An 82,848-nucleotide genomic window follows, 5' to 3' on the forward strand; every position below is an offset into this window, starting at 1 on the left:
GGGACAAGGCCGAGGTCGAGCAATGGAAGGAGCGCGGTCCGATCCATACCTTCTCGGCGCGCCTGAAGGCGCTGGAGTTGCTCACCGAGGACCGGTTCCTCGAACTCGACGCACAGGCCATGGCCGAGGTGGACGCCGCCGTCGCCTACGCCGAAGCCGGCACCTGGGAGCCCGAATCCGACCTGCTCCGAGACGTGACCACACCGGCGGGGGAGGCGCAGTGAAACTCAGCTACCGCGAGGCGATGCGCGCCGCGCTGCACGACGCCCTCAGCACCGATCCGCGGGTGTTTCTGATGGGCGAGGACATCGGCCGCTACGGCGGCACCTACGCCGTGACCAAGGGTCTGCTCGAAGAGTTCGGTCCCGACCGTGTCCGCGACACCCCGCTGTCCGAACTCGGCTTCGTCGGGGCGGGCATCGGCGCGGCGCTCGGCGGCATGCGTCCGGTCGTCGAGATCATGACCGTCAACTTCAGCCTGCTTGCGCTCGACCAGATCGTGAACACCGCCGCCGCGCTGCGCCACATGTCCGGCGGCCAGTTCTCCGTGCCGATCGTGATCCGGATGGCCACCGGCGCCGGCCGCCAGCTCGCCGCGCAGCACTCGCACAGCCTCGAGGCGTGGTACGCGCACATCCCCGGCATCCGGGTTCTCGCCCCGGCGACGGTGGCCGACGCGCGTGGGATGCTCGCTCCCGCCCTGGCCGATCCGGACCCGGTGGTGATCTTCGAGCACGCCCTGCTGTACAACACCACCGCCGACATCGACCCCGGCGCGCCGGTCGACATCCACACCGCCCGGGTGCTGCGCCCGGGCACGGACGTGACCCTCGTCGCCTACGGCGGCACCGTCGGCAAGGCGCTCACCGCGGCGGAAACCCTCTCCGCCTCCGGCATCGAGGCCGAGGTCGTGGACCTGCGGGTGCTACGGCCGCTCGACACCGCCACCGTCGTCGATTCGGTCCGCCGCACCCACCGCGCGGTGATCGTCGACGAGGGCTGGCGCAGCGTCGGCCTGTCCGCCGAGGTGACCACCCGGATCGTCGAGGAGGCGTTCTACGACCTCGACACGCCCGTCGTGCGGGTGTGCAGCGAGGAGGTGCCGGTGCCCTACGCCCGGCACCTCGAGCAGGCCGCCATCCCCCAGCCGGAGAAGATCGTCGCCGCGGTGCAGACCCTGACGGGCGCCAGCTGACCCAGGAGGTCACGTGTTCGAATTCACCCTGCCGTCCCTCGGCGCCGACATGGACGAAGGCACGCTGACCGAATGGCGTGTCGCACCGGGGGACACCGTCGAGCGCGGCCAGGTGATCGCCTCGGTCGACACCGCCAAGGCCGAGGTGGAGGTCGAGATCTGGCGGGACGGCGTGGTCCACCGCCTGGTCGCGGAACCGGGCGTCACACTGCCCGTCGGAACGGTGATGGCGACCCTGCTCGAGCCGGGGGAGAATGCTCCGCCTGTCTCCGCGGCTCCGGTGGCGGTGGCCGCGGCGGCCACCGCCACCGGCGCGCCTGCGGTCGCCGCAGCGGCCCCGCCCGCAGAATCCCCCGCTCCTGCGCCGCCCGCCCGCAGGCGGGTCTCGCCGGCCGCGCGGCGTCAGGCGCAGACGCTCGGCGTGGACCTGGACACGGTGATCGGCACCGGCCCCTGGGAGTCGGTGACGATCGAAGACGTCGACCGGGCGGCTGCGGCCCGCACCGAGGCGGCCCCCGCCCCGGTGAAGGCTGCCCCGCCGAAGGCGCCGATCGACAAGTCCGCCGAGATGCGCCGAGCCATCGCCTCGGCCATGGGCCGCTCCAAGCGCGAGATCCCGCACTACTACCTGTCGGAACAGATCCCGCTCGAGCGGGCCCTCGACTGGCTCACGGCCTACAACGCCGAGCGCCCCGTCACCGAGCGGATTCTGCTCGCCGCGCTGTTGCTCAAGTCGGTGGCCCTGGCGGCGGGCCGTTTTCCCGAGATGAACGGGTTCTGGACCGACGGCGAGTTCCGCCCTGCCCCGGCCGTGCACGTGGGTGTAGCCGTGTCCCTACGGCAGGGCGGTCTGATCGCGCCCGCGATCCACAACGTCGCCGACCTCGCGCTGCCCGAGCTGATGACCGCTCTCACCGATCTGGTCAAGCGGGCACGTGCGGGGTCTCTGCGCAGTTCGGAGATGTCCGACCCCACCCTGACGGTCACCAACCTCGGGGAGGAGAGCGTCGAGGCCGTATACGGGGTGATCTACCCGCCCCAGGTGTCACTCGTGGGTTTCGGCAAGCCGACCCGGCGGGCCTGGGTCGACGGGGACACCGTGCGACCCGTGCCCGTCGTCACAGCCACACTCTCGGCGGATCATCGAGTCGGTGACGGCCGGCTCGGTGCCCTGTTCCTCGCCCGGATCGCCGACCTGCTCCAGCATCCCGACCAACTGTGAGGCGCGACATGACCACCGACGAGACCGGCACAGGTACCGGCCATGACGACATCAGAGCTGCCGTGATCGCGGCGATCACCGAAATCGCCCCAGAGGTCGAGGACCTCGAGCTCGCCGGGGATGTACCGCTGCGGCGGCAGGTCGATCTCGACTCCATGGACTGGTTGAACGTGCTCATCGCCCTACGCTCGGCGCTCGGGGTGGACATCCCCGAATCGGACTATGCCCGCCTCGCCACATTGGACGATCTCGTCACCTATCTGGCCGAGCGGCTCGGCCGGTGACCGCAGGCGACCGGTGAACCGAGGATCTTCGGCTGTCCGGCACCGACCGCACCTCCGTGCGCCCTGTCCCGGCGGGCATGCTCCCCAGTAAGGGCTGCCGTCCCGGTCAGGCTCGGCCGATGCCCGCGGCGAGACCCTTGTCGAGCTGCGCAACCAGCACAGCACCGATCTCGGCGAGCGCGCGTACCTGCTCGTCGTCCAGCCCGTCGAACACCAGCCGTTGCACGGTCTCGACGTGGGCGGGAGCCGCCTCGGCGACCTTCGCGTAACCGGCGTCGGTGAGCACCGCGAAGGAGCCGCGGCTATCGGGGATCGGCTCGCGGTACACCCAGCCGCGTTTGCCGAGGCGGGTGATCACATGGGACAGGCGCGACAGTGACGCATTCGCCGATTCCGCGAGGACGGACAACTGTGCACGCCGGTCCGGTGCCTCCGACAGCAGCGCGAGGGTGAAGTACTCGAAGTGCGTCAGATCCGAGTCGCGCTGCGTCTGGGTGTCGAGAGCGGCGGGCAACCGGGTGATCACCGACACCAGCGTGCGCCAGGCGGCCTGCTGGTTCGCGTCGAGCCACCGGGGACTGTCGCTGCCCATGGATGTGTCCTCGCTTCCGTCGAATCTTCCGTCCAGCCTGCCAAAGGGCCGTCCATCGCCGGCGACGGGCCACACGCCGATCAACTCGGGTCGGTCTCGTCTCCACGGCAGATCATCACGGGCCGCGTCGCGCGGTGCAGCAGGTTCTGACTCGTCGAACCGAGCAGGGCGCCGGCGATGCGGCCCCGGCCGCGGCTGCCGACGACCGCGAGCTGGGCGTCGTCGAGCACTCGCAGCAGCTCGCGCGCCGCGGATCCGCGCGAGGACACCTCCTCGACCGGCACGTCGGGAAAGCGTTGCCGGTACGGCGCGAGGATCTCGCTCAGTTTCGTCGCTTCCTCCCGGGCCACGGCATCCCAGTCGACGAGCATCGCTGCCGGACCCGCTATCGGCGTCGAATCGGGGGTGACGGCATCGACCGGGAACTCGTCGGTCCAGGTGCGGACCGCGGTGACGGGTGCATCCGTCAACGCGGCGAAGCCGAATGCGGACTCGGTCGCGACCGCGGATGCCGGGCTGCCGTCGACACCGACGACGATCGGGCGGGTGTCGAGCGGCGGATCGGCCGGGTCGCCGCGCCACACCACGACCGGGCGGTGCGCGCGGCCGACCACTCGGGAGGCGGTGGAACCGACCAGCCACCGCTCGACCGACCCGCGACCGGTCGCGCCGACCACGATCAGTGATGCGTCCTGCGCGGCGTCGAGCAGGGTGGCCGCGGGTGCCGCCTCCTCGTCGAGAAGCGTTGTCAGACGGACATCCGGTGATTCCTGGCGGATTGCGGCGACCGCGTCGGAGAGCACGCGCGTGCCGGCCTCCGACAGGCTGTCGGTGAGCTGTTGGGTGAGCGTCGGGTCGCCGATGCCGGGCAGGCGCGTGGGATGCTGCGTCGAATACACCAGTTGCAGCGTGCGGCCGAGTTTCCCGGCGACCGCGGCGGCCCACTTCGCGGCACCGAGCGACGTGTCGGATCCGTCGATTCCGACCACGATGTGGGTGCCGGTGTTCAGGAATGTCATGCCGTCCTCGCCTTCGGCCGGTGGTCAGCTGTCGTGCGGACATGCCGCGGCGGTCGAACGGGCTGCGACACGAGTTGAGACTATCTCCCGCATGGCTCTGATCGCGGCGTTGATTGTGGTGACGACCCTCGTCGTGATGACGACCGGGAAAGCCCCGGCGGTTCTGGCGCTGGCGACGGCGCTGGTGGTCGCGGGTCTGGCCGGGATCGCGACTCCGGCCGAACTGTTCGCCGGATTGAGCAACAGCGGCGTCATCACGATCGCGGCGATGCTCGTCATCGCGAAGGGCGTCCTGCGGACCGGGGCGGTCTCCCGTGTCACGCACCTGCTGCTGTCGGGGGTCCGCACCTCGGGGCAGGTGCTGCGCCGGTTGATTCCGTCGGTCGGCGTCGTGTCGGCGCTGATCAACACCACGCCGATCGTGGCGATGCTGATCCCCGCCACGAAGGAACTCGAGCAGCGATCCCGGATACCGGCGCGCGGAATTCTGCTGCCGGTCGCGCACGCGACGACCCTGGCGGGTTCGGCGACGCTGATCGGGACCAGCTCGAACCTGCTGATCGCCGGTCTCGCGGAACCGGCCGGGGTGCGGGTGACGATGTTCTCGTTCGCGCCGATCGCGGTGCCGGTGGCCGTCGTCGGCTGGCTGGTGCTGACCGTCACCGCACCGCTGCTGCTCGGAGGCCGGATCGACGAGAGCGAACGGGTCCTGTCGTGGCAGGCGGAGATCCCGATCTCGGATCGTGGACTCGCGGTGGGCCGCACCGCATCCCGGCTCGACGTCCGATCCACGGCGGAGTTCGAACTCGTGGAGATCCGCCGCTGGGGCGATCCCGAGGATGTCGACAGCGTGCTCGAGCCGGGTGATGTGCTCGTGTACCGCGCGACGGAGGCCGGTGTCCGGATGTTGTGGGCGAACCCGGTCTTCGGGCTTGTCCCGCAACGGCTGTTCCGGGTGGCCATCGCGACCAACGAGGGCCGATCGGTGCGGGACCTCGAGGAGCACGAGGACATCGTCGTCGTCGCCGCGCAGACCGACCGGCTCCTGCGCGACGCTCCGGCTCAACCCGGCGCGCTGTGTCTGGTCACCGCGGATTCGGCCGACGCGCTCGGGGACAACTCGCTGGTGGCGTTGTGGCGGGAACTGTCCGGTAAGGCCCCGCAGACCGCGAAGACGTGGATCGCCGCGAGCATCCTCGCCGGCACGATCGCCGCGGCGTCGTCGGGCGTGCTCGCGGTCGAGCTCGTCGCGGTCGCCGGTGCCGTCCTGATGGTGCTGACCGGGGTGCTGACGCCGAGATCGGCTGTGCGTGCGCTGAACTGGAACATCCTCGCGATCATCGCCGGATCGGTGGGGCTGGGCACGATCGTGGTGCGCAGCGGCCTCGGTGACTACCTCGCCGACGCGGTCCTGGCCCTGGCCCGCGGCAATGTCGCGCTGATCGTGCTGGTGTTCGTCGTCGGCACCACGCTGTTGACGAACGTGGTGACCAACGCCGCCGCCGCGGCCATTCTGACGCCGATCGCCCTGCAGATCGCCGCGTCCGCGGAACTGGACCCGGTGCTGCTGCTCACACTGATCGGCACGTGCATCTCGTTCACGTTCCTCAACCCGTACAGCCATCAGACGAATCTCATGGTGCTGCGTCCGGGCGGGTACTCGACGCGGACGTTCGTGCGGTTCGGGATTCCGCTGACCGTCGTGGTTGCCGCGTCCGCGGTGGGGGTCGGGTGGGCGATGCTCACCTTCGTCGGCTGAGCCCGATAGGCCATGAGCTCCATGCCGGTGGTGACCGCCAACGCACCCGTCCCGCCCACGGCCCCACTGTCGGCGCCCCCGCCACGCAACACCATATTCGGGGCGAGTGCAGAATTCGAGACGCAACCTCATTCGTGAATGCGCCCAGGGCGGTCTCACCGCGGTCGTATCGGCGGCCGGGTCCCGGAAGGTGAAGCGACGATGTAGCGGATCGATCACTTGGAGGTTTCCAGGGATCCCCGCAACTCCTGAACCCAGGGCGATGCGAGGACCGCTGGAACCCGCCATCCGGGGCCGGGCGTGGTGTGCCGGCATGCGGAAGTGCCCGGGACTTACTTTCCGGAGATCAGTCGGGCGATTTCCTCCGCTTTGGGGACCCGGCCGGCGAGCACGACCTCCTCGTCGACGACCAGGCCCGGGGTGCTCATGATGCCGTAGGCGGCGATCTGGGAGTAGTCGGTGACCTTCTCGATGTCGGCGTCGATGCCGAGAGAGTCGATGGCCTTCCGGGTCTGCTTCTCGAGTTTGGTGCAGTTGGCACAGCCGGGGCCGAGGATCTTGATGTGCATGATGGAAGTCCTTTTCTCTGTGGCAGGGGCCTGGGATCAGGCGTAGATGAAGTTGAAGAGGTAACCGACGATGATGATGCCGACGGTGACCGAACCGAAGAACAAGGCCAGCAGCTGGGGTTTGAGGACCCGGCGGAGCAAGATGCCCTCCGGGATCGAAAGCGCGATCGATGCCATCATCAGGGCCATGACCGTGCCCAGGGGAGTGCCCTTGGCCCACAGTGCCTCGCCGATGGGGACTACTCCGCCGCCGTTGACGTACAACGGCACGCCGAACAGGGTGGCCAGCGGCACGCCGAACGGGTTGTCTGCCCCGGCGTAGCGGGCGAAGAAGTCGGCCGGCACCCATCCGTGGATGGCAGCACCGATGGCCACGCCGACGATGACCCATTTCCACACCTTGGTGAAGATGTCCCTCACTTCCACCACCGCAGCGTCGACACGCTCCTGGAGGGTGGGAGCGTGGCCTTCGGCGCGCAGCTGGGCGATTTTGGTGTCGAAGACGTACGGCTCGACCCACTTGTCGAGGTCGAAGCGGCTGAGGATCGCACCGATGACGATTGCGATGAGCGACCCGGCAATCAGATAGGCCCCGGCCACGCCCCACCCGAAGTGATCGCCGATGAGGATGGCGGCCGTCTCGCTGACCAGCGGGGAGGCGATGAGGAAGGTGAGCGTGATGGACAGCGGGATTCCGGCGGCCACGAAACCGATGAACAGTGGGATGGACGAGCAGCTGCAGAACGGGGTGATCACGCCGAGCACGACCGCCAGGACGAGGCCGACGACCAGCCCGCGGCCCTCGAGGAAGGTGCGCGCCTTGTGGAGGTCCATGCTGGCCCGGAGCATGCCGATGGCAAACATCAGCCCGGTCAGGAGCAGCAGGATCTTGACGGTGTCGTAGCTGAAGAAGTGCAGGGAGGAACCCAGCCGTGCGTTCAGGTCCAGCCCGATCGCATCGCCGTAGAGCCAGTCCCAGAATGGCTTGTTGCCCATATACAGGACCACCCAGGCTGCGGCGGCGCTCAGCAGCTTCAGCCACAACACGCCGTTGCGAGCCAGCGCGGGGGGCGGGCGAAGTTGCCTGCCTTGAAGATTGGGCATGACGCGTGTCCCTTCGGTGTCGTCTAGCGCTCGGGTACCGGGGTTTTCTCCGCCGGTGAGCGGTCGACCGAAGGGAGTGTGTCGCGCAGCCTGTCCAGGGCGTCGGGAAGCAGGTAGTAGTCCACCCACCGCCCGCGTCGTTTGCTGGTGACCAGCTCGGCGTCCCGCAGCACCTTCAGGTGATAGCTGAGCAGATTGTCCGGGATCGGCGGTGAGGTCTGCAGGTCGCATACGCACGCGCATTCCCGTTGGGCCAGCTGATGAATCAAGCCCAGCCGGACGGGGTCGGCGACCGCGCCGAGCAGCGCGGCGGACTCGCCGAGGGCCTCGCCGGTCGGGGTCATTTCAAATTTTCTTGATTCAGTCATATTTGAATTGTATGCATCGCCAAACGGGCCGGTCAATCATCTCCGCCCACTGTCGGCACGGTCACACGTCGGCGGCCGGCGGGAGCCCGGTGCAGCAGGACGGGTTCACGCGAGTGTGGGCCGAAACCCCGTGGCTCACACGATGACATCGACGGGCTGCACCTGTGATCGCCCAGGCGATGCCGTCGCGGGTGAGTCGGCCGAGCATCGGCGGTGCTTGTGGGACGCCGCGATCGCGGGCTTCTCGCACCTCGGGCGCCACCACGATGTCGCGGAGTGACGCCGCCTGCCGGGGTCGGGTGCCGGGCGTCGGTCTCTTCTGTGCGTGAGCACGTCCGCGTGGGGCACGGGCTTCGACGTGCCCGCCTATCGGCACGCTCGAACCGATGCCGACGGGAATGAACTTGGCGAACCGCCCGTTGCACGCCTATGATAGTTGAAGCTTCAACTTAAAGGAGTGTCATGAGCCTTATGCCCGCCCTGTTCCTGAGCCACGGCGCCCCGCCCCTCGTCGACAGCGAACTGTGGGTGTCACAGCTGCAGCGCTGGGCGGCGGATCTGCCGCGACCCACCGCGATCCTCGTGGTGTCCGCGCATTGGGAATCGGCGCCGCTCGCCATCGGCGCCACCACCACCGGCACCCCGCTCGTCTACGACTTCGGTGGTTTCCCGCAACGCTTCTACGAGGTCACCTACACCTCGCCCGGCGCACCCGGTCTCGCCCGCCAGGTCGCCGCGCTGATGCCCGACAACGAGCCGGTCGTACAGCAGCCGCACCGCGGCCTCGACCACGGCGCCTATGTGCCGCTGACCGTGATGTACCCCGACGCGGACATCCCGGTGCTGCAGATCTCGCTGCCCACCCTCGATCCCCGGCGGCTGCTGCACCTCGGCGAGCGGCTGCGGCCGCTGCGCGAGCAGGGCGTGCTCATCATCGGTTCCGGCTTCACCACCCACGGCCTGCCGTTCCTGCGCGACCCGCGACCCGAGGCGGCCGCACCCGGCTGGTCCGCCGAGTTCGACGCCTGGGCCGGGGAACGGTTCGCCGCCGGCGACATCGAGGCGCTGCTCGACTTCCGCACCCGCGCACCCGGCATGCCGTACGCCCACCCGACCGTCGAGCACTTCGCGCCGCTGTTCGTCACGCTCGGCGCCTCCAACGACCCCGAGCAGACCGCAAAGCAGGTCATCGACGGATTTTGGATGGGTCTGGCGAAACGCTCGATCCAGGTCGACTGACCCACCGTCAGCGGGCGCGCAGCGCGTCGAGCGCGCGGTCCGCGTGCACCGACGCGCGCAGTTCGCTCGCGATCACGTCGAGGATGCGGCGATCGGTGTCGATCACGAACGTCGTGCGCTTGACGGGGGAGAGCCTCCCGAGCAGCCCGCGCCGCACCCCGTACGCCTCGGCGGCGACGCCGTCCGGGTCCGACAGCAACGGAAAGCCGAACGCCTGCCGCGTCGCCCACGATGCGAGCCGGTCCACCGGATCCGCGCTGATCCCGACACGCGTCGCGCCGACCGAGGCGAACTCCGCTGCCAGATCCCGGAAGTGGCACGCCTCCGCGGTGCACACCGGCGTGAACGCCGCCGGATAGAAGAACAGCACCAGCGGGCCGCTCGCGAGCAACTCGTCGAGCGACCGCAGTCCGCCGTCCTGATCGCGCAGGGAAAAGTCGGGGGCGGTGTCACCGGGTCTCATGCCCGGCGACGCTACCGCGCCCGCAGCCGTCACGGCAGTCCCTGGGATGATGGGCGCATGTCCGGCGAGCCGACCACCATTCCCGCAGCCAGCGACCCGTCCGCGCACGGTCGATCCGATACCACCACCCGCGAGGAGTTCCGGCTACTCGCGGCCGAGCACCGCGTCGTCCCCGTCACCCGCAAGGTGCTTGCCGACGCCGAGACGCCGCTGTCGGCGTACCGCAAGCTCGCCGCCGACCGGCCCGGAACGTTCCTGCTCGAATCCGCCGAGAACGGCCGCTCGTGGTCGCGCTGGTCGTTCATCGGCGCCGGCAGCCCCGCCGCGCTCACCGTCGTCGACGGCGAAGCCGCCTGGTACGGCAACGTCCCCGCCGGCGCCCCCCAGGGCGGCAACCCCCTCGATGTCCTGCACGAAACCCTGCGGCTCCTGCACACCGAGCGCCTGCACGGCCTGCCGCCGCTGACCAGCGGCATGGTCGGCTACCTCGGCTACGACATCGTCCGACGTCTCGAGAAGCTGCCCTCGATCGCCGACGACGACCTGCAGATCCCCGAACTCGTCATGCTCCTCGCGACCGATCTCGCGGCCGTCGATCACCACGAGGGCACGATCTGGCTCATCGCCAACGCGGTCAACTGGGACGGCTCCGACGAACGCGTCGACGAGGCCTACGACGACGCGGTCGCGCGGCTCGACCGGATGACCGCCGCGCTCGCTGCCCCCGCCCGATCCACCGTCTCGACGTTCGCGAAGCCCGCCCCCGATTACCGGCGGCAGCGAACCACCGAGGGCTTCGGCGCCGACGTCCGCAAGCTCATCGGTGACATCGAGGCCGGCGAAGCGTTCCAGGTGGTGCTCTCGCAGCGTTTCGAAATCGACTGTCCCGCAGCACCGATCGACGTGTATCGGATGCTCCGCGCGTCGAATCCGAGCCCGTACATGTTTCTGCTGCACATTCCCGGCCCGGACGGGCAGACTGCCTTCTCCATCGTCGGGTCGAGTCCCGAAGCGCTGGTCACCGTCTCCGACGGCATCGCGACCACCCACCCGATCGCCGGAACCCGGTGGCGCGGCACCAGCGAAGAGGAGGACGTCCTGCTCGAGAAGGACCTCATCCACGACGAGAAGGAGAACGCCGAGCACCTCATGCTTGTCGACCTCGGCCGCAACGACCTCGGGCGCGTGTGCGAGCCGGGCACCGTGAAGGTGCACGACTACCGGCACATCGAGCGGTACAGCCACGTGATGCACCTGGTCTCGACCGTCACCGGGCGCCTCGCCGACGGCAAGCACGCCCTCGACGCCGTCACCGCGTGCTTCCCGGCCGGCACCCTGTCCGGGGCGCCGAAGGTCCGTGCGATGGAACTCATCGAGGAACTCGAACCCACCCGTCGCGGCATCTACGGTGGCATCGTCGGCTACCTGGACTTCGCCGGCGACGCAGACACCGCCATCGCCATCCGCTCCGCGCTCGTCAAGGACGGTGTCGCGTACGTCCAGGCCGGTGCCGGTGTCGTCGCCGACTCCGACCCGGTCTACGAGGACACCGAGGCCCGTAACAAGGCCATGTCCGCGCTGTCCGCCGTCGCCGCCGCCGGCACTCTGATCCCCTACGGCGGTGAGTGGAAGTGACCGACCCCGTCGCATCCGAACCCGCCGCGGCGCGCCGTGGCCCGGCCGTCGTGGCCGCTCTGCTGCTCGGCATCGCCGCGCTCGCGTTGTGGGCGTCGAGCCGGATGACATGGGTGACCGCCTACTCCTCCGACGGGCTGGGGGAAGACCGCACCCTCACCCTCGACGGCGGGACGTGGGCCGCCTCGCTGACGCCGCTCGCGCTCGTGCTCGTCGCCGCTGTCGCCGCCGCGTTCGCGGTGCGCGGCTGGGCGCTGCGGATCGTCGCGGCCGCGGTCGCGGCCGTCGGGATCGTCGCCGCGGTACCGGCGGTCGGATTGCTCAGTGGCGGAGCCGATCCCGAGGACGCGGCCCGCATCGCGGACCTGCCGGCGCGCGCGACCGTCACCGCCACCGACATCGCGTACGGACCGGCGGTGCTCACCCTGGCGGGTGCGGTCGCGGCGCTGGCCGCGGCGGTGGTGTTGTGGCGGACCCCGCGCAGTCAGGCCGGGCTGTCGTCGAAATACGACAGTCCCGCCGCACGCCGGGACGCGGCCGCGCGGCGCGGTGAGGGCGACGAACGTGTCACCGAACGGGCACTGTGGGATGCCCTCGACGCGGGGGAGGACCCGACGCTCGATGCCGATCCTGCCCCGGACGCATCGGGCAACCCGCCCGGCGACACGGAGGGTGACGACGATTCGGGTACCCGCCGCTGACCCCTGTGGAGCGGACCACTAGGCTTCAGGAAACTCCCGATGAGCTTCGTCACAAGGGGATTGACAAGGGTGCGGAAAGGACTCGAGCCATGACAGTTCTCGACTCGATTCTGGAAGGGGTGCGCGCCGACGTCGCCGCCCGGGAGGCGGTTGTCGACTTCGACGCCGTCAAGGCCGCTGCTGCCGCCGCGCCCCCGCCGATCGATGCCAAGGCCGCTCTGCGTGAGCCCGGGATCGCCGTCATCGCCGAGGTCAAGCGCGCCAGCCCGTCGAAGGGCGCGCTCGCCGACATCGCGGATCCGGCCGAGCTCGCCAAGGCGTACGAGGCCGGGGGAGCCCGCGCGATCAGCGTGCTCACCGAGGAGCGCCGCTTCCACGGCAGCCTTGCCGATCTCGACGCGGTCCGTCGCGCCGTGCGGATCCCGGTGCTGCGCAAAGACTTCATCGTCGGTCCGTACCAGATCCACGAGGCTCGCGCCCACGGTGCCGACCTCGTGCTGTTGATCGTCGCGGCGCTCGACCAGCCTGTGCTCACCTCGCTGATCGACCGCGTCGAGTCGCTCGGCATGACCGCGCTCGTCGAGGCGCACACCGAGGAGGAGGCGACCCGCGCCCTCGAGGCCGGTGCGACCGTCATCGGTATCAACGCCCGCAACCTCAAAACCCTCGAGGTCGACAAGGGCACGTTCGCGCGGATCGCGCCGGGCCTGCCCAGCGACGTCGTCAAGATCGCCGAATCCGGTGTGCGCGGCCCGGCGGACCTGCTCGCGTACGCCGGGGCGGGTGCCGACGCGGTGCTCGTCGGCGAGGGTCTCGTGACGAGCGGCGACCCTCGTCAGGCCGTCGCCGAGCTGGTCACCGTGGGCACGCATCCGTCCTGCCCCAAGCCCGCACGCTGACCGGCGGCCCCGGCCCCGCGCCGATCGGATGGGGGCGCTCGGCCGGCTCCGCGCGGACGTCCGCGTCGTCGGCGGATGCCGCAGGGCGCGGACGTGTTCGGCTGCCCGCACGGGCCATCCGGGACGCCGACCCGACGGCGCGCCGGACGCGGTGGTGGGGCAGACTGGACACGTGACTGCAGACGATCCCGTCCTTTCGGCCAAGGGCCGCGGCCTTCCCCACATGAGCGATGCCGTGGCCGTGCCCACCGCGCACGAACCCGACGTGGGGGGACACTTCGGAGTCTTCGGTGGCCGCTATCTTCCCGAGGCGCTCATGGCCGTCATCGAAGAGGTGACCACCGCGTACGAGAAGGAACGCACCGACCCCGGCTTCCTCGCCGAACTCGATCGTCTCCAGCGCGACTACACGGGCCGGCCCTCGCCGGTCTACGAAGCGGCCCGGCTCACCGAATACGCCGGCGGCGCGCGCCTGCTTCTCAAGCGCGAAGACCTCAACCACACCGGCTCCCACAAGATCAACAACGTGCTGGGGCAGGTTCTGCTCGCCAAGCGCATGGGCAAGACCCGCGTCATCGCCGAGACCGGCGCGGGCCAGCACGGCGTCGCCACCGCAACCGCGTGCGCGCTGTTCGGCCTCGAATGCATCGTCTACATGGGTGAGGTCGACACCGAGCGGCAGGCCCTGAACGTGGCGCGGATGCGTCTGCTCGGCGCCGAGGTTGTCGCCGCCACGACCGGTTCCCGCACCCTCAAGGACGCCATCAACGAGGCGATGCGCGACTGGGTCACCAACGCCGACAGCACCTATTACTGCTTCGGTACCGCCGCCGGCCCGCACCCGTTCCCCACGATGGTCCGCGACTTCCAGCGCATCATCGGTCTCGAGGCACGCGCCCAGGTGCAGGCCCTCACCGGTCGCCTTCCCGACGCCGTCGTCGCCTGCGTCGGCGGTGGTTCCAACGCGATCGGCATCTTCCACCCGTTCATCGACGACCCGTCGGTCAAGCTCGTCGGCATCGAAGCCGGCGGCGACGGCGTCGAAACCGGGCGGCACGCGGCGACCATCGGCGGCGGCACGCACGGTGCCCTGCACGGCGCGTACTCGTACCTGCTGCAAGACGAGGACGGCCAGACCATCGAGTCGCACTCGATCTCCGCGGGTCTCGACTATCCCGGTGTGGGACCGGAACATTCGTGGCTCGCCGACACCGGTCGCGCCGAATACCGGTCGGCCACCGACACCGAGGCGATGGACGCGTTCAAGCTGCTGTGCCGCACCGAGGGCATCATCCCCGCGATCGAATCGGCCCACGCGGTCGCGGGGGCGCTGAAGCTTGCCTCCGAACTCGGTGAGGGAGCGATCGTCCTCGTGAACATCTCGGGCCGCGGCGACAAGGACGTCGACACCGCAGCCAAGTGGTTCGGCTACCTGCCCGCCGACAGCACCGACACCGAAGGAGCCGCGCAGTGAGCGCCCCGCACGAACGCCTCACCGAGATCTTCGCGACCTGCCGCGCCGAGAACCGCGCCGCGCTCGTCGGCTACCTGCCCGTCGGCTACCCGACGGTCGAGAAATCCATCGAGGCCGTCACCGCGCTCGTCGAGGGCGGCTGCGACCTCGTCGAGGTCGGCATCCCCTACAGCGATCCCGTCATGGACGGCACCACCATCCAGAACGCCGCCACCGCGGCGCTCGCCGGCGGCGTGCGCGTGCGGGACGTGTTCCCGGCGGTGAAGGCCGTCACCGCCGCCGGCGGCGCCGCCGTCGTCATGACGTACTGGAATCTCGTTATGAAGTACGGCGTCGAGAACTTCGCACGCGACCTCGCCGCCGCGGGCGGGCTCGGCATCATCACCCCCGACCTGATCCCCGACGAGGCCGGCGAGTGGATCGCCGCCTCCGACAAGTACGGGCTCGGCCGGATCTTCCTCGTCGCGCCGTCGTCCACCAACGAGCGGCTCGCGATGACCCTGGACCAGTGCCGCGGCTTCGTGTACGCGACGTCGACGATGGGCGTCACGGGCGCTCGCGACAACGTCGACAACCGGGCACCGGAGCTCGTCGCGCGGGTGCGCGCCCACTCCGACATCCCGATCGGTGTCGGTCTCGGGGTCCGCAACAGCGCGCAGGCGGCGGAGATCGCCGGATACGCGGACGGCGTCATCGTGGGTTCGGCGCTCGTCAGCGCCGCCGGGCAGGGCCGTGACGCACTGCTCGAGCTGACACGCGATCTCGCGAGGGGTGTGCGCTCGGCTACCGTGGCACCGTGACCGACACGACCACGTTCCTCGCGTATCTTCCCTCGCCCCCACAGGGCGTCTGGTATCTCGGGCCGATAGCCCTGCGCGCCTATGCCCTGTGCATCATCGTCGGCATCGTCGTCGCGATCGTGTGGGGCGACCGGCGCTGGGTGGCGCGCGGCGGCGAGAAGGGCACCGTCCTCGATATCGCGGTGTGGGCGGTGCCGTTCGGTCTGATCGGTGGCCGGCTCTACCACGTCGCCACGGACTGGCAGAAGTACTTCGGTGACGGTGCCGATCCGATCGACGCCCTGAAGATCTGGGAGGGCGGCCTCGGGATCTGGGGTGCCGTGGCGTTCGGCGCGGTCGGCGCCTGGATCGGTTGCCGGCGCCGCGGAATCCCGCTGCCCGCGTTCGGCGATGCCCTGGCCCCGGCGATCCTGCTCGCCCAGGCCATCGGCCGGCTCGGTAACTGGTTCAACCAGGAACTGTACGGTCGCGAGACGACGCTGCCGTGGGGCCTCGAGATCTACGAACGCCGCAATGACGCCGGCCAGGTGTCGCCCGGCCTGATCGACGGGGTGTCCACCGGGCAGGTGGCCTCGATCGTGCACCCGACGTTCCTGTACGAACTGCTCTGGAACGTGCTGATCGTCGTGCTGCTCGTCGTCGTCGACCGACGCTTCCGGATCGGGCACGGTCGGCTGTTCGCCCTCTACGTCGCCGGGTACAGCCTGGGCCGGTTCTGGATCGAACTCATGCGCACCGACGCGGCCACCCAGATCGCGGGTATCCGCATCAACTCGTTCACCTCGGCCATCGTGTTCGCCCTCGGGGTCGCGTACTTCGTGTTCGCGCGCAAGGGCCGGGAGGCACCCGAGGAGTTGCGGCCCGCTCGTGCCCGGCCCGCGGCCGCCGAGGACGGCGCGAAGCCGGAGGACGCCGCGAAGCCGGAGGACGCCGCGAAGCCGACGGCAGCCGACGAGAAGGCGGCTGCCCAGCCGGTCGACGAGGTCGGCAAGGCGAAGAACCGCGACCACTAGGCGCGGCCCTGAACCGAACCCGGCGGCCAGCCGCCTGTAAGGTCCAACACACACACCGACGACGAGGGGGATCATTCGTGACTACACCGGATCCGGCTGCTTCGGACCCGAATTCGGGGCGCCCGATCGATTTCGGCAAGGAGACGTCCGGCCCTGCGGAATCGCAGCCGAACTCGAACTTCGGGCTCGAGTTCGACTACGACGCGACCGCGCAGGCGTCGCTGTCGGAGCCGCCGCCGACCTCCGAATCGACCGCCGCGTCCTCGGGCACCGCCGGTCCCGGCTGGGATACCTATTCGGGTGTCGGCAACGGTCCGGGCTGGGGCACCACGCCCAGCTACCCGCCGCCGTCGGATTACTCGTCGGTGCCGCAGCAACCCGCAAACCCGACCGAGCCCGCCGGCCCCGTGTACGGCACGCCGAACCCGCAGTACCCGATGGGCGATCAGTCCGGCTACGGCGCACCCGCAGGATTCGGCGGACCGCCGACCCCTCCGCAGCAGCCGTACGGTGCTGCCCCCGGTTACGGTGCCGCCCCCGGCTACGGGCAGGCTCCGAGTGGAATGCCGGGATACGGCTTCGTGGACCCGTCGGCGCCGTACGGGCGCGATCCGCTCACGGGCGAACCGTACTCGGACAAGTCGAGGTTGACGGCGGGTCTGCTGCAGATCCTCCTCGGTGCGTTCGGCGCCGGCCGGTTCTACCTCAACCAGCCGGGCCTCGCGATCGGGCAGATCGCGGCGACGTGGCTGACCTGTGGTCTGGGCGGAATCTGGCCGCTGATCGACGGGATCATGATGCTCACCGGCAAGGTTCGTGACGAACAAGGCCGGCTCCTGAAACCCTGATCGAGGCGCCCGAACCACCGAGGTGTTCTTCCTGGAAGGCCCGGCTGCGCATGCTCGCGCAGCCGGGCCTTCCGCGCGTAAACTGACGCGACCGGGCACGATCCCCGGGCTTCCCGGGCGGAGCCGATCGGCCCATCCTCGCCGCTGCACCGCCCGTGGTGGCGACCCGCCAGGGCCGCCGCTCCGACGCGCGACGCGTCGCCCCCACACCGTTCGCTCAGGTGGAGGTGGCCACAGTGCTGTACTCCGTGAGTCCCGCCCCCCGCGGCCTGTACGACCCGGCGTTGGAATCGGACTCGTGCGGTGTCGCCGCGATCATCGACATCCACGGACGTGCCGGGCACGACCTCGTGGCCGATGCGATCCGCGCCCTGCAGAACCTGAGCCACCGCGGGGCGTGCGGCCGCGAACCGGCCACCGGCGACGGTGCCGGCATCACCCTCGCCGTCCCCGCGGCGCTGTTCGACGCGGTGACCGACTTTCCGCTGCCACCGCCCGGTCGCTACGCCACCGGGCTCTGCTTCCTGCCGCGCGACGCCGACGACCGTGCCCGCGCCCGCCGGCGGATCGAGGATCTCGCCGCTGCCGAGCGCCTCGAGGTACTCGGCTGGCGAACGATGCCCGTCGAACCCGAACGCGCCGGGATCGGCGCCACCGCGGACGGGTGCCGCCCGCACATCGACCAGTTGTTCGTCGCGGCGCCGGCCGTCGCGGGCGTCCGGCCCGGCGGGCTCGATCTCGACCGGCTCGTCTACCCGCTGCGCCGGCGCGCCGAGCGACCCGCCTCCGACGACCCGTCGGAGGTGTACTTCCCGTCGTTGTCGGCCCGCACGATCGTCTACAAGGGCATGCTCACCGCCGGGCAGCTCGCGCATTTCTACCCGGACCTGCGCGACCCGCGCTGCGTGAGCCCGATCGCGCTGGTACACAGCCGTTACTCCACCAACACGTTCCCGTCCTGGACGCTCGCGCAGCCGTTCCGCTACAGCGCGCACAACGGGGAGATCAACACCATCCGCGGCAACCGCAATCGGATGCGGGCCCGCGAATCGGCGCTGCGGACCGCGCGGATCCCGGGCGACCTGACCCGGCTGTTCCCGATCTGCAGCCCCGGCGGATCCGATTCGGCATCGCTCGACGAGGTGCTCGAGTTGCTGCATCTGTCGGGCCGGACGCTGCCGCACGCGGTGACCATGATGATCCCGCCCGCGTGGGAGAACGATTCGGAACTCGACCCGCAGCGCCGCGGATTCCACGGGTTCCACGCGGCGCTGCTCGAGGCGTGGGACGGTCCGGCGTGCCTGCCGTTCACCGACGGTCGTGTCTTCGGGGCGGTCCTGGACCGCAACGGGCTGAGACCGGGCCGATGGTGGCGCACCCTCGACGACCGGGTCGTCTTCGCCAGTGAATCCGGGGTGCTCGACCTGCCACCCGACCAGATCGTCGAGAAGGGCCGGCTCGAACCGGGCCGGATGTTCCTCGTCGACACCCGGTTCGGGCGCATCGTGCCGTCCGACGAGCTGCTCGGCGGGCTCGCCCGCTCCCACCCCTACCGGCACTGGTTGCGCGCCGGCCGGATCGCCCTCGCCGACCTGCCGCGCGCGGACCCCCCGTCGGCACCGTGCACCGCGACCGCGGGCGTTTCGACCGAACGGGCCCATCGGCTGTTCGGCTACACCCGCGAGGACTTCGACGTGCTGCTCGCGCCGATGGCGCGCACGGGCGGTGAGCCCCTCGGATCGATGGGCAACGACACCCCGCCCGCAGTGTTGTCCCCGCGGCCGCGCCTGCTCTACGACTACGTCACCGAGCTGTTCGCGCAGGTCACGAATCCGCCGTTGGATTCGATCCGGGAACGCATCGTCACCACCACCGGGGCCGCCGTCGGACCCGAGGGCAACCTGCTCGACAGCTCGCCGGATTCGTGCCGGCAACTGTTGCTGCCCGGCCCGGTGCTCGCCCCCGACGAACTCGACGCGATCCGCGCCCTCACCGCGGACGGACCGCATCCGGCGCTCGCGGCACGGGTGCTGCCCGCACATTTCGCCGTCGGCGGACCGTCGGGGGAGGCCCTCGCCGCGGCCCTGTCCGCGCTGTGCCGGGCCGCCGACGACGCCGCCGACACCGGGCACGGACTGCTCGTCGTCACCGACCGCGGCGCCGCACCGGACTCGGTTCCGATCCCGTCGCTCCTCGCGGTCGCCGCGGTGCACCACCACCTGATCCGCACCGGTCGCCGCACCCGCGTCGGCCTGCTCGTCGAAACCGGCGACGCCCGCGAGGTGCACCACGTCGCCGCACTGCTCGGTTTCGGGGCCTCCGCGGTGTGCCCCTACCTGGCGTTCGACACCGTCCGAGCGCTCGCCGGTGCCGACGTCGACCCGGACGACGCCGCCCGCAACTATCGGCACGCCCTGGTCACGGGGGTGCTCGAGGTGATGGCGAAGATGGGCATCTCCGTGCTCGGCTCCTACGTCGCGGCGCAGACCTTCGAGGCGGTCGGGCTGGGTGGCGACGTCGTGGACGCATACCTGCCCGGCACCGCCTCGCGGATCGGCGGGGCGTCGCTGAGCGACCTCGCCGACGACGCCCGCGCGCGACATGCCGCCGCCTACCGCGAATCCGTCTCCGGCGCAGAGGAACTCGACAGCGGCGGCATCTACCGCTATCGCCGTGACGGGCAGCCGCACCTGTTCACCCCGGAGACGGTGTTCCTCCTGCAGCACGCCACCCGCACCGGCCGTGCCGACATCTTCGCCCGCTACAGCGACGAGGTCGACCGGCTCGCCGCGGCCGGCGGAACCCTGCGCGGTCTGCTCGGCTTCCGCACCGGCCTGCACCCGCCGATCCCGCTCGAACAGGTCGAGCCGGCCGAGCGGATACTCACCCGCTTCGCCACCGGCGCCATGAGCTACGGGTCCATTTCCGCCGAGGCGCACACGGCCCTCGCGGTCGCGATGAACCGGCTCGGTGGGCGCTCGAACTCCGGGGAGGGTGGGGAGGACCCGGACCGGCTCGGGGATCCGCTGCGCCGCAGCGCCGTCAAACAGATTGCCAGCGGACGGTTCGGGGTCACCGCCGCGTACCTGGCCGACGCCACCGACCTGCAGATCAAGATGGCGCAGGGCGCGAAACCCGGTGAGGGCGGCCAGCTTCCCGGCGGAAAGGTGTATCCGTGGATCGCCCGCACCCGGCACAGCACCGCCGGGGTCGGGTTGATCTCGCCCCCACCGCACCATGACATCTACTCGATCGAGGATCTCGCCCAGCTCATTCACGATCTGCGCTGCGCCAACCCGTGGGCCCGCATCCACGTCAAACTCGTCAGCGGCGTCGGTGTCGGCATCGTCGCGGCCGGGGTCGCGAAGGGGCACGCCGACGTGGTGCTCATCTCGGGGCACGACGGGGGCACCGGCGCGGCGCTGCTCACCGCGCTCGCGCACTCCGGCACCCCGTGGGAGATCGGGCTCGCCGAAACCCAGCAGACCCTCGTGCTCGGTGGTCTGCGCGACCGCATCACCGTCCAATGCGACGGCGGGCTGCGCACCGGCCGCGACGTGCTCGTCGCCGCGCTGCTCGGCGCCGAGGAATACGGCTTCGCGACCGCGCCGCTCGTCGTACTCGGTTGCATCCTCATGCGGGTCTGTCACCTCGACACCTGCCCGGTCGGTATCGCCACCCAGAATCCGGAACTGCGTGAGAAGTTCACCGGGCGAGCCGAATTCGTCGAACAGTACTTCCGTTTCCTCGCCGAGGACGTGCGCCGCCGCCTTGCCGAACTCGGCCTGCGCAGCCTCGACGACGCCGTCGGCCGCGTCGATCTGCTCGAGCCCGCCGCGGCCCTGACCCGGTGGCGCGCCGCCGGACTGGACCTCACGCCGCTGTTCGTGCCTCCGGTCGACGCGAGCGGCGCCCCGCCGCAACGCCGCCGCACCCGCCCCGCCGTGTCGCTCGCCGGCGACACCCTCGACGACCGGCTGATCGCCGCGGCCGCCGATGCCCTCACCGGCGCCCACCCGGTGCGGATCGAGGCGCGCGTGCGCAACGTCGACCGCACCGTCGGCACCCGGCTCGGCGCCGAGGTCACCGTCCGCCGCGGTCGGGCGGGCCTGCCCGACGACACCGTCCGCGTCGAGCTGCGCGGCAGCGCCGGCCAGTCCCTCGGTGCATTCCTCCCACCCGGCATCACGGTCACGGTCACCGGCGACGCCAACGACTACGTCGCCAAAGGCTTGTCCGGCGGGTGTGTCGTCGTGCGGCCCGACCCGAGCGCCCACTTCGCGGCGCACACCCAGATCATCGCCGGTAACACCGTGTTGTACGGCGCGACCAGCGGGGAACTGTTCCTGCGCGGGCGCGTCGGCGAACGCTTCGCGGTGCGCAACTCCGGCGCCGAGGCGGTGTGCGAGGGCACCGGCGACCACGCGTGCGAATACATGACCGGTGGACGCGTCGTGATCCTCGGCGCCACCGGCCGCAACCTCGCCGCCGGCATGTCCGGTGGTCTCGCCCACGTCCTCGATCTCGACCCGGCCCGCGTCAATCGGGACTCGGTGCATCTCACCGCGGTCGAACCCGGCGACCTCGAACCGCTCCGGAAGCTGCTGGCCCGCCACCGGGACCGCACGGGATCGCCGATCGCCGCCGCACTGCTTGTCCACTGGCCCTGTGCGGCAGCACGATTCACGACGGTGTTGCCGGTCGACTACGCGCGGGTGCGGGCCGCCGAGCGCCGGAGCGAACCCGCGACCACAGGAGCGGGCGGTGGCTGACCCGCGAGGATTCCTGCGGTACGGCCGGATCGAACCGCCGCACCGGCCGGTCGGGGAACGGATCCACGACTGGGCGGAGATCGCCGCGCCGATCGCACCCGCCGAACACGACCGCCTCGTCCGCGACCAGGCCACCCGATGCATGGACTGCGGCATCCCGTTCTGCCACTCCGGCAGCGCCGGCTGCCCGCTCGGCAACCTCATCCCCGAATGGAACGACCTGGTGCGCCGCGACCTGTGGGCCGAGGCATCCCGGCGCCTGCACGCGACGAACAACTTTCCCGAGTTCACCGGACGCATCTGCCCCGCGCCGTGCGAATCCGCATGCGTGCTTGCGCTCTCCGATCCCGCCGCGGCGGTCACCATCGAGAAGATCGAACAGGCTATCGCCGACCGTGCCTACGCCGACGGCACCGTCACCCCGCAGCCGCCGCGCCGCCGCACCGGGTGTTCCGTCGCGGTCGTCGGATCCGGGCCGGCCGGACTGGCCGCCGCGCAGCAACTCACCCGCGCCGGACACGCCGTCACCGTGTACGAGCGCGACGACCGGCTCGGCGGGCTGCTGCGCTACGGCATCCCGGCCTACAAGATGAACAAGACACTCATCGACCGCCGTCTCGGGCAGCTTCGCGCCGAAGGCACCGAGTTCCGCACCGGCTGCGACGTCGGCCTCGACCCCAGCCTGGCCCGCCTGCGCGCCGACTTCGACGCGGTGATCCTTGCGGTCGGCTCGGGCGCCACCCGCGACATGGACCTGCCCGGCCGCGACCTGAGCGGCGTGCACCAGGCCATGGACTACCTCGTCGCCGCCAACCACGACTGTGAAGGCGACGGCACCACTCCGATCCACGCGGCAGGACGCCGGGTCGTGATCATCGGTGGGGGAGACACCGGCGCCGACTGCCTCGGCACCGCGCACCGTCACCGCGCCGCCTCGATCACCCAGCTCGACTACCGCGGCCGGCCGCCCGACACCCGCGACGACACCCGCAGCCCGTGGCCGCTCACCCCCTGGGTGCTGCGCACCACGCCGGCGCACGCCGAGGGCGGTGAGCGACGTTTCGAGGTCGGCGTGCAGCGGTTCGTCGGCGACCACACCGGCCGGCTGCGGGCGCTGCTGCTCGCCGAGGTCGACGCGCGACGTGCCCGGGTGGGTCCGGAATTCGAGATCCCGTGCGATCTCGCGCTGCTCGCGATCGGATTCGACGGGGTGCGCCCCGGTCCGCTGCTCGACAACGGCCCCGCGACCACCGCCCGCGGCACCGTCGACTGCGGCGCCGACTGGCAGACCGGTGAACCCGGGGTGTTCGTGTGCGGCGACGCGCACCGCGGCGCCTCCCTCGTGGTGTGGGCGATCGCCGAGGGCCGCGCGGCGGCGCGAGGTGTCGACACCTACCTGACCGGGCGGTCCCGGTTGCCCGCACCGGTGACACCGGAGTCGCGACTGCTGACCGCGGACTGACGGCGCCCTCGACGGCCCTGTGACCGCGCGCATCACATATTCTTCGAGGTGGCGCAATTCACACACGCGGTGCGCCACCTGTTTCGCGCGGTGAGGCGACGTCACGCGCCGCGCGAGCTGGGTCTTTGCCCCGTCCGTGCGCGGTCGTCACGCCGACTGCCGGGGGACTAGGCTCGACCCGTGACCCGACGCACCAAGATTGTTTGCACCATGGGCCCCGCGACCGCCGACCCCGAGGTCCTGAAGGAACTCGTCGCCGCCGGTATGGACGTGGCCCGACTCAACTTCAGCCACGGAGAGCACTCCGAGCACGAGGCCCACTACAACCGGGTCCGCGCGGCCGCCGAAGCCAGCGGACAAGCCGTCGGTATCCTCGCCGACCTGCAGGGACCGAAGATCCGCCTCGGACGTTTCGCCGAAGGCCGCACCGTGTGGGAGAACGGTGAGGTCGTGCGGATCACCGTCGACGACATCGAGGGCACCCACGATCGCGTCTCGACCACCTACAAGGAACTCGCGCAGGACGCCGTTCCCGGCGACCGCCTGCTCGTCGACGACGGCAAGGTCGGGGTCGTCGTCGAATCGGTCGAGGGCAACGACGTCGTCTGCCGGGTCACCGAAGGCGGACCGGTCAGCAACAACAAGGGCGTGTCGCTGCCGGGGATGAACATCTCCGTGCCCGCCCTGTCCGAGAAGGACATCGCCGACCTCGAGTTCGCACTGCGGCTCGGTGTCGACTTCATCGCCCTGTCGTTCGTGCGTTCGCCCGCCGACATCGAACTCGTGCACGAGGTGATGGACCGTGTGGGCCGCCGCGTCCCGGTCATCGCGAAGCTCGAGAAGCCGGAGGCGATCGAGAACCTCGAGGCCGTCGTCCTCGCGTTCGACGCGGTGATGGTCGCCCGTGGCGACCTCGGCGTCGAACTGCCGCTCGAGCAGGTGCCGCTGGTTCAGAAGCGCGCGATCCAGATCGCCCGCGAGAACGCCAAGCCGGTCATCGTCGCCACCCAGATGCTCGAATCGATGATCGAGAACTCGCGGCCCACCCGCGCCGAGGCCTCCGACGTCGCCAACGCTGTGCTCGACGGCGCCGACGCGGTGATGCTCTCCGGCGAAACATCCGTCGGCAAGTTCCCGGTCGAGACGGTCCGGACGATGGCCCGCATCATCGCGGCCGTCGAGTCCGATTCGACGGACGTGCCCGCCCTGACCCACGTGCCCCGCACCAAGCGCGGCGTCATCTCCTACGCGGCACGCGACATCGGTGAACGCCTCGACGCGAAGGCCCTCGTCGCGTTCACCCAGTCCGGCGACACGGTACGCCGGCTCGCGCGCCTGCACACCCGGTTGCCGCTGCTCGCGTTCACCCCGGTGCCGTTCATCCGCAACCAGCTCGCACTCACGTGGGGCACCGAGACGTTCTCCGTCGAGCCGATGCAGACCACCGATCAGATGGTCGAACAGGTCGACGCGGCGCTACTGTCGTTGGGTCGCTACCAGCGTGGCGACCTCGTGGTGATCGTTGCCGGTGCGCCTCCGGGACGTTCCGGCTCGACGAACCTGATCCACGTGCACCGGCTGGGGGAAAAGGACACTCGTTGACAGGTATCGAGGCGACGGACCTCGATGTCCTCCTCGGTCTGCTCGATCTCGAGCAGACCGGGGAGGACGTTTTCCGTGGAGCACACCCGCCGCAGACCGGCACCCGGACGTTCGGTGGGCAGCTGGTCGCGCAGGCACTCGTCGCGGCCGGCCGCACCACCGGTGACCGGCCGATCCATGCGCTCAACGCGCACTTCATCCGCGGCGGCAACGTCCACGCACCCATCGAGTACCGGGTCGCACGGCACCGGGACGGGCGCGACTTCGCGAACCGCATGGTCACCGCCTATCAGGGTGACGAGGAACTGTTCGTGATGCTCGCGGCCTACCAGAAGTGGGGCAAGGGGCTCGAACACGCGGTAACCGTCCCGGAGGTGCCGTACCCCGAGGCGTTGCCCCCGATCGGTGACCACCTCGAAGGCTTCGAAGAACATCTGCCCGGGTTCGTGAACGCGCTCAAGCCCATCGACATGCGCTACGCGAACGATCCCGCGTGGATCCTCAAGGGCTCCGGCGAGAAGCTCAACCACAACCGGGTCTGGATGCGCACCGACGGTGAGCTTCCCGACGATCCGCTGCTGCACGTCGCGGCGCTCGGCTACAGCTCCGACACCACCGTCCTCGATTCGATCCTCACCACCCACGGCCTGTCCTGGGGCCTGGACCGGATCTTCGCAGCGACGGCCAACCACTCCATCTGGTTCCATCGGCCCCCCCGGTTCGACCAGTGGCACCTGTACGCCACCGAATCGCCGGTCGCGGCCGGATCGCGGGGCCTGGCCACCGGCCGGTACTTCGACCTCGACGGTGAACTCGTCGCCACCGTCGTGCAGGAAGGGATCATCAAGCACTTCCCGTCCCGGCGCTGAGCGGCGGCCCCGGCGATGTTCGCGACCCTCGCGCTCGTCATGGTGGTCGCGATCGTCGGGTCGCTGCCAGCGGCCCGCAGCGGTATCCGGCTGCCGCTCGTGCTCGGCGAACTGCTCGCCGGGATCGTTGTCGGGGTCAGCGGCCTCGGCTGGGTCGACCCGGGCGAACCGACACTCGATGCGGTCGCGCAGGTGGGATTCGCGCTGGTCATGTTCGTCGCCGGCACCCACGTGCCGGTCCGCGACACACGGCTGCGCCCGGCGCTGTGGCGGGGCATCGGACGGGCCGCCCTCGTCGGTGCCGTCGCGGTACCCGCCGGGATCGGGCTCGCCCGGCTGTTCGACGCGCCGCACGCCGCGCTGTTCGCGGTGCTGCTCGCGTCGTCGTCGGCCGCGCTGGTCCTGCCGATCGTGGATGCGTCCGGGATCGGCGGACGCGAGGTGCTTCCGCTGCTGGTGCAGGTCGCGGTCGCCGACACCGTGTGCATCGTCGCGCTGCCGCTGGTGATCGCCCCGCCCGAAGCGCTCCGCGCCGGGCTGGGGTCGATCGCGGTGATCGCATGCGCGGCGGTGGTGTTCGTCGGGCTGCGGCAGCTCGACCGCACCGGGATGCAGCGGCGCGTCCACGATGTGTCGAAGGACCGCAAGCTCGCCGTCGAACTGCGGGTGAGTCTGGCGGTGCTGTTCGGTCTCGGCGCGCTTGCGGTGTGGACGCACGTGTCGGTGATGCTCGCCGGGTTCGCCCTCGGCCTCGCGGTCGCCGCGGTCGGGGAACCACGACGGCTCACCGGTCAGCTGTTCGCGGTCACCGAGGGGTTCTTCGCGCCCGTGTTCTACATCTGGATCGGGGCGTCGATCGACGTCCGGGTGCTCTGGGAGCATCCGTCCCGGATCGGGCTGGGACTGGCGCTCGGCGCGGTCGCGGTGCTCGTGCACCTGACGCCGCGGGCGACCGGCCAGCCGGTGGCGCTCGGCGCGCTGTCCGCAACCCAGCTGGGAATCCCGCTGGCCGCGGTCGCGATCGGCCTCGCCGGCGGGCTGCTGTCGACGGCCGACGCCGCCGCACTCGTGCTCGGAGCGCTCGTCACGATCGTCGGTGCCGCGATCGCGGCGGCCGCCGCGACGCCCCGGCGACCCGACGTGGCGGATCCGTGACCCGCTCGCACACGCCCCGACCCCGACCCGCGGAATGTGCGCAGTTCGCGCGCTGTTGCTCGAATCGGGGTCGTCCCCCTTCGATCTCCGGAAAGGAACACCATCATGCCGGCCACGCTGCCCGTCATCGACCTCGCGGACCTCGACCGAGGCGCGCGGGCCCGCGCGGAACTGCTCACCCGCTTGCGTACCGTGACCCACGAGATCGGGTTCTTCCACCTGGCCGGCCACGGCATCGATCCGGCGTTCGCCGCAGAACTCGTCGCCGCGGCCAGCACGTTCTTCGCACTGCCCGACTCCGCGAAACTCGAGATCGAGAACTCGCATTCCCCGCAGTTCCGCGGCTACACCCGCATCGGCGGGGAACGCACCCAGGGGCACGTCGACTGGCGCGAACAGATCGACATCGGGCCCGAACGCGCGGCCGTCACCGCTGTCGATCCCGCGAAACCGTGGGAGGTGCTGCACGGGCCCAACCTGTGGCCGGCGCAGCTTCCGGAGCTGCGGGACCTCGCGCTGCGGTGGATCGAACAGGCCCAGGCCGTCGGCATCGTCCTGCTGCGCGCCTGGGCCGAATCACTCGGTGCCCCCGCCGACTTCTTCGACGACGCCTTCGCCGACCCCGACCCGCTGCTCAAGATCGCCCGGTATCCCGGCCACGACCGGTCGGTCACCGGGCAGGGCGTCGGCAGCCACAAGGACGTCGGTGTCCTCACCCTGCTGTATCCGGAACCGGGCAGCACCGGATTCCAGGTCGACCGCGACGGCACCTGGATCGACGTGGCGCCGCGGCCGGGCTGCTTCATCGTCAACATCGGCGAACTGCTCGAACTGGCCACCGGCGGCTACCTCGAGGCCACCGCACACCGGGTGCTGCCACCGGAACCCGGCAGCGACCGGATCTCGCTGCCGTTCTTCCTCAACCCCGGCCTGGACAAGGAACTGCCGGCCGTCCCGCTGCCCGCTGAACTCGCCGCGGGCGCGCGCGGGGTCGGCACCGACGAACACGGCGGAACCCTGCACTCCGTGTACGGCCTCAACGCGCTCAAGTCGCGGCTGCGCGCGCACCCCAACGTGACCGAGCGGTATCACGCCGGCCTGCTGAACTCGCCGGCCCTGCACGGGTGACACCGGCGCTGTGTCGAAGCGGGTCGGAATCCTCGATCCGGGGCCGAACCCGAGCCGAGAATGTCGGGGCGCGGGTCCACACTGTGTCCCATGACATACGACGAGGAATTGGCCGAACGTATCCGGGACCTCATCGAATCGGGGCCGACCGTGACCGAACGCAGAATGTTCGGCGGCCTGGCCTTCATGGTGGACGGCAACATGGCCCTCGCGGTCAGCGGTGAGGGTGGACTGCTCGTGCGGGTCGGGTCCGCACTGCACGACCGGTTCGTCGACGACGGCTCCGTTCGGCAGGCCATGATGGGAAATCGGGAAATGACCGGCTGGGTGCGGGTCTCGGCGCCGCATGTCGAGGACGACGCCCACCTGCGCGAGTGGGTCCCCCGAGGCGTCGAGTTCGCTCGTTCGCTTCCGCCGAAGAGTTGACCGGCCGCCGCCTTTCGGTGCCGCAGGGGGAAGTGAGCGGTAGGTTTCTCCGAGACGGCCGTCGGGTGCCGGGGAGTCACCTACCCTGAATCCGTTGCGTTGCTGGGCACCCACGCTCGCGGAAACAGGTGGCGTCATGGTTGAACCCGCAGGGCCACCGAGGCCGTCGGACGACGACTCCGGTCCACCCGAGCCCCTGTCGCAACGTGACCGTCGGCGGCTGCTGTTCTACGCGCTGGCCCGCCCGTCACTGACCACGGCGGTGCTGGTGGTCGTCTATTTCCTCGTGCCGCTCGACCACGTCGGAGACATCTCCGGTGCGCTGACACTCGCCGCGGGCATCGGCGTCGTACTCGTCCTGGGCTGGTGGCAGATCCGCAAGATCCTGGCGGCCGAATATCCGATGGTCCAGGCGATCGAGGCGCTCACTACTGTCGTCGCGTTCTATCTCGTGCTGTTCGCGACGGTGTACTTCCGGATGTCGGTGGTGAATGCCGCCAGTTTCGGCGCACCGTTGACGCGGATCGATGCCCTGTACTTCTGCCTCGTCGTGTTCGCGACCGTCGGATTCGGCGACATCGTCGCCGTCAGCCAGATCGCCCGGGTGGCGGTCTCGGTGCAGATCGTCGCCAATCTGGTCCTTCTTGCGCTGGGAATCCGCGTCCTGTCCGCAGCCGTGCGGTGGCGGCGACGCCACCGCGGCGACAGTTGATCCGAGGCGGTGCGCCCGGCGGTATTCTCCGATTCCGCATGTCCGCGCGCGGGTACGGGTGATCCTTGTCTGACGTTCGGCGATCGTCGATGGAACGGGGTTCGGAAGTGGTGGAGTGGTCAACGGTCGTCGTCGACAGCGCGCTGTGGACGTTGAAGGCCTTTGCAATCACGATCGTGGTGTCCGTCGTCGTGATCGCGGCGCTGGTGCGCTTCACCCGCTGGGGCCGCCAGTGGTGGCGCATCGCCGCGTCGTACTTCGACCCGCGCGCGGGTACGGCCGGTCTCGGGCTGGCAGCGCTGGTGTTGTTCCTGACGGTGTTCGCCGTGCGGATGAATGTGTTGTTCTCCTACTGGTACAACGACTTCTACACCGCGATCCAGAATCTCGACGAGCCCGCGTTCTGGCGGTTCATGCGGATCTTCGCGGTCCTCGCCACGGTGCACGTGCTGCGCTCCCTCGTCGTCTACCTCGTCGGCCAGACCCTCGACATCAGCTGGCGTACCCACCTCAACGAACGGATCGTGGACAGGTGGCTCGATTCCGGTGCCTACTACCGTGAGCGATTCGTCGACGACCCGGTCGACAATCCCGATCAGCGGATCCAGGTCGACATCACCGACTTCGTCATCACGTCCCGCGTCCTGTCGATGGGGGCCGTCAATGCGGTGCTGTCCATCGTGAGTTTCACCGGCATCCTGTGGGATCTGTCGGGCCCGATGACGCTCTTCGGCGTCGAGATTCCGCGCCTGATGGTCTTTCTCGTGTTCATCTACGTGCTGGTCACCACCGCGGTCGCGTTCTGGATCGGCCGTCCGCTGATCGGGCTGAACTTCCTCAACGAGAAACTCGGCGCCACCTACCGGTACGCACTGGTCCGGGTGCGCGAGTACGGCGAAGCCGTCGCCTTCTACCGCGGCGAACCCGTCGAGCGCAGCGGCCTGCTGGCGAAGTTCGCGGCGGTCATCCGGAACTGGTGGCGCCTGGTGTTCCGGACCCTGAAGTTCAACGGCTTCAACCTCGCCGTCAACCAACTCTCGGTGATCTTCCCGTTCCTCGTCCAGGGGCCCCGGCTGTTCGCCGGGCAGGTGACCCTCGGCGACGTGATGCAGACGTCGAACGCGTTCGGGCAGGTGCACGATTCCCTGTCGTTCTTCCGGGAGTCCTACGACGACTTCGCGGCGTTCCGGGCGACCACGATCCGCCTCAACGGGTTGCTCGACACGACCGACCGGGCCGGGAAGCTGCCCACACTCGCCGCCACCGAGCAGGGCGAACGCCTCAACCTGACCGGCCTGTCCGTCACCACCCCCGAAGGGGGTCCGTTGGTCACCGATCTGTCGCTGAGCGTCGAGCCGGGTGAGGCGCTGCTGGTACGTGGTGCGTCGGGCAGCGGAAAAACCACCCTGTTGCGCACCGTCGCGGGGCTGTGGCCGCACGCGCGGGGCGCGGTCGCTCGGCCCGCCGGTAACGCGCTGTTCCTGTCGCAACAGCCGTACATGCCGCTCGGCACGTTGCGCGCCGCACTCACCTATCCCGAATCCGCCGACAGCACCGATTCCGGTGGCGACGGCACCGCACTGCGCGGGGTTCTCGAGCGAGTCCAACTCGGGCATCTCGTGGACCGGTTGGACGAGACGGCCGACTGGACTCGCATCCTGTCGCCGGGGGAGCAGCAGCGCCTCGGGTTCGCGCGGATCCTGCTCGCGGAACCGGCGGTCGTCTTCCTCGACGAAGCGACCGCGGCCGTCGACGAAGGACTCGAGAACTCGCTGTATCGCACGCTGCGGGAATCGCTTCCCGAATCCGTGATCGTGAGTGTCGGTCACCGGAGCACGCTCGACGGATTCCACGACCGGATCCTCGAACTGCGTGGTGGCGGACAGTGGGCCGTCACCGATCGCGTGCGGTGACGAACGGGACGGTCGCGAAAGGATCTCCGATGAGGGCCTAAAGACCTCGGTTGACTGTTCGGAATCACAATTCAATTGCGAGATGTATGTCACAACGGATAAGATCGGAGTGTTCGCGAAGCCGTGAACCCTGGGGGTGCACGGGCTCGCGTCGGTGGATGCGCTCGGTGTGGACGTCGACTCTGTAAGCAGGACAGAGCATTCGGCAATCTAGAGTCCGCAGTCCGAGCGCCGTGCGGCACCCAGGGTGCCGCGGAGTCGCCTTGGGGGGCGGCAGAAGTTTGTTCAGCGTCGAAAGCAGGCTCAATGACCACTGCCCGGAATCATGCGCAGCCGCTCGAGCGGTCGATCTCCCGTGGCCGCCACGTGGCCGGAACCGTCGGGGTCGCGGCGCTCATCGTCGGTGTGTCCGTCGGTGCTCTGACCGGATCGGTGCTCCTCGGTCTGGTTTTCGGGGTCGTGACCGTCGTCTGCGTTCTGCTCGCGGAGGTCATGATCTAGAGAGGTCATGACCACCTCGACGCGACGAAGACCGCACCAGGTCGCCGCCGGAATCCACTATCTGTCCACCGGCCCCTGGCGTTTGGCCTCCAACGTGTATTTCGTCGAGTCCGGCAACTCCTGGGCGCTGATCGACACCGGGTGGCCCGGGCATGCCGCGCGCATCCGGTCGGCGGCCGAGTCACTGTTCGGGCGGGGCACTCGGCCGGCGGCGATCCTGCTCAGCCACATTCACCCTGATCACTCCGGATCGGCGGAGAACCTGGCACGCTACTGGGACCTGCCGGTCCTGGTGCATCCCGCCGAGGTGCCGCAAGCACGCGGCGGCATCCTGCCCGGCTACGCCAGCCCGCTCGACCGGTTCGTCATCGGTCCGCTGCTGCGCCTGCTCCCGCCTCGGAGCACGAAGCGCGCCGATCCACTGGCCGACGTCGTCCAGCAGTTCGATCCCGACGGCCCGGTGCACGGGCTGCCCGGCTGGCGGTGCATCCCGGCCTCCGGCCACACGCCGGGTTCGGTCGTGTACTTCCGGCCGTCCGACCGGGTGATGATCTCCGGTGACGCGCTGTGCACCATCGACCTGAACTCCGTGCGCGGCTTCGTGCTCGGCAGGCCCACCCTCGGTGGACCGCCTTGGGTCAGCACGTGGAACTGGAGCCGTGCACGCGGATCGGTCGCGCGGCTGGCCGAGCTGGAACCCACGGTCGTCGCGGGCGGGCACGGCTGCCCGATGACGGGTGTCGCGCCTGTGCTGCACGACCTGCCGTCCCGGATGCACCGCCGTCTGCGATGAAGTGCGGTGAATCGAAGTGGGTGCAGAGCGGCCGCGCGTATCTCCGCCGCCGACACCGCCGCCCGGGCTACTGTCGTCGAACTGCCGGCGCAGGAGCGAACACCGATCGTCCGCCCCTCGTCGATCCGCGCGATCAGATGTCGTCCGGCGGGGGGTGCGCGTCGCGCCAGGCCGCCCACACGTCCGGGCGCAATCGGCCGCGGTCCGGCACTTCCCAGCCCGCGGCGCGCGCCCACGCCCGCACCTGCGCGGTCGTGGGATCTGTCGGCGACGATCCGGGTTCGGCTGCAGCGGTCACAGGTTGCGGGACGGTGCGCACGGGCGCTGGTTTCGGAACGAGGCGCTCACGCGCGGCGGCGTCGTCCTCGTCCCACTGATGCGCGGCGGCGAGAAAGCGATACGTCCACTCCTCGGTGAGCGAGCGGGTTTCGCAGAACACGATCGGCACGTTCGGATAGCGGACCTGCAGCTCGGCGAGACCGTCGGCCACCACGGCGGGACGGACCCACCCGACCTTGAACACCGCCGAATAGCGGTCTTCGACCACGACCGCAGCCCGGGGGAGAGCGGCGAGTTCGGCCATCGCGAACCGCAGTGTGCCGTTGGTGAGACTCGACACCAGGTCGGACAGCGACTTGCGCTCCACGGAGGCCACCAGTCGATCGTTGGAGACCAGGCCGTAGTCGCCGCACGACAACGGCCGCGTGACGGTGCTGACCTGCTGACCCGGGAATTTGTATGCATAGCGCTCGTGCGAATCGACGACGATGGTCAGGTCGGCGAGTCCCGCGGCGCGCGCAGTGGGAGTGCGCACCTGGGGCCGCGCCTGTTTGCGGGTGCGCGGCGACTGCCAGAACACCATGTCCCGGCCACGCGCCTTGGTGAACACGATCTGGGAGCGGCTCTCACGGCTCCGGTCCACGACGAGATCGATGGCGGCACCCCGTCGTACGCAGGACCGCACTCCGACACGCTCGACCACATCGGGATCCTCGGGCCACTCGCCGGCCGGAACCGGATAGCAGAACAGCGCTTTGGTGCGCGGCCACGTGTCGGACGTGCGGAACACGAGTCCGCCCTCGAGCGGAACCCGCAGCAGAAACGGCAGGCTGGAACCCGGATCCGGGTTGCGCGCGATCACCATGTCCACGATCGACGGTTGCCCTTCCGTTCGCTCGGCTACCGTGCCCGGCTCACCCTAGTGTGCCCGGATACGGCTCGCGGTCGGGGCCACACGAGGTGACCCCGCCCGCGAGGATCGTACGAATCAGCGACCGGGCACGATGTCGATGTTGCCCTTGCACACTGCATTCTGCGTGTTCAGGAACCACCAACCGCCGCCGGTCTGCGCGGTGACCGTGAAGTCCACGTTCCCGACTCCCGTGAACGTCCGGTTGATCGGGATGCCCGGCTTCTGCTGCCAGGCGGCCTGGTCGCTGACCGAGCGCCCGGATTCACCGGTGGTGTTGTTGTGCCAGTCGACGAGGACCTGCGTGCCGTACCAGTTGGGGCCGATGCTCGGGATCAGTCCACCGGGCGGTGCCGGCAGTTCGTTGCCACCGCTGAGCAACAACGACGGCACGAGTGCATCTCCGTTCGGCGGCAACGACTCACCGGAACCGGCCGTGATCGTCCAGGTGAACGCCGGCGCCCACGGCAGCGGATTCGCGCTGCCGCAGGTCATCGTCGTCGATGTCGCCGCGGTGGCGACGCCCCCGCCGGCGACGGTCATTGCAGCGGCCACGCCGGCGGCCGCCAGGATCGACGTCCCTGTGCGTCGGATCGTTCGTCTACCCATATGAAACTCTTCCTTCCGCGTCGTCGAAATGTGAAACCAACCCACCCTTCTTAGCGGGTTCGGACCGATCGGTCTCGTTTTCGCGGGATCGTGTCGCGGAAGTTGCTCGATGGCAAGGATCTTCCGAAGCCGACATTTGCCCGGTGCTGTTTCCGGACGGCTGTAGTGGAGACCCTCCGGACAATCGTCGGCTACCGCAGGCCGGTGGTACCTAACCTGCGGATATCCAGCGAAGGCGGCCGTCGGATCCGACCCCGCACACCCTTGCTGTGCCCTTCTTCGTTACGCCTGGAACGCCTTGGGGTGTCACAGTACGAGGCACCGATGGGGCTATCGCGACCGGCGTCGAAGTCGCTATCGTGCGGCGAGTGGCCGGAGTCGTCGATGCTGCCGTCGAGGTCACGACGACGGATGTGGTGTCCCCCGATTCGGCGCGTCGTCGCCGAAAGCTCCGAGCGCGAGGAGTCCGACGACTGCGCCGCCGGCCACCCACAGTCACCTGTGTCGTCGCTTGGCCGGCTCGCCGGGGTTCGGTGGCGCCGAGTTGTCGACCGGCGCGAACGCTCGGGTCGGATCAGCAGCACCCTTCGGTTGCGTGTGCGCGGTCCACTGCCGACCGTCCCTGTAGCGCTCGACGAGCGGGTCGTGCGGATCGGGGCCATCCGGCGGGTGGGAACATGACAGATCCGTTCTGGTGGTGTGCACGGATGAACGTGCGGACGGACTGTCTCGTTACATCGGGCCGCCGGAAGGCGTGCCGGGTCTCGACAACTTCGTTGTCGCGGCACCGCCCGAAACGCCGTAGCTGAGTTGCAGGAGGAGATCTGATCGCGTCTATCGACCGATTGCTGCATGTTTGCTGCATGGTCGGCACGGAGCCCGTTCGGAACGGGCTGCGGGAGTCAACCCTCGCAGGTCGGTGGCGGTGCCCCCGGTGAGACTCGAACTCACACTGGACGGGTTTTGAATCCGTTTCCTCTGCCAATTGGGATACGGGGGCGTCGTGCGGAGACCACTGTAAGGGATCGGGCGGAACGGTCAAACACCGGTACCCTTCTATCGATCGCCTCCGATCCCGAGGCGGGCCGAATCACCCGAGCGATGAGGAGAAGGCCGACGATGACAGCCGCCCCGCACGAGAACTCCACCACGCCCCGGCGGGTCGTGGTCGCCGAGGACGAGGCGCTGATCAGGCTCGATCTCGTCGAGATGCTCCGCGAAGAGGGCTACGACGTCGTGGGGGAGGCCGGCGACGGACAGCGCGCCGTCGAGCTGGCGGACGAGCTGAAGCCGGACCTGGTGATCATGGACGTGAAGATGCCGCGCCGGGACGGAATCGACGCCGCGTCCGAGATCGCCGAGCGCCGGATCGCGCCCGTGGTGATTCTCACAGCGTTCAGCCAGCGCGACCTCGTCGAGCGTGCCCGCGATGCCGGTGCGATGGCCTATCTGGTCAAGCCGTTCTCGAAGTCGGATCTGGTACCCGCGATCGAGGTGGCCGCCAGCCGCTTCGCCGAAATCCGGGAACTCGAGAAGGAGATCGCCGGGCTCAGCGAACGATTCGAGGTCCGCAAACTCGTCGACCGGGCCAAGGGTCTGCTCATGGAGAAGCACGCGATGACCGAACCGGAGGCGTTCCGCTGGATCCAGCGTGCGGCGATGGACCGTCGGACCACGATGAAGCAGGTCGCGGAGGTCGTCCTCGACACGCTCGGTGCGGAGACCGAGGGCTGACCTCACGTCCGGCCGTTACGGCCGCGTCAATTCTTCCTTCCCGTGTATAACGGTCGGATCACAACGATTTCGGCGTGGTTCGCCACGCCCCTCCGACGGTTATGTTTCGAGCCACGATCCGGTGAATCCACCGGAGTGCGTTGAGGTCGATCGAAGGAGAGTTGGATGGCAAAACGGACCATCGTCCGTGCCGCTGCGCTCTTGGGGGCAGCGTCTCTGGCCCTCGCCGGCTGCAGTTCGGACAGCGATTCCTCCTCGGGCAGCGCCGCGGACGCGTCCGACGGTACGACGGCAGTCAGCACCGACTGCGAGCCCGATCAGGCGACCGCCGGCGCGACCCCGGTGACCACGCCGCTGCGGATCGGCACGTTGCTGCCGGAGACGGGCAGCCTTTCGTTCATGGGACCGCCGACGGCCGCGGGGACCCGCCTCGGCGTCGACGACGTCAATGCCGCCGGAGGTGTGCTCGGTCAGCAGGTCGAGCTGGTCACCGGCGACTCGGGCGATACCACCACGGACACCGCGAACGCCACTGTCGACCGCGAGCTGGCCGCGGGCACCCAGGTGATCGTGGGTGCGGCCTCGTCGTCGGTGTCGCTGAAGGTACTCGACAAGATCGCCAGCGCCGGCGTCGTGATGTTCTCACCGGCGAACACCTCCGACCAGTTCGTCTGCTACGCGGACAAGGGCATGTACTTCCGGACCGCCCCCACCGACGTCCTGCAGGCACAGGCACTCTCGCAGCTCATCGCCGAGGACGGCGCGCAACGGGTCTCGGTGATCGCCCTCAACGATCCATACGGGACGGGCCTGGCCGCGAACACGGTCGACAATCTTGGCGAGGCCGGTATCCCCGAGGACCAGATCCAGAAGATCATCTACGACCCGAACGCGCAGTCGTTCAACGCCGAGGTCGACCAGATAAAGGATTTCGCGCCGGATGCGGTGGCGCTCATCGGTTTCGAGGAATCCGCGAAGATCATTACCCGCATGCACGAGGTGGGCATCGGCCCGTCCGACGGCATGCACGTGTACGGCGTGGACGGCAACATGGGCAACGAACTGGGCACGAACGTCGCGCCCGGACTGGTGGCCGGGATGCGCGGCACCACTCCACTCACCGACGTCGGCCCCGAATTCCAGGCCCGGCTGAAGGTGGTCGATCCGGGACTGATCGACTACAACTACGCGGGTGAATCCTATGACGCCGTGGTGATCTCCGCGCTCTCCGCCGAGCAGGCCGGGTCGACGGCCGGCGTCGACATCGCCGCGAACATCAACGACGTCACCAAGGACGGCACCAAGTGCACCAGCTACCAGCAGTGCCTGGACCTGCTGCGTGCCGGAGAGAACATCGACTACGACGGCATCACCGGCGAACTGAGCTTCGCCGACGCGGGTGAGCCGAGCATCGGGTCCTACGGCGATCTGCTGTTCGGCCCGGACAACACGCTGAGCACCGAAGGGTTCATCGTGGTCGGGGAATGATCGACCTCTATTGGAGGGGGCCGGGAATCACATGATTCCCGGCCCCGCTCGTCGTCTCGGGTGCCTCAGGGCCGCTTCTTCTCCTGGCTGCCCGCGAGCGTTCCCAGATACAATTCGATGACCTTCGGATCGTGCATGAGATTCGTGCCGGTATCGGTGTAGGCGTTGCGGCCCTGGTCGAGAACGTAACCCCGGTCGCAGATCTGCAGGCAGCGCCGCGCATTCTGCTCGACCATGATGATCGACACCCCGGTGGCGTTGATCTTCTTGCAGCGGATGAAGACCTCGTCCTGGAACATCGGGGACAGGCCCGCCGACGGCTCGTCGAGCAGCAGCACCGACGGGTCCATCATCAAAGCCCGGCCCATCGCGACCATCTGCCGTTCGCCGCCGGACAATGCGCCCGCCTTGACCTTGCGGCGCTCGGCGAGCAACGGGAACAATTCGGCGACGACCGTGAATCGTTCCGTGAACTGCTTGGGCCGCAGATAGATTCCCATCTCGAGGTTCTCCTCGATGGTGAGCGACGGGAAGACGTTGCGGGTCTGCGGCACGTATCCCAGTCCCTTGCGGACCAGCACGTGTGCGGGGGCGGCGGCGACCGATTCGCCGCGCAGCAGGACGTCGCCCTGCCGGATCGGGATCAACCCGAACAGCGCCTTGAGCAGTGTGGACTTACCGGCGCCGTTCGGCCCGATGACGCCGACGATCTCGCCCTCCCGCAGGAAAAAGTTGCAGCCGCGCAGGATGTCCACGCCCGGGAAGTATCCGGCGACCAGATCGTCGGCCCGCAGCAGCGCGCCCTCGGCGAGCCGGGCGTGTTGCTGCGGTGTCGCGGCAAGTTCGGCCGCGGTCATGTCGGCGCCGGGTGTTGCAGGGGACGGGTGTTCGGTCACGGCCGCGTCTCCTCGGTGCCGGGGTCGGGGGCGTCGGGCATGTCGGCGAGGACCGCCGCATCCGGCTCGGACAGGTCGCCGCCCGTCTCGAGAGTCGCGACGACCGCTTCCTCGAGCGCCTCGGCGAGCACTGCGGTCGCACCGACGGGATTGCCCTCGTCGTCGAACTCCAGCGCCTGGTCGTGGTGACTGCCCAGATAGGCGTCGACGACGGCGCTGTTGCCCGACAACGCATCCGGTGGCGCTTCGGCGATCACGGATCCCTGCGCCATCACCACCACCCAGTCGGAGACTTCCCGGATGACATCCATGTCGTGTTCGACGAATACCACCGTCATCCCGTCGTCGCGCAGCGACTTGATGTGGCCGAGCAGGCTCTGGGTGAGCGCCGGATTCACCCCGGCCATCGGTTCGTCGAGCATGACCACGTCCGGATCGGTCATCAGGGCCCGCGCCATCTCCAGCAGTTTGCGCTGACCGCCGGACAGCGACCCGGCCAGGTCGTCGGACTTGGCGTCGAGCGCGAACCGGGCGAGCAGTTCGCGGGCGCGTTCGGTGATCTCGCGTTCCTGCGCCTTCCACGTCCACGGCAGCAGCGCCCCGGCGATCCGTTCACCGCGTTGTCCGGTGGCACCGAGGCGCACGTTGTCGAGCACGCTCATCTTCGACAGTGCCTTGGTGAGCTGGAAGGTGCGGACCATGCCGTGGCGGGCGACGCGATGCGGATGCATCCGGCCGAGTTCGACGCCGTTCATGCTCCAGGTGCCGCTGTCCGGGCGGTCGAAACCGGTGAGCAGGTTGAACAGGGTGGTCTTGCCGGCGCCGTTGGGACCGATCAGGCCGGTGATACACCCGCGCTGGATCTCGAGGTGCGTGACGTCGACGGCCTTCAGTCCCCCGTAGGCGCGGGAGACGCCGTCGACGACCAGCACCGGATCGGGTTTGGCCACACCGGGTTCCTGCGGCAGCGCGGCGAACAGCGCGGCGCGGGTGGCCGCGTCGAGCGGCGGCCGGTCGGCGTTACGCATCGAGCTGCACCTCCCGCTTGTTGCCCAGGATGCCCTGTGGGCGGAACACCATCATCACCGCGATGAGCACACCGAGCAGGACGAACCGCATCGCGCCGACCTGCTGCTCGGTGAGCGGCAGCAGCGGATCCGGGCCGGCGATGGCCTGGCGCAGCAGTGCGTCGGGGATGGCGAGCAGGAACCAGAACAACATGGCGCCCAGGACCGGACCGAACACCGTGGCGGCACCGCCGAGGATCAACGCGCCGAACGCGAAGAACGTCTGCGCCGTCGAATAGAAGTCCGGGTTGATCGACTTGGTCTGGAGGGCGTTGAAGACGCCGCCGAGGCCGCCGATGACGCCGCCGAGCACCAGGGCCTGCATCTTGTAGACGAACACGTTCTTGCCGAGCGACCGGGCCGCGTCCTCGTCCTCTCGGACCGCCTTGAGCACCCGGCCCCACGGACTGTGGCTGAGCAGGTACACGAACCCGCACAGCACCAGGACGAGGGTCCAGCCGACGAGCATCGCCCACAGGTCGTCACCGTAGAAGCGCATCCCGAGGATCGAGTACTGACGTCCGGAATCGAACGGGCTCAGCTCGGTGAACGGGCCGGCGAATCCGTAGAGGCCGTTGGTGGATCCGGTGACCGGATCCGACGCGGTGGACCGGAACACCAGGCGCAGAATCTCGGAGGCGGCGATCGTGACGATCGCGAGGTAGTCGGCGCGCAGCCGCAGCGTCGGGACACCGAGGATCAGGGCCAGCAGCGCGGCGGCACCGAGCCCGACCAGGATGCCGAGCCACAGCGGCTGGTCGTACGTGACCGTCATGATCCCGACGCCGTAGCCGCCGAGCAGCGCAAACCCGATCTGGCCGAAGTTCAGCAGGCCCGCGTACCCGAAGTGCAGGTTGAGGCCGATCGCGAGCAGGGCGTAGAAGATCGCGGAGGGGCCGATGAGCTGGGCGAACGAAATCTGGAGTGCGGCGAGGATGTCCATGGCTCACCCGATCCTTGCTCGGCTGCCGAGGATGCCCTGGGGTCGGATCACCAGGATCACGATGAGGATCAGCAGGCCACCGATGTACTTCAGATCGGGGCTCAGGACCAGGGTCGACAGCTGGACGACGAGACCGACGATCACGCACCCGAGCAGCGCGCCGTAGGCGGTGCCGAGACCGCCGAGGGTGATGCCGGCGAACATCAGCAGCAGCAGTTTGAAACCCATCTCCCACTGGACACGCCCCCCGAGTTCGGACAGCGCGTAGAGCACACCGCCGAGCGCGGCGAGGGCGCCGCCGAGGGCCCAGACGAACCGCACGACCCGTTCGACGTCGATGCCGGACGCGGCCGCCAGATCCCGGTTGTCCGCGACCGCGCGCATTGCTTTGCCGACGCGGGTGCGCTGCAGCAGCAGCGCCACACCGATCAGGACGACGAGGCTGATGACGATGCACGCGAGGTTGACCGGGGTGATCGCCAGCGCACCCCATTCGAGCTGCCGTTGACCCTGGTAGTCGGCGAACGCTTCGGTGCGATCGGAGAAGAGGATGAGGATGAGATAGCGCAGCGCGATCGCGAGCCCGATCGACACGACGAGCTGCGCGATCAGGCCGGTGTGCCGCCGCCGCAGCGGCGCCCAGATCAGTCCGTCGTTGAGCAGGCCGATGACGATGCCGGCGACGACGGCCAGGATCGTCGCCGGAATGAGCTGGATGCCGAAGCTGACGTTGAACACCCACGCGGCGACGGCACCGAGTGTCACCAGCTCACCGTGGGCGAAGTTCGTCAGCCCGGTGGTCCCGAAGATGAGGCTCAGGCCGACACCGGCGATCGCGATGATCAGACCGAAACGGAGGCCGTCGACGACGGTGCGCAGGATCTTTTCGACGCCCGCGACTTCGGTGCCCGACCGGGCCTCGCCGAACGAGAAGATCACCACGTTGGACCGTCCGGCCACCACGTCGCGTGCCACGGTGGACCGCACGCTGACCCCGTCCGGCAGCGTCTCGGTGTCCACCTCGAAGGTGTAGGTGCCCGGGGGGAGGGTCAGTTCCCAGCGACCCCCGTCTCCGGATGTGGTTTCGGCGATCGTGTTTCCGGAGGTGTCCAGTGCCCGCACGGTCACACCGGAGAGTCGCTCGCCGCCGTTGTTGAGACTGCCTCCAACGGGAACACCGGTCACGGGTCCGCCGGCCGGTGCCGACGGGGTGGGTTCGGGCGGTGCCGTCGGTTCCTGCGCGACCGCACCTCCGATGCCGGGCACGGTCGCAGCCAGAGCGAGCAGGAGCAACAGCAGCAGCCGGGTGAGCCGCCGGGACGGCGGCGATCCGCGTCCGGGTCTGACGATTCGGGCCACTCGGGTCCTCCGCGCGCGTGGTGGTGGTCGAGCGCGGCGCCGGGGGACCGGCGCCGTGGAACCGGACTCTAGTGGCTGTGATCGCGTTCCACCGGGCTCTGGGATTTCCGCGTGGTTTCGGTTGGGTTTCGTCGTCCCGCAACCGAATACGAGCGCCGGTCGCGGGTCTCAGGAACGGACGAGACGCGCGATTGCGTCGGAGGCTTCCTTGATCTTGGTCTCCGCGTCGTCGCCGCCCTGACGGGCCGCATCGAGGACGCAGTGTTTGAGGTGGTCGTCGAGCAGGCCCAGCGCGACGCCCTCGAGGGCCTTGGTGAGTGCGGAGATCTGGGTGAGGATGTCGATGCAGTACTGTTCCTCGTCCACCATCCGGTGGATTCCGCGGGCCTGGCCCTCGATCCGCTTGAGTCGGGCGAGGTACCGGCTCTTGTCGCCCATGTAGCCGTGGCCGGTGTGGCAGGTCTCGGGCTGCGCGGCCGGATCGTGTGCGTCGTTCATGCTCAACATCTTATACCCCTAGGGGGTATTGCGGCAGGTCCGGGGGCATTTCCGGGCGGTGATCCGGGCGCTCCACGCGATCGCCGCACAGGCTGTCGGGCCCGGTCCCTAGACTGGCTGCCGTGACTCGTGCATCCACCTCGTCTGCTCCCGCCGCCACGAACGGCGACCGTCCGACCCTGCTCCTGCTGGACGGTCACTCCCTGGCCTTCCGTGCCTTCTACGCGCTGCCGGCGGAGAACTTCAAGACGCAGAGCGGCCTGACCACGAACGCGGTGTACGGCTTCACGTCCATGCTCATCAACCTGCTGCGCGACGAACAGCCCACCCACGTGGCGGCCGCGTTCGATGTCAACCGGCAAACCTTCCGCGCCGACATGTACCCCGAGTACAAGGCGCAGCGCAGTTCCGCGCCCGACGAGTTCAAGGGCCAGGTCGAGATCACCAAGGACGTCCTCGCCGCGCTCGGGATCTGTGTGATGGCCGAGGCGGGTTTCGAGGCCGACGACATCATCGCGACCCTCACCACCCAGGCCACCGCACTCGGCTACCGGGTGCTCGTGGTCACCGGCGACCGCGACTCGCTGCAGCTCGTCACCGACGACGTCACCGTCCTGTACCCCAAGCGCGGAGTGTCGGACCTGACCCGGTTCACGCCCGAGGCGGTCGAGGAGAAGTACGGGCTGACCCCGCAGCAGTACCCCGACTTCGCGGCGCTGCGCGGCGACCCGAGCGACAACCTGCCCGGCATCCCCGGCGTGGGCGAGAAGACCGCCGCCAAGTGGATCCGCGAGTTCGGGGGTCTGACGAACCTGGTGGACCGCGTCGACGAGGTGCGCGGCAAGACCGGCGACGCCTTGCGCACGAACCTGAACCACGTGCTGATGAACCGGCGCCTGACCGAGATGGTCCGCGACATGCCGCTGCCGTACACCCCGGACCAGCTCGAACTCGCACCGTGGGACCGCGACCGCATCCACCGGCTGTTCGACGACCTCGAATTCAAGGTGCTGCGCGACCGCCTGTTCGCGACCCTGGCCTCGGCCGAACCCGAAGCCGAGGAGGGATTCGAGGTGCGCGGCGGCGCGCTCGAACCGGGCGCCCTCGCCGGCTGGCTCACCGAACATGCCGCCGCCGGGATGCGGCACGGTCTGTCCGTCGTCGGTCTCGGCACCCCTTACGGCGGTGACGCGACGGCACTGGCGATCGCCGCGGCCGACGGCGACGGCGCGTACGTCTCCACCGCGACCCTCACCCCCGAGGACGATGCCGCGCTCGCCGCCTGGCTCGCCGATCCCGGCACCCCGAAGGCGCTGCACGAGGCCAAGTCGGCGATGCACGCGCTGCGCGGTCGCGGCTGGACGCTCGCGGGTGTCACCAGCGACACGGCGCTCGCGGCCTACCTCGTGCGCCCCGGTCAGCGCAGCTTCAACCTCGACGACCTGTCGCTGCGCTACCTCAAGCGGGAGCTGCGCGTCGAGGAGAGCGGCGAACAACAGCTGTCGCTACTCGACGACGGCGACGCCGCGGACGCGAAGGCAGCCGAGAACGCGATCCTGCGGGCCCGGGCCGTCGTCGACCTCGCCGAAGCCCTCGACGGCGAACTGCAGGACATCGAGTCGACCGCGCTGCTCGCCGACATGGAACTGCCCCTGCTCGGTGTGCTCGCCGAGCTCGAGGCCGCGGGCATCGCCGTGAACGCCGACCACCTGCACGATCTGCAGTCCGGATTCGCCGCCGATGTGGCCGCCGCCGCGAACGCCGCGTACGAGGTGATCGGCAAGCAGATCAACCTCGGTTCGCCGAAACAGTTGCAGGTGGTCTTGTTCGACGAGCTCGACATGCCGAAGACGAAGAAGACGAAGACCGGTTACACCACCGACGCCGATGCCCTGCAGAACCTGTTCGACAAGACCGGGCATCCGTTCCTCGAGCACCTGCTGGCGCACCGCGAGTCCACCCGGATGAAGACCACTGTCGACGGGCTCATCAAGTCGATCGCCGACGACGGGCGCATCCACACGACGTTCAACCAGACCGTCGCTGCGACCGGCCGGTTGTCGTCGACCGAGCCGAACCTGCAGAACATCCCGGTCCGCACGGACGCCGGACGGCACATCCGCGACGGCTTCGTCGTCGGTTCCGGCTTCGACCTGCTGCTGACCGCGGACTACAGCCAGATCGAGATGCGGATCATGGCGCACCTGTCCGGAGACGAAGGGCTGATCGAGGCGTTCAACACCGGCGAGGACCTGCACAGCTTCGTCGGGTCCCGCGCGTTCGGGGTGCCGATCGAAGAGGTCACGCCCGAACTGCGCCGCCGCGTCAAGGCGATGTCGTACGGGCTGGCCTACGGGCTCAGCGCGTACGGTCTCGCGCAGCAGCTCAAGATTTCGACCGACGAGGCGAAGGAGCAGATGGAGGCGTACTTCACCCGGTTCGGCGGGGTGCGCGACTACCTGCACAACGTGGTCGAGGACGCACGGAAGGTCGGGTACACCTCGACGCTGTACGGCCGCCGCCGCTACCTGCCCGACCTGACCAGCGACAACCGGCAGCGTCGCGAGGTCGCCGAACGCGCCGCGCTCAACGCCCCGATCCAGGGCACGGCCGCCGACATCATCAAGGTGGCGATGATCGACGTGCAGAAGGCCCTCCGGGAGGCGGGGCTGCGTTCGCGGATGCTGCTGCAGGTCCACGACGAGCTCGTGCTCGAGGTGACCGGGGACGAACGCGAACAGGTCGAGGCGCTGGTGTGCGAGAAGATGGATTCGGCGATCGAACTGTCGGTTCCGCTCGAGGTGTCCGTCGGGTACGGCCGCAGCTGGGACGCGGCCGCGCACTAGAGATCCGCGCCGGACGGGCACGACGGGAATCGCCCCGGCACCGCGCGGCGCCGGGGGGATTCTCGTGACCACCGACCCTGCGCCCGTCGGGTTCCGAACGGGCGTGAACGGGGTATGCGCCTGGAATGAAATCCGGTACGAAAACACGAGCCACCGCCCTCGCATCCGGCGTGTGTCTCGCGATGCTCGTCACCGCCGGTTGCGGCAACGACGAGGGGACCACGGTCGAATCGGCTCCCGCGAGCACGGAGCGCACGGACACCACGACGCTGCCGAATCCGGCCCCGGGGATGAGTGGGGACGGCTTCGGGCTGCCCGACGATCCCGAGGCCGATGCCTTCACCTACGACGAGGCGGCGGTGCCCGTGGGGTCGACGGTCGACGTCGAATCCGAGGACGACAACGGACGCACCACCGTCACCCTGTCCGTCACCGGCCTGGCACCCAATCGGGATTTCGGTGTTCACGTGCACACCCGGCCGTGCGGACCACAGCCGTCGGATTCGGGTCCTCACTACCAGAACAATCCCGATCCGGCCGCGACACCCGAGTCCCCGTCGACCGATCCCGCCTACGCCAATCCCCGGAACGAGGTGTGGCTCGACATCACCACCGACGACAACGGGGACGCGCGCGCGTCGAGCACGGTCGACTGGGAGTTCCGCGATGACGGAGCCAACTCGGTCGTGATCCACGCACAGCGGACCCTGACGGGACCGGGCGAAGCCGGCACCGCCGGTGATCGGCTCGCCTGCATCGACGAGGACTTCTGACGAGGACTTCTGAGGACGAGGACTTCCGAGCCCGGACCGACCGGACGTCAGGTGACCTTGACGAGCAGTTCGTACTCGTTCACGGTCGCGTGCCGGCCCGGCCGCAGCCGCAACGACACCGGCCATGAACCGGCCCGCTTGGCGCGGAGCGTCATGATCCGCTCTGCGCCGCCGCCGGGCAGTGGATTGTTCGACGGCAGGTACCGCAGGTTGGTCCACACCAGACCGTCACCGATGCGGTCGGTGAACCAGGTGGATCCCGACGACGACCGTTCCATCAGGTGCAATTCGACGATGTCGCCCGCGGCGACGGTCACGTCGCGAGCGTCCGAGGTGACGACATGTTTCATGAAGTCATTGTAGTTGCGAACGTGACCTGCATCACTGTCTTGGGGCGGTGTGGTTGTGACGGCGCGCCTCACACGGTCGAGGTCTCCGTCGACCGGTCCGTCCCTACCGGATCGGTGCCGCTGCGAGGACCCACGGTGAACGTGGCGGCCACGCACGTGAAGGCGACGACGAAACACGCCAGCGTGTACCAGAGGTTGCCCACCGGATCACCGTTGTCGGTGACGCCGTCGACCGCCCCGAGGAATTCGGGGAGGGCGGTGGCCCACAGCAGGGCCATCACACCCAGGTACACCAAGGCGTACACCTGCACGAACCGGTTGGTGTGGCGTTCCACGGAGGCGTCGGCGCCGCGCAGATCCCGCCACCGCCGGCCGAGGGCGACCACTGCGACCACCGAGACGACCGCCAGTTCCGCCAGATACACCACGCCACGGACGGTGTCGCTGCCGATGCCCAGTACGGTGGCCGGCAGCGGCAGCACGAACGTGCCGACCGACGCGAGGAGGCCGATCACCACCGTCCGCCACGTCAGCTCCACACCGGTGAAGTGCCGGCCGGCGTCGACGTGACGGCCGACGAAGAACTGCACGCACAATGCCAGCGACATCGGCCACAACGCTGCGAACACCACGACGCTCGGAATCGGCACCGCGTCGAAGAACGGCTGGTTGACCGGATTTTCGAGCGACCACTCCCACCACCGCAGCTGCGGGCCGAGATGATCGAAGATCTCGTAGAACGCGTGGTGCACGAAGCCGACGCAGACGGCGCCGACCAGCACCCCATAGCGCGTGAACACGCCGAGCATCCGGACGATCTCGAATGCGAGCGTTGCCATCAGCGGATAGATCGCGACGATGTACAGCGGCAGCCGCCCCCACATGAAGTCCACCGTGAACACGTTGTGCGCGAACATCGTGTCCACGTGTTCCTCGATGCCGAACGTGGCCGGGAAGTACAGCGGCGGTTCGATGACGAACAGGTAGGCGGTCGCGCCGAACCACAGCACGAGGTTCGTCGGATCGCCCTGGCGGCGCAGCCGCACGATCGCGAACACGAGGGCGAGAACTGCCCCGACGATGATGGTGACCTCGAGGACCGGAAGCGTCCAGTTCTCCAGCGCGGCGGGGTTGCGGAACTCGACGAGCCCACCGGCCTCCTCGCACGAGAAGCCGAGCCGGACGGCGAGATCCTCGAAGGTGGGGGAGCACAGATCCGACATCAGCTGTCCCCCTGCGCGTTCGCGCCGGCGGTGTACCAGTGGGTGACGTCGTAGCCGGCCTCGAAGCGGTCGAACCACAGGCCGGCCAACGCAGGCAGCTTCTCGTGCTCGGGATTGTGCCTGGGCATCTGGCTGCGCACCACACCCGCGAGCGCGGTGAGCTGCTCACCGAGCGGCAGGTCGTCGAACGCGCGGGTCATCGGTCCGTTGTATTCGGCCGTCAGCGTCGGGATCACCTTGCGCAGGGCCTGCTTGCGGCGATACCGCGCGAACATCGCCATCGCATCGATCTTCCGGTCCTCGACCGGAACGTGCCTGTTGAAACCCTCGCTCGCGATCTCGATGACCTTCAGTACGTGCCGGAACACCGACGGCGCCATGCGCATCCGGTACAGGTCGCTCCCGACGATCGAATCGAAAATGATCAGCGCGGAGCTGCGGTGCTCGACCTCCTCGACGAAGTGCCAGATGAACAACGACGCGACCCGATCGTCCCCCGGGGCGAACAGGGTCGAATCGTGGTCGAGCATCAGCTTGAAGACCGGGGTGAAGGTCGCTTCGAGGTCGGCGGTGTACGCCAGCCGGTAGTGCAGCGACGTCTCGGCGGTGAGCTTGTCGAAGGCGCCGATCACCTCGTCGAGGGTCTCCTGCAGGCCCGGGTACCGGTCGATCAGTGCCTTGACGTGCTGCCGGTGTGCCGTCGAGTGCTGGCCTTCCTGGCGCATGAACGCGTCGGCCTCGGAGGCGACCTCGGGGTCGGTGATGAGCGGTTTCGCCTGGGTGATCATCTGCACGATCATCTTCTCGAAGCCGACCGCGAGGAACGAGATCGCGTTGGCCATGCTCGAGAACGCCGGGTTGTCCTCGTTCCACAGGAACGGCACGTCGTGGTCCTCGAACCCGAAACGCATCTTGCGGATCTGAAGATCGGTCACTTGCGATACCTCGTCTTTCGAGAAGCGGAGTCGTTCGGAAGTGGGGCTGCGGGTGCGGGCTCGTGCGGACATGCCGAGGCACGCGGTGATCCAGATCATACACAGATCCGAGAGTTTGTATGATCACTTTCGGGGTCTTCCGCGAACCCAGCCGGAACGGTTTCCGTGTTACCGTCGACACCCCGTCCGCATGGTCCGGCGCACGCTCCTCGAAGCACGTCGATCCCCGGACTCGCTCGACCGAGGAAGCAGTCAGTGGCAGGTAGGCGTGGGTGGGGTGGCAGACCCCCGGCCAGCGACGAGGAAGCATCCGACCGGATCGTCGCCGCCGCCGTCGACCTGATCGGACGCACAGGAGCGGCCATCGGCATCGCCGACGTCGCCGAGGCGCTCGGCGTCATCCGCCAGACGGTGTACCGCTACTTTCCCAGCGCCGATGCGCTGATGCAGGCCGCCGCGATCGCGTCCGTCGCCGGATTCCTCGACCGCCTCACCGATCAGGTCCGCGGCATCGAGGACCCGGCCGACGCGATGACCGAAGGCGTGCTCTACACGCTCGCCGAGGTCCGGCGCACACCGCACCTGGGCATCCTGCTGTCCAACTCGTACTCGAACGCCGTCCCCGACCGCATGACCTCCGACGAGGCGCAGCTGTTCGGTATGACGATGATCCGGCGCTTCGATGTCGATTGGGAGAGTTACGGATACGACGACACATCGCTCCACGAACTCGTCGAATACCTACTGCGCACGATGCAGTCGTTCTTCGTCTCACCGGGTCACCCGCCGCGCAGCGACGACGAGATGCGGCGCTACCTGCGCCGCTGGGTCGGGTCGGCCATCCTGGCCCAGCCGCGTCCTGCCGAATCCTGACGGGCGACACGCGTTCCGCCGCCGCGGAAGACAGCCGCGCGGCCGGACGCGCGCACCGCTGTCGCCGGTTCGGGCGATCTGTTCCACCGTGCCGATCCCTCGCCATCCTCGGCGGCACCCGGCAGGCTGGAGCGGGTGTCGAGAACTCGACGCCGGCTCCGTCCCAGGGGTACGAGCGGCCGACAGGGGTCGCGTGACCGAGGAGGACCACCATGAAGTACCTGCTGCTCAAGCACTACCGAGGCGGACCGACCCCCGTCGTCGACTACGAGCCGATGGACCGATGGGCGCCCGAGGAGGTCGACGAGCACATCCGCTACATGAACGAGTTCGCAGCCCGCCTGCAGGAGACCGGAGAGTTCGTCGACGCCCAGGCCCTGGCTCCCGAGGGAACCTTCGTGCGGTCCGACGGGCAGGGCCGCCCACCGGTGACCGACGGTCCGTTCGCCGAGACGAAGGATCTCATCGCCGGGTGGATGGTCATCGACGTCGAAAGCTGGGACCGCGCACTCGAGCTGGCCGGGGAACTGTCGGCCGCACCCGGTCCCGGCGGCACACCGATCCGCGAGTGGCTCGAGCTGCGGCCGTTCCTCACCGAGCCGCCCACGGTGACCGAGTGAACGACGCCGTGCTGCGGGAGCTGGTGCCCGCGGTGATCGGCGTCCTCGTCCGGCGCGGAGCGGATTTCGCGTCGGCCGAGGACGCGGTGCAGGAAGCGCTGGTCCGCGCGCTGGAGACCTGGCCGGAGGACCCGCCGCGCGACCCGAAAGGGTGGCTCGTCACCGCCGCGTGGCGCAAGTATCTCGACACGGTCCGCGCCGACGCGTCTCGGCGGGGAAGGGAAGTCGCCGTCGACGCCGCGCCGGTCGCCGGCGAGGTCCCCGCCATCGACGACACGCTGCACCTGTACTTCCTGTGCGCGCATCCGACCCTGCCGCCGGCGTCGGCGGTCGCGCTGACGTTGCGCGCGGTCGGGGGCCTGACCACCCGGCAGATCGCCGCGGCGTATCTCGTCCCCGAAACGACCATGGCCCAACGGATCAGCCGGGCCAAGCGGAAACTCGCGGGGCTGGCGCTCGATCGGCCCGGGGACGTCGCCACCGTGCTGCGGGTGCTCTACCTGGTCTTCAACGAGGGATACGGCGGCGACGTCGATCTGGCGGCCGAAGCGATCCGGTTGACCCGCCAACTCGTCGCGCTCGCCGACGACCCCGAGGTCGCGGGACTGCTCGCGCTGATGCTGCTGCATCATGCGCGTCGCGCGTCGCGCACCGGTCCGGGCGGCGGACTGATTCCGCTCGCCGAACAGGACCGGTCGCGCTGGGACACCGCGCTGATCGCGGAGGGGGTCGCGGTCCTACAGGCCGCGTTGGCCCGGGACCGGCTCGGTGAATATCAGGCGCAGGCCGCGATCGCCGCTCTCCACGCGGACGCCCGCTGCGCCGCCGAAACGGACTGGGTGCAGATCGTCGAGTGGTACGACGAGCTACTCCGCCTCACCGACAGTCCCGTCGTGCGGCTGAACTGGGCCGTCGCCGTGGGGGAGGCGGACGGACCGCAGGCGGGGTTGGCTGCGTTGGCCGCCGTCGATCCCGGCCTGCCCCGGCACACCGCGGTGGCCGCGTACCTGCACGAACGCGCCGGTGATCTCGTCGCCGCCGCCGAGCTGTACGCGGCCGCCGCCCACGCGGCCACCAGCGTTCCGGAACGCGACCATCTCGTCCGTGAAGCCGCGCGGGTGCGGCAGCAGCTGCGGTCGTAGCACGACGTCCGCCGAAGGGAAAGACAGCCGCGCGCGTGAAGCAGCGCGCGGCTGTTTCGTGCCCGGGTGGGCTCTCGCGGTCAGGCCTCGGGGCTCTGTTCGGCGATCTGCTTGCGCACCTCGTCCATGTCAAGGGCCTTGACCTGGGTCACCAGATCCTCGAGCGCGGCCGGGGGCAGGGCGCCTGCCTGGTTGAACACCAGCACACCCTCGCGGAACGCCATGATCGTCGGGATCGAGCGGATGTTCGCGGCGGCGGCGATCGCCTGCTCGGCCTCGGTGTCGACCTTGCCGTGCACCACGTCGGGATGCTGCTCCGACGATGCCTCGTAGGTCGGCGCGAACTGCCGGCACGGACCGCACCACGAGGCCCAGAAGTCGATGAGGACGACGTCGTTGCCGGTGACGACCTCGTCGAAGTTCTGCTGTGTGAGGGTCTGGGTAGCCACGGTGTTCCTTTCGGTCGGATGCTCCGGCCGCTTCAACGCCCGGCCGCGTCCGATTCTTCCCGACGCCGCCCGGCCCCGTTCAGAAGACCGGCACCGGTGCCGCGCGGAACGTGCGCCGATACGCCTGCGGGGTGGTGTGCCGCACCCGCAGGAAATGTTGCCGCAGCACCGCGGCGGTGCCGAATCCGACGCGGTCGGCGATCACGTCGACGGGCAGGTCGGTGTTCTCGAGCAATTGCTGCGCGGCGTGCACCCGCTGGTCGCGCAGCCACCGCGCCGGGGTGGTGCCGGTCTCGGCGCTGAACCGGCGTGCGAACGTGCGCGCCGACATGTGGGCCTTCTCCGCGAGCGCCGCCACCGGCAACTCCCGGTCCAGATTCTCGGTCATCCAATCGAGAAGCGGGGCGAGGGTGTCGGATTTGCAGGCGGGTAGCGGCATCGCGACGTACTGGGCCTGCCCGCCGTCGCGGTGCGGCGGCACCACCATGCGCCGGGCGATCGTGTTCGCGACGTCGGCGCCCTGTTCCGTCCGCACGATGTGCAGGCACAGGTCGATACCGGCGGCGGTACCGGCGCTGGTGAGCACCGCGCCGTCGTCGACGTAGAGCACGTCGGGGTCGACCCTGGCCGCCGGGTACATCTCGGCCAATCGAGCGGCGTGCTTCCAGTGCGTGGTGCAGGGGCGGCCGTCGAGCAGACCGGCCGCGGCCAGGGTGAACGCGCCCGTGCACATGCTGGCCACGCGCGCGCCGCGCGCGACCGCGGCCCGCAACTTCGCGAACAGCGGCTCCAGGTCGCAGCCGTCGTCGCCGACGTCGCTCGGGTCGCGGGTGGAAGCGACGGTGGTGCCGCCGGCGGGGACGATGATCAGGTCCGCGGAATCGAGGAGATCCAGGTCGTACGGGACGTCGATGGTGTAGCCGAACCGGGTGGTGACCGGTTGTGGTGTTCCCCGGACCAGCGTGAAGTCGTAGGTCGGCAGGCCGTCGTCGGACCGGTCGAATCCGAACACCTCGCACGCGACGCCGAGCTCGAACACCTCCACGCGGGGGAGCAGTGGCACCACCACGGTCTGCAACATGTCTGCCAGTGTGCCACCGTGCTGGCAGAAAAACGAGCAAAACTGTCATGTCTGCCACTGTCGGTGGGAGGTGGTGCGGCGGACGCTGGAGCCATGACCGCCCTGCTCGTTTTCGCCGCCGTCCTCGCCGTCCTCACGGCACTGTCGCTGGCCGACCTCACTCCCGACACCCACAGTGACACAAGTCAATTCGGCCACTACCGGTTCTGAGTGTGAGGGACGGTCACACCACCCGCCACTCCCGCTTCGTCTGGCCGTCCCACCGGCGGATCCCCGCGGACGTCCCGTCCAGGTCGTGTCTCGCCGCGTGCGTCGCGACGATCGCCGCGCCGATCCGGCCCGACGGCACCCGCCGCGCCAACGTGACGTGCGGCGTCCACTCACCGGGCCGGATGTGCGGGGGAATCCCCGGAGACTGCTCGAGCAGCGTGAAAACCTCGCGGTGCAGGGCGAGCAGTTCGGTGGTCGGCACCACCAACCGCGCCAGGGTCGCATGCCGGTCGCCGAAGACCACGATGCCACCGAGCCGTACCGCGATCGGCGACCCGTCGATCCGCTCCCGCATCAGCCCTTCGATCCCGGGCGGGATCGACGCCGCGACCGCGAGCGTGATGTGCGGTCGGTTCGTGTCGCTGCGTACGCGCGCGGCACTGTTGATCCCGGCCCCGAGCAGCCGATCCCACTCGGCGCGCACCGCTTCGTCGAGCCGATCGTCGAGCAGCAGTTCCACGGACTGCACCATGGTGCGCAATCATTACGCGGTGACCGACTCCTCCGCAACGACCGCCCCGTCCACCTCTTCGGGCCACCGCATCGGCCTGCTCGTCGGTGACGGCATCGGTCACGAGATCGTGCCCGCCACCCGCCACGTCGTCGATGCTGCGGTCGCCGCGTCCGGGGGACCGGCGATCGACTGGGTGCCGCTGCCGCTCGGTGCGGACGCGATCGCCACCCACGGCACCCCGATCCCGGAATCCACCCTCGACGCCCTCGCCGACCTCGACGCGTGGATCCTCGGCCCGCACGACAACGCGTCCTATCCCGAACCGTTCCGCAGCGAACTGACCCCCGGCGGCCGCATCCGCAAACAATTCGACCTGTACGCGAACATCCGGCCCGCGAAGACACTGCCCGGCGTGCGCGCGGTCGTGCCGCACATGGATCTGATCATCGTGCGCGAGAACTCCGAAGGCCTGTACGCGGACCGGAACATGGCGCTCGGCACGGGCGAGTTCATGCCCACCCCCGACGTTGCGCTCGCGGTCGGGGTCGTCACCCGCGCCGCGTGCGAACGCATCGCGCACATCGCGTTCGGGCTCGCCGCCCGCCGCCGCAGACGCGTGACCATCGTGCACAAGGCGAACGTGCTGACCATGACCACCGGTCTGTTCCTGGACGTGTGCCGCGAGGTCGGCGCCCACTACCCCGGCATCGCGGTCGACGACGAACACGTCGATGCCATGGCGGCGCACCTGGTGCGGCGCGGCGGCGACTACGACGTCGTCGTCACCGAGAACATGTTCGGCGACATCCTCTCGGACCTCGCCGGAGAGCTGGCCGGCTCCCTGGGCACCGCCGGATCGATCAACGCGTCGACGGACAAGGCGATGGCGCAGGCCGCGCACGGCGCCGCCCCCGACATCGCGGGCCGCAACCGCGCCAACCCGACGGCACTGTTCCTGTCGGCGGCGATGCTGCTCGACCGGATCGCCACCACCGCCGACCGCCCCTACCTACGGCGCGCCGCCCAGCGCATCGAACACGCCGTCGAGGCGACCATCGCCTCCGGGGTCGCGACCGCCGATCTGGGCGGGCAGGCCTCGACCGCGGAGTTCACCGAGATCGTCATCGCCCGCACCCGCCTGCGGTGACGGCCGTCGGGCGACCGGGTGCATCCCGGGCGGTGCGTGTCGGGACCTCACATTCCGGGACACCGGGACAACGTGCGGTTACTGTTCGACTGTGAATCAACCAGCCGGACCGGAACCGGTCGCCCGCCGTCGTCGGCGGCGCGCGGCCGGGTGGGTTCCCGCGATCGCGCTGGTGCTCGCCACGGCGACCGGATGCGTGACCAACACGGAATCGACGGTGCCGCCCGGTGACCCGATCCGGGCCGGGAAGGTCGACGCGATCGCCGCGCAACTGCCCGCACCGATCGCCGCGTCCGGACAGATGCGGGTCGGGGTGAACGTGCCCTACGCGCCCAACGAATTCAAGGACGACGACGGCACCATCGTCGGGTTCGCCGTGGAACTGGTCGACGCCCTCGGCGACGTGCTCGGCGTGACGATGGTCTACAACGAGGCGGACTTCGACCGGATCATCCCGGCCGTGCAGTCCGGAACGTTCGACATGGGATCGTCGTCGTTCACCGACACCAAGGAACGTGAGCAGTCCGTCGACTTCGTCACCTATTTCAGCGCCGGGGTGCGGTGGGCCCAGCGTGTCGGCGAGGACGTCGACCCGAACAACGCGTGCGGTCTGCGGGTCGCGGTGCAGACCACCACCTACGAGGACATCGACGAGGTGCCCGCCAAGAGCGACGCGTGCGTGGCCGCGGGCCAGCCACCCATCGACAAGGTCAAGTACGACAGCCAGGACGAGGCGACCAACGCGCTCATCCTGGGCCGGGTCGACGCGCTGTCCGCGGACTCGCCCGTCACCGCGTACGCCATCGAACGCAGCGAGGGACGCCTCGAACCCGCCGGCGAGGTGTTCGACGCCGCCCCCTACGGCTGGGTCGTCGCGAAGGGTTCCCCGCTGGGGCCGGTCCTGCGGCAAGCGATGCAGGAGCTGATCGATTCCGGTGTGTACGCGCAGATCGCGCAGCGGTGGGGCATGGAAGACGGAATCATCGACACCGCGCAGATCAACGCTGCGCCGAGCTGACGAAGGGGGTCCGATGAGCGAGCAGTCGAGCTCCGTGAGCGGCCCGGCGGCCGGGACCGAACCGGCCCCGATCGAGGCGGTGCCGCTGCGCCGGCCCGGACGGTGGATCGCGGGTGTCGTCGTCGCCGTGCTGGTGGCGCTGTTCCTGTGGGGGGCAGCCACCAACGACGCATACCGCTGGGACATTTACGCGCAGTACCTGTTCGACCGGCGCATCACTGCTGCGGCATGGAAGACGATCCAGCTCACCGTGCTCGCCATGATCATCGCGGTGCTCCTGGGGGTCGTGCTGGCCGTGATGCGGCTGTCGCCGAACCCGGTGCTGCGGACCGTCTCATGGGTGTACCTGTGGATCTTCCGCGGCACCCCGGTGTATGTGCAGTTGGTGTTCTGGGGTCTGTTCCCGGCCATCTACAAGCAGCTGGATCTGGGCATCCCGTTCGTGCACCAGTTCGTGCACATCGACCTGCAGGGCATCAACGCCGCATTCCTGTTCGCGGTCATCGGCCTGGGCCTGAACGAAGCCGCTTACATGGCCGAGATCATCCGCGCCGGAATCGGTTCCGTCCCGGAAGGCCAGACCGAGGCCTCGACGGCCCTGGGCATGTCGTGGTCGCAGACCATGCGCCGCACGATCCTGCCGCAGGCGATGCGCGTGATCATCCCGCCCACCGGCAACGAGCTCATCAGCATGCTCAAGACCACCTCGCTGGTCGCGGCCGTGCCGTACACACTGGAACTCTACGGCCGGGCCCGCGACATCTCGGGCGCCAACTTCCAGCCCATCCCGCTGCTGCTCGTCGCTGCCACTTGGTATCTGGCGATCACCAGCGTCCTCATGGTCGGCCAGTACTTCCTCGAACGGCACTACTCGAAGGGCCTGAGCCGCCGGCTCACCGCCCGCCAGTTGCAGGCCCTCGCCGACGCGCAGGGCAAACCGCTACCGCCCGGTCGCGGGGGCGGCGACGCACCCGGAGGTGAAGCGCAGTGACGCCCATGGTCCTGGCCGATCGGGTCTGCAAGAGCTTCGGCGCGGTCCACGTGCTCGAGGGCATCTCGCTCGAGGTCGAGCGCGGGCAGGTGGCGTGCCTGATCGGTCCGTCCGGGTCCGGCAAGTCCACGTTCTTGCGGTGCATCAACCACCTCGAGCGGGTCGACGCCGGTCGTCTGTACGTCGACGGCAGTCTCGTAGGCTATGCCGAGCGCGGCGGTAAACTGCATGAGCTGCACCCGCGGGAGGCGGCCAAGCAGCGTCGCGACATCGGCATGGTGTTCCAGCACTTCAACTTGTTTCCGCACCGGACAGCGTTGGCCAACGTCGTCGAAGCTCCGGTCTTGGTGAAGAAGGCGCGCCGCAGCGAGGCCACCGAACGGGCCCGCGACCTGCTCGACCGGGTCGGTCTGGCCGACAAGGCCGACGCGTATCCGGCCCAGCTGTCCGGGGGTCAGCAGCAGCGGGTGGCGATCGCGCGGGCACTGGCGATGGAACCGAAACTGATGCTGTTCGACGAACCGACATCGGCGCTGGACCCCGAACTGGTGGGGGAGGTGCTGTCGGTGATGCAGAACCTCGCCGCGGGCGGCATGACCATGATCGTGGTCACCCACGAGATGGGATTCGCGCGGGAGGTCGCCGATCAACTGGTGTTCATGGACGGCGGGGTCGTCGTTGAAGCCGGTGCTCCGCGTGCGCTGCTGGCCAACCCACAGCATGAACGCACCCAGGCCTTCCTGTCGAAGCTGTTGTGACGGTGGTTCTTTCAGGCCGGGGAAACGGCCTGACAGGCGATCGCTGCGATCGGCCGAATCGGGCCTTGATGTCGGCGGATCGATTGAATCCCGCGGAAGTGGTGGGCACATTGCGTCTGTGCGCGCCGTAGATCCGGAGGTGGCTCACGCCGGCTTGCGGCTGCAGAAGATTGCGGTACCCGGGAAGATCTCGCCGCGCAGCGGACTCCACTGACCCCACTCGCGATCCAGATGCTCGGGCCACTCCGGCTCGACGATGTCGTAGACCTCGAGCCCGGCCGCCACGAGTTCGCGGAGCCGATCGCCGACCGTGCGGTGATGCTCGACATAGGTCGGCACGCCGTCGTCGTCGACCTCCACGTACGGCGTGCGATCGAAATACGGGAACATCGCCACCAGCCCGCGCTCGCCCGGATCGTCCGGGAAGATCCACCGCATCGGATGATTCACCGCGAACACCCACCGGCCGCCCGGCCGTAACACCCGCGCGACCTCGCGCATCACCCGCGCCGAATCCGCCACGAACGGGACCGCGCCGAACGCCGAACACACCACGTCGAAACTGTTGTCCGGGAACGGCAGATCCTCGGCGCCGGCCTGCACGAGGGGGACCCGCGGCCCACCCCGCTCCATCGCCGCCACGCCCCGCGCCAACATCCCGATCGAGACATCCAGCCCGACCGCCCGGGCGCCCTGCCCGGCCAGCCAGCGCGCGCACGGCGCCGAACCGCACCCGATCTCGAGCACATCCTTGCCTACGACCTCCCCGAGCAGGCGCACATCACCCTCGTGCAACCCCTCCGGGCACCACACGAACTCGCCGGCCGCGGAATCCACGCCGAGGAACTCGCCGTGGGTGCGGTGATAGTCCTCGGCATCGGCATCCCACCACGCCCGGCTCGCACGTTCGCTCTCGCGCGAACCCACTCGCGCGCGGCCCGCCTTCGACGTGCCGAGCAGGGCATTCGCGGTCGCGTGGCGGTCGTCGAACGGGGAAACGGTCTCGGGCATGAACTACAGCGTAGGACTGCGGTGAAGCGACCTCGAGTCCAGTGTGGACACCGTGACGCCGGAGGTGTGAGCTGGGCAACGTTGACGTCCTGGAGTGGTGCAGAGCGCACTTTCGTCTCGATCCGGACATTCGTCCCGGGCGGGGGGATTCGATCGTGCCGCCGTCGAGCGGCTCACCGACGGGGCGGTCGCGCAGTTCGCGCAGCACGATGCAGGAGCAGAGCCGGGAGGCTGGACTGATGACACTGATGCTCGAGCAGCGGGCGGCCGCCCCTCGGCTGACGGGGCACGGGAATCCTCCACTGACGGCCCGATGGCCGGCCGGTGGTACAGCACGGTGGCGGCGCCGTGCCGACGGCCGGGTTTGCCGGGGTAGCGCCCGTGCGCGTAGCCTTGACCACGCGAGTGTCCGCTGTTCGATCTTCATGGCCCGATCGGCGGCGCCCGCGGCGGAATCTGCGTGTCGTTCACATCGGTGTGCGATCCGTCTGTCCGACCGAACTTTGACCAACCGACTATCAACCCGTCCGGAGCAACTCAACACATGGCCTCCACCACCGTCACCTCGCCGCAGGTAGCCGTCAACGACATCGGCTCCGCCGAGGATTTCCTCGCCGCCATCGACGCCACGATCAAGTACTTCAACGATGGCGACATCGTCGAAGGCACCATCGTCAAGGTCGACCGCGACGAGGTGCTGCTCGACATCGGCTACAAGACCGAAGGCGTCATCCCGTCCCGCGAGCTCTCCATCAAGCACGATGTCGACCCCAACGAGGTCGTTTCGGTGGGCGATGAGGTCGAGGCCCTGGTCCTCACCAAGGAGGACAAGGAAGGCCGCCTGATCCTGTCCAAGAAGCGTGCGCAGTACGAGCGCGCCTGGGGCACGATCGAGGAGCTCAAGGAGAAGGACGAGGCCGTCAAGGGCACCGTCATCGAGGTCGTCAAGGGCGGCCTGATCCTCGACATCGGCCTGCGTGGCTTCCTGCCCGCGTCGCTCGTCGAGATGCGTCGCGTCCGCGACCTCCAGCCGTATGTCGGCAAGGAGATCGAGGCCAAGATCATCGAGCTCGACAAGAACCGCAACAACGTCGTTCTGTCGCGCCGCGCATGGCTCGAGCAGACCCAGTCCGAGGTCCGCAGCGAGTTCCTGCACCAGCTCCAGAAGGGCCAGGTCCGCAAGGGCTTCGTGTCCTCCATCGTCAACTTCGGCGCGTTCGTCGATCTCGGCGGTGTCGACGGCCTGGTGCACGTCTCCGAGCTGTCCTGGAAGCACATCGACCACCCGTCCGAGGTCGTCGAGGTCGGCAACGAGGTCACCGTCGAGGTTCTCGACGTCGATCTGGACCGCGAGCGTGTCTCCCTGTCGCTCAAGGCCACCCAGGAAGACCCGTGGCGTCAGTTCGCCCGCACTCACGCGATCGGCCAGATCGTGCCGGGCAAGGTCACCAAGCTCGTTCCGTTCGGCGCGTTCGTCCGCGTCGAAGAGGGCATCGAGGGTCTGGTCCACATCTCCGAGCTGGCCGAGCGCCACGTGGAGGTCCCGGACCAGGTCGTGTCCGTCGGCGACGACGCGATGGTCAAGGTCATCGACATCGACCTGGAGCGTCGCCGCATCTCGCTGTCGCTGAAGCAGGCCAACGAGGACTACACCGCCGAGTTCGACCCGTCGAAGTACGGCATGGCCGACAGCTACGACGAGCAGGGCAACTACATCTTCCCCGAGGGCTTCGATCCCGAGACCAACGAATGGCTCGAGGGCTTCGAGAAGCAGCGTGAGGAGTGGGAGTCCCGCTACGCGGAGGCCGAGCGTCGTCACAAGATGCACACCGCGCAGATCGAGAAGATGGCTGCCGACGAGGCCGCCGAGGCCGAGGCCGGCGTCTCCTCGAGCAACTACTCGTCCGAGTCCGGCGCCGAGGCTGCGTCCGAGTCGGCCGGTGGTTCGCTGGCCAGCGATGCGCAGCTCGCTGCGCTGCGCGAGAAGCTGTCGGGCAACGCCTGACATCTGATTGCTTCGAGCGGCCCCGCACCCACTACGGTGCGGGGCCGCTCGCGTTCGTCGGGCCGAGGAGCCCGAGATCCGAAAACGCCGCGGCCCGCAGTCCTTGCGCGAGGACTACGGGCCGCGGCGTCGTGTTTCGGGGATGCCCCGCCGGATCAGCTGACGGCGGGCGTGGCCCACTGGGCGGGGAGCGACGCAGCACGTTTGCGGATCGCGGCCTGACTGTGTCGGGCGCTGGTGAGCAGCATGGTGAACCAGTTGCGACGGTGCGCGGCGAGAGCGGCGGCAACCTCGGGGATGAGGATGCAGTGCACACCGTTCTCCATGCCGAGACGATGCCGACCGGGCAGCGGTTGAGACGATTGCATAGCCTGCCTTCTCGGGGTCGGGGTGATACGGAATCCGTGGTCGGACGGTTCGGTTACGAACGATAGCCGACGAGTCGGTCGATTCCCGTCATTCCCTCGCAGGTCGGAGGGTGTGTTTCGCTCCGGAGTCGAGTTGCGATCTGGCTGTGATCACGCTGTGATCGCAGTGTGACTCGCCGGTTCCGGCGCCGAGGTCACGCGCCGAGGAATACCCGGGACGGGCCGCGGCGTTCAGATAGTTGATAGTTCAATTATATGACGGAGGTACGGCAGTGCAGTTCGGCATCTTCACCATCGGCGACGTGACGCGTGACCCCACGACGGGCCACACACCCAGCGAGCACGAACGCATCACCGCGATGACGAGGATCGCTCTCGCCGCCGAGGAGGCCGGACTCGACGTCTTCGCGACCGGTGAACATCACAACCCGCCGTTCGTGCCGTCCTCGCCGACCACGATGCTCGGCTGGATCGCCGCGAGGACCTCGACGCTGCAGCTGTCGACCGCGACGACGCTCATCACCACGAACGATCCGGCCAAGATCGCCGAGGACTTCGCGATGCTGCAGCATCTGTCCGAGGGCCGCGTCGACCTGATGCTGGGCCGCGGCAACACCGGCCCGGTCTACCCGTGGTTCGGCAAGGACATCCGGCAGGGCATCCCGCTCGCGATCGAGAACTACCATCTGCTTCGTCGTCTCTGGCGCGAACCCGTCGTCGATTGGGAAGGCAAGTTCCGCACGCCGCTGCGCGGGTACACCTCGACGCCGATGCCCCTCGACGACACCCCGCCGTTCGTCTGGCACGGCTCGATCCGCTCCCCGGAGATCGCCGAACAGGCCGCGTTCTACGGCGACGGCTTCTTCCACAACAACATCTTCTGGAACAGAGAACACACTCAGCAGATGATCGCCTTGTACCGCACCCGGTTCGAACAGTACGGCCACGGCGCCGCCGACCAGGCCATCGTCGGACTCGGCGGCCAGGTCTTCATGGATACCACCGAGAAGGAAGCCGTCCGCCGGTTCCGGCCGTACTTCGACAACGCCCCCGTCTACGGTCACGGCCCGTCGCTCGAAGACTTCTCCACGATGACACCGCTGACCGTCGGCACGCCCGAGCAGGTCATCGAGCGCACCCTCGGCTTCGCGGACTACGCCGGCGACTACCAGCGTCAGCTCTTCCTGATGGACCACGCGGGCTTGCCGCTCGATGTCGTCCTCGAACAGATCGAGATCCTCGGCCGCGAGGTCGTGCCGGTGCTGCGCACCGAATTCGAACGCCGGCGTCCCGCGCACGTGCCGTCCGATCCGCCCACGCACCTCTCGCTGGCGGCGCAGGGCCCGGACTCGCCGCACCGTCTCGTGGTGCCGGCACAGGTCGATCTGGCCGCGGCGGCGGCGGGGGATCGATGACCCGCCGTATCGCCGTCGTCACCGCCGGCCTGTCGCAGCCGTCGTCGACGCGTCTGCTCGCCGACCGCATCTCCGATGCGGTCGGTACCGCGGTGACCGCCCGCGGCGAGGCCGCCGACATCGATGCGATCGAGCTGCGGGACCTGGCGACGGACCTCGCCACCGCCATGACCGTCGGCGGCCTGCCCACGCCCGCGCTGGTGCAGGCCCGCGAACGCCTGTCGAGCGCCGACGGGCTCATCGCCGTCACGCCCGTGTTCACGGGAAGCTACAGCGGTCTGTTCAAGATGTTCTTCGATGCCGTGGACACCGACGCGCTGGGCGGCATGCCGACGATCGTCGCCGCGACCGGCGGGTCCTCACGGCACTCCCTCGTGCTCGATCACGCGATGCGGCCCCTGTTCGCATTCCTCCGTGCGGTGGTCGTGCCCACCGGCGTGTACGCCGCGACCGAGGACTTCGGCGGCAGCGCACTCGGCGGCCGGATCCGGCGGGCCGCGGACGAACTCGCGGCGCTCGTCGTCGCGGCGCCGGCCGGGGTCGGGGGATTCGCACCCACAGCAACCGACAGCCCCCGCACATCCGGACTTGCACTGCGCACCACGGTGACGCCGTTCCAGGAGTTGCTACGCGGCCACACGGGATGAGCGGGGGCACCGCCATCGGCCGCTCGGCGTTCGGTCTCCGCTGACCTGATCGAGCGGCTCTCTTCCCGGGAAGCGGCAGGATGGGGCGGTCACGACGTTGCGGATCATCGTGCCCGAAGAGTTGATCATGGACGGGATCGTCGACATTCCGCAGGTCCGTGACCGTGTCGAATACGCGGTTCGGGTTCGACCAGGCCGAGCCGCGGATGCACCCGGAGTACACGAACGATGTCGTGGCTCGGGTCGAACAGCTGAACGGCGGCAGGTTGTCGGAATGGACCGACCCGTACGGACAGATCCACCCCGGGACCTACCCGATGCTGCTGCGCGGTGATGGTTGGCGCGCGTATTCAACGTCGACCTCGCTCTACGAGGGCACAGTGCAGCTCGCCGGCTCGTTCGAGGCCGACGGTCCCGGAACAATTCCATCCGCGGCGCAGGTAGCCGGAACGACAGTCGGACGCCAACTCATCACTCGCACCAGCCGGCTCGAGTCGGAAGCCAGGCACGCCGGAGGACGGATCGATACCCTCGGGTCCCTGCGGGAAGGGCAGACCGGCTTTCGGTCCGGTCCGGTGCCCGTAGTGCCCGTCTCTCCCGACCCGCGAGGGTGGTACAGCGCAATGGTTCCGCCGCGGGAGCGCCCGTGGATCCGAGAGGTCGGCATCCTCGTGTCCCTGGCGGTAGCGACGCCCCCCTGGGCGGTGCTCCGAATCGAGATTCCCTTCGGCCGGTCGAATTTCCGGGACCGCGGCGATGATGCGAGACTGTCGGCGTGCTGAGATTGGGGTTGACCGGAGGAATCGGTGCGGGGAAGTCGACCGTGTCGAAGGAACTCGTCGCGCAGGGGGCGGTGCTCGTCGACGCCGACGCCATCGCCCGTGAGATCGTCGCGCCCGGCACCGAGGGGCTCGCCGAACTCGTCGACGCCTTCGGCGAAGACATCCTGCTGCCGGACGGGTCGCTCGACCGCCCCGCGCTGGCCGCCAAGGCCTTCGCGACCGACGAGGCGCGCGCGGTCCTCAACGCCATCACTCACCCGAGAGTGGGGCAGCGCACCGCCGAACTCGTCGCCTCGGCCCCCGTGGACGGGATTGTGGTGCAAGACATTCCGCTGCTCGTCGAGGGGGATATGGCGGCGATGTTCCATCTCGTCGCCATCGTGCACACCGACGAGAACGAACGAATCCGCCGGCTCGTCGAACTGCGCGGCATGCCGGAGGCGGACGCCCGCGCCCGCATCGCCGCGCAGGCCCGAGACGACGAGCGCCGCGCCGTCGCGGACGTGTGGCTCGACAACAACGGTGACGAGGCAGCGCTGGTGCAAGCCGTCCGGTCGCTGTGGTCCGAGCGATTGGTCCCGTTCGAGCAGAACCTGCGCACCCGCACCCCGGTACGGGTCGGACCGGACCTGACACCGGCCCGCGAGGACTGGCCGCAGCAGGCCCAGCGGCTGATCGCACGTCTGGCCCTCGTCGCGGGGGGTGCCGCGCTGCGCATCGACCACATCGGTTCGACCGCGGTTCCCGGTCTCGACGCGGTCGACGTTCTCGATCTGCAGATCACCGTGCCCGATCTCGCCGCCGCGGACCGCCTGGCCGAACCGCTCGCTGCGGCCGGGTTCCCGCGTATCGCCCACGTCGAGCAGGAGGACCCGAAGCCGATCTACGGTGCCGGTGGCGAAACCGATCCCGCTGTGTGGGAGATGCGCCTGCACGGCGGCGCCGACCCCGGCCGGCCCGTGCACGTCCATGTGCGGGTGGACGGGTGGCCGGGCCAGCAGTTCGCGTTGCTGGTGCGGGACTGGCTTCGCGCCGATGCGGAGGCTGCCGCCGAGTACTCGGGGGTCAAGCGTGCCGCCGAACAGGCTGCGGCCGGGCTGTCCGATCCGGAGGCGGCGGAGGCGGCCTACGACGAGGCCAAGACGCCCTGGTTCGATCACGCCTACCACCGGGCGTGGGAGTGGGCCGAAGCAACCGGCTGGTCCGCCTAGCCCCCAGCGGATGCTGCGAATCGCTCACCGCCAGGAGAGGGGCATTCCGAGCGCGGACAGCCAGGCGTCCAGGTCGTACCCGTGCGCGGCGATGCCGTCGACCGCGGCCAGCGCGATGTGGACGGCCCGCTCGGCATCCTCCGGCTCGAGCAGCCCCGCGGCGACGCCGGCGAACAACTCGTCGACGTCCTCGACCGTGGTGCCCCGCCCCGTCCGCACCACCAGATCCAGGTAGTGATCGCGCGAATGCCAGACCGATCCGTCGACCTGGAAGCTGCCCACGTCGACGTAGCGGTCCTGGTCGCGTTCGAAACCGGGCCGGAAATGGAAGATCGACACGCGCAGTCCCGGCTCCGGCAGCAGCCACGATTCGAGATAGCCGAACTGCGGGTGATCCGCCGGCCTCGCCATGTACAGGCCCCACGGTTCGACCCGGTACTCGTCGACGGGACGCACGAAGCCCTTCGGGTCGGTGTTGGTGCGGGCGGCGACGTCGAACGTCTCGGTCTTCACGTGGTGCAGCTTCGCGGCGGACATGAGAGGAACGCTACTGCCGATGGTCCGGCACCGTCTTGTCGGTGGCACCGCCTACCCTGGTCTGCATGGCCTTCGCAAGTGAGCATCCGGTCGTCGCGCACTCCGAGTTCCGGCCCGTCGGGGACATCGAACGGACCGAGGCCCGGTTCGAGGTGGTCAGCGACCATCAGCCCGCCGGCGACCAGCCGGCGGCCATCGACGAGCTCGAGCGTCGGCTGACGGCGGGGGAGAAGGACGTGGTCCTGCTCGGCGCCACCGGCACCGGCAAGTCGGCGACCACCGCCTGGCTCATCGAACGGGTGCAGCGTCCCACCCTGGTGATGGCGCCGAACAAGACTCTCGCGGCCCAGCTCGCCAACGAGCTGCGGGAAATGTTGCCGCACAACGCCGTCGAATACTTCGTCTCGTATTACGACTATTACCAGCCCGAGGCGTACATCGCGCAGACCGACACCTACATCGAGAAGGACTCGTCGATCAACGACGACGTCGAACGCCTCCGGCACTCCGCGACCTCCGCGCTGCTGTCCCGCCGCGATGTCGTGGTCGTCGCGTCCGTGTCCTGCATCTACGGCCTCGGTACCCCGCAGTCCTACCTGGACCGCTCGATCCAGCTCGAGGTCGGTGTCGAGGTGCCCCGCGACGCGCTGCTCCGGTTGCTCGTGGACGTGCAGTACGACCGCAACGACGTGGCGTTCACCCGCGGCTCGTTCCGCGTCAAGGGCGACACTGTCGACATCATCCCCGCGTACGAGGAACTGGCCGTGCGCATCGAGTTCTTCGGCGACGAGATCGACGCCCTCTACTACCTGCATCCGCTCACCGGAGACGTGATCCGCAAGGTCGATTCGCTGCGGATCTTCCCGGCCACCCACTATGTGGCCGGTCCCGAACGAATGGAACGCGCGGTACGCGACATCGAAGCCGAACTCGAGGAACGCCTCGCTGATCTCGAGAACCGCGGCAAGCTGCTCGAGGCGCAGCGGCTGCGGATGCGCACCCAATACGACATCGAGATGATCCGGCAGGTCGGCTTCTGTTCCGGCATCGAGAACTACTCGCGGCACATCGACGGCCGCGCCGCCGGATCCGCGCCCGCGACCCTCATCGACTACTTCCCTGAGGACTTCCTGCTCGTCATCGACGAATCGCATGTCACCGTCCCGCAGATCGGCGCGATGTACGAGGGCGACATGTCGCGTAAGCGCAACCTCGTCGAGTTCGGCTTCCGGCTGCCCTCGGCCGTCGACAACCGGCCACTGACCTGGGAGGAGTTCACCCAGCGCATCGGACAGACCGTCTACCTGTCCGCCACGCCCGGACCGTACGAGCTGGGGCAGGCCGGCGGGGAGTTCGTCGAACAGGTCATCCGCCCCACGGGCCTGGTCGATCCGAAGGTGGTCGTCAAACCGACCAAGGGGCAGATCGACGACCTGGTCCACGAAATCCGGGAACGCGCCGACCGCGACGAGCGCGTCCTGGTGACCACGCTGACGAAGAAGATGGCCGAGGACCTCACCGACTACCTGCTCGAACTCGGTATCCGGGTCCGATATCTGCACTCGGACATCGACACGCTCCGCCGTGTCGAACTGCTGCGCCAGTTGCGTCTCGGCGAGTACGACGTGCTCATCGGCATCAACCTGCTGCGTGAAGGTCTCGACCTGCCCGAGGTGTCGCTCGTCGCGATCCTCGACGCCGACAAGGAAGGGTTCCTGCGCAGCACCACCAGCCTCATCCAGACCATCGGCCGCGCCGCCCGCAACGTCTCGGGCGAGGTCCACATGTACGCCGACAAGATCACGGATTCGATGGCCCGTGCCATCGAGGAGACCGAGCGGCGCCGCGAGAAGCAGGTCGCCTACAACACCGAACACGGCATCGACCCGCAGCCGCTGCGCAAGAAGATCGCCGACATCCTCGACCAGGTCTACGAGGAAGCCGACGACTCCGTCGAGGTCGCAGGATCCGGTCGCAACGCCTCCCGTGGCCGGCGCGCCCAGGGCGAAGCCGGCCGTGCCGTAAGCTCCGGCGTGTACGAGGGCGAGGATGTGAAGTCCATGCCGCGCGCCGAACTCGCGGACCTGGTGCAGCAGCTGACCGACCAGATGATGCAGGCCGCCCGCGACCTGCAGTTCGAACTCGCCGCACGCCTGCGCGACGAGATCTCGGATCTGAAGAAGGAACTGCGCGGAATGGACGCGGCGGGACTCCAGTAGCGTCTCGGCACATGGATCCCCACACCTCCGGGCGCGCCGCCCGCTCCCTCGACCTGCTGCACTCGCTCGCCTACTTCGCGCCCGAGGTCGACGACGCGCTCGCCGCGGCCGGCCTCGCGCCCGGTCGCGCCCGCTACTTCGCGTCCCGGTCCGCAGCGCTCGGCGCGGTCGGTGCCGGGGTCGTGACTGCTGTCTTCTACAGCTTCAGTCCTCGTCTGGTGGCGTCGGTGATCCCGGCGGCGTGGCGGGATGCGGCTCCGGGGCACGTCGCAGCCGCGCGCGTCGCCGGTGTCGATGCCGCGCTGCGACGGCTCCTCGGCGCCGACACGATTGCCTCGTCGGAGCTGGCGGAGGCCGCGGAACTCGCCGCCGGCGCCGCCCGCGCGATCCCCGGACCGGATGGGCGACCGCTGTACGCCGCGCACGCGGATCTGCCGTGGCCCGAGTCCCCGCACCTGGTGTTGTGGCATGCCCTCACGCTGCTGCGCGAGTACCGCGGCGACGGCCACGTGGCGGCGCTGCAGACGGCGGGCCTGAGCGGACTGGAGGCGCTGATCACCCACACCGCCAGCGGCATCGGGTTCTCCGAGCAGTTCGCACGTAGCCGTCGCGGCTGGACCGACGACGAATGGGCGGACGGCGCGGCCGCGCTGCGGCAGCGGGGACTGCTCGACGCCCGGGGCGAGCTGACAGACGAGGGGTTCGAGGTCCGCGAGCTCGTCGAGGACCTGACCGACGACCTCGCGGCCGCGCCGTGGGATGCGGTCGGGGAATCGGGTGTCGAGCGGCTCCTCGACCTGGCGTTGCCGTGGCGTGACACGGTCATCGACTCGGGCCTCTTCCCCGCGGCGCTGTTCGGTCCACGTTACGGTGACGTGCGGTAACGTCAACTGCTGTGAGTGGTTCCCGGCGGACGCCGCCCCAGCTGTGGTATCTGCCCCAATCGCACCATCCGTACCGGTCGGCCGGTTACTGTCGACGCAGCCGTCGGGGGGCGTCGAATCGAGACCACCTCGACCGGAACCGTGTACCCATATCGATGGAGGATTGAATGAGTGCCTACCGGACCATTGTCGTCGGAACCGACGGATCCGAATCGTCGTACCGGGCCGTGGAGAAGGCAGCCGCTCTCGCCGGGGACTCCGAGGCCACCCTCGTCATCGCGTGCGCGTACTACCCGGCAGATCCGAAGGACACCGCACACGCCGCCGACGTACTCGGCGCCGATGCGTACCAGGTCACGGGATCCGCGCCGAGCAACGAGATCCTGCGCACCGCCCGTGAGAAGGCCGTGGTGGCCGGAGCGAAGAACGTCGTCGAACGCGCCGTCGTCGGAGCCCCTGTCGAGTCGCTGCTCGCCCTCGTCGACGAACTCGATGCCGACCTGATCGTCATCGGCAACCGCGGCTTGAACACCATCACCGGCCGACTCCTCGGCTCGGTTCCCTCGGATGTCGCCCGCAAGTCGACGTCCGATGTCCTGATCGTCCACACCGTCCGCTGATCGGCTGACCGACCCGCCCGTCCCGGCTCGTCCGGGGCGGGCGGTGTCAGCAGCAGCGGGTGTCAGCAGTAGATGCGGACCGCGATGTCCAGAAACCGCCGCGCCGCGTCGTCGTCCGACAATGCCGTTCCGGACACCGACGCCGCATACGCCGCGATCGGCCGGATCGTGGCGAGGATCGTCTCCTCGGGGACTCCCGCGTCCACCTGATCACACAACCCCCGAGCGACCGCCAGCACCGTTCCGTCGGTGAGCCCGGACGCGAGACCCGACTCACCGAGCGCCTCCTTGAACCGCACGCCCCGCTCGTCGAGCAACGGAGGTTCGGCCGTGGTCGACACGATGGACGAGGCGGCGGCCGGCGCCGACGATCCCCCGGCACCGTCCGAGGCGGTCGCCGACGAACATGCCACCGCACTCGCGGCGGCAGCGACCATCAGCAGCATCGGTGCAGGACGACACGTGCCGCGCCTCGGCCCGTACCAGCTCGCATTGCCTACCACCGTGCCTCCTCACGCATCCCGCCGCAGGTTCGCTCGCAACCTACCGTGCCGGAGTCGCGAAACGATCTCGAAACTTCGATGCCGGACCCGCCAAAGCGACGCGGAGAGATCAGCACTCGGCGGGAGCGTGCAGTCCGTCGAGCACCTCCGGGAGCGCCGATGAGTGCAACACACCCAGACGCTGCGTCGCCCGGGTCAACGCCACGTAGAGATCGTTGAGGCCGCGCGGTGACTCGGCGAGGATGTCGCCGGGTTCGACGAGGAGCACCTCGTCGAACTCGAGTCCCTTCACGTCCCGAACCGTCGCCACGCGCACCGACGCCCCTTCGAGATGTGCCCATTCGCCGGCCAGACGATGCGGCACGATCACCGCGATCAATCCGGGGCCGTCGTGCGCGGCGAGCGTCTGCTGCACTGTCTCGGCAAGTTCCCCGGCGTCGACGTGTCGTGCCCACGGCGCGAACCCGGACTCGCGCACCGACCGCGGGGGCACCTGCTCCGGGTCGATCGCGGCGAGAACCGTATGCGCGACCCGCATGATCTCCGCCGGGGTTCGGTAGTTGACGGTCAGCTCCGCCTTCCGCCACCGGTTCGCCACATACGGTTCGAGGATCCGCTGCCACGACGAACTGCCCGCCGGGTCCCCGGTCTGCGCGGTGTCCCCGACCACGGTCATCCACCGATTGGGGATGCGCCGCATCAGCATTCGCCATGCCATCTCCGACAGTTCCTGCGCCTCGTCGACGATGACGTGACCGTAGGTCCAGGTGCGGTCCCCGGCGGCGCGCTCGGCGGTGGTCTCGTGCCGACGCAGATCCTGCCGCTCGGCCAATTGTGTGGCGTCGATCAGGTCGTAGGCCATCAGCAGTTCGGGATCGAGGTCGTCCTCGAGATCCTGAGGTGCCGAACCGGTGAGAATGTCCAGCGCGCCCTGGGCGTCGGCGATCTGCCGACGCCATCGCCGCGCCGCACGTTCCCGGTCCGCGGCATCGTCGACGCCGAGCAACTCGGCCAATTCGTCGAGCAGCGGCGCGTCGGCGGCACTGAACCGGCCGCGCGACCGCGGCCGGTGCAGCAGATCGATCTGTTGTGTGGTCAGCGCCGGCGCTGCCATCGCGAGCCGGTCCCGGGACGCGAGCAGATCCGTGAGGACCTGCTGCGGGGTCAGCTGCGGCCACAGTGCGTCGATCGCCGCGATGATGTCCGGATCGGCCCGCATCTCCGAGCGGATGTCGGCGATGTCGTCGCGACTGAGCAGATTCCCGCCGCCCACCGGATCGGTGCCGATCAGCGCCGCGAGCTGATCGGCGAGCGCCTCGATCACCGCCGACACGAAGATCGGACGGGCGAGGTTGTGCGGTCGCCGCGACGACCGGGCCCGGCCCCGTGCCCGGGTGACGATCTTGCGGTCGAGGGTGATCCGGTACGAGTCGAACATCAGCGGCACCGGCTGGGCCGGCACCTCCTGCCGGTCCCGCACCGCCTTCTTGAGCACGTCGACCATGTCGAGCGAACCCTTGATCTCGCCGGTGACCAGCTCGTCCTCGAGCTCGGCCCGCACACCCGGATACAGGTCGCCGATCGTGGAGAGCAGCACACCGGTCTCGCCGAGTGACGGCAGCACCTGACCGATGTAGTCGAGAAACGTCGAGTTCGGGCCGACGATGAGCACACCGGCCTTCGCCAGCTGCTTGCGGTACGTGTACAGCAGATAGGCCGCCCGGTGCAGGGCGACCGCGGTCTTGCCGGTGCCCGGACCACCCTGGACGACGAGGACGCTCCGGTGTTCGGACCGGATGATGGAGTCCTGCTCGGACTGGATCGTGGCGACGATGTCGTGCATCTGACCGGTGCGCGCCGCGTTCAGGGCGGCGAGCAGCGCCGACTCGCCCGCGACCCCGCCCGTCGGCGTGGTGGTGCCGTGGGACTGCGCGACCTCGAGATCGAGGTACTCGTCGTTCAGGGCGGTCACGGCGCGCCCGCGGCTGCGGATGTGACGGCGGCGGATCACGCCTTCCGGTGCCGCGGGGGTCGCGAGGTAGAACGGGCGCGCCAGCGGCGCCCGCCAGTCCAGCAGCAGTGGCTCGAAGTCGTTGCCCTCGTCGAGGATTCCGAGACGACCGATGTACCGAACCTCGGTGTCGTCGAGCCCGTCCGAATTACCTGCGTCGACATCACCCGGGCCGGAACCGTTCGTGCCGGTGTCGCGGACGTCGATGCGGCCGAAACACAGTCCGTGCTCGGCGGCGTCGTACTTGGCGATGTCCTCGGTGTACATCTGCGTGAACGACTCGCGTTCACTGCGTGCCTGCGGCGTGCCGCCGGTCTCGAGCAGCACGCGACCGAGCCGCGTCTGCGCGTACTCACGCAACGAATCCAGGTGCCCGTACAGCATTGACAGGTAAGCCTGCTCACGCTCGTGATCAGGATGGGGCAGGCCGTCGGACGGCAAAGGGTCTCCTCGGGGTCGTGCTGTGCCGGCGCATGGTGCAGGCGTCGACAGAATTGCCCGAGAAGTCTAGTGCCGTCCGCGGAGCCGCGCAGAACCAGCCGGTCCTCAGCCGGCCATCCGATGCCGCCGCTCGAGCGCCTCCTCGGCCTTCGCTCGCGCTTCCCGGCCCCGCTGGACGGCCTGCTCCTCGGCGACGTGTGCCCATTCGGACCCGTGTTCGCGCGCCGACTCCCACCAACGGACTCCGTGTTCGCGCGCGGAGTCCGCAAGCACGGGTCCGCGTTCGCGGGCGACTTCGGCGAGCTCGGCGCTGCGTTCGCGGGCGATTTCGGCGAGTTCCGCGCCGCGTTCGCGGGCGACTTCGGCGAGCTCGGCGCCGCGTTCGCGGGCGATCTCGGCGAGTACGGCACCGCGCTCCCGCGCGGTTTCGGCGATGTCCGGGGCGCGGTCCTTCGCGACTTCGAGGAGCTGGCTGCCGTGGCCGCGGGCGGATTCGGCGAGTTCGGCGGCATCCCCGGTCAGGGCACGGACACGTTCGCCGACCGCGTGCAGGCCCTCGCCGAGCGCATCCTTGTTGTCGGCGGCGTGACTCGGCAACACTGCAGCGACCTTCTCCTGAGCCTGCCGGGCGGCGCGACGTCCCCGCCATCCCAGCGACGGCTTGCCTTCGGTGTCGGCGGCGGCGATGAGCAGGCCACCGAGCAGGCTGACGTTCTTGAGGAACTGTGTGCGTTGCATTGCTCGGGTGCTGGGATCGTCGACGTTCCAGAAGTCGTGTCCCGCGACCGTTGTGGGAACCAGCGTGCCGGCCAGAACCAGCGACGCAGCCCGGGGTGCCTTGCCGACGGCGAGCAGCGCACCGGCACCGACCTGTACTCCGGCGTTGATCCGCACGAGCATTTCCGGATTGTCGGGGATCCGGTCGGTGACCGAGTTCGGCAGCATTGCCAGGGCCTGGTCGAGGCCGGGTTGGGCCGCGCCGGCCTTCCCCGACGGATTGCGCAGGGCGTCGATGCCCCCGGCGATAAAGATCGATGCGAGCATCGGGCGGGCGATTCGGCGAAGGATCATGCTTCCTCCCGTGGTGGGTTGCGTCTCATCCTGACGTGTACCCCGGGATCGTGGGGCGTATCCCTGGCTATTCGATACCGATCCGCATGCACAAGGCCGGTCGTGGGGGCATCGTTGGACTCATGAACAGCGACGACGCACGCGACGACGAGTACGGCGGTGAGTACAGCGTCGACGAGGACAACCAGCTTCAACCCGCGGACACGCTCGACGACCGCGGTGTCGCCGACATGCTCGACGAGGGCTACTCGCCACCGGAGCGACCGCTGGCGATGAACGCGACCGCGGCGACCGGTGAGGAGGTGCGTTACGGCGGCAGCCTCGCTCACCGGGTCGCGGCCGAGGAACCGGACCCCGCGTTCGACACCGCGGAACCGGACGTCGACGCGGTGGAACCCGGGGAGCGCTACCTGGGCGAGGTCGGCGGTCGGCGCGCCGGCCGCCTGGTGGCATCCGACGAGGGCGTCGGCGTCGACGACGATCCCGAACTGTGGGCCGGGGACGTCGGAATCGACGGGGGAGCGGCGTCGGCAGAGGAAGCCGCGGTCCACGTCATCGAAGAAGAGGAGTGATTCCGCAACCAACCGGACTCCCACCGTTGGTTGCGGGACACTGCTCCGCGAGCCTCTCCCGTCCGGCGTCTTCGATCACCGTGCGCGGACAGGACGCCGCCACACCCTCATGTGGATCCTCGCGGAGCCCCGATATGCCGAATCAACAAACAGCTCACGCTGTTCGATGTCGAACCAGCCCCTACCCCGAACCCACCGACGTGTCCGCCACGCACGCTGCCTCAGCTTCCGGGGAATCGAATCGCGTCGAGACCGACGCAAACGACCACGACTGCGCCGAATCCCGTGTCCCGGTGGATCCAGCCCATGTCGCCATCGGCACGGAAATAGACCCCGATAGCCCGAAACGACCGACCACACGTGGGCCGAGCACAGAAGTCCCTTCGGCACCCGTCTGACCGGACCGGTCGACACCATCGACAGTCGCTGCGGGCGAGGGTTGAGGCGACTGCGGAAGTCATTCTGAAACGGTCGGTAGAACGTCACCATCAAGCACGAGGCGTTCATCTTCCGCCCGTCGTGGACGACGGACATCAGCGTCGAGTACCAGGGACGGACGGTGGCAATCGAATACGACGGTGCCTACTGGCATCGCGCAGACGCGAAGGCCCTTGTCGACCAGTGCAAAAGCCTGGATATACCCGCGGCCGGGTGGTGGTGCGATTGCGGGAAGACGATCTGCCACGCGGACTTGTGTTCGTCGACGGGCTCCGCGCACTCTCACGGGCAAGCGGGTGCGTCGGCTGCTGCCGCCTTGGCCGCAGCAATGGGTGGCGCGGATTCGGTCTCAACCTCGTTCGAGTTGTGCGACAACGAGATGCAGTGCGGCCGTGGTGGTGAGGGTTCGGACCCGTTCGCGGTCGCCGGGGAAGTGGCGGGTGATGGTGTAGGTCGGTCGTCCGTCGATCGCGACGCCGAAGCAGACTTTGCCCACTGGTTTGGTGTCGGTGCCACCGCCGGGACCGGCGATCCCGGTGGTGGAGACCGCGACGTCGGCTTTGAGACGGCGTCGGGCGCCCTCGGCCATAGCTGCGGCGACCTGTTCGCTCACCGCGCCGTGCGCGGCGATCATCTCGGCCGGTACGCCGATCAGGTCGGACTTGGCGTCGTTGGAGTACGAGACGACGCCACCCATGACATAGGCCGTCGACCCGGGGCGTGCGGTCAGACGCGCAGCGATGAGTCCGCCGGTGCACGACTCCGCAGTCGCGATCGACCGGCCGTCGAGGACGTCGACCAGCTGGTCTTCGATGGTGGAGCCGTCGGTCGAGAAGATCCGGCGCCCATGGTGTTCGGTGAGAACACCGAGAAGGCGGCGATAGAGGTCCGCGTCGCCGGAGGCGAATCGGGTCACCATGTCGAGTTCACCGTGTCGAAGACATGTGGTGATCTCGAGTCGGTCGAGGTCGGCGATCTCTGCTTCGGCCCGGCGCAGTGTCTCGGCGAGTTGTGCCTCGTGCAATCCGTAGGCGCGCACGGTTTCCTGCTGCAGGTCGTCGGCTCGGGACAGTACATCGGCGACGGCAGGTGAGGTGACCGCGCGGGGCCACATCGCCTGCAGCTCTCCGGGCGGCCCGGGCAGGATGACGATGGTCGGGATCGGCCGGTCACCGGTTACTGCGGGGATGACCACCCCCGGCGCTGTGCCGGTCGGCGGTAGGGCGGTGGCACCGGTGGGAACCTGTGCCTGCTTGCGGATCCCGATACGCGTCGGCCCTGCGTCGAGGTCCGGGGTGTGCGGGCGGTAGCGCCGGATGACACCCGCGATGTGTTCTTCGAGTTCGGGGTCGAGCAGTAGCTCGCGATTGCAGAACTCGGCAACGGTAGCGACGGTGAGGTCGTCGGCGGTGGGGCCGAGCCCACCGCTGGTCACGATCAGGTCGACGCCCTGATCGGCGAGGAAGCGCAGTTGTGCGATCAGGTCGGCGGGCCGGTCGCCGCAGATCGTGATGTGGGCGACGTCGACGCCGAGTGTCAGGAGCTGATGGGACAACCACGGTCCGTTCTGGTCGGCGATCCTTCCGGTTAGTACCTCGGTCCCGGTTACGACGATTCCTGCACGCACGCTCACGGCGTCGAGCCTAGTCGGCAGCGTCCCTGATCAGCGGTGACGTTGGCGAAACTCCCGGGACACAACGGGCGGGCAGTGCGCTCGCTGAGCGCTGGGACACACCTTGGTGTTCAAGACATGCTCGGCCAGCCAGGGGTTGTGAAATTCTCGTACAGACTGGTGCTTTCGCTTGCCATCTGGTCGACGAGGGCTGCTGCGGCCGCTCGCCGCTGCAAGCTCTGCGAGAACTGGGATTCATCGCTGGCAGGTCGCGGGTCGTCGTCGACTTCGTCGGCGCGCACATCCACCCTCTCGAGCCTCTCGAGGATTGAAGCCCACCGCGCCGGGCTACCCCTTCCCGTGGGGCCGTCCCTTTTGTATCCCGTACGGAAGGAGATGACCGTGGCCGAAGACAGCGCAGCCGACAGTGCGCCTCGGGTTGAAGCAGACCGTGATCGGCAAGGCGAAGGAGGTCGCCCGAGCTCTGACCGGCAACGATTCCCTCACTACCGAAGGCTGCCTCGACCAGGAGCAGGCCCGGCAGAACGGGAAGGCCGACACCCTCTCCCACATGGCAGAAGCCGAGAGCGAGGAGGCGGTCGAACAACTCGACGCCGTGCGCGAAGCCGGACAGCAGGAACGCGAGGCCGTGCAGCAGCGGACCGAGGCCGCCGAGTCGCAGGCCGAGCGAGAGGCGCGGGTCCGCAAGCAGGCCGCCGAACTCGAATTCCAGGAGAACGTGGTCCGGGAACAGTCCACGCGGCCGGTGAGGCCACGGCTGCCGAACGGCAGGCACGCCGCGAGGAGAACGCCCAAGTCACGGATGTCGCTGCGGAGGTCGCAGCCGCCGACGAGGACCACTGTCGCGCCTCCCACGACGCCGAACGCGCACGTCTCGAGGCCGACGAGCAACGCCGCAAGGCCGAAGCCCTCGATCGGACGCTGACCGACACTCCGGATCGCTGACGAACACCACCGACATTCCCCACCGGAGCTGTACCCCCATCGAAGCTGGAGATTTCGCCCATGAACCTCACCACCCTGCCCAAGATCGTCCTGCGACTGCAGTACAAGATCGCCCGGTTCCCCCTCGGGTTGGTCGAACAGCAGTTGAGGTTCCTGCCCACCGACGCCCCGCCGCGCCTGATGTACGAGCGGGGGCTGGGCATGCTGGACGGCATCGTCGGCAGCGTGCTCGACGACCAGGAGATCGCCACGCGCGGGGCGCTCGCCACCGAACGCGCCGACGCGGTGAAGCGCGCGGAGAAACTCGATGCCCAGGCCGCGGCAGAGAAGCGTGCGGCGGACGCCGAACTCCGTCGGGCGCATGAGCGGGCCGCCGCCGAGCAGGAAGCCGCGCAGAAGAAGGCCGCCGAGCCCGCCAAGGTCTCCCTCAAGGATGCGGTCGCCAAGCAGCTCGAGGTGAAGGAGGCGCAGGAGCGCGCACACGATGAGGGCGAGGTGGCCGAGTTCGAGAAGATCGAGCACAAGAATCCCTGAGCGCTTCGGCAGAGCCCTGAACGCGAAGCGCCTCGGTGGACCCAGCGCACAGACGACGAGACCCCGGTGCATCCTGTGCACCGGGGGATCGTCCGTCGGAAGCAGTTGCTACTTCACGGCACTGACTATCTTGCCGGGAACCACGATCACCTGCGCGGCGCGGCCCCGCCGAGCAGTGCGACGTGCATCCGTATCCGGTTGCGGCGGCGATACGCTCTGGTCGAGCATGACTGCCGCGTATGACGCGCTACCGGAGACGATGAAGAACGTCATCGACGGGCTCGAGGCCGGGCACGATTGGGAAAGGGAGCTGACCGGCGTCGTCCGCCGAGGAGAGGACGGCGAAGCACGGTACGAGGAAACACGCCGGAAGTGTCCGCTCGATCCGTCCGAATCCGAGGTGTCGAGAGCCCCGGACAGCAGCGTGACGATGCCGTGGCCGCGAAGATCCCCACGACCCAGCCCAGCGCGAATCCGGTGCCGGTGCTGCCGGCGTTCTTCGACAGCAGCATCAAGATGGCGGCGACGATGGGGATCCGCGAGATCGCGAGCAGGAGGCGCTCGAAGTCATGCGCACCGCGGTCGCGGCCCGGTAGCGCGAGGCCGGATTCCCGCCGCTTGTCGGACTCCCTCGACTTCGAGCAGGGGCGTAACACGTCCGTGAAACGCGCGTCGAAACGGTGTTACAGAAGCGCCATACGGTGATCCGGTAGTCGACGTGAGGAGCAGTACGAGTGAAGGCCATCATCATCGGCGCCGGAATGGGCGGACTCACTGCGGGAATCGCCTTGCGGCGCATCGGCTGGGACGTCGAGGTGTATGAGCAGGTGGTCGAGAACAAGCCGGTCGGCGCGGCGATCTCGTTGTGGTCCAACGGTGTCAAGTGCCTGAACTATCTCGGGCTCGAGCGGCAGGTGGCCGCACTCGGCGGGCAGATGGAGACCATGGCCTACCGGGACGGGTTCACCGGTGACACGATGACCGAGTTCAGCCTGCGGCCGGTCGTAGAGCAGGTCGGGCAACGGCCCTACCCGGTGTCACGCGCCGAGCTCCAAGCGATGCTGATGGACGAGTTGGGCTTCGAACACATCCGGTTCGGAATGCGCATGGTGGACCTCGTCGACGACGGCAGCGCCGTGACCGCCCGCTTCGAGGACGGCAGCACCGCCACCGGCGACATCCTCATCGGCGCGGACGGGGCGAGGTCCCGGACCCGGGACTACGTGCTCACAGAACCAGTCGAACGTCGCTACGCGGGTTACGTCAACTTCAACGGTCTCGTCGACATCGACGAGACCATCGCGCCGGCCACGCAGTGGACGACCTATGTCGGGGACGGCAAACGCGTGTCCCTCATGCCGATCGCCGGCGGCCGCTTCTACTTCTTCTTCGACGTCCCGCTGCCCGTCGGGGTCGACTACGAACGGTCCCGGGCGAAAGAGGTACTCGGTGAGCACTTCTCCGACTGGGCGCCGCAGGTGCACAAGCTCATCTCCATGCTCGATCCGTTCGCGGTCAACCGGGTGGAGATCTTCGACATCGACCCGTTCGACACATGGGTGAAAGGCCGGGTGGCATTGCTCGGCGACGCCGGGCACAACACCACCCCCGATATCGGTCAGGGCGGCTGCTCCGCGATGGAGGACGCCGTCGTGCTGGCCATCGCACTGCAGACCAACACGCTCGGCGTCGAGGATGCCCTCGTCCGGTACCAGAACCGCAGGACCGCCCGCGCGGGTGAACTGGTGCTGCGTGCCCGCAAGCGCTCCGATGTCACCCACGCGAAGGACCCCGAGATCACCCGGGCCTGGTACGACGAACTGCGCACCGAGGACGGCACCGGCATCATTCGGGGCATCGTCTCGAACATCGTCGGCAACCCGCTGGGCTGACGGGCGAGGGCCGCACCTGACCGGAGCGCCCGTGGTCACCGGCGTAGCCTACCCGGCACTGCACGTATCCGGGTTGATCCCGCCACGACCGGGTACCGCTGAGAGATGCACTCGGCCGATCGGTGGGTACCGCCGCGTCCGGCCCGCGAACGGGCCCGGGCGTGATCGTTCCGGGCGCACCGAGGGAGGAAGGGCATGATCTGGGTGATCACGCTCGGTCTCGGCGTGGTGATCGGGGTGCTGCTCGGGTTGCTCGGTGGCGGCGGGTCGATCCTCGCCGTGCCCGCTCTGGTGTATGGTGCCGGGCTGGGCATCGAACAGGCGATACCCATCTCGCTGATCGTGGTCGGCGTCGCGTCGGCGGTCGGTGCCCTCCCGAAACTGCGTGCGCGCCAGATCGAATGGCGGCTCGCGGCGGTGTTTACCGCAGCCGGAATTCCGGCCACGTTCGCCGGCAGCTCCGTCGGACGACTGATCCCCGAGTCCGCGCTGCTGATCGGCTTCGCCGTGGTCATGGTGGCAGCCGGCACACGGATGCTCATCGACCGCGGCGACACCGGAACAGCGTGCAGCACCGAAGGATCCGGGATCAACTGGCGACGATGCGCGCCGCGCGCAATACCCGCCGGGCTCGCGGTGGGATTCCTGACCGGCTTGTTCGGGGCCGGCGGTGGATTTCTCATAATCCCGGCTCTGGTGCTGATGCTCGGGATCGAAATGTCCGTCGCGGTGGGCACTTCGCTGGTGATCATCGTCGCGAACTCCGCTGCCGGGCTGCTGTCGCACCTGAGCGGCACGAGTATCGACTGGGCGATCACGGCCGCGTTCGCGGGCACGGCGATCGCCGGTTCGCTGATCGCCGGTCACCTGGGCACCCGAGCGGACACCGACAGGCTCCAGCGGTGGTTTGCGTACCTGGTCTTCGCCGTCGCCGCCTACATCCTCGTCGACACCGTCTTCCTGCGGTGACCGCAATAGCGACCAGCGTGGTTTTACCCCTACCGGCACGGGTATCCGTCCCGACGGGTCCGTCGACGAAGGAGCACACCATGGACGTGTCGATCATCGAAACCTCCAGTTTGGGCGATCGCAGCTATCTGGTCAGCGCCGGTGACGTGGGCGTGGTGATCGACCCGCAGCGCGACATCGACCGCATCCTGAAGCTCGCTGCCGAACACGGCGTGCGGATCACCCACGTGTTCGAGACCCACATCCACAACGACTACGTCACCGGTGGCCTCGAACTCGCCCGCACCGTCGATGCCGAGTACATCGTTCCCGCCGGCGACGATCTCGGATACGAGCGCCGCGCTGTGGTCGACGGCGACCTCATCGAGGCCGGGCCGATCCACATGCAGGTGATGCACACCCCCGGCCACACCCATCACCACGTCAGTTACGTACTGCGCGACCCCGACCGCAGCATCGTCGGAGTCTTCACCGGCGGATCGATGCTCTTCGGTACCACCGGACGCACCGACCTGGTCGGCAAGGGGCACACCGACGAACTCACCCACGCGCAGTACCACTCCGTGCAGCGCCTCGCCGGCGAACTGCCGTCGGAGACGAAGGTGTATCCGACACACGGGTTCGGCAGCTTCTGTGCGGCGACCCCGGCCAGCGGCGACGCGTCGACGATCGGCCGAGAGCGCACGTCCAATCCTGCGCTGACCCAGGACGAACAGAGTTACGTCGACGAGCTGCTCGCCGGGCTCGCCGCGTATCCGGCCTACTACGCGCACATGGGGGTAATCAACCGGGCCGGCCCGCCGCCGGTCGATCTGTCGATGCCCGAACCGGTCGACCCTGTCGAACTGCATCGACGTATCGACGCCGGCGAATGGGTGGTCGATCTGCGCGAGCGCACCGCGTTCGCCGCCGGACATCTCGGAGGCACGCTCGGATTCGAACTGTCCGGATCCTTCGTGACGTATCTCGGCTGGCTCTACAGGTGGGGTGCGCCGCTGACCCTGATCGGGGAGAACGAGGAGCAGGTCCGCGATGCGCGGCGCGAACTGGTCCGGATCGGCATCGATGACCTCCACGGCGCCGCGGTGGGCGAGATCCACACCCTCGTCGCGGGTGCCGAGCTGCGTTCGTACCGGGTCGGTGATTTCCCGGCCTTGGCGGAGGCGCTCGCCGAACGCGACGTCGCCGTGCTTGATGTACGCCAGGTGAACGAGTTCGAGGAGGCGCACCTCGATGGGGCGATCAACATCCCGGTCCACTGCCTGCCGACCAGCATGGACGACGTCCCACAGGGCGAGGTCTGGGTGCACTGCGCATCCGGCTATCGATCGTCGATCGCCGCGTCGATGATCGACAGCCGGAAACGCACCGTCGTGCTGGTCAACGACGAGTTCGACCGCGCGATGGAGCTCGGACTCGCACAGTGACGCGATAAGGGGTCGGTGAGTGCCGGTATGGGACAAACACTGCCGCAGGCTCGGTGTGGGATGCTCTGCGGAACGATTCCATCGAGCCGGGAGACGCAGGTTTGAGTACTCGACCACCGCTGGGAAGGCCCGTCGGGGCGAGTGGCGAGGAGACCCGGCAGCGGATCCTGGCCGCGACGATGCGCAGCGTGGCCGAGGTCGGGTACGCGCGGGCGACGATTCGCGAGATCGCCCGTACCGCGGGGATCACCAGCGGAAGCCTGTACCACTACTTCCCGAACAAATCCGAGCTCATCAAGGCCACGTTCGGCGAACTCGCCGACATCGCGGTACCCCGACTCGCCGACGCGGCCACCGATGCCGACGGCGTCGTGGGCAAGCTGATGGCCCTGTTCGACGAGGGCGGCAAGGTGACCCGCGAATATCCGTACGCGGTCGCCTTCGATCGTGCCATCCGGGTCGAGAGCGCCGAACATCTGCATCTAGGGGAGGACGCCGACACGCTGTTCGCCACGTTGCGTGCCGTGGTGGTCGGCATCGTCGACGGCGCCCGCCAGGACGGGGAACTCGATCCGGACGTCGACGTGGACGGTGCGGCCAACGCGATCTTCGCGATCCTGCGAGGCATGTACGAACTGGCGGCGTCCGCGTCGGCCGCGCAATACGACGCGACCCTCGACGCCGTGAAACGGTTGATCCAGGGCACGCTGTTCGAGCCGTCCCGCCGGGTGTGACGCGGTCGATGTGCCGGGCCGGTGATGACCGGCACGGCACATCGATGCGGCGGTCCCGTACTACCGGAATGTGCGCCAGTGCTTCGTCGTTGACGGCGGGGGTGAAGGCGCACGCGGGAGGCCCGCCAGGGCCGAATGTGTCCTGGACGGGACGGTCCTGGTGCTCGATGTACTGCTGCAAGACCGAGGTCCGGGCACCATCGGCCGAACCCGCGACACAGGAACCCGACCGCAGTCTATGTGCCCGCCGGTGGTGTGCGGCTGCTCGGGATGCCACGGCGGGCCGCTGGACCGGCTCGGGGGACTCCTGCCGTATCCGCCGCGGTGTGACACCCTCGTGGGAGTTCACCGGCTTCGATACGGCACCTGTTGGTGGGAAGTTCACCGGTAGGTGCACGTGATGGCTCTCGCCGTGGAATTCGACCGGCTCGCGAGTGGCGTACAAGGAGAGCGTCCTGCCCGGCGGGGTCGGATCACTGTGTCGGACCCTGTGGTTATGGTCGCGGTGTGCAGCTCCGGTACCGGTACCGCCTCTGTCCGACGCCCGGCCAGCAGAACGCGCTGGCGCAGGCGTTCGGGTGCGCACGGGTGGTGTTCAACGACGCTATCGCGGCACGCGAGCATGCTCGCCGGGCGGGGTTGCCGTACCCGACGGACGCGGAGTTGTCGAAAGCCCTCACCGCGGCGAAGAAGACTCCCGAGCGGTCGTGGCTGGGTGAGGTGTCGTCGGTGGTGTTGCAGCAGGCCCT

At 68.9% G+C, this 82,848-nt stretch carries 78 protein-coding genes, 1 tRNA gene and 3 pseudogenes (1 of these 82 only partly in view); 52 read left to right on the forward strand and 30 right to left on the reverse strand.

The features are described 5' to 3' along the window. The 4 genes in view from pdhA to RZ1_RS15135 are tightly spaced (at most 13 nt apart) and all read left to right on the forward strand, a layout consistent with a single transcriptional unit that may run on beyond the window. A protein-coding gene (pdhA, locus tag RZ1_RS15120) for a pyruvate dehydrogenase (acetyl-transferring) E1 component subunit alpha (RefSeq protein ID WP_072813087.1) crosses the window boundary here: on the forward strand, positions 1–224 show its final stretch. Its footprint begins 793 nt before the window's first position; 224 of the gene's 1,017 nt are visible here — the last part of the coding sequence; the start codon falls outside the window, past its left edge; its stop codon occupies positions 222–224. Continuing rightward, the gene (locus tag RZ1_RS15125; protein WP_072813088.1) at positions 221–1,195 is read left to right on the forward strand and encodes an alpha-ketoacid dehydrogenase subunit beta; all 975 of its coding nucleotides are present in this window, start codon (positions 221–223) and stop codon (positions 1,193–1,195) included. The genes pdhA and RZ1_RS15125 overlap by 4 nt, the downstream gene beginning before the upstream one ends. A gap of 13 nt (positions 1,196–1,208) precedes the next feature. Continuing rightward, positions 1,209–2,417: a dihydrolipoamide acetyltransferase family protein gene (locus tag RZ1_RS15130; RefSeq protein WP_072813092.1), complete on the forward strand. Its 1,209-nt coding sequence runs from the start codon at positions 1,209–1,211 to the stop codon at positions 2,415–2,417. Positions 2,418–2,425: 8 nt separating this feature from the next. Further along, entirely contained in the window at positions 2,426–2,701 is a 276-nt protein-coding gene (locus RZ1_RS15135; RefSeq protein WP_072813093.1) for an acyl carrier protein, read from the forward strand. A gap of 106 nt (positions 2,702–2,807) precedes the next feature. On the opposite strand, the gene RZ1_RS15140 is transcribed toward RZ1_RS15135, so the two are convergent. Both RZ1_RS15140 and RZ1_RS15145 read right to left on the reverse strand, forming a co-directional pair. Beyond that, a complete protein-coding gene (locus RZ1_RS15140; RefSeq protein ID WP_072813094.1) occupies positions 2,808–3,293 on the reverse strand; it encodes a MarR family winged helix-turn-helix transcriptional regulator in 486 nt (161 codons plus the stop codon). 80 nt (positions 3,294–3,373) lie between these two features. Then, a complete protein-coding gene (locus RZ1_RS15145) occupies positions 3,374–4,312 on the reverse strand; it encodes a universal stress protein (RefSeq protein ID WP_072813095.1) in 939 nt (312 codons plus the stop codon). Between the two features lie 91 nt (positions 4,313–4,403). Here RZ1_RS15145 and RZ1_RS15150 point away from each other — a divergent pair, with 91 nt between their 5' ends. After that, positions 4,404–6,071 (forward strand): SLC13 family permease, encoded by a 1,668-nt coding sequence (locus RZ1_RS15150; RefSeq protein ID WP_072813096.1) that lies wholly within the window; start codon positions 4,404–4,406, stop codon positions 6,069–6,071. 332 nt (positions 6,072–6,403) lie between these two features. On the opposite strand, the gene RZ1_RS15155 is transcribed toward RZ1_RS15150, so the two are convergent. From RZ1_RS15155 to RZ1_RS15165, 3 genes are read right to left on the reverse strand one after another with little or no spacing between them, the layout of a single operon-like run. Beyond that, positions 6,404–6,640 (reverse strand): thioredoxin family protein, encoded by a 237-nt coding sequence (locus RZ1_RS15155; protein WP_072813097.1) that lies wholly within the window; start codon positions 6,638–6,640, stop codon positions 6,404–6,406. Positions 6,641–6,676: 36 nt separating this feature from the next. Continuing rightward, complete coding sequence (locus RZ1_RS15160; protein WP_083583714.1) at positions 6,677–7,744, reverse strand: permease; 1,068 nt, start codon at positions 7,742–7,744, stop codon at positions 6,677–6,679. A 23-nt stretch (positions 7,745–7,767) separates the two neighbouring features. Beyond that, on the reverse strand, positions 7,768–8,112 hold the full coding sequence (locus RZ1_RS15165) for an ArsR/SmtB family transcription factor (protein ID WP_072813098.1): 345 nt from the start codon (positions 8,110–8,112) through the stop codon (positions 7,768–7,770). A gap of 471 nt (positions 8,113–8,583) precedes the next feature. Here RZ1_RS15165 and RZ1_RS15170 point away from each other — a divergent pair, with 471 nt between their 5' ends. Further along, positions 8,584–9,351 (forward strand): dioxygenase family protein, encoded by a 768-nt coding sequence (locus RZ1_RS15170; protein WP_072813100.1) that lies wholly within the window; start codon positions 8,584–8,586, stop codon positions 9,349–9,351. Between the two features lie 7 nt (positions 9,352–9,358). Here RZ1_RS15170 and RZ1_RS15175 read toward each other — a convergent pair whose 3' ends face one another. Beyond that, a complete protein-coding gene (locus RZ1_RS15175; RefSeq protein WP_072813102.1) occupies positions 9,359–9,814 on the reverse strand; it encodes a peroxiredoxin in 456 nt (151 codons plus the stop codon). 57 nt (positions 9,815–9,871) lie between these two features. On the opposite strand from RZ1_RS15175, the gene RZ1_RS15180 reads away from it, so the two are divergent. The 18 genes from RZ1_RS15180 (at position 9,872) to RZ1_RS15265 (ending at position 32,517) form a co-directional block, all read left to right on the forward strand. Beyond that, on the forward strand, positions 9,872–11,449 hold the full coding sequence (locus RZ1_RS15180) for an anthranilate synthase component I (protein WP_072813104.1): 1,578 nt from the start codon (positions 9,872–9,874) through the stop codon (positions 11,447–11,449). After that, complete coding sequence (locus RZ1_RS15185) at positions 11,440–12,150, forward strand: TIGR02234 family membrane protein (RefSeq protein ID WP_139281855.1); 711 nt, start codon at positions 11,440–11,442, stop codon at positions 12,148–12,150. Before RZ1_RS15180 ends, RZ1_RS15185 begins: the two co-directional genes overlap by 10 nt. Before the next feature lie 89 nt (positions 12,151–12,239). After that, on the forward strand, positions 12,240–13,049 hold the full coding sequence (gene trpC, locus RZ1_RS15190) for an indole-3-glycerol phosphate synthase TrpC (protein ID WP_072813108.1): 810 nt from the start codon (positions 12,240–12,242) through the stop codon (positions 13,047–13,049). A gap of 223 nt (positions 13,050–13,272) precedes the next feature. Then, positions 13,273–14,523: a tryptophan synthase subunit beta gene (gene trpB / locus RZ1_RS15195; protein WP_072813109.1), complete on the forward strand. Its 1,251-nt coding sequence runs from the start codon at positions 13,273–13,275 to the stop codon at positions 14,521–14,523. Then, complete coding sequence (gene trpA, locus RZ1_RS15200; RefSeq protein ID WP_072813111.1) at positions 14,520–15,323, forward strand: tryptophan synthase subunit alpha; 804 nt, start codon at positions 14,520–14,522, stop codon at positions 15,321–15,323. Before trpB ends, trpA begins: the two co-directional genes overlap by 4 nt. Beyond that, positions 15,320–16,336, forward strand: coding sequence for a prolipoprotein diacylglyceryl transferase (lgt, locus tag RZ1_RS15205; protein ID WP_072813113.1), 1,017 nt, complete (start codon positions 15,320–15,322; stop codon positions 16,334–16,336). The genes trpA and lgt overlap by 4 nt, the downstream gene beginning before the upstream one ends. A 77-nt stretch (positions 16,337–16,413) precedes the next feature. Beyond that, a complete protein-coding gene (locus RZ1_RS15210; RefSeq protein ID WP_083583715.1) occupies positions 16,414–17,184 on the forward strand; it encodes an NINE protein in 771 nt (256 codons plus the stop codon). A 236-nt stretch (positions 17,185–17,420) separates the two neighbouring features. Beyond that, the gene (gltB, locus tag RZ1_RS15215) at positions 17,421–21,956 is read left to right on the forward strand and encodes a glutamate synthase large subunit (RefSeq protein ID WP_072813210.1); all 4,536 of its coding nucleotides are present in this window, start codon (positions 17,421–17,423) and stop codon (positions 21,954–21,956) included. Next, positions 21,949–23,418 (forward strand): glutamate synthase subunit beta, encoded by a 1,470-nt coding sequence (locus tag RZ1_RS15220; protein WP_072813114.1) that lies wholly within the window; start codon positions 21,949–21,951, stop codon positions 23,416–23,418. The genes gltB and RZ1_RS15220 overlap by 8 nt, the downstream gene beginning before the upstream one ends. A 180-nt stretch (positions 23,419–23,598) precedes the next feature. Beyond that, positions 23,599–25,020 (forward strand): pyruvate kinase, encoded by a 1,422-nt coding sequence (gene pyk / locus RZ1_RS15225; RefSeq protein WP_072813116.1) that lies wholly within the window; start codon positions 23,599–23,601, stop codon positions 25,018–25,020. Further along, entirely contained in the window at positions 25,017–25,889 is an 873-nt protein-coding gene (locus RZ1_RS15230; RefSeq protein WP_072813117.1) for an acyl-CoA thioesterase II, read from the forward strand. Before pyk ends, RZ1_RS15230 begins: the two co-directional genes overlap by 4 nt. Positions 25,890–25,904: 15 nt before the next feature. Continuing rightward, positions 25,905–27,044: a cation:proton antiporter gene (locus RZ1_RS15235; protein ID WP_072813119.1), complete on the forward strand. Its 1,140-nt coding sequence runs from the start codon at positions 25,905–25,907 to the stop codon at positions 27,042–27,044. 105 nt (positions 27,045–27,149) lie between these two features. Continuing rightward, positions 27,150–28,172 carry an isopenicillin N synthase family dioxygenase gene (locus RZ1_RS15240; protein ID WP_072813121.1) on the forward strand — a complete coding sequence of 341 codons (1,023 nt, stop codon included), beginning with the start codon at positions 27,150–27,152 and terminating at the stop codon, positions 28,170–28,172. A 90-nt stretch (positions 28,173–28,262) separates the two neighbouring features. Further along, positions 28,263–28,598, forward strand: coding sequence for a TfoX/Sxy family protein (locus RZ1_RS15245; protein WP_072813122.1), 336 nt, complete (start codon positions 28,263–28,265; stop codon positions 28,596–28,598). 136 nt (positions 28,599–28,734) lie between these two features. Then, positions 28,735–29,310 (forward strand): potassium channel family protein, encoded by a 576-nt coding sequence (locus tag RZ1_RS15250; protein ID WP_083583716.1) that lies wholly within the window; start codon positions 28,735–28,737, stop codon positions 29,308–29,310. Positions 29,311–29,420: 110 nt separating this feature from the next. After that, on the forward strand, positions 29,421–31,223 hold the full coding sequence (locus RZ1_RS15255; RefSeq protein ID WP_072813213.1) for an ABC transporter ATP-binding protein/permease: 1,803 nt from the start codon (positions 29,421–29,423) through the stop codon (positions 31,221–31,223). Between the two features lie 306 nt (positions 31,224–31,529). Further along, positions 31,530–31,724: a hypothetical protein gene (locus RZ1_RS15260; RefSeq protein ID WP_072813124.1), complete on the forward strand. Its 195-nt coding sequence runs from the start codon at positions 31,530–31,532 to the stop codon at positions 31,722–31,724. 7 nt (positions 31,725–31,731) lie between these two features. Further along, entirely contained in the window at positions 31,732–32,517 is a 786-nt protein-coding gene (locus RZ1_RS15265; RefSeq protein ID WP_072813125.1) for an MBL fold metallo-hydrolase, read from the forward strand. A 133-nt stretch (positions 32,518–32,650) separates the two neighbouring features. Here the strand turns inward: RZ1_RS15265 and RZ1_RS15270 are convergent, their stop codons facing one another. The 4 genes from RZ1_RS15270 to RZ1_RS15285 all read right to left on the reverse strand — a co-directional run bounded on the left by RZ1_RS15270 (position 32,651) and on the right by RZ1_RS15285 (position 35,315). Beyond that, complete coding sequence (locus RZ1_RS15270; RefSeq protein ID WP_174565210.1) at positions 32,651–33,661, reverse strand: ERCC4 domain-containing protein; 1,011 nt, start codon at positions 33,659–33,661, stop codon at positions 32,651–32,653. A gap of 123 nt (positions 33,662–33,784) precedes the next feature. Next, positions 33,785–34,315 (reverse strand): hypothetical protein, encoded by a 531-nt coding sequence (locus RZ1_RS15275; protein ID WP_072813128.1) that lies wholly within the window; start codon positions 34,313–34,315, stop codon positions 33,785–33,787. 495 nt (positions 34,316–34,810) lie between these two features. Further along, positions 34,811–35,020, reverse strand: coding sequence for a DUF2510 domain-containing protein (locus RZ1_RS31875; RefSeq protein WP_072813130.1), 210 nt, complete (start codon positions 35,018–35,020; stop codon positions 34,811–34,813). A 221-nt stretch (positions 35,021–35,241) separates the two neighbouring features. Continuing rightward, positions 35,242–35,315: transfer RNA gene (locus RZ1_RS15285), tRNA-Leu, on the reverse strand. Between the two features lie 119 nt (positions 35,316–35,434). On the opposite strand from RZ1_RS15285, the gene RZ1_RS15290 reads away from it, so the two are divergent. Next, on the forward strand, positions 35,435–36,049 hold the full coding sequence (locus tag RZ1_RS15290; RefSeq protein WP_072813131.1) for an ANTAR domain-containing response regulator: 615 nt from the start codon (positions 35,435–35,437) through the stop codon (positions 36,047–36,049). Between the two features lie 165 nt (positions 36,050–36,214). Then, positions 36,215–37,537 (forward strand): ABC transporter substrate-binding protein, encoded by a 1,323-nt coding sequence (locus RZ1_RS15295; RefSeq protein ID WP_072813133.1) that lies wholly within the window; start codon positions 36,215–36,217, stop codon positions 37,535–37,537. A 65-nt stretch (positions 37,538–37,602) separates the two neighbouring features. On the opposite strand, the gene RZ1_RS15300 is transcribed toward RZ1_RS15295, so the two are convergent. The 5 genes from RZ1_RS15300 to RZ1_RS15320 all read right to left on the reverse strand — a co-directional run bounded on the left by RZ1_RS15300 (position 37,603) and on the right by RZ1_RS15320 (position 42,300). Beyond that, the gene (locus tag RZ1_RS15300; RefSeq protein WP_072813134.1) at positions 37,603–38,394 is read right to left on the reverse strand and encodes an ABC transporter ATP-binding protein; all 792 of its coding nucleotides are present in this window, start codon (positions 38,392–38,394) and stop codon (positions 37,603–37,605) included. A gap of 35 nt (positions 38,395–38,429) precedes the next feature. Next, positions 38,430–39,461, reverse strand: coding sequence for an ABC transporter ATP-binding protein (locus RZ1_RS15305; RefSeq protein ID WP_072813136.1), 1,032 nt, complete (start codon positions 39,459–39,461; stop codon positions 38,430–38,432). Further along, positions 39,454–40,443, reverse strand: coding sequence for a branched-chain amino acid ABC transporter permease (locus RZ1_RS15310; RefSeq protein WP_072813137.1), 990 nt, complete (start codon positions 40,441–40,443; stop codon positions 39,454–39,456). Before RZ1_RS15310 ends, RZ1_RS15305 begins: the two co-directional genes overlap by 8 nt. 3 nt (positions 40,444–40,446) lie before the next feature. Further along, on the reverse strand, positions 40,447–41,802 hold the full coding sequence (locus RZ1_RS15315) for an ABC transporter permease subunit (protein WP_372481600.1): 1,356 nt from the start codon (positions 41,800–41,802) through the stop codon (positions 40,447–40,449). 168 nt (positions 41,803–41,970) lie between these two features. Next, positions 41,971–42,300 carry a metal-sensitive transcriptional regulator gene (locus RZ1_RS15320; RefSeq protein WP_072813217.1) on the reverse strand — a complete coding sequence of 110 codons (330 nt, stop codon included), beginning with the start codon at positions 42,298–42,300 and terminating at the stop codon, positions 41,971–41,973. Between the two features lie 122 nt (positions 42,301–42,422). On the opposite strand from RZ1_RS15320, the gene polA reads away from it, so the two are divergent. Then, positions 42,423–45,146, forward strand: a complete 2,724-nt coding sequence (gene polA / locus RZ1_RS15325; protein ID WP_072813139.1) for a DNA polymerase I — start codon at positions 42,423–42,425, stop codon at positions 45,144–45,146. 125 nt (positions 45,147–45,271) lie between these two features. Beyond that, positions 45,272–45,919 (forward strand): superoxide dismutase family protein, encoded by a 648-nt coding sequence (locus RZ1_RS15330; RefSeq protein ID WP_072813141.1) that lies wholly within the window; start codon positions 45,272–45,274, stop codon positions 45,917–45,919. 47 nt (positions 45,920–45,966) lie between these two features. Here the strand turns inward: RZ1_RS15330 and RZ1_RS15335 are convergent, their stop codons facing one another. The 3 genes from RZ1_RS15335 to RZ1_RS15345 all read right to left on the reverse strand — a co-directional run bounded on the left by RZ1_RS15335 (position 45,967) and on the right by RZ1_RS15345 (position 48,427). Beyond that, entirely contained in the window at positions 45,967–46,269 is a 303-nt protein-coding gene (locus RZ1_RS15335) for a protease inhibitor I42 family protein (protein WP_072813142.1), read from the reverse strand. A gap of 68 nt (positions 46,270–46,337) precedes the next feature. Beyond that, positions 46,338–47,492, reverse strand: a complete 1,155-nt coding sequence (locus RZ1_RS15340; protein ID WP_072813143.1) for a hypothetical protein — start codon at positions 47,490–47,492, stop codon at positions 46,338–46,340. Further along, positions 47,492–48,427 carry a metal-dependent hydrolase gene (locus tag RZ1_RS15345; RefSeq protein WP_072813219.1) on the reverse strand — a complete coding sequence of 312 codons (936 nt, stop codon included), beginning with the start codon at positions 48,425–48,427 and terminating at the stop codon, positions 47,492–47,494. Before RZ1_RS15345 ends, RZ1_RS15340 begins: the two co-directional genes overlap by 1 nt. A 255-nt stretch (positions 48,428–48,682) precedes the next feature. Here RZ1_RS15345 and RZ1_RS15350 point away from each other — a divergent pair, with 255 nt between their 5' ends. The 3 genes from RZ1_RS15350 to RZ1_RS15360 all read left to right on the forward strand — a co-directional run bounded on the left by RZ1_RS15350 (position 48,683) and on the right by RZ1_RS15360 (position 51,062). Beyond that, a complete protein-coding gene (locus RZ1_RS15350; protein WP_072813145.1) occupies positions 48,683–49,300 on the forward strand; it encodes a TetR/AcrR family transcriptional regulator in 618 nt (205 codons plus the stop codon). Positions 49,301–49,512: 212 nt separating this feature from the next. After that, positions 49,513–49,920: a YciI family protein gene (locus RZ1_RS15355; protein ID WP_072813147.1), complete on the forward strand. Its 408-nt coding sequence runs from the start codon at positions 49,513–49,515 to the stop codon at positions 49,918–49,920. Then, a complete protein-coding gene (locus tag RZ1_RS15360; RefSeq protein ID WP_072813148.1) occupies positions 49,917–51,062 on the forward strand; it encodes an RNA polymerase sigma factor in 1,146 nt (381 codons plus the stop codon). Before RZ1_RS15355 ends, RZ1_RS15360 begins: the two co-directional genes overlap by 4 nt. A gap of 80 nt (positions 51,063–51,142) precedes the next feature. On the opposite strand, the gene trxA is transcribed toward RZ1_RS15360, so the two are convergent. The 3 genes from trxA to RZ1_RS15380 all read right to left on the reverse strand — a co-directional run bounded on the left by trxA (position 51,143) and on the right by RZ1_RS15380 (position 53,334). Continuing rightward, positions 51,143–51,511, reverse strand: a complete 369-nt coding sequence (trxA, locus tag RZ1_RS15365) for a thioredoxin (RefSeq protein ID WP_072813150.1) — start codon at positions 51,509–51,511, stop codon at positions 51,143–51,145. Positions 51,512–51,590: 79 nt separating this feature from the next. Then, positions 51,591–52,592 carry a GlxA family transcriptional regulator gene (locus RZ1_RS15370; RefSeq protein WP_072813151.1) on the reverse strand — a complete coding sequence of 334 codons (1,002 nt, stop codon included), beginning with the start codon at positions 52,590–52,592 and terminating at the stop codon, positions 51,591–51,593. 223 nt (positions 52,593–52,815) lie between these two features. Continuing rightward, entirely contained in the window at positions 52,816–53,334 is a 519-nt protein-coding gene (locus RZ1_RS15380; protein ID WP_072813155.1) for a 2'-5' RNA ligase family protein, read from the reverse strand. Here RZ1_RS15380 and RZ1_RS15385 point away from each other — a divergent pair. The 4 genes from RZ1_RS15385 to RZ1_RS15400 all read left to right on the forward strand — a co-directional run bounded on the left by RZ1_RS15385 (position 53,333) and on the right by RZ1_RS15400 (position 57,230). Continuing rightward, a complete protein-coding gene (locus RZ1_RS15385) occupies positions 53,333–54,463 on the forward strand; it encodes an isocitrate/isopropylmalate dehydrogenase family protein (protein WP_139281856.1) in 1,131 nt (376 codons plus the stop codon). The genes RZ1_RS15380 and RZ1_RS15385 overlap by 2 nt on opposite strands. Positions 54,464–54,626: 163 nt before the next feature. Next, positions 54,627–55,481: an ABC transporter substrate-binding protein gene (locus RZ1_RS15390; RefSeq protein WP_072813222.1), complete on the forward strand. Its 855-nt coding sequence runs from the start codon at positions 54,627–54,629 to the stop codon at positions 55,479–55,481. Between the two features lie 13 nt (positions 55,482–55,494). Then, complete coding sequence (locus tag RZ1_RS15395; RefSeq protein ID WP_072813156.1) at positions 55,495–56,472, forward strand: amino acid ABC transporter permease; 978 nt, start codon at positions 55,495–55,497, stop codon at positions 56,470–56,472. Then, positions 56,469–57,230: an amino acid ABC transporter ATP-binding protein gene (locus tag RZ1_RS15400; protein ID WP_072813158.1), complete on the forward strand. Its 762-nt coding sequence runs from the start codon at positions 56,469–56,471 to the stop codon at positions 57,228–57,230. The genes RZ1_RS15395 and RZ1_RS15400 overlap by 4 nt, the downstream gene beginning before the upstream one ends. A gap of 144 nt (positions 57,231–57,374) precedes the next feature. Here the strand turns inward: RZ1_RS15400 and RZ1_RS15405 are convergent, their stop codons facing one another. Then, positions 57,375–58,241, reverse strand: coding sequence for a class I SAM-dependent methyltransferase (locus tag RZ1_RS15405; protein WP_072813160.1), 867 nt, complete (start codon positions 58,239–58,241; stop codon positions 57,375–57,377). A 544-nt stretch (positions 58,242–58,785) separates the two neighbouring features. On the opposite strand from RZ1_RS15405, the gene rpsA reads away from it, so the two are divergent. Further along, positions 58,786–60,246 (forward strand): 30S ribosomal protein S1, encoded by a 1,461-nt coding sequence (gene rpsA, locus RZ1_RS15410; RefSeq protein ID WP_072813161.1) that lies wholly within the window; start codon positions 58,786–58,788, stop codon positions 60,244–60,246. A 155-nt stretch (positions 60,247–60,401) separates the two neighbouring features. Here the strand turns inward: rpsA and RZ1_RS15415 are convergent, their stop codons facing one another. Continuing rightward, complete coding sequence (locus RZ1_RS15415; protein WP_072813163.1) at positions 60,402–60,614, reverse strand: hypothetical protein; 213 nt, start codon at positions 60,612–60,614, stop codon at positions 60,402–60,404. A gap of 272 nt (positions 60,615–60,886) precedes the next feature. Between RZ1_RS15415 and RZ1_RS15420 the strand changes: the two genes are divergently transcribed. The 4 genes from RZ1_RS15420 (at position 60,887) to coaE (ending at position 64,669) form a co-directional block, all read left to right on the forward strand. After that, entirely contained in the window at positions 60,887–62,029 is a 1,143-nt protein-coding gene (locus RZ1_RS15420; RefSeq protein ID WP_072813164.1) for an LLM class flavin-dependent oxidoreductase, read from the forward strand. Next, positions 62,026–62,676 (forward strand): CE1759 family FMN reductase, encoded by a 651-nt coding sequence (locus RZ1_RS15425; RefSeq protein ID WP_072813165.1) that lies wholly within the window; start codon positions 62,026–62,028, stop codon positions 62,674–62,676. Before RZ1_RS15420 ends, RZ1_RS15425 begins: the two co-directional genes overlap by 4 nt. Positions 62,677–62,834: 158 nt before the next feature. Then, positions 62,835–63,458, forward strand: coding sequence for a hypothetical protein (locus RZ1_RS15430; protein WP_072813167.1), 624 nt, complete (start codon positions 62,835–62,837; stop codon positions 63,456–63,458). After that, the gene (gene coaE / locus RZ1_RS15435; RefSeq protein ID WP_174565208.1) at positions 63,452–64,669 is read left to right on the forward strand and encodes a dephospho-CoA kinase; all 1,218 of its coding nucleotides are present in this window, start codon (positions 63,452–63,454) and stop codon (positions 64,667–64,669) included. Before RZ1_RS15430 ends, coaE begins: the two co-directional genes overlap by 7 nt. A 24-nt stretch (positions 64,670–64,693) precedes the next feature. On the opposite strand, the gene RZ1_RS15440 is transcribed toward coaE, so the two are convergent. Beyond that, entirely contained in the window at positions 64,694–65,206 is a 513-nt protein-coding gene (locus tag RZ1_RS15440; RefSeq protein WP_072813171.1) for a ribonuclease FAU-1 family protein, read from the reverse strand. 65 nt (positions 65,207–65,271) lie between these two features. On the opposite strand from RZ1_RS15440, the gene uvrB reads away from it, so the two are divergent. The 3 genes from uvrB (at position 65,272) to RZ1_RS15455 (ending at position 68,929) form a co-directional block, all read left to right on the forward strand. Next, positions 65,272–67,425 carry an excinuclease ABC subunit UvrB gene (gene uvrB / locus RZ1_RS15445; protein ID WP_072813172.1) on the forward strand — a complete coding sequence of 718 codons (2,154 nt, stop codon included), beginning with the start codon at positions 65,272–65,274 and terminating at the stop codon, positions 67,423–67,425. An 11-nt stretch (positions 67,426–67,436) separates the two neighbouring features. Further along, positions 67,437–68,309 (forward strand): SCO6745 family protein, encoded by an 873-nt coding sequence (locus tag RZ1_RS15450; RefSeq protein WP_072813174.1) that lies wholly within the window; start codon positions 67,437–67,439, stop codon positions 68,307–68,309. 167 nt (positions 68,310–68,476) lie between these two features. Then, positions 68,477–68,929 carry a universal stress protein gene (locus tag RZ1_RS15455; RefSeq protein ID WP_072813176.1) on the forward strand — a complete coding sequence of 151 codons (453 nt, stop codon included), beginning with the start codon at positions 68,477–68,479 and terminating at the stop codon, positions 68,927–68,929. Between the two features lie 62 nt (positions 68,930–68,991). On the opposite strand, the gene RZ1_RS31365 is transcribed toward RZ1_RS15455, so the two are convergent. The 3 genes from RZ1_RS31365 to RZ1_RS15470 form a co-directional block, all read right to left on the reverse strand. Further along, complete coding sequence (locus RZ1_RS31365; protein WP_238071654.1) at positions 68,992–69,432, reverse strand: DUF732 domain-containing protein; 441 nt, start codon at positions 69,430–69,432, stop codon at positions 68,992–68,994. A gap of 109 nt (positions 69,433–69,541) precedes the next feature. Further along, positions 69,542–71,884 carry a HelD family protein gene (locus RZ1_RS15465; protein WP_505358096.1) on the reverse strand — a complete coding sequence of 781 codons (2,343 nt, stop codon included), beginning with the start codon at positions 71,882–71,884 and terminating at the stop codon, positions 69,542–69,544. Between the two features lie 105 nt (positions 71,885–71,989). Beyond that, on the reverse strand, positions 71,990–72,955 hold the full coding sequence (locus RZ1_RS15470; RefSeq protein ID WP_072813179.1) for a DoxX family protein: 966 nt from the start codon (positions 72,953–72,955) through the stop codon (positions 71,990–71,992). A 122-nt stretch (positions 72,956–73,077) separates the two neighbouring features. Here RZ1_RS15470 and RZ1_RS15475 point away from each other — a divergent pair, with 122 nt between their 5' ends. Next, entirely contained in the window at positions 73,078–73,527 is a 450-nt protein-coding gene (locus RZ1_RS15475) for a DUF5709 domain-containing protein (RefSeq protein WP_072813225.1), read from the forward strand. Positions 73,528–74,314: 787 nt separating this feature from the next. Here RZ1_RS15475 and RZ1_RS15480 read toward each other — a convergent pair. Beyond that, positions 74,315–75,598: a competence/damage-inducible protein A gene (locus RZ1_RS15480; RefSeq protein WP_072813181.1), complete on the reverse strand. Its 1,284-nt coding sequence runs from the start codon at positions 75,596–75,598 to the stop codon at positions 74,315–74,317. Positions 75,599–76,016: 418 nt separating this feature from the next. Here RZ1_RS15480 and RZ1_RS15485 point away from each other — a divergent pair, with 418 nt between their 5' ends. From RZ1_RS15485 to RZ1_RS31880, 3 genes and pseudogenes are all read left to right on the forward strand, one after another. Then, positions 76,017–76,523, forward strand: coding sequence for a hypothetical protein (locus RZ1_RS15485; protein ID WP_238071655.1), 507 nt, complete (start codon positions 76,017–76,019; stop codon positions 76,521–76,523). 80 nt (positions 76,524–76,603) lie between these two features. Continuing rightward, complete coding sequence (locus RZ1_RS15490) at positions 76,604–77,077, forward strand: IF2 family translation initiation factor (RefSeq protein ID WP_072813183.1); 474 nt, start codon at positions 76,604–76,606, stop codon at positions 77,075–77,077. A gap of 226 nt (positions 77,078–77,303) precedes the next feature. After that, positions 77,304–77,369: pseudogene (locus tag RZ1_RS31880) on the forward strand (hypothetical protein); the annotation flags it as partial. A gap of 86 nt (positions 77,370–77,455) precedes the next feature. On the opposite strand, the pseudogene RZ1_RS31375 reads toward RZ1_RS31880, so the two are convergent. Then, a pseudogene (locus RZ1_RS31375) lies at positions 77,456–77,631 on the reverse strand (GAP family protein); the annotation flags it as partial. Between the two features lie 180 nt (positions 77,632–77,811). Between RZ1_RS31375 and hpxO the strand changes: the two are divergent. The 4 genes from hpxO (at position 77,812) to RZ1_RS15515 (ending at position 82,099) form a co-directional block, all read left to right on the forward strand. Beyond that, positions 77,812–78,969, forward strand: coding sequence for an FAD-dependent urate hydroxylase HpxO (gene hpxO / locus RZ1_RS15500; RefSeq protein WP_072813185.1), 1,158 nt, complete (start codon positions 77,812–77,814; stop codon positions 78,967–78,969). A 195-nt stretch (positions 78,970–79,164) separates the two neighbouring features. Then, complete coding sequence (locus RZ1_RS15505) at positions 79,165–79,938, forward strand: sulfite exporter TauE/SafE family protein (protein WP_072813187.1); 774 nt, start codon at positions 79,165–79,167, stop codon at positions 79,936–79,938. An 80-nt stretch (positions 79,939–80,018) separates the two neighbouring features. After that, a complete protein-coding gene (locus RZ1_RS15510; RefSeq protein ID WP_072813189.1) occupies positions 80,019–81,365 on the forward strand; it encodes an MBL fold metallo-hydrolase in 1,347 nt (448 codons plus the stop codon). Positions 81,366–81,466: 101 nt separating this feature from the next. Then, positions 81,467–82,099 carry a TetR/AcrR family transcriptional regulator gene (locus RZ1_RS15515; protein WP_072813191.1) on the forward strand — a complete coding sequence of 211 codons (633 nt, stop codon included), beginning with the start codon at positions 81,467–81,469 and terminating at the stop codon, positions 82,097–82,099. A 169-nt stretch (positions 82,100–82,268) separates the two neighbouring features. Here the strand turns inward: RZ1_RS15515 and RZ1_RS31785 are convergent. Beyond that, positions 82,269–82,685, reverse strand: a pseudogene (locus tag RZ1_RS31785) (transposase); the annotation flags it as partial. Here RZ1_RS31785 and RZ1_RS15525 point away from each other — a divergent pair. Next, positions 82,607–82,848: helix-turn-helix domain-containing protein (locus RZ1_RS15525; protein WP_169917969.1), on the forward strand; the 242-nt coding region annotated here is incomplete at its 3' end. The pseudogene RZ1_RS31785 and the gene RZ1_RS15525 sit on opposite strands and share 79 nt — an antisense overlap.

Origin of the sequence: Rhodococcus zopfii NBRC 100606 = JCM 9919, assembly GCF_001895025.1 — a bacterium.
Classification (GTDB): Bacteria; Actinomycetota; Actinomycetes; order Mycobacteriales; family Mycobacteriaceae; genus Rhodococcus; species Rhodococcus zopfii.

Excerpts from the sequence above, each read along its gene's own strand:
- RZ1_RS15135 (WP_072813093.1), top strand. The coding sequence starts at position 2,426 with ATGACCACCGACGAGACCGGCACAGGTACCGGCCATGACGACATCAGA.
- RZ1_RS15140 (WP_072813094.1), bottom strand. The coding sequence starts at position 3,293 with ATGGGCAGCGACAGTCCCCGGTGGCTCGACGCGAACCAGCAGGCCGCC.
- RZ1_RS15145 (WP_072813095.1), bottom strand. The coding sequence starts at position 4,312 with ATGACATTCCTGAACACCGGCACCCACATCGTGGTCGGAATCGACGGA.
- RZ1_RS15150 (WP_072813096.1), top strand. The coding sequence starts at position 4,404 with ATGGCTCTGATCGCGGCGTTGATTGTGGTGACGACCCTCGTCGTGATG.
- RZ1_RS15155 (WP_072813097.1), bottom strand. The coding sequence starts at position 6,640 with ATGCACATCAAGATCCTCGGCCCCGGCTGTGCCAACTGCACCAAACTC.
- RZ1_RS15160 (WP_083583714.1), bottom strand. The coding sequence starts at position 7,744 with ATGCCCAATCTTCAAGGCAGGCAACTTCGCCCGCCCCCCGCGCTGGCT.
- RZ1_RS15165 (WP_072813098.1), bottom strand. The coding sequence starts at position 8,112 with ATGACTGAATCAAGAAAATTTGAAATGACCCCGACCGGCGAGGCCCTC.
- RZ1_RS15170 (WP_072813100.1), top strand. The coding sequence starts at position 8,584 with ATGCCCGCCCTGTTCCTGAGCCACGGCGCCCCGCCCCTCGTCGACAGC.
- RZ1_RS15175 (WP_072813102.1), bottom strand. The coding sequence starts at position 9,814 with ATGAGACCCGGTGACACCGCCCCCGACTTTTCCCTGCGCGATCAGGAC.
- RZ1_RS15180 (WP_072813104.1), top strand. The coding sequence starts at position 9,872 with ATGTCCGGCGAGCCGACCACCATTCCCGCAGCCAGCGACCCGTCCGCG.
- trpC (WP_072813108.1), top strand. The coding sequence starts at position 12,240 with ATGACAGTTCTCGACTCGATTCTGGAAGGGGTGCGCGCCGACGTCGCC.
- trpB (WP_072813109.1), top strand. The coding sequence starts at position 13,273 with ATGAGCGATGCCGTGGCCGTGCCCACCGCGCACGAACCCGACGTGGGG.
- RZ1_RS15235 (WP_072813119.1), top strand. The coding sequence starts at position 25,905 with ATGTTCGCGACCCTCGCGCTCGTCATGGTGGTCGCGATCGTCGGGTCG.
- RZ1_RS15240 (WP_072813121.1), top strand. The coding sequence starts at position 27,150 with ATGCCGGCCACGCTGCCCGTCATCGACCTCGCGGACCTCGACCGAGGC.
- RZ1_RS15245 (WP_072813122.1), top strand. The coding sequence starts at position 28,263 with ATGACATACGACGAGGAATTGGCCGAACGTATCCGGGACCTCATCGAA.
- RZ1_RS15250 (WP_083583716.1), top strand. The coding sequence starts at position 28,735 with ATGGTTGAACCCGCAGGGCCACCGAGGCCGTCGGACGACGACTCCGGT.
- RZ1_RS15260 (WP_072813124.1), top strand. The coding sequence starts at position 31,530 with ATGACCACTGCCCGGAATCATGCGCAGCCGCTCGAGCGGTCGATCTCC.
- RZ1_RS15265 (WP_072813125.1), top strand. The coding sequence starts at position 31,732 with ATGACCACCTCGACGCGACGAAGACCGCACCAGGTCGCCGCCGGAATC.
- RZ1_RS15270 (WP_174565210.1), bottom strand. The coding sequence starts at position 33,661 with ATGGTGATCGCGCGCAACCCGGATCCGGGTTCCAGCCTGCCGTTTCTG.
- RZ1_RS15275 (WP_072813128.1), bottom strand. The coding sequence starts at position 34,315 with ATGGGTAGACGAACGATCCGACGCACAGGGACGTCGATCCTGGCGGCC.
- RZ1_RS15290 (WP_072813131.1), top strand. The coding sequence starts at position 35,435 with ATGACAGCCGCCCCGCACGAGAACTCCACCACGCCCCGGCGGGTCGTG.
- RZ1_RS15295 (WP_072813133.1), top strand. The coding sequence starts at position 36,215 with ATGGCAAAACGGACCATCGTCCGTGCCGCTGCGCTCTTGGGGGCAGCG.
- RZ1_RS15300 (WP_072813134.1), bottom strand. The coding sequence starts at position 38,394 with ATGACCGCGGCCGAACTTGCCGCGACACCGCAGCAACACGCCCGGCTC.
- RZ1_RS15305 (WP_072813136.1), bottom strand. The coding sequence starts at position 39,461 with ATGCGTAACGCCGACCGGCCGCCGCTCGACGCGGCCACCCGCGCCGCG.
- RZ1_RS15310 (WP_072813137.1), bottom strand. The coding sequence starts at position 40,443 with ATGGACATCCTCGCCGCACTCCAGATTTCGTTCGCCCAGCTCATCGGC.
- RZ1_RS15320 (WP_072813217.1), bottom strand. The coding sequence starts at position 42,300 with ATGAACGACGCACACGATCCGGCCGCGCAGCCCGAGACCTGCCACACC.
- RZ1_RS15330 (WP_072813141.1), top strand. The coding sequence starts at position 45,272 with ATGAAATCCGGTACGAAAACACGAGCCACCGCCCTCGCATCCGGCGTG.
- RZ1_RS15335 (WP_072813142.1), bottom strand. The coding sequence starts at position 46,269 with ATGAAACATGTCGTCACCTCGGACGCTCGCGACGTGACCGTCGCCGCG.
- RZ1_RS15340 (WP_072813143.1), bottom strand. The coding sequence starts at position 47,492 with ATGTCGGATCTGTGCTCCCCCACCTTCGAGGATCTCGCCGTCCGGCTC.
- RZ1_RS15355 (WP_072813147.1), top strand. The coding sequence starts at position 49,513 with ATGAAGTACCTGCTGCTCAAGCACTACCGAGGCGGACCGACCCCCGTC.
- RZ1_RS15370 (WP_072813151.1), bottom strand. The coding sequence starts at position 52,592 with ATGTTGCAGACCGTGGTGGTGCCACTGCTCCCCCGCGTGGAGGTGTTC.
- RZ1_RS15385 (WP_139281856.1), top strand. The coding sequence starts at position 53,333 with ATGGTGCGCAATCATTACGCGGTGACCGACTCCTCCGCAACGACCGCC.
- RZ1_RS15380 (WP_072813155.1), bottom strand. The coding sequence starts at position 53,334 with ATGGTGCAGTCCGTGGAACTGCTGCTCGACGATCGGCTCGACGAAGCG.
- RZ1_RS15395 (WP_072813156.1), top strand. The coding sequence starts at position 55,495 with ATGAGCGAGCAGTCGAGCTCCGTGAGCGGCCCGGCGGCCGGGACCGAA.
- RZ1_RS15405 (WP_072813160.1), bottom strand. The coding sequence starts at position 58,241 with ATGCCCGAGACCGTTTCCCCGTTCGACGACCGCCACGCGACCGCGAAT.
- rpsA (WP_072813161.1), top strand. The coding sequence starts at position 58,786 with ATGGCCTCCACCACCGTCACCTCGCCGCAGGTAGCCGTCAACGACATC.
- RZ1_RS15415 (WP_072813163.1), bottom strand. The coding sequence starts at position 60,614 with ATGCAATCGTCTCAACCGCTGCCCGGTCGGCATCGTCTCGGCATGGAG.
- RZ1_RS15425 (WP_072813165.1), top strand. The coding sequence starts at position 62,026 with ATGACCCGCCGTATCGCCGTCGTCACCGCCGGCCTGTCGCAGCCGTCG.
- RZ1_RS15440 (WP_072813171.1), bottom strand. The coding sequence starts at position 65,206 with ATGTCCGCCGCGAAGCTGCACCACGTGAAGACCGAGACGTTCGACGTC.
- uvrB (WP_072813172.1), top strand. The coding sequence starts at position 65,272 with ATGGCCTTCGCAAGTGAGCATCCGGTCGTCGCGCACTCCGAGTTCCGG.
- RZ1_RS15450 (WP_072813174.1), top strand. The coding sequence starts at position 67,437 with ATGGATCCCCACACCTCCGGGCGCGCCGCCCGCTCCCTCGACCTGCTG.
- RZ1_RS15455 (WP_072813176.1), top strand. The coding sequence starts at position 68,477 with ATGAGTGCCTACCGGACCATTGTCGTCGGAACCGACGGATCCGAATCG.
- RZ1_RS15470 (WP_072813179.1), bottom strand. The coding sequence starts at position 72,955 with ATGATCCTTCGCCGAATCGCCCGCCCGATGCTCGCATCGATCTTTATC.
- RZ1_RS15475 (WP_072813225.1), top strand. The coding sequence starts at position 73,078 with ATGAACAGCGACGACGCACGCGACGACGAGTACGGCGGTGAGTACAGC.
- RZ1_RS15490 (WP_072813183.1), top strand. The coding sequence starts at position 76,604 with ATGAACCTCACCACCCTGCCCAAGATCGTCCTGCGACTGCAGTACAAG.
- RZ1_RS15505 (WP_072813187.1), top strand. The coding sequence starts at position 79,165 with ATGATCTGGGTGATCACGCTCGGTCTCGGCGTGGTGATCGGGGTGCTG.
- RZ1_RS15510 (WP_072813189.1), top strand. The coding sequence starts at position 80,019 with ATGGACGTGTCGATCATCGAAACCTCCAGTTTGGGCGATCGCAGCTAT.